The sequence below is a fragment of the Methylobacterium sp. AC832 genome, from assembly GCF_979256025.1.
Map to the genome: position 1 here is coordinate 1 of NZ_CEEDMV010000007.1, position 112695 is coordinate 112695.

The following is a 112695-nucleotide window of genomic DNA, read 5'->3' on the forward strand; positions in this document are numbered from 1 at the left end:
CCCGCCTTCGCCACCCTCGGGCGTCTCTACGGTGCCGAGGCTAGGCCAGCCATCACCACGCTAACCCTGTGGGGCGGTTTCGCCAGCACGGTATGCTGGCCTCTCTCGGCGTTCCTGATCGAGCAGGTGGGCTGGCGGGGGACCTGTCTCGCCTATGCAGGCCTGCACCTCTCGGTCACGTTGCCCCTCGTCCTGCTCGTGATCCCCAAGCCGCCCATACGTATCGTCACACGATTGGAAGGCGCGATCCCTACCATCCAGCTTGAGGGACGAGAGCGTCGTGCATTCCTCCTCATGGCAGGGGTGCTGACCCTCGGGGGCACGGTGATGGCCATGGTCTCGGTGCACCTCATCACCCTGCTTCAAGCCCGTGGCGTGGCTCTCACCTCGGCCGTTGCATACGGGGCAATAATCGGACCGGCACAGGTGGGGGCCCGCATCGTCGAGATGGCCGGAAGGGGTCGGCACCATCCCCTCTGGACCCTCACCGCGGCCATGGTCCTGGTGGCCCTGGGGGTCGCGATGCTAACCACCGGCCTACCCTTGGTTGGGCTGGCGCTGATCCTCTACGGGGCTGGAAACGGGATCTACTCGATCGCACGGGGTACGGTCCCCCTGGCCTTGTTCGGTCCCGAGCGCTACGCCGCGCTCGTCGGCCGGCTCGCCCGTCCGGGGCTGGTGGCGCAGGCGCTTGCCCCCTCCGTCGGGGCCGTGGTCCTCGCCCAAGGTGGCGCGAACGCCACCTACGCCCTGCTCAGCGTCCTCGCCGTGGCGAACGTCGCGCTTGCCTTATCCCTCTGGCGTGTCCGGCCGCAAAGCTAGCAAGCCGGCGGTTGCCGCGATCCAGCCTCGATCTGACCTTGCCCTCGACCCCCTGCCAGCCTACTGACGCTTAAACGGTTCCATAACGGTTTAAGTGTCGTGCAAGAGAAACAAGCACTCGACGGCTTCGCGGCCATTGCGCAGGAGACCCGCCTTCGCATCATCCGCCTCCTTGTCACGGCCGGCGCGAAGGGCTTGGCGGCCGGCGCCATCACCGAGGCGATCGCCGGGGCCTCCGCGCCGCGCATCTCGTTCCACCTCAACCACCTTGAGAATGCCGGCCTTGTCGAGAGCCGCCGCGAGGGGCGCTCGATCATCTACAGCGCGATCTTCCCAGCCCTATCCGACCTCGTCGCCTTCCTGATGCGCGATTGCTGCGAGGGCCACTGCGAGGTCTGCGACCGCGCCATCGACCTGTTCGCCAAATGCACCGGGAGGCCGCAACGTGTCGGGCCATCCCCAACGATCGCCTGCGAGGAAGCATGACCACGCTGCGCGACACCCTCGAAGGCCATCAGATCGCGATCTACTTCGCTGCAATCGGCATCGCCATCATCGTGGCGCTAACGGTTCCCGGCACCACTGCGCTTGAGCCTGGGATCAACCCTGCCCTTGGGCTGATGCTGTTCGTTACCTTCCTCCAGGTGCCGTTGGCCGAACTCGGGCGGTCCTTCGCACGCGTCCGCTTCCTCGCGGCATTGCTCGTCACGAACTTCGTCGTCTTGCCGGTGCTGGTCGCAGGCCTGATCCAATTCCTGCCCGCCAATCCCATGCTGCGCCTGGGCGTCCTAATGGTGCTTCTCACGCCGTGCATCGATTACGTCGTGACCTTCGCCCATCTCGGACGGGCCGACGCCAAGGTGTTACTGGCCTCCACCCCGGCGTTGCTGATCGCGCAGATGCTGCTGCTGCCGGTCTACCTGAACGTCTTCCTTGGCGAGGACGCCGCTAGGTTCGTCCAGGTCGGACCGTTCGTGCATGCGTTCGTCTGGCTCATCGCGGTCCCGCTCGGGCTTGCCGCGGCGGTGCAGCTCTGGGCCGGACGCCGCCCGGCCGGGCAACGGGTGACCAGGGGCCTCGGGCTCCTGCCGGTGCCGGCGACGGCGCTGGTCCTGTTCGTGGTGATCGCGTCCGTCCTTCCCCAACTCGGGCCCGCGCTCGACGATGCCCTGCGGGTGGTCCCCGTGTACGTCGCCTTCGCCGTGGCGGCCCCCTTGCTGGGCTGGGCGGTTGGGCGCGCGTTCCGCCTCGACGCCCCCACGGTGCGGACGTTGGCCTTCAGCGCCGCCACCCGCAACTCCCTGGTGGTTCTGCCGCTGGCCTTCGCCATTCCGGGCGCCGTCCCGCTCCTGCCCGCCGTCATCGTCACCCAGACACTGATTGAGCTCCTGAGCGAACTCGCTTACGTCCGCCTCATGCCCAGGCTCGGCCCAACGGCGGCGTCGCCAGTCCCGGCCGTCTAGGTCGACCCCGATGAGACGGCAAAGCGTACCCGTGATCCCGCATCGCCACCGTCTCGTGGTGATCTCGGCCCTTGGCTCGATCCAAATCCTGACCTGGGGGGCTCGTTCTACCTGCTGTCCGTGCTCGACAACCTGATATCGGAGGACACGGGGTGGCCTCTGTGATGGGTCATCGGGGGCCTGTCCCTCGGCTTCCTCGTCGCGGGTTTGGTCTCTCCGCCGGTGGGGCTTTCATCAGGCAGTCCCTGTCCCTTCCGCGCCGACACTCGATGTGGCATCGTCCGTTCGTGACCTTCTGGCTCGCCCTTCGGCGGCTGCTCCCGCTCCTGGCGGCGCTCAGCCTCGCCCTTGCGCCGGTGACCGCATCTGCGGCCGCTGCGGGCATGCACGCACCGACGGCCGTTCAGGGGCACGCCATGGCGATGCTCGACGAGGCCATGGATGACATGACCGGGATGGCCATGGATGACATGCCGTGCTGTCCCAAGAATCAGCCGGACCTTCCCGACTGCTCGAAGGGCTGTCCGTTGATGGCGCTTTGCCTGGCGAAGGTGGCGACCGGCCTCCCCGGCGGCGTGCGGATGCCTGTCCGCCGCGCCGTCGTCGAGGGAACTATTTGGGCCGTCACGGCCTCCTTCGACAGCCTCTCGCAAGGGCCACCCTCCGAGCCTCCCCGAGCCTGAACCCGATGCCGCCGGCGGCTGCGCCGGCCGATCCCGCGCGCCTAAAACGCCCGGGTCCCATCGTTTTCAGGAGATCATCGACCGTGTCCAAGACATTTTTTTCGCGCGCCTTCACGGCTGCGCTGCTCGGCCTCGCCCTGACCGCCGCGGCCCGGGCCGATACCAAGGACTACGAGTTCCAACTCGTGAAAGACGAGGCCAAGCAGGGCGAGGCCATCCTCGACGTCCGCCTCGTCGACAAGCGCACGTCCAAGCCCGTGCCGAACGCCGTCATCTTCGCCAAGCGCATCGACATGGCGCCCGACAGCATGGAGGAGATGACCTCGAAGATCGAACAGGTGCCGTCGCCGGAGCCGGGCATCTACCGCTTCAAGGCGAAGCTGACGATGGCCGGCGGCTGGCGCCTCTCGCTCGGGGCCAAGGTGCAGGGCGAGACCGGCACCGTCGAGAACAGGCTGGTGTTCAAGGCCACCAAGTGAGCCGGACGGCTTGGACAGCCGGGACCCTCGCCGCGCTCGCGGCGGGGGTTTTGGGGTATGGCGCGGGGCATGAGGGCAGCCCCGTGCCGGCATTCGTCCAGCAGGCGCGGATTGGGTTCGCCCATTGGCTGCCGGGCGCCCGGCAGGCATCCCCGGTGCCCGCTCGGGTCCCGGCCAAGGCGACGGGACCAGTCGTCTACTACCAGGACCCGGACGGGAAGCCGGACTACGCCGCGGAGCGCAAGCGCACGGCGGACGGTCGCGACTATCGCGCCGTCCACGCCAGCGAGGACGTCCGCTTCGACGAACCCGATGAGGCGGAGGCGATGCCCGACGCCGGGCACGGCGACATGGCCATGGGTCAGGCCACAATGCCTGGGAGCGCCCGCAAAGTGCGCTTCTACCGCAACCCGATGGGCCTGCCGGACACCTCGCCGATTCCGAAAAAGGACTCGATGGGGATGGACTACCTCCCCGTCTACGAGGGCGAGGACACTGACGACGGCACCGTGAAAATCTCGCCCGGCAAGCTCCAGCGCACCGGGGTTCGGACGGCGGTAGCCGAGCGACAAGTCCTGTCGATGCCGGTGCGCGCGCCCGGCGCCATCGAGGAGGACGAGCGCCGGATCTCGGTCATCGCGATGCGCACCGACGCCTTCATCGAGAAGGTCGAGGCCGTCACCACCGGCGACCACGTCCGCAAGGGGCAGCCGCTCCTGCGGCTGTTCTCGCCGGAGATGAACGCGGCCGCCGCGCAGTACCTCACCGGCATCGGCTACGAGGGCGCCCGGCGCCGCCTGGAGAACCTCGGCATTCCGCCCGAGGTCATCGACGAGATCGAGCGATCCCGAAAAGTGCCTTCCACCATCACGTGGTCGGCGCCCCGCGACGGCGTCGTGGTCGAGCGCAACGTCTCGGACGGCATGCGCGCCAAGTCCGGCGACACACTGTTCAAGCTCGTCGACCATTCCAGGGTCTGGGTCCTGGCCGACGTGACCGAACGCGACCTCGCGGCGGTGGCCGAAGGCCAGACGGCGACCGTGCGCGCCCGGACCTTTCCGGATCGCGTCTTCACCGGCGCGGTGACCCGGATCTACCCGCACCTTGCCATGGGGACCCGGACCGCCCGCCTGCGCATCGAATTGCCCAACCCGAACGGCGACCTGCGCCCGGGCATGTTCGCCGACGTCGCCATCGCCACCGGCAGCGACAGTCCGGTGGTCGCGGTGCCCGACGACGCGGTCATCGACACCGGCACCAGGCAGGTCGTTCTGCTGGACAAGGGCGAAGGCCGCTTCGAACCGCGGCCTGTCAGGCTCGGCACCCGGGGCGACGGCTACGTCGAGATCCGCGACGGCATCGCCGCGGGCGACCGCGTAGTAACCTCGGCCAACTTCCTCATCGACGCCGAGAGCAACCTGAAGGCGGCCCTCCAAGGTCTTTCCGAACCCAAGCCCGATCCCGGCACGCAGGCCGCGGCCGAAGGGAAGGCGCCATGATTGCCCGCCTCATCGCCTGGTCGGCCCGGAATCTGGTGCTGGTCCTGATCGGGACCATTTTTGCGGTGGGAGCCGGGCTCTACGCCCTCAAAACCCTGCCGCTCGACGCGATCCCGGACCTCTCGGACGTCCAGACCATCGTCTACACCGAATACCCCGGGCAGGCGCCCCAGGTCATCGAGGACCAGGTTACCTACCCGCTGACCACCGCCATGCTGACGGTGCCCCGGTCGAAGGTCGTGCGCGGGTTCTCGTTCTTCGGCGTCTCGTTCGTCTACGTGATCTTCGAGGACGGCACGGACCCGTACTGGGCTCGCAGCCGGGTGCTCGAATACCTGAACACCGTGGCCAAGCGCCTGCCGGCCGGCGTCACCCCGACGCTGGGACCGGACGCGACCGGCGTGGGCTGGGTCTACCAGTACGTCGTGGTCGCCAAGGAACGGACGCTGGCCGAGCTCCGCTCGCTCCAGGACTGGGTCGTCCGCTTCGGGGCGTCCCGCGCCGAAGGCGTGGCGGAGGTCGCGGGGGTCGGCGGCTTCGTCAAGCAGTACAACGTGGTGGTCGATCCGAACCGCCTACGGGCGCAGGGCATCACCCTGTCCAAGCTGAGGGAGGCGATCCGGGCGAGCAACGCCGACGTCGGCGGCCGCACCGTCGAACTCTCCGAGTTCGAGTTCGTGGTTCGGGGCCGCGGCTACCTGAAGAGCGTCGCCGACATCGAGAGCATCGTCTTGAAGACCGAGGCGGGCACCCCGTTGCGGGTGAAGGACGTGGCGCGGGTCGAGCTTGGCCCCGACGAGCGGCGAGGCATCACCGAGATGAACGGCGAGGGCGAGGTCGCCGGCGGGATCATCCTGCAACGGTTCGGTGCCAACGCCCTGAACGTGATCGAGAACGTGAAGGCCCGGCTTTCCGAGGTCGCCGCCAACCTGCCCAAGGGCACGGAGATCCTTCCGGTCTATGACCGCTCGCACCTGATCGAGGCGGCCATCGAGACCCTCAAGGGCACGCTGATCGAGGAGAGTGCCATCGTCGCCCTCGTCTGCGTCGTGTTCCTGCTCCACGTCCGCAGCGCGCTGGTCGCGATCCTGATGCTGCCGGTCGGCATCCTGATGGCGTTCGCGGGCATGAAGGCCTTGGGGCTCGGGGCCAACATCATGAGCCTGGGCGGCATCGCCATCGCGGTGGGTGCCATGATCGACGCCGCCATCGTGATGATCGAGAACGCCCACAAGCACCTGGAACGGGCAGACCCAGGCAAGCGTCGCGTCGAGATCCTCATCGAGGCCGCAAGCGAGGTTGGGCCGTCGCTGTTCTTCTCGCTCCTCATCATCACCGTGAGCTTCCTGCCGATCTTCACCTTGGAGAGCCAGGAAGGGCGCCTGTTCGGGCCCCTGGCCTTCACCAAGACGTTCGCGATGGCGGCGGCAGCGGTGCTGTCCCTGACCCTCGTGCCGGCCCTGATGATCCTCTTCGTCCGTGGCCGGATCATCCCCGAGCATCGTAACCCGGTGAACAGACTCCTGATCTGGATCTACCGACCGCTCATCGCGGGCGTCCTGCGGGCGCGGGTGCTTACCATCCTGCTGGCCCTCGTCGTCCTGGCGGCGACGGCGTGGCCGGCGAGCCGACTCGGCTCGGAATTCATGCCCGATCTCGACGAGGGCACCCTGATGTACATGCCCACCACCCTGCCGGGCATCTCGGTGACCAAGGCCGGGGACCTGCTGGCGACCCAGGACAGGATCATCAAGTCGTTCCCCGAGGTCGCCTCGGTCTACGGCAAGGCCGGACGGGCCAACACCGCGACGGACCCGGCGCCGTCCGAGATGTTCGAGACCATCGTCAACCTGAAGCCGAAGGCGGAGTGGCGACCCGGGGTCACGATGGCGAGCCTCAAGTCCGAGATGGACGCCGCGCTCCAGTTCCCCGGGGTCTCGAATGCCTGGACCCAGCCGATCCGTGCCCGGATCGACATGCTCTCGACCGGCATCCGCACGCCCGTCGGGATCAAGGTATTGGGGACGGACCTCACCGAGATGGAAAAGGTCGCCCGCCAGGTCGAGGCCGTGGCGAAGGCGGTCCCGGGTACGTCGAGCGCCTATGCCGAGCGCGTCCAGGGCGGCTACTTCCTCGACATCACCCCCGACCGCGAGGTGCTGGGCCGGTACGGGCTGACGATCGGCGACGTGCAGGACGTCATCGCCATGGCGCTCGGCGGCGAGAGCGTCACCAACACCGTCGAGGGCCGCGAGCGCTACACCGTCAACGTGCGCTACCCGCGCGCCTTCCGCTCCGACCCGCGATCCATCGCCTCCGAGGTCCAGGTGCCGATCCCTGGCGGGGGGACGGTACCGCTCGGCGAGGTCGCCAAGGTCGCCCTCACGCGCGGTCCGACCCAGATCCGGACCGAGAACGGCCAGCTCGCGGTATTCATCTACGTCGACGTCGCCGGTCGCGACCTCGGAGGCTACGTCGCCGAGGCCAGGGCGGCGGTGGCCAACGAGGTCAGCCTGCCGCAGGGTACCCTCGTGCAGTGGAGCGGGCAGGTCGAGTATCTTGACCGGGCGACGGCCCGGCTCAAGGTCGTGGTCCCGCTGACGCTGCTGATCGTGTTCCTGCTCCTCTACCTCAATTTCCGCCGCATGACCGAGACCCTCATCGTGATGCTGTCGCTGCCCTTCGCCCTCGTCGGCGGCATCTGGCTGATGTGGTGGATGGGCTTCAACATGTCGGTGGCGGTGGCGGTCGGCTTCATCGCGCTCGCCGGCGTGGCGGCCGAGACCGGGGTGATCATGCTGGTCTACCTCGACCATGCCCTCGACGAGGTCCGGGCCGCGTGTAACCGCGATGGGCGGCCCCTCGCCCGTGAGGATCTGCGGCGGGCCATCATGGTCGGCGCGGTCGAGAGGGTTCGCCCGAAGATGATGACGGTCGTCGCCATCATGGCCGGGCTAGTGCCAATCCTGTGGAGCACCGGATCGGGCTCGGAGGTCATGCAGCGGATCGCGGTCCCCATGATCGGCGGCATGGTGTCGTCGACCGTCCTGACCTTGGTCGTGATCCCGGCGGTCTACGGGCTGGTAAAGGGATGGGGACTGCCGAAATCCGATATGCGACCGGTATCCGTCGAAGAGCCCACGATGCCCTTGGCCGTTGAATGAGAGGAAAAGACCAGATGATGAACGAGACGACGAGACCGACGCGACGCGCCCTGGTGCTGGGCCTGGCGGCGTCGGTCACCCTTGGCCATCACGCCCTGGCGCAGGCCCTGCCCACCGTGGCCGTGACGAAGGACCCGAGCTGCGGCTGCTGCGAGAAGTGGGTCGCCCACCTGCGGGAGCAAGGTTTCGCGGTAACCGTGACGGAGGGCCCGGTGAACCCGCTGAAGGTGCGCCTCGGGGTGCCACGGGACCTCGCTTCCTGCCACACCGCCCAGGTCGGCGGCTACGTGGTGGAGGGGCACGTGCCGGCCGGGGCGATCAGGCGGCTCCTGGCCGAGAAGCCCGAGGGCACGGGGCTGGCCGTCCCCGGCATGCCCGCCGGCTCCCCCGGCATGGAGGTCGAGGGCATGGAACCCGACACCTACGACGTCGTCCTGTTCGGACCGGCAGGCCGCGAAACATTCGCGCGATACCGCGGAGGCGTGGTGGCTTGAACCGCGTCAAGAAGAGGGACCCCCTCAACTCACCGCGCCCAGCATGTCGAGGACCGGGCATGCGGGAACCGGCTCACCCGTGCATCGATGGACGGTCTCATCGAGGACGCGCTCAAGTGCCATCAGGCGGGTGAGCTTATCCCGCACCGCCGCCAGGTGCACGCTCGCGATGTCCCGCACCTCGGCACAGGAACGATGGCCCGGTTCCGAGAGCCTCAGCAAGGCCCGGATATCCTCGATGCCGAAACCGAGTTCCCGGGCATGGCGGATGAAGGCCAGACGCCGGACATGGGTATTGTCGTAGACGCGATGGCCTCCGGCGGTCCTTGGCGGCGGGGGCATGAGCCCGATGCGCTCGTAGTACCGGATGGTCTCAAGGTTGACGCCAGCCGCCTCGGCCAGCCGTCCGATGGTGATGCCTTGCGGTGATGCGACCACTTTGTGCTTGAACCCGTAGCGGCTACGGGGTGCAAGGTGCCACGCGATCATCGGGAGCACCACACATGAGCGTTCGAGCCTTGGCCGAACCAATCGCGAGCGCGGACCCGCCCGCACTTTCGCCCGGCGTGCTCGCGAGCCTGGGTACCGTGGCCGGAATGGGGGCTCTCGCGGCGTCCTCGTGCTGTGCCCTGCCGGTCGCCCTAGCAGGCCTCGGTGCGACGGGGGCAGTGTTCGGTGGCTTGCATCTCCTGGTGGAACTGCGCCCGTTCCTGCTGGGCGGCGCCACCCTCGCGCTGCTCATCGGCTGGGGCGTGATGTTCCGGCACCGTGCGCGCGCATGCGCGCCGTCAGGTCCGTGTGCGGGGAAACGGGGCCGATGGCGGACGGCGACCCTGCTCGGGTCCGGCAGCATCCTCGTCGGCCTGGCGGCGATATGGGAGCCATATATCGAGCCGGTCGTCCTGCGGGCGATGCGAGGCTGACGATGCAGCTTCAATCGACGCTCACCTGCCCGCACTGCGGTCGGCAGGCCTTGGAAACGATGCCCACCGACGCTTGCCGGTTCTTCTATGACTGCACCGGGTGCGGGACCCTTCTCCAACCCAAGACCGGGGATTGCTGCGTGTTCTGCTCCTACGGCGACGTGCCGTGCCCCCCGATCCAGGAGGCCATACGGAGCGGGACCCCTTCGGCCTGCTGCGATGGAAACTGATGCGACCCAAAAGTTCAACCGATCCGGCAAAGCGGCTCCCGTCGCCCAAATGACCGATGGACCTTGACCTTCCCACGGTGGGAAGCACCATCTGGGTGTGACGTCACCCGAACGGAGAGTCGTCATGTTCGAAATCAAGGTCACCAGGATGAACTGCGCCGGCTGCGCCAAGTCAGTCACCCGCGCGATCCACGACGTGGATGCCGGCGCCACGGTCTCGGTCGATCTCCCGACCGGCAAGGTCGCCATCACGAGCCTCGCCGGGACCCCGGCCGGACGGTTCGTCGACGCGGTCCGTGCCGCCGGCTATGGCGCGGACGCCGTAGCCCTTGCGGCCTGAACCGACAAAGATCTGAAACCGAAGGCGCGGTTCGAGGATTGCTTCCTTCGAACTGGCCATTCCTCCCAGCTCTCATTTGGTGTACGCGGGTATCATGAACCTCGACCGGCAACTCGCGCGCTTGATGGCGGCGATGATCGTGATGATCGTCGCCTACGTCTCGCCGTCTGCCGTCCAGGCTCACGAGGGCCATGCCCACCATGGTCACCGCCAGGCCGCCTCGGTGGATGTGGCACCTTCGCCGCCGGTCGTTCAAGTGGCCCCGGTGGCGGTGACGAAGGTTGCCTTGGCCGTCATTCCAGCCGCCACCTTCGAGACCATCGTTGGCTCCGCCACCCCCGGTTCGATCCAATCCGACGAACAGGGTCGCGGATGCTGCCCCGGCCCGTGCAAGGGCGCCTGCTGCGGGACGATGTCCTGCTGCGTGCCCGGCATCCTGGGCGGTTCCGTGTCCCTGCCGACGCTCGCCTTCGGGCATGTCGCGCTGATCGCGCACGACGTCGACGGCCTTACCGGCATCGGCCCCGAGGCCCTGCCCAGGCCCCCAAGAACCCTCGCGTAACGAACGGCGCGCCCGAGGCGCGCAACGGTCGGATTCCGTCTGGTTTTTCCAGGTGTGCGTCCGGTGTTCGAACGTGAGGATGCCCTTCCATGTCTTTTCGCATTGCCGCCGCCCTTGGTGCGGCGTGGCTGGCCGTCTCTTTGCCGGCGGGTCCCGCACGTGCCCATGAGGGGCACGACCACGGTGCGCCGACCCCGCCGGTCTCGAAGTCCGTCGCCCCGCGTGGCGAGGCCGCGTCCGACGCTTTCGAGCTGACCGCCATCCCGCGGGACGGGAAGGTGATGTTCTACCTCGACCGCTTCCGGACGAACGAGCCAGTCCATGGCGCCGTCCTGGAGGTGGAGACGCCCGAGGGCCAGATGACGGCGACCGAGACCGATGAGGCAGCCTACGTGCTCGCCGCGCCCTGGCTCGCGAAGGCGGGGTCGCACGACCTGCTGGTGACCGTCACCGCCGGGGACGCGGTCGACGTCCTTACCGTCCCACTGTCGATTCCGGAAACGGTAGCGTCTGGGGCCACTCCGGCGACGGTGCCGAGCGTGACAGCCATGGGGAAGGTGTCCGATGCGGTCGCGGACCTGAAGGCGCGTCTCGCCGCCAAGGACCCGGTCCTGATGCTGACCGCGGCGGCCGCCTTCCTCCTCGGCATGCTGATCACCGTGCTCACGCGGGGGCGGCGCAGCCTGCCGGCCGTGGCCGTCATGGCCGTAGTCGTCACCTTGGCACTTGGGACGGCCGCCTTCGCGCACGGCGACGAGGACCACGGCGCCGCAACCAAGGATGCGCCCGTACAAGGCGCGGCCCTGCTCGACCCTGCTCAGCCCTCCTCAGACCTGGCCCAGCGTCTGCGCGACGGCTCGGTGTTCGTGCCCAAGCCCACCCAGCGCCTGCTCGTCCTGCGCACCACGATGACGGAGCAGGCGACGTTCCACCGGACGGTCGAATTGCCGGGGCGCGTGATCCCTGACCCGAACGCCAGTGGCGTCGTGCAATCCTCCGTGGGCGGCCGCCTCTCGCCGCCAGCCTCGGGCCTGTTTCCCAGGCTTGGCACGACGGTCAAGAAGGGTGACGTGCTCGCTTACGTCACCCCGCCGGTCCAGGCCATCGACGTCTCCGACATGCGCCAGCGCCAGGGCGAGCTCGACCAGCAGATCGATGTCGTCGAGCGCCGGGTCGAGCGCTATCGCAAGCTCGCGGTCACCGGTGCCGTCGCCCAGACCCAGCTCGACGACGCCCTGTCAGAGTTGAAGGGCCTGCAGGACCGCCGCACGGCCCTCGACAAGGCGCGCCAGCAGCCGGAGGCCCTCGTGGCACCCGTCGACGGCGTGATCGCGCAAGCGACCGCCGTGGCGGGCCAGATGGCGGCTGCCGGCGGTATGGTGTTCCAGATCGTCGACCCGACCCGGCTATGGGTCGAGGCCCTGAGCTTCGATGCCCTTACGCCAGCCGAAAATGCCACGGCCCGCTTCGCCGATGGGCGCACCCTGTCCCTCGTGTACCAGGGCGCCGGGCTCGCCGATCGCAACCAGGCCATTCCGGTCCAGTTCGCGGTGAAAGGCAACACCAGCGGCCTGCGGGTCGGGCAGTTCGTCACGGTGCTCGCCGGCACGGACGCCGAACAGTCCGGCCTCGCCCTGCCGCGCGCGGCCGTGGTCCGCTCCGGCAATGGGCAGGCCATCGTCTACGAGCACGTCGCCGCCGAACGCTTCGAGGCGCGGCAGGTCCGGGTCGAGCCCCTCGATGGGACCAACGTGCTCGTCGCCGAGGGCGTCGGTGCCGGCAAGCGCATCGTCACCGAGGGCGCTGAGCTCCTCGATCAGGTCCGGTGAGGAAGCAAGCCTATGTTCAATTTCCTCGTCACGCAGTCCCTGCGCAACCGGCTGATCGTGCTCGCGGTCGCCGCCGTCCTGATCCTGTACGGCGCCTTCACGGCGACCAAGCTCCCGGTCGACGTGTTCCCAGACCTCAACAAGCCGACGGTCACCATCATGACCGAGGCCGAGGGGCTCGCCCCGCCCGAGGTGGAGCAACTCGTCACCTATCCCATCGAAACCCGGATGAACGGCCTGCCCAGCGTCAGCCGGGTGCGCTCGGTCTCCGGCGTCGGGCTTTCCATCGTCTACGTCGAGTTCGACTGGGGCACCGACATCTACCGGAATCGGCAGCAGATCGCCGAGCGCCTGACCCTTGTCCGTGACCAGCTCCCCGCGAACGTCACACCTCAGATGGGTCCGATCTCGTCGATCATGGGCCAGATCCTGCTGGTGGCGGTCACCGGAGACAATGCCACTCCGATGGAGATCCGCGAGGCTGCCGACTTCATCCTGCGGCCGCGCCTCCTGACCATTCCCGGCGTCGCTCAGGTGATCCCCATCGGCGGCGAGGTGCGTCAGTTTCGGGTCAGCCCGAACGTGGCGGCCATGCGAGCGCTTGGCGTCACCAACGCACAGCTTGAGGCGTCCCTTACCCAGTTCGGCACCAACGCCGGCGGTGGGTTCACTGACCAGTACGCCCGCGAGTACCTCATCCGGAACATCGGCCGGACCATGAGCCTCGACGACCTGCGCAGTGTCGTGGTTGCCAACGTCGGCGACGCGCCAGTCTACCTGCGCCAGGTGGCGGACGTCTCGTTCGCCCCAAGGGTGAAGCGGGGCGACGGCGGCTTCATGGGCAAGCCGGCGGTCATCGTCTCGGTCGAGAAGCAACCCGACGTCGACACCGTGAAGCTCACCCGCGAGATCGAGGCGGCTCTGAAGGAGGTCACCGCGACCCTTCCGAATGGGATCAAGGCCGACCAGGTCCTGTTCCGCCAGGCGAACTTCATCGAGACCTCCATTGCTAACGTCGAGCGTGTCCTCGTCGAGGCCATCGTAGTGGTGGCCATCGTGCTGTTCGCGTTCCTCCTGAACGTGCGCACCACGGTGATCTCGCTCACCGCCATCCCGGTCTCGATCCTAGCGACCGCAATCGCCTTCCACCTCGCCGGCCTGTCCATCAACACGATGACCCTGGGCGGCCTTGCCATCGCTATCGGTGAGCTCGTCGACGACGCGGTGGTCGACGTCGAGAACATCTTCCGCAGGCTCGGCGAGAACCGGGCGGCTGGCTCGCCGCGCTCGACCTTCGACGTGGTGGTTTCGGCCTCATCCGAGGTCCGCTCGGGCATCGTCTACGCGACGATGATCATCGTCCTCGTATTCGTACCACTGTTTGCCCTGTCCGGCATCGAGGGGCGTCTCTTCGCGCCCTTGGGGCAGGCTTACATCATCTCGATCCTGGCGAGCCTGCTCGTATCGGTGACCTTGACGCCGGTGCTGGCGTACTACCTGCTGCCCGGCCTCAAGAGCCTGGCCGAGCACGACAGCGCTCTTTTGCGTTGGCTCAAGCGCGGCAACGCTCGCCTGCTCGGGGTCGCATTCCGGCACCAGCGGGTGCTCGTCGCCACAGTGGCGATCGCAGTCGTGGCAGCCGGCATCGCCGCCTGGAACCTGCCGCGGGCCTTCCTGCCGCCGTTCAACGAGGGCTCGTTCACCGTCAACACGACCTTCAACCCAGGCATCTCCCTCTCAGAGAGCAACCGCGTCGGTCTTATCGCCGAGCGCCTGCTACTCGACATCCCCGAGGTCGCCGCGGTCGGCCGCCGTACCGGACGCGCCGAGCTCGACGAACACGCCGAGGGCGTCCACTCCTCCGAGATCGAGGTTGAGCTCAAGGGCGCCGGGCGGGGGAAGGATGCGGTGGTCGCCGACATCCGCCAGCGTCTCTCTGCCCTACCCCTGTCGGTCAACGTCGGCCAGCCAATCTCGCACCGGCTCGACCACATGCTCTCCGGGGTTCGGGCGGAACTCGCCCTGAAGATCTTTGGTGAGGACCTCGACGCGCTTCGGAGCGTGGCCAACGACATGCGGGACCGCATGGCGAAAATCCCTGGCTTGGCCGACCTCCAGGTCGAGAAGCAGGTCCGCATCCCCCAGCTTGAGATCCGGGTCGACTACACAAGGGCTGCCCTCTACGGGGTGCAGCCTTCGGCGGTGGTCGAGCAGCTCAGCCGCCTCTCGAACGGGCGTGTCGTCTCGACCGTGGCCGACGGCTACAAGCGCTTCGACGTGGTCCTACGCCTGCCCGAGCGGCAGCGCACGACGCAGGGGTTAAAGGACCTGTTGATCGAGACCCCTTCCGGATGGGTGCCCGCTCGCCAGGTCGCGGACATCCGCGAGACCGACGGGCCGAACCAGATCCTTCGGGAGAACAGCCGGCGACGCCTGGTTGTCCAGGCCAACACCAACGGCCAGAGCGACATGGCCACCATCGTGGCGGCCATCCGGCAGCAGGTGTCGGACGCCAAGCTCCCGCCCGGCTTCTTCGCCAGCCTGGAGGGGACCTTCCAGGCGCAGGAGGAAGCGAGCCGGACCATCGCGGCCCTGTCCGGGCTCTCCCTCGCCCTGGTCTTCGCCATCCTCTACAGCCGCTACCGCTCGGCCGTCCTGGCGCTGATCATCATGGGCAACGTGCCGCTCGCCCTCATCGGCAGCGTGATCGCGCTCTGGCTGGTCGGGCAGCCGCTCTCGGTGGCGTCGATGATTGGGTTCATCACCCTGACCGGCATCAGCGCCCGCAACGGCATCCTTAAGATCAGCCACTACCTGAACCTGTCGCTGCACGAAGGCATGCCATTCGGACGCGACCTCGTGGTGCGGGGCAGCTTGGAGCGGCTGACCCCGGTGCTGATGACGGCGCTGTCGGCCGGCGTCGCCCTGGTACCGCTGCTCTACGACGCCGCGAACCCGGGCAAGGAGATCCTACACCCGGTCGCGGTGACCATCTTCGGCGGCCTGATCAGCGCGACCCTGCTCGACACGGTCCTGACGCCGGTCCTGTTCCTGCGCTTCGGCAAGGCCCCACTGGAGCGCCTGCGCGCGACACAGGCTGAGACCTCCGACACCCCTCGTCCCGACGGCGCCAAGCCGCGTCCGGCCGAGGCGTTCTGAGCCGACCGATCCCAAAAAGGAGAAGCCTGATGATTCCCTGGAGAATGGCCCTGGCCGCCGGCATGCTGCTCGCCCTGCCGGTCCATGCGCACGAGGTGTCCGGCCAGCACGGCGGCCGTGTGACGGACGCCGGAAAGTATCACGTCGAGCTCGTCGCCAAGGGCGAGACCATCGACGTGTTCCTCACGGACGGCAGCCAGAAGCCGGTGCCGGCGACCGGCTTCAAGGGCACCGCCATCCTCGTCGTCGGCGGCAAGCCCGCCCGTGTGCCGCTCGAACCGACCGACGGCAACCGCCTCTCGGGCAAAGCCGCCGTCAGCGTCGGCGAGAGCCCGAAGGGCGCCGTCCAGCTAACCGCCCCCGACGGCGCGACGACCAGCGGCAAGTTCAACTGATCAACGGCCCTCCGGCCCCGAACGCGGGCCGGAGGGGACCGACCGATCCCACGCAGGGATGCAGGGGAGACCGCTCAGTGGCTCGTCCCTCCTGTCCAAGTCACCGACCCGGAAGCAGACGCTTGCCGGCCTGTCCATCTCGACGAACCAAGGAGATCGAACCCATGAAGATCACGACCATCACCGCCCTGCTGATTGCCCTCTCGGCGGCTGCCCCGGCCCTTGCCGACGACCAGGGCAACGCCAACGCCGAGCAGCAGACCCAGCCGACGCCGAACCGCGGCGGCACCTCGGGCGGTCCGGCCCACGACGTCCGTCCTGGCGAGGCCGGAACGGTGCGCTCCGGCGAGCGCACGGGCCATGACGGCCGGCATTCCACGGAAACGGCCCCGCAGAACGCTCGCGGCCGCTGAAGCGGCCGAGGGGGCAGTCGCCCACCTACGCAGGCATCCATCGACATCACGCCAGGAAGGCAACCATGAAAAACGTCAGCAAGATCGCCCTCGCCGCCGCCCTCGGTCTCGGACTGGCCGGCCCGGCCCTCGCCCAGGCCACGCACGATCACGGCGCGATGCCCGGCAAGGACATGGGTTCGATGGAGTCCATGAAGCCGGACCCGAAGGACAACGCCTCGACCAAGGACTTCAAGGCCGCCGACATGGCCATGATGAAGGACATGGACGTCGCCTACACGGGCAACCCTGACGTCGACTTCCGCACCCACATGATCCCCCACCACAAGGGTGCTGTGGCGATGGCCAAGGTCGCCCTGAAGCATGCCAAGGACCCGGCGACCAAGGAGATGGCTCAGAAGATCATCGACGACCAAGAAAAGGAGGTCGGTGAGATGGAGGCTTGGCTGAAGAAGAACGCGAAGTAGGCCACTTGGTGGAAGGCCTGGAGGTTGGTACGGGACCGGCTTCCAGGCCCGCGATGATGGGACAGTCCGGGCGCTCGTCGCCGTCGCAGGCGCGGCTGAGGCCTCGTAGGACGTCCGCCATCTCCTGCAGGTGGAGGGCCTTCCCTTCGAGCTCCTTGATGTGGGTCAAGGCGAGGGCCTTCACCTCAGAGCTACTGCGACCGGGGTCGCTCCAAAGCCCGAGGAGCGCCCGGATGCGTTCCAGGGAGAAGCCGAGGTCCCGTGCCCGTCGGACGAAGCGGAGCCGGTGGACGTCCTCCGGATCGTAGTCGCGGTAGCCGCTGTCCCGACGGTCGGCACGGGGCACCAAGCCGATGCTTTCGTAGTGCCGGATCATCTTGGCCGAGACGCCCGACGCCTCCGCTGCTTGCCCGATGTTCATGGCTACCCTCACTGTTGACCTTCCCATGATGGGAAGCTGCATACCGATAGGCAACACCGACAGACGGGAACACGATCATGGTCCACGGCACCGCAGCGAACGACCACAGCGAGCCTGCAGGGCACGACCACGCACACGGACATCACGCCGGGCCGCCGCCAGGCGCTGGGACAGTCAAGGACCCGGTCTGCGGGATGACAATCGACCCTCACACGTCGAAGCACCGCTCCGAGCACGACGGGCATCCCTTCTATTTCTGCTCCAACGGCTGCCGGACCAAGTTCGAGGCGGAGCCTGCTCGCTACCTCGATCCGAACGGCGCGGCGGCGAGGGTCGAGCATGTCCCCGAGGGCGCCGTCTATACCTGCCCCATGCACCCGCAGATCCGTCAGGTCGGGCCCGGATCCTGCCCGATCTGCGGCATGGCCCTGGAGCTGGCGACGGTGAGCCTGGACGACGGCCCGAACGAGGAACTTGGCGACATGTCCCGCCGGTTCTGGGTGGGTCTGGTCCTGACGCTGCCGGTGTTCGCACTGGAGATGGGCGGTCATCTCACCGGCCTGACGGAGCGGATCGGACAGCAGAACTCGAACTGGATACAGTTCGCCCTTGCCACGCCCGTGGTGCTCTGGGCCGGCTGGCCGTTCTTCGTGCGCGGCTACCAATCGGTGGCCCTGCGCTCGCTCAACATGTTCACCCTGATCGCCATCGGCACGGGGGTGGCGTGGGCCTATTCGGTCGTAGCCACCCTCGCGCCGAGCCTCTTTCCCGACGCCCTGAGAGGCCATGGCGGTGCCGTGCCCGCCTACTTCGAGGCGGCCGCCGTCATCACGGTGCTCGTCCTGCTCGGGCAGGTCCTGGAGCTCAGGGCGCGTGAGAGCACCGGGGGGGCATTGCGAGCCCTCCTAGACCTGGCCCCGAAAACCGCCCGCCGGCTCCACGAGGACGGCACGGACGACGAAGTCCGGCTTGAGGACATCGCGGTCGGCGACCGCCTGCGCGTGCGTCCCGGCGAGAAGGTGCCGGTCGACGGCGCCGTGGTGGAGGGGCGGAGCTCGGTGGACGAGTCCCTAATCACGGGAGAGTCGATGCCGGTGACCAAGGAGGCCGGCGCGAGCGTCGTCGGCGGCAGCATCAACCAATCCGGGGCACTGGTCATCGAGGCCCGCAAGGTGGGGCGTGACACCATGCTGGCCCGCATCGTCCAGATGGTGGCCGAGGCCCAGCGCAGCCGCGCCCCGATCCAGCGCCTCGCCGACAGGGTCGCGGGCTGGTTCGTTCCCGTCGTCATCGGGGTGGCGGTCCTCGCCTTCGCCGCCTGGATGGCCCTTGGGCCTGAGCCCCGGTTCACCTACGCGCTGGTGGCCGCGGTCGCGGTCCTCATCATCGCCTGTCCCTGTGCCCTGGGTTTGGCCACCCCGATGTCGATCATGGTCGGCGTCGGTCGCGGGGCCGGGGTCGGCGTGCTCATCAAGAGCGCCGAGGCCCTGGAGCGGATGGAGAAGGTCACGACCCTCGTCGTCGACAAGACCGGCACCCTCACCGAGGGCAAGCCGACGGTGACCCGCATCGTCCCAGCGGAGGGGTTTTCTGAGGAGGAGATCCTGAGGCTGTCGGCCGGCGTCGAGCGGTCGAGCGAGCATCCGCTAGCGGTCGCCATCGTGGCGGCGGCGGAAGAACGCGGCATCACGATTCCGGAAGTCTTGGAATTCGACTCACCCACCGGCAAGGGTGCCCTTGGAACGGTCGAGGGGCGCCGCATTCTGCTCGGCAACACAAACTTCCTTGCCGGGGAGAACATCGTGACGGGGGACCTCGACGCGGCGGCGGACGGGCTGCGTCGGGACGGGGCCACCGCCATCTACGCCGCCATCGACGGGCGGGTGGCCGGCGTCATCGCAATCGCGGACCCGGTCAAGGCAACGACCGCCGAGGCCCTAGCGGGTCTCAAGGAAGAAGGCATCCGCGTTGTCATGCTGACCGGTGACAACCGCATCACCGCCGGGGCCGTCGCCCGGCAACTTGGGATCGAGGAGGTCGAGGCCGATGTCCTACCGAACCGCAAGGCAGCCGTCGTCGAGCGCCACAAGGCGGCGGGTCAGGTGGTCGCCATGGCCGGGGACGGGGTCAACGACGCGCCGGCCCTCGCCTCCGCGGATGTGGGCATTGCCATGGGAACCGGCACGGACGTGGCCATCGAAAGCGCCGGCATCACGCTGCTCAAGGGGGACCTGATGGGGATCGTGCGGGCCCGGCGGTTGTCGCGCGCGGTGATGGGCAACATCCGGCAGAACCTGTTCTTCGCCTTCGCCTACAACGCCGCCGGCATCCCGATCGCCGCCGGGGTACTCTACCCGACCTTCGGGCTGCTCCTCTCCCCCATCATCGCGGCGGCGGCGATGTCGCTATCGTCCGTCAGCGTGATCGGGAATGCGTTGCGACTGCGTGCGGTGCGCCTTTAGAGCATGCAGTTTCCAAGTCCATGCCTTGATTGGCGAGGCGCAGCGCGAAAAGCGTTCCGCCTCGCCCCGCCGGTCGGCCCCAGATCGTCGCGACCCGGAGCGGCGGAATGCTACATGCGGTGACCGCGGTGATGGCCCATCATGTGGCCGCGACGATGACCGTGACCCATCATGCGATGACCATAGCCGTGACGCATCATGCGATGGCCGCGATGGTGCCCGTGGCCCATCATGCGATGGCCGTGCATGCCGTCCATCCGGACCTCAGTTACGGCGGTCGGGGCATCGATGGCGCCGACCATGCCCGGAGCGGCGGAGGCAGGGGCGGCGATGCCGATAGCACCGAGCGCGGCCAGGGCAGCGACGGCGAACAGGGACTTCCTCATGGGGGCTTCCTCTTTGGTTGTTGGTGGCTCGTCACGGCACCGTGCCGATCTAGGATCGAATGGCCATATGGGAGCGGTGAGGAACGGCTCCGCTTTGAAGAGGGTTCCGAGGATGTTCAGTCTCCCAGTCGCCGTGGATAAGGAAGGCTTATCCCGCTGAGTACGATGTCAGCGGTGCTCGTCCGCGAGGCGGTCCTGCGTTCGGAGGAGTCGCCATGCGACTGCGACCGTGTTACCTATTGGGTAACGGAGTGCGGAGCATTACCTTGCGGGTAACGGATTGGTGCGATGCAGATCCGTTTCCGGTCTAGGCGCCTGGGGAAGGCGCTGTCGGACCCGAAGCAGATGGCGAAGGCCTACGGGGACAGGGCGAAACCAATCCGGAGGCGGCTGGACGTCATGGGGCAGGCGGCCCGCCTCTCGGACGTCCCAACCGGGCCGCCCGACCACCGTCATCAACTCGGCGGTGACCGGGACGGCCAACTCTCGGTCACGATCAAGGACAACTGGCGTATCGTTTTCGTGCCCGACCACGACCCGGTGCCCCGCCTGCCCGACGGCGGGCTCGACACGAGTCAGGTCACGGCAGTCGAGATCATCGAAATCGTCGACTACCACGGCAACTGAACGGCGGAGACAAAGGGGATGACGACGCAGGAAGCCTGGACGCCGCAATGGGCGACCCATCCCGGCGAACACCTCGAAGAGTACATCCAGGAGCGCGGCTGGTCGCAAGCCGAGTTCGCCCGCATCGCTGACATGACGCCCAAGCTCGTCAGCACGATTATCAACGGCTCCAACCCAGTCACGCCCGAGACGGCCCTCAAGCTGGAGCACGTGCTCGGCCTCAGGGCCTACATCTGGACCGGCCTCCAGGCGAACTGGGACCTGTTCCAGGCCCGGCAGCGGGAGCAGGAGTCGGCCGCGCGCGAGGCGGAATGGTTGAAGGGGTTCCCCGTCCGGGAACTGAAGGCTTGTAGGCGCCTTCCCCAAACCAACGACCCCGGCAGGATTATGGACGGGCTTCTGGGCCTCCTCGGGATTGGGGGACCGCATGCCTACGAGGCGAAGCTCGGTTCCCTGGCCGTGCACCATCGGAGGGCAAGGACTGGCACCACCTCGCCCCATCACATGCTCTGCTGGTTGATGCTGGGCGAGGAGAAGGCGCGCCGGCTCAGCCTGCCGGCCTACGATCCGATACGGTTTGTGCAGGGATGCGCCGAGATTCGTTCGCTAACTGTGGAACGCGCCGAGATCTTCGAGCCGCGCATGCTCGAAATCTGCCATGCGTCCGGCGTAGCCTTGGTGTTCCAGAAACCATTGAGCAAGACCTGCGTCTTCGGGTCGGCGCGATGGCTGAACGACGAGCGTCCCATGATCCAGATGTCGCTGCGCATGAAGAGCAACGACCATTTCTGGTGGACCTTCTTCCATGAGGCGGCACACATCAGCCTGCATCGGGGAAGGAACTTCGTCGATGATATGAACGGCGAGGACAACGACGTCGAAGCCGAGGCGGATGCCTGGGCCGAGGAGATGCTGGTCGGACGCGAGCGGATCGCCGCCTTCGCCACCACGAGCCCCAGGACGAAGCAGGAGGTCTTGGCCTTCGCCGACGAGGTCGGGCTTCATCCCGGCATCGTGGTCGGAATGCTGCAACACCGTCGCGTCGTTGCCTTCAGCCACCTGAACGACCTGAAGATGCGTTTGGGATGGGCGGACGAGGTTGCCGCGGCCTGAGCAATGCGGCGCATAGGCCAGGCCCGGCATCTCGGGCCGTCCGGCCAAGGCCCCGAGGATCTGCCCGAAGCACGAAGCGCAGCTGCGGCCGAGGGCACCATGCCGAAGCCGATCCAGGCATCCGCTGGATCAAAGGCAAACCGATGGAGGCTTAGTGCGTGCAGGTCGAAAAAGACTTGGTAGGCCTCAGTGCCACACCTTCGGTTCATCCGACCTGACCGAGTGCCGGGAACGCCTCCATGAGCAGGGCGGCCACCTCGGTCATGCGGTCGCTGACCATCAGCAGGCCCATCGCGACCATGACGCCTCCACCGAGGATTTGGAGCGCGCGGCCGAACCAGCGCAGGGTCCGAAGGCGCGCGACGAAGCCGGACAGGAACAGGGCTGCAGCAACGAACGGAACGCCTAGGCCAAGCGAGTAGACGGTGAGTAGCACGACGCCCGTACCCGATGCCGAGGAGGCAGTGACCGCTAGGATGGCGCCGAGGACGGGACCGATGCACGGGGTCCAACCAAACGCGAAAGCCATTCCAAGGAGGTAGGCAGAGACCGGTCCCCGGCCTGGTGGATCGCCATGCCAACGTAGCTCACGCTGAAGCCAGGCGGGCCGCAGCAGACCGGCCGTGAACAGGCCGAACAGGATCACCAGCAGGCCGGAGGCGAGGTTCAGCACCTCACGGTGGGCGAGCAGGGCGAAGCCAAGCGCACTTGCCCCCGCGCCGAACGCGACGAAGATGGTAGTGAAACCAAGCACGAAGCAGAGGCTCAGGCCAAGTGTATGAAGGCCGCCGCGCTCGCCGGCGGCGGACTGGCCAGCCACGTAGGACACGTAGCCCGGGACGAGGGGCAGGACGCAGGGTGACAGAAAGGACGCGGCGCCGGCCGCGAAAGCCGCCACGAGACCTATACCTGAGGCATCAACGGTCACGGGTACGGCCCGGTAGTGTGGGCGGACGTGTGACGCATCATTCCTGCCTTCCTTCTGCCGCCGCGAAGGTCTTGAGGAGGCGTTGGCGCTCCGCCTCGGACACGCGGGTTGCCGGCGGCTTAGGTGCAGCCGTGCCCCGCGCCAGTTCCCGCTGTCCGGCAAGCGTGGCCATACCCAAGGCCGGAATTGCGATCTCGCGCGGCCCCGCGGTTAGGGCTTCGGGCCGGCTCACCTCGCCGAGCCCACCACCGGACGCCATCATGGTCTCGCGGAACGCCCGGTGTTGGCCTCCGTCCTCGTACACCAGCCGGACGGCCGGCGTTCCGCTTGCTACGAGGGCAGCGACCTGCCGTTCGTCGTCCGCCTGCTTCCGGGCGACTGCATTGGCCTCGGAACTGTCGGCGCCCGCATCGAACACGTAGCGCCCGCCCGCCACGCCGACGACGGGTTCGACCTTTGAGATCTCGAACTGATCGGACCCCTCCTTGATGTTCTTCCAAAAGGCTACGTTCGGGTCATGCCGGTGTCGGGCCAGGTTCTCCGGGGTCATGCGGAACGGGTAGGACTGGAACTGGACGGCACGCTGCCCGCCCGCGAATGCCTCACGGACCACGGCATAGAGTTCCGAGATCGCCTCGTCCGTCATCGCAAAGCAGCCCTGGGACGAGCAGGAGCCATGGACCATCAGATGTGTACCGGTACGCCCCAGCGAGCGGTCGTACGCGTTCGGGTAGCCGAGGTTGAACGAGAGATAGAGGCTGGAATTCGGGTTCATGGACTCCGGCGTGATCGCGTAGAAGCCCTCCGGGGCCTGTCGGTCACCCTCCCGTGTCTTGGGCCCGAGCTGCCCCGACCAGCGGCACATCGGATACGTCTTTAAGAGAGCGTACCTGCCGTCAGCGCCGCGCTTCCAGAGCTCAATCTCGGACTCCTTCTTGTAGGCCCGCATCAGGATCGGGTCGCCCGGGGACATCCTCTCGGCTGACATCAGGGCCAGGGTCGCAGGTGGGATGGGCGCGAGGTGGCGCGTAGAGCCCGCGTACCGTCCGTCCTGGCAGGCGGACAGCGCCAGGACGAAACCCAGGCCGAGCGCGGTCCTTTTCAGCATGTCGGCCTCGCAGGTGTCGGTATCCGGGCCTGGGCCCGAGGGGTCGATGACAGGTTTTCGTGGCGGGGGTTCGACGGAATCGGGCCCCTCATGGGCTCGGCTCCCCGGTATTGGGATGCCGCCGATGCAGTCGGAAGGCGTCGATGAGCATCAGGACGACGCCCAAGGAGATCCAGACATCCGCCAGGTTGAAGGTGAACCAGCGAATGCCGCCCGTGTGCAGGTCGAGATAATCGGTGACGGTCCCGTCCATGAGCCGATCGAGGAAATTGCCCCCGGCGCCGCCCGCCATCGAGGCAAGCCCGAGGCGTTCGAGCTCACCTCCCGCTGCCACGGCCCAGCCAGCGATAAGGCAGGTGAGCGTGCCCTGGATGCTGAGAAGAAGGGTCAGAGAAGAGGGATCTCGTGCCGGGAACAGGCTGAAGCTGATGCCGTGGTTGAACGACAGGCTCAGGTCGACGAAGGGGAGAAAGTCCCGGACCTCACCCTCGGGCAGCCAAGTCTCGGCCGTCGCCTTCGCGGCGAGGTCGATGACCGCGGCAGCCACCAAGAGGGCCCCCACCGTTGCGACCCGGCGGGCCCGTTCGTGCTGTTGGGACCCCATCATGCCCTCAGGAGGCGGAGCGCGTTGGCCGTCACCAGGACCGTCGCCCCGGTATCCGCCAGGATGGCCGGCCACAGCCCGGTGATGCCAGCGAGCGTGGTCACGAGGAACACCGCCTTCAGTCCGAGGGAGATGGCCACGTTCTGATGGATGTTGCCGAGCGTCGCCCGGGAGAGTGCGACAAGTGCTGCAACGTCGGACACCCGGTCGTTGAGGACGGCGGCATCGGCCGTCTCCAACGCAGCATCGGTACCGCCGCCCATGGCGATGCCGACGTTGGCCGCGGCAAGCGCGGGGGCGTCGTTGATGCCGTCGCCGACCATCGCGACAATCCCCATTGCCTTCAGGGCACCAATCTCGGCGAGCTTGTCCGCGGGTAGGAGATCGGCCCGGACGAAAAGCCCGAGGCCCCTGGCGATGGCCTCGCCGGTGCGCCGGTTGTCACCCGTCAGCATCACGCACTCAACACCGAGCCTGCGCAGCGACGCGATGCCGACGGCTGCGTCTGGTCGGGGCTCGTCCCGAACGGCCACCACGCCAAGTGCCTCTCCGTCGCGAACCACGATGACGGCGGTCTTGCCGGCTTCCTCCAGGGTTGCCACGGTCTGCTCCGCCCCGGCTCCGAGCGGGGCAAGCGTTGCCGCATGACGCGGGGATGCGACGGAGACCGTGCGTCCCGCGACCGTGGCCTGGACGGCCTTGCCGGGTACCGCCTTAGCGTCGCGCACCGGTCGCAGCGGGATGCCGTCCGTTTCCGCCCTGTCGAGCAAGGCGCGGGCGATGGGATGGCTTGATCCCGCCTCTACCGCCGCTGCCAGCCCCAGCAGGGCGCGATCCGTCATGCCCGTAGCGAACGGCAGGACGTCCGTGACGAGCGGTCGGCCGACCGTGAGCGTTCCGGTCTTGTCGAAGGCGACGGTGCGGACCCGGCCGATGGTCTCCAAAGCCGCGCCGCCCTTAACCAGGAGCCCGCGACGCGCCCCAGCGGCCAGCCCCGAGGCGATGGCAGCGGGGGTCGAGAGCACGAGGGCGCACGGACAGGCGATCAGTAGGAGCGCCAGCCCACGATAGATCCAGGTGCCCCAGTCGGCCCCTAGCAGGAGGGGTGGACCGAGGGCCGCCAGCGTGGCGAAGGCGAACGCCAGGGGGGTGTAGACGGCGCTGAAACGGTCGATGAACCGGGCGGTCGGAGACTTCGACGCCTGCGCTTCCTCCACCATGTGCAGGATGCGCGCGACGGTGTTGTCGGACGGCATCCGGGTCACCCTGACCTGCAGAGCGCCGTCCGCGTTGACGCTGCCGGCGTAGACCGCGTCCCCGATTTCCTTCGGTCGGGGCACGGACTCTCCCGTGATGGGGGACTCGTCGAGGCTAGACGAGCCGTCCGTGACCTCCCCGTCGGCGGGCACGCGGTCGCCGGGGCGGACCAGCACGGTCTGGCCGATCACCAGGGAAGCGGCCGGCACCTCGCGCACGACGCCGTCCTCCTCGATCAAACGCGCCGTCTTCGGCACCAGGCCCACGAGCGCCTTGATGCCGGCGCGGGATCGGCCGGCCGCGAAGCCTTCGAGCATCTCGCCGACGGTGAACAGCAGGACCACGACCGCGGCTTCCTCGGCGGCATGGATGGCCAGAGCTCCGACGGTCGCGACCGACATCAGCATCTCGATGGAGAACGGCGAGCCGTTGCGCGCGGCGGCGATGGCCCGGCGTCCGTAGAAGGCGAGCCCAAGGAGCGCGCCGGGCCAGTAGGCGTACTCACCGGCTAGGCCCGGTTGGACCTGATCGAGGAGGAAGCCGGCAGCGAACAGGCCGGCGATGGCCAGAGCCAGCAGGCCCTTGCGACTGCGCCAGACGGACGGCTCCGCCTCCTCGTCCTCAATGGCGGGGATGTCCGCTCCGGTGACGTGCGCACGGGCGAGGTCGGCGGCCGTGGGCAGGGTGGCGACGCCGTAGCCGAGACCAGTGATCCGCTCCTCCAGGTCCGCTCGGGGTGTGGCAGCCTCGTCGAGCACAAGGTCGAGGACCTGGGCCGTGTAGTTAACCCGCACGCCCCCGACGCCGGGCAGGCGCGTCACGGCCGTCTCGATCTTGGTCGCGCAGCTCGGGCAGTCCATGCCCTTAACGCGGTAGCGCAGTGCGGTACCGGCGGGGACCGCACCCATGGTTCCTGGCCCTGACATGGCAAGCTCCGTCGACCTGGGCCTCGTGCCGACGGGTCGGAGAACCTACATGCGCCCTGTAGCAACTACAGGGTCAAGGCCATGGCGCACACATCCTCCATGACCATCGGCGATTTGGCGGCGGCGACGAACACCAGCGTTGAGACAATCCGCTGGTACGAGAAGGTCAACCTTTTGCCGGCGCCGGCGCGGTCGGCGGGCAATTACCGCCTCTACGGTACCGAGCACCTGCGTCGTCTGGGCTTCATCAGACGTGGACGGGACCTTGGCTTCACGCTGGACCAGGTCAGGGAGCTTCTCGCTTTAGCCGACGACCGCAAGCGTTCCTGCACCGAAGTCGATACCATCGCCCGCGCGCACCTGGCGGAGGTCGAGCGCAAACTCTCCGACCTAACCCGGCTTGCCCACGAACTGCGCGACGTTATTGGTCAATGCGGATGCGGGTCGGTCGCCGACTGCCGCATCATCGAGGCGTTGTCCCCCCACGGGGAGCTGTCCTAAGGATGCCTGAGGTTCGTTGGGGTCAGGTGGAAATGCGGCTCCCCACCGATGTGGCAGAGGCAGTAAAGAAGGTACACGCAGGCCGGGACGCCCAGCATCACGAGCCAGAACGTATGCCGGGCCGCTTTACGGACATGCGTCCTGACGTGGCGTCTGCGACGCCCACCCTTAGCGCCCCAGTGAGCCGTGGCTCGACCTAACTTCTTACTCATCCGGCCCTCCTACTCGGCGGCCCGGAGGTGCGGTTGGACCGGCATGGGCCGATCCTTCCTTACGACGATCTTCCCTGCGAACTTGGCGTAGAGGGCCGGCAGGACGACGAGGGTCAGCAGGGTCGCCGAGATAAGGCCGCCGATGACGACGGTCGCCAGCGGACGCTGGATCTCGGCACCGGTCTCGGTCGCCAGCGCCATCGGCACGAACCCGAGGGACGCCACTAGGGCGGTCATTGCCACCGGACGAAGCCGGGTCATGGCGCCCTCCAGGATAGCCTCACGCTGCGGACGCCCATCGGCGATGAGCTGCTTGATGTAGGTCAGCATCACGAGGCCGTTGAGCACCGCCACCCCGGACAGGGCGATAAAGCCAACGGCCGCGGGCACCGAGAACGGCATGCCCCGCAGCCATAGGGCCGCGATGCCACCGGTGAGCGCCAGGGGCACGGCGCTGAACACCAGGAGAGCGTCCCGGGCCGAGTTCAGGGCCGAGAACAGCAGCAGGAAGATCAGGAAGAAGCAGACCGGCACCACCACCATCAGGCGCTGGCGCGCCGAGGCCAGGTTCTCAAACTGGCCACCCCAAGTGACGTAGTAGCCGGCCGGGAGCGAGACCCCAGACGCCACCTTGGCCTGGGCCTCGGCCACGAGCGAGCCGATGTCGCGGCCGCGCACGTTGGCAGTGACTACGACTCGGCGCCGGCCGTTCTCGCGCGAGATCTGGTTGGGGCCCTCTGTTACCGAGAAGCTGGCGACCTGCTTCAGCAGTACGGAGGATGCTCGACCGTTGAGCCCGGGAAGCAGCGGGATCGGGATGTTCTCTAGGGCCTCACGATCCTCTCGCACCTTGTCGTTCAGGCGCACCACGATGGGGAAGCGCCGGTCGCCCTCGAACACCATTCCGGCCTCGCGGCCGCCAATAGCCGCGCCGACGACCTCCTGGATGGCCGATGTGCTCAGGCCGAGGCGTGCGGCCTCGGTCTTGTTGATCTTGATTTCTAGGAACGGCAAGCCAGCAGTCTGCTCGACCTTGACGTCGTCGGCGCCCTCGGTCCCGCGCAGGATCGTAGCGACCTGGTTTGCGGCCTTGAGCATCGGCTCGAACTCCTCGCCGAACACCTTAACCGCAAGGTCGCCGCGGGTGCCGGCCAGCAGCTCATTGAAGCGAAGCTGGATCGGCTGGGAGAACTCGTAGACGTTGCCAGCGAGCGCCCCGAGGGCCTTTTCGATCTGCTCCTGCAACTCGGCCTTGGACAGGTCCGGGTCGGGCCATTCCTCCTGCGGCTTCAGGATGACGAAGGTGTCGGACGAGCTCGGCGGCATCGGGTCAGAGGCGACCTCCGCGGTGCCGGTCTTCGAGAAGACGTAGGCGACCTGGGGGAATCGGCTGATGGCCTGCTCCACCTTCAACTGCATCGCCTGCGACTGCGTCAGGGAGGTCGACGGGATGCGTTGGGCGTTTAGCGCGATGCTCTTCTCGTCAAGTTGCGGAATGAACTCCTGCCCCAGCCCCTTGAACAGGAAGCCGGCGCCGACAAGGAGTACGAGCGCGGCCGCGACGAACAGCATGGGCACGCGTAGGGCGGCCCCGAGGACCGGACGGTAGGCAGCCTTGATCGCCCGGACGAAGAGGTTGTCGGTCTCGGTGACCCGGCCAGTGATGACGATGGCGATCATCGCCGGCACGAAGGTGAGCGACAGGACGAAGGCCGCGACCAGAGCGATGATGACGGTGAGCGCCATCGGCTCGAACATCTTGCCCTCGACCCCGGTGAAAGTCAGGAGCGGCACGTAGACGAGGATGATGATGGCCTGCCCGTAGAGGCTCGGCTTGATCATCTCCTCGGCCGAGGCCCGTACGGTAGCGAGGCGCTCCTCCAGTTCGAGCTTGCGCCCGAGCTCCGCCTGTCTCTCGGCGAGGTGGCGCAGGGCGTTCTCGGTGATGATGACGGCCCCATCGACGATGAGGCCGAAGTCGAGGGCACCGAGGCTCATCAGGTTAGCGCTGATGCGGCCCTGGACCATGCCGGTCATGGTCATCAGCATCGCCACCGGGATGACCAGCGCCGTGACGATGGCTGCGCGGATGTTGCCCAGCAATAGGAACAGGACGACGACGACGAGGGCGGCGCCCTCGGCTAGGTTCTTCGCCACCGTCCGGATGGTGGCCTCGACGAGGACGGTGCGATTGAGGACCGTCTGGACCTCGATACCCGGCGGGAGCGTGCGCCGGATCTCGGTCATGCGTGCATCGACGGCGGCGGCCACGGTGCGGCTGTTCTCGCCGATGAGCATCAGTGCGGTGCCGATGACAACTTCCTGCCCGTCCTCGCTGCCCGAGCCGGTGCGCAGGTCGCGCCCGATACGGACCTCAGCGATGTCGGAGATACGCACCGGCACGCCGCCGCGCGTGGTCACGACGACCGAACCGATGTCCTCCATGGTCTCCAGGCGGCCAGCGGCGCGCACGACGTAGCCCTCGCCGTTGTCCTCCAGGTAGCGCGCACCCTGGTTGGCGTTGTTGGCTTCCAGCGCACGGCCGATGTCGGCGAATGACAGGTCGAGGGCGGTCAGCCTCATTGGATCGGGCTGGACATGGTACTGCTTCTCGAAGCCGCCGATGCCGTCGACGCCGGCCACGCCCCGCACGGTCTTCACCTGGGGACGGATGATCCAGTCCTGGACCGTGCGCAGATAGGCTGTGCGTTCGAGCTCTGTCCTCAGCCTCTGGCCCTCGGGGGTAAGATAGCTTTCGTCCGACTGCCAGCCGGGCTTACCGACGGGCGAGACCTTGCGCTCCCCGGGCTTCGCGTAGTGCACCGACCACATGTAGATCTCGCCGAGCCCGGTCGAGATTGGCCCCATGCGCGGCTCAACCCCGGACGGCATCGCCGCCTCAGCCTCCTGAAGGCGCTCAGCAACCTGTTGGCGGGCGAAGTAGATGTCCGTCGTCTCGGAGAAGACGGCAGTGACCTGGGAGAACCCGTTTCGTGAGAGCGAGCGGGTGTATTCCAGCCCCTTGATGCCCGCGAGTGCCGTCTCGACCTGATACGTGATGATTTTTTCGATATCGACCGGCGACAACGAGGGCGCCGTGGTGTTGATCTGGACTTGGTTGTTGGTGATGTCTGGCACCGCGTCGATGGGGAGCTTGGTCAGCGAGAACACACCGAACCCTGCCGCCAGCAGCGACAGAAGCACCACGAGCCAGCGCTGGTGGACAGAGAAGTCGAGGATCTTCGAGATCATGATGGCCGCCCTCAGTGCGCGTGGTCGGCTTCGGCCTTGCCGAGCTCGGCCTTCAGGACAAAGGAGTTGGCCACAGCGACCTCTTCCCCGGGATTGAGGCCGGTAAGGATCTCGAAGGCGTCATCGTCGGCCCTGCCGAGAGTCACGTCCCGGCGCTCGAAGCCCTCCGGGGTCCGCACGAAGGCGACCTTCTCGCCGCCGATGGTCTGGATGGCGGACTTGGGCAGCCGCACCTTGACCTTGTCCTGGGCGATCTCGACCTCGGTGGTGACGAAGGTGCCGGGCCGCCAGGCCATGTCCTTGTTCGGCAGGGCGACGATGACCCGAGCCGAGCGCGTCTCCGGGTTGAGGATGGGACTGACGAACACCACCTTGCCCTCGCCGCGGGCGGCGGCGTCGCCGACGATGGTCACCTTGGCACCCTCGCGGACCTTCGAGAGTTCGGTGGTCGGAACCGCGAGCTCGATCCACACCGAGGACAGGTCGGCGACCGTGTAGACGTCGGCCGGGTCGCCTTCCTTGCCCACGGCGGTGCCGACGTCGACCTTGCGCTCGACCACCCGCCCGGCGAGGGGTGACTTCAATTCGTAGCGGCGTAGGCTCGACAGGTTCGGCGTGGTCTCGTCCTTCCTGGCGGACGTCGCCACCTCGGCGGCGTTCAGGCCAAGGGCCGACAGCTTCTGGCGCGCGAGATCGACCCTGAGCGTCGCCTCCGAGTAGGCGGCCTTCGCGTTCAGGAATGCCGATTCCGCGGAGATCCGCTTGTCCCAGAGGGCCTGCTGGCGGTCGAAGTTCGTCTTCTCCAGGTCAGCCTTGACCGTCGCGGTGAGGAAGTCGCTCTTGGCCTCGGCGACCTCGCGGCTGTCGAGTACGGCCACGACCTCGCCCTTGGCGACCTCCTCGCCGAGGCGCTTGCGCATTTCGGACACGGTGCCGACGACCCGCACGGGAACGCGTGCGATCCGGTCGGCGTCCTGCGCGATGGTGCCGGGCACCAGCAAATGGCGCGAGAGAATCCCGCCCTCGACCATCGCCAGCTCGATGTCCTGCTCGGCGGCCTGCTCGGCCGTCATCTTGATCTTGCCCTCGCCCTCCTCGTCGTGGCCGTTCGCCTCGCCCTCGGCGTGCTTGTGGCCACCGGCTTCGGGCTTGGCCTCTCCCTCGGAGTGCTTGTGCTCGCCGGAAGGCTTGGGCTCGCCGTCGGCATGCTCGTGGCCATGGTCGCCGTGACCGTGCCCATCGTCGGCTGCGGGTGTCACCGGCCTGGTAACGGCCGCATTGGTTGGGGGCGTCGCCCGGGCGTTCGTGAGGCCGGCGGCCGCGAGGGCGCCCTGCACGACCTCGGACACACGGGGGAAGGCACCGCCGATGACGATGCCGATGGCCAGGAAAGCCACGGAAAGGAATGCACGCATGGGAATGGGCCGGGTTCCGACCGGGACGTCGCACGGCCGCTTAGGCGGCGGGAAACGGTCCCGTACTGGGTATTTCGCGAATTAGAGGCAGCCGTGACCCGTGTGGGGCCGGCCGGGACGCGCCACGGACGTGGCGGCGTCGCCTCAGGCGCGAGGCGGCCTGGGTTGGCGGTCGGGCGAGACCGATCCGATGGGTGTGGTCACGGTCGCGTAGGAGGCACGCCCCGTCCCGCGGGGCGGTAGGGCCGGCGTCCCGTCGACGCTGAGTGCCTGATGGCAGCCGCAGGTGGCATGGCAGGCGGGGCAGGCATCGGAGTGATCGACGGCGGCTGCCAGGGTTGGTGCGGACACGGACAGTTCGTGACCAACGGACCGGTGGGCCTCGGCGGAATGGATCGCGCCCGGGACGACGAGCGCCAGGACCAAGACGAGCGAGAGCACTCGCACGGTGGTCGCCCACCAGCCGCGCATCGTCTCGTAGGCCCTGATCCGAGGTCCCGTGGTCATGGTCGCCTTATGAACGATTCAGGGCCACCCGTACATGCCGGATGGCCCTTTGGCAGGGTCGAACCTTAATAGTCGTCGTGGTGATGGTGGTGGTGCCGGCGCTCGCCGTAGTACCGACGTTCCCCATAGAACGCCCGGTCGCCGTAATCCCGATGCGGACGGTGGATGACGACATCATCGTGGTCGCCATGATGGTAGCGGTCGACGTGGACGTCCCCGCCGCGCCGGTCGAAGTCGCCGCCATAGTATTGGGCGGACGCGGCGGCCGGGGCCAGGATCAGGCCGACGGCGACCAAGGCTGGAATGCGAACTCGCATGGCTCGTTCCTCAAAGGGGTATGCCTCAAGATGGGCGCGCCGAGTTGAACGAAGCCTGAAACAGCCGTTCATGGAAGCGTGGATGAAGATATCCGGGACGCCGTGAAACAGGTTCACGAGATCCCGGATCGGCAGAACTCAGTGACGCTCGATGATCGTCGTGCGACGCTCGCCGCCGTGATGGTCATCGTGGTGGTCGTCATGGTGGTGATGCTCGCGCACGACCTCGCGGTGTTCATGGCGGTCCCCGTGATGCCCCTCGCCGTGGCGCTCACCATGACCGTCGCCATGGACCCTGACGCCGCCCGGGCCGACATCGATGTGCTGCGCAAGGGCCGCGACCGGCGAAAAGGCCAGGGTCACGATGGCGGCGATGGCTCCGAACTTGGTCTTCATGTTGAGGCTCCCTCTCTCGAATACTGCGCAGGAACGTACGGATCGAGAAAACCGATCCGAATGCTCCCGGTGAAATTCGGGAATATTTGGCAAGGGAGTTCGTGCGACGCGGGATCGTGTGCGCGAAACGACGATCCTGCAGGGCGGCACCCACGCGGGTTACGGCATGGAAGCGCAACAGCTCTTCGTGGTCGGGCGGAGACTGGAAGGACCACGGGAGGGGTGCCCGCCCCGGCACGAGGCCGAGGCGGGCGGTTCACGGTACCGAGGAGGGCACTACCGTACCGTGAAGCCGTCGGGCGGGAGCGGACCGGTCATCCCCCGCCAAGGGCGTAGCCTATGCCGACGGCAAGGAAGGCGAAGACGACCAGGAGGGGAAGCGTACGCATCGGTGCATCCTCCCGGCCTTCCGAGGTCAGCGTCGTCCGCTCACTTCTTGCCGTGGGAGTGACCGTGGGCGTGCCCATCCTTGTCGGAATGGACGGGCTTGCCGTCCTTGCCGACCTCGCGGGCCTCGCTCTCGCGCGGGTCGTCGCGATGGGCCGGGCCACCGGCCACGCCGCCGGTGTTCGGCACGGAGCGCTCGGGATTGTTCGCGTTCCCATGCCCGTCCTCGGCGGCGTAGGCGGGAGCCGAGAGGCCTGCTAGTAGGCCGAGGGTGAGAAGGGCGGCGATGGTACGCTTCATAATTCTGATCCCTGGGGTTCGGCAGCCGGTGCGGCCGCTTCGAGACCTGAGATAGCGACCCTGTTTTACACCCGGACGCCTGGTTCGTGACGAAGTGTGTCAGCGACCGGCGCGCGGCAGGGAGATCCGGACCCGAAGGCCGCCTCCCGACCGATTGGATAGGGCGATGCCGCCTCCCTCCGCCTCGACGATCCGGCGCGCGATGGTCAGGCCGAGGCCGGTGCCGCCGGTGTTGCGGTTCCGCGACGCTTCGAGGCGGGTGAACGGCTCGAAGGCGCGGGCGACCTCTTCAGGCGGGATGCCTGGACCATCGTCCTCGACGGTGAGCACCAGCTCTTCCGGCTCCACGTCGAGCGAAATAAAGGCGCGGGTCCCGTAACGCACGGCGTTGTCGACGACGTTGTCGAGCGCGCGTCGCAGCGCAACTGGGCGCACCGTCGCGAGTGCGCGGCCAGGGCCCGCATAGGCGACCTCGCGGCCAGCGTCCGAGGACGTGTCGGCGATGCTCATGAGGACGCTCGCGACGTTGGCAACCTGGCGCGGCTCCGGGTCCGCGTCGCCCCGAAGGTACGCCAGGGTCGAATCGACCATCGCCTGCATGTCGTCGAGGTCCGAGCCCATCGCCCGGATCTCGCCGCCCTCGGGCAGCCCGTCGAGGCGGAGGCGAAGCCGCGCGATGGGGGTGCGCAGGTCGTGGGAGACGGCCGCCAGGGCCTGGGTCCGTTCCGTCACCAGCCGATGGATGCGGTCCTGCATCGCGTTGAGGGCCCGGGCGATATCGCGGGTCTCGTCGGGGCCGGCTTCCCTCACGGGGACCACCTTTCCGTGCCCGATTTCGGCCGTAGCGCGGGTGAGGTCGCGCAACGGTCCCGCGATCCGGTGCATCAGAACGACGGCGGCGACACCGACGAGGATGGCCATCGCCGTCGCGAGGTAGGCCCACGATCCGAGCCGTGCGAGGCCGGGTGCATGGGCCGAGCGGAAGGTCAAAAAACTCCCGTCCGCCAGGGCGAGCGCACCGCCCAGGTCCTCCTGATGAAGGGCCTCGTGGCCACTGTCCATCGCGAGTGCGAGACCGGGTTCGAGGCTCGGCTCCGACGCGATCATCCGGGACCTGAGCGACCACATCGCCGGGTCGCCGGCCCTGTCAGGGAGCAGGGTCGAGGTCGGCGACCATCCCAGCTCGAAATGCGCGGACGACAGGGCCTTCGCCTCGGCGTCGCGTTCGGTCTGTGGGCGGCGGAGCACCGCCTCGCGCGCCAGGGTAAGCTGGTTGGCGACCTGCCGCGCGAACGCATCGTCCGCCGCGGCGGTCGCGGATTGCCGATAGAGAAGCAGTGCCCCGCCGTGGACGGCGAGGATGGCCAGGAGCAGGACTGCGACCGTTCGGGCTTCCAGGCTGCGGGCCAAGGGTGCCAGGCGTCTCAAGCGCGCTCAACCTTCGAGGCGAGCATGTAGCCGGCCCCGCGCACGGTCTTGATGACCGGAGGCAGGCCCTCGGGCGGTTCGAGCTTGCGCCGCAGGCGGCTCACCAGGGTGTCGACGCTGCGATCCGTGGGGGACCCGAGCCTGGCACGGGACAGTTCGAGGATCATCTCCCGGCCCAGCACGCGCCCCGGGTGTTCGAGGAAGACGAGGAGGAGGTCGTACTCGGCGCCGGAGAGGTCGACGGCCGCCCCCTCGGGATCGACGAGCGAGCGGCTGCGCATGTCGAGCCTCCAGCCTGAGAAGGAGAGCACCTCGGATACCGGGGACGAGGGCGACGAGGGTGCCATGGAGGCGCGGCGCAAGACGGCACGGACACGGGCCAGGAGCTCGGGCCGGCCGAAGGGCTTGGCCACGTAGTCGTCGGCCCCAAGTTCCAACCCAAGCACCCGGTCGGCCTCCTCGTTGCGGGCGCTGACCATGATCACCGGCACCGTGCTCCTCGCGCGCAACGCCCGGAGCAGGTCAAGGCCCGAGGCCCCGGGCAGCATCACGTCAAGCAGGACGAGGTCGACGCCACCGGCAGGCAGGAGGCGCCAGAATTCAATGGCGCTTCTGCAACCGGTGACACGATAGCCCGCCTCGCGGAGAAGGCGGGTGACCAGCAGACGCAGGCCGTCGTCATCCTCGACGAGGAGGACGTGTTCCGAACCATCGGAACCCGCGTTGCCCCCGTTTTCGTGGATCAACGATTCCTCCGTCCTGCAATGGGCGTCACCGTTCCGTCCGCGGGGGCATTCATACACCCGATGCCGGTCAAACGACGTGGGCGGGTGCGAGGATGCAGGCGGTGTCGCTGCTGGTCTCCACCTGCAGGGTGGTGTGGCCGATGCCGAACCGTTCCTTGATGCCGACGGCCGTTTTCATGAGGAACTCGTCGTCGGGCCGGCCGCCAGGCATTAGGAGATGGGCGGTAAGGCATGTCTCCGTGGTGCTCATCGCCCAGATATGCAGGTCGTGGAGTGACGCGACCCCCGGAAGTCCTTCGAGGTGGCTGCGGACGGCGTCGGGGTCGATGCCCGGCGGGACGGCGGCGAGGGATAGCGTGAGGCTGTCGCGCAGGAGGCCCCAGGTGCTCCAGACGATAATGAAGACGATGGCGAGGCTGACGACGGGATCGAGCCAGGTCCATCCGGTGTAGAGGATCACGAGGCCGGCAATGACCACCCCGGCCGAGACGGCGGCGTCGGCGACCATGTGCAGGAACGCGCCCTTGATGTTGATGTCCCCCTTGGCACCAGAGGCGAACAGCCAGGCGGTGATGCCGTTCACCAGGATGCCGACCGCCGCGACGATCATCACGGTCTTGCCGGCGACCGGGGCGGGCTCGCCGAAGCGCTGGATCGCCTCCCAGGCGATGGCGCCAACGGCCACCAGCAGGAACACCGCGTTGAACAGGGCCGCCAGGATCGAGGAGCCCTTCATCCCGTAGGTGTACCGCGCGCTCGGGGCGCGCTTGGCCAGCACCGTCGCGATCCACGCCACGACGAGACCGAGCACGTCCGAGAGGTTGTGTCCGGCATCGGCCAGCAGGGCCATCGAGTTCGCCAGCACCCCATAAGTGGCCTCGATGGCGACGAAGCCCACATTGAGGGCGATGCCAATTGCGAACGCCTTCCCGAAGCTCGCCGGGGCGTGGGAATGCCCGGGATGGTCATGGGTCGCATGGGCCTCATGGTCATGCGACCCGTGGTCGTGACCGGCGTGTGCGTCGTTCGTCGTCATGGTCGTCCTGTAGCGGTCTTCGACATTCAACGGGTTTGACCGGGGCTCACTTGGCCGGTGCGGGGAGCGTCGCGACGGCGTCTCTCTGGTGCTCGGTCCAGGCCTGCTGAAGAATTTGGATTGAGGAAGTCACGAAGATCTCGGCCATCACCGCCGCCACGATCAGGTCGGGCCACGCCATGACGGCACCCTTTAACCTTAGAGCCGCGACGACGATCATGAGTAAAGGTCCGCCCTCCGCTAGGTAGGCTTGCACTCGATTTGCGCGCCGTGAATTTTGGGGAGGCTCCTACGTGGCGGGCAGGAGGCTCGTTTTTGGAACGTCGGTCGCATCGCCGCAGCCGGCAGTTGGTGATGATGGTGAAGGGGGACGGCGACCGAGGTCTGTAAGTCGTCTGGATGTGCCCGCACGAATGGCGGAAGGGTATGGTGCTGCATCCTCGGCGGGGGCGGTTAAGGGCCAGTTTCAAAGAGCCGTGTGCCCACACTATGGAATCGTCAGAACCGCCTGTCGACGCCAACATACACCCTTTATTGACGTCGGCGGCTGACCTGGGCGCATACTGATGTAGCCAGGGTCATCGATCTCAGCCGCTTGTTCTGCCAGATCGTCCCGAGCCACTGTTTCTAGCAGCCGTCGATAAAATCAGATGTCACAGGGTTCGATCACTGGCTGGATGAAGCGCAAACCTGCGGTGTCTGCATGGCGGAGAGCGTCGCTGCCGGCATCACTTAGCACGGAGACGCCATTCTGTCCGCGCTGATACCGCTTTGGAGCAGCAGGCAGGTTGAAGGCACATCACCTTTCTCACCTGAAGGGATTCGAGATCAACCGCCCTACCGAGCAAGCCAACCGACACCGCCTATATCGAGTTGTTCAACGGCCGCCCACGGGGAGAATGTCTGAACGCCTAGTGGTTCCTGTCGTTGACGGATTAGCGCGAAAGCATCGACGAATGGTGGCGCCAATATAACAAAAATCAACCTCACACGACCTCAGATAGCTTAACGCCAAATAATTCGGTGTCAATCATTTACATCTCGATTAATTTTATCCAGATCAGAAGAGGAACAGAGCTAATCTAAAGTTATGTCGGTCTATAGTTGCACTTTTTCCACCATATTGAGACAAGCCGTTCTAACCCTTGTTTGCCAACCTAACTACGTGCCCCCACCAGGGCGCCGCCGCCTGCGACTAGATGACAAGGTTAGCACCTCATAAAGAAAACAATAGATTTTTACACGTTACCTGACATAAGCTCTTTAGATGCATCTGATACATAGGGCGAAGTTTCATCCAGGTCATGGAGGCGCCGGAAAAGCATAACTAGGCCCAAATTCGGGCCAGGAGGACCCCTGGGCATGGGAAGTGAGCCCGCAGTGCAACGGCCGCGCGACCGCTTTACCGACGACCTGTTCAACCCCGACGGGCTAAGTTACGCCAATGTCGAAGAACAGATCAAAGCCGAGAAAGAGGCAGCCCGGCAGGCCGCAAAGGCTAGGAAGCTTGAGCGTGCACGCGAAGTCTACGCGCGCAATCGTCTGATCCGCCTCGCGGCGGCGGCGGCGGCCGACTGAAAAGAGCAAGCCCGGCAAGCTGTAAAGCTCGCCGGGCTTTTTCCATGCCTGCAGGGCGGCGGCATCGCCTGTCTTGTCACGACTTAGCGACCATCGAACGCTTCAACGGCCGGTTTATGAGCTGTCGAAATCACCCCCCCCTTGGGGTCCCTTCCTTGGGCGGCTTGCTCGATTCGTATTTCCCCGATGGTGTTCATGGGTAAGCCGTGGAGATTGATGGACCTCCCATGGGAGCCCTCAAGGATCATGGCATCATCCCATATTTATTTGCATACCCCGCCAAGGCTCCTGGATGACCGCCAGGGCATACCCGAACACCCTGGGTCTCAGAGTGAAGGCAGACTGAAACTCATGGGCGTGTCATGGGAGAAAACGGACTTCGTATGGGCAAGACATGGGAGGAGGTAGGGTAAGTCTCGCGTTAACCTCAGGCGTTAAGGCTAGGCCCCTGTGAACACTGGTTAAATGCCTAAGCTGGGGGCACGTTTCGAATGTGCGGGCTCGCAGAGGTGCCGGGCCGCGCACGGTCGACACCATGCGGATAAAATGCCCCCCCGAACCAATCGCCCCCCCCAGGGGCATGACTTCCCCTTGGACTTCCATTGGAGGACCAAGCCTGCCTTCATCGCCGCCGCCGGCGTCAGCCTGATAGGCCACCCCCGGGCCCTTGAGGCCCGGAACTCTATAATGACGAGCCTCGTCCGCGCCGCCCTCGCGGGCCAGGGCGGCTGGGTCTCATACTCGCGGTCAAAAAGGTTCTACGAGCCCCTGTCCCGGTACGAAGGGACCGCGTACACGTACGACCGGGTCAAGGCGGCGGTGCAGGAGCTCCTGGACCTCGGCTTGATCGAAGAAGAGCGTGCGCTCCCCGGGCCCGCCTCGCACGGCTGGCAGTCACGCATGCGGGCTACCGACCGGCTCATCGCCGCCTTCAACGACTGCCCTTTCGAGCATGTCGGGCCAAGGGAGGTCATCGAGCTCCGGGACGTCGACGGCGAGCGCATGGCGTACACTGACACGGACAACACCCGGCGCCTGCGCAAGGTCATGGAAGCCCGCAACGAGGCCGCCAGCGCCATCCGCATCGAGATGCCCGAGGGCGACGGATGGCTCCACACGCCGGGGCACGTCCGCGCCCGGTCCGAGAAGACCGGCGGCTGGGTTGGCCTTCGCCCCACGCCAGCGCCCATCATGGTCCGGATCTACGGCCGCGGCCGGTGGGACATGCACGGGCGCCTGTACGGCTGGTGGCAGCAGCTCCCCCAGGCCCGACGCATCGAGCTCCTCATCAATGGCGAGGTGGCGTTCGAGGAAGACTGGAGCGCCTGTCACCCTAGGCTCCTCTACGCCATGGCCGGGAAAGTCCCCGTCGGCGAAATCTACGACGTGGACGGGTACGACCCGAGGCACGTCAAAGCGGCGCTCCTCACCGTCATGAACACGAGGACGACCTACGGCGGCATCCTGTCTCTCATGAAGCGGGAAGAGGACAGCCCAGGCGAGTGGCCGCACTCCCTCGACTACACGAAGGGCTTGATGAAAGCGGTCACGCACCGGCACGAGCCCATCGCCCATTTCCTCGGGGCCGACATGGGGGTCCGCCTGATGCACATCGAGAGCGAGATGTGCGTCGAGGTCCTCAAGAAGTCCGAGAAGGAGAACATACCGGCGCTGCCGGTGCACGATTCTTTCGTGACGCAGGCCTCGAAGGGGCCCCGAGTGACCGCCATCATGGCCGACGTCATGGATGCGACGTGCGCCGAGATAAACCCCTGTCAGACCTCAAGAAAGAGGGGATTCACCCCACATATGGGAGCGCGGGGTGCGCGGGCGGTTGGTTCCGGGTGTTGCGTGGGTTCTTCCGCCTCCGCGTCTCCTGAGGTCGTCAAGACTGAGGCGGTCTCCGTTCCTGTCTCGCCCGTGGCTTCTCCTACCCCTCGGCCCTTGCGCTGGGACCCGGCGGAGAGGCTTGAGGCGATGATCGCGTACCAGATCAAGACCGAGAGGATCTTGATGTCTGAGGAGCGGTGTGAGGGGATTTTCGAGGCATGGGAGCGGCGAGAGGCTAACGCTCGTGCAATCGCGAAATCGGTATGTGCGTACGAGAACGAAGCCGGAATTCGTGCCTTCCCGACGCACATCGTCCCCGACCGTATCGGTCCCAAGACAGCCTCCCTCAAGCGGGGGCGTAGCCCGAGGAAAGCGGGTTCCACGGTCAGGGGCCGGAGGCCTCGGGGATGCCTCAGTGAGGTCAGGGCGTAGCCTTCAGGATAGCCTCAGGGATAGGGGCCGGAGGCCTTAGGAGAGCCTCGTAGGATAGGGGCGTAGCCTCTAGGGTCACCCTATACCTTGCGGGGGCCGGAGGCCTCAGGAGAGCTTCCCAAGCTGTCAGGGGGGTAGCCAACCGAGATGACATTTTCCTTGTCAGGACCGTAGGTTACGTCGCTTCTCCCCTTGTACAATTCGTCTGAATTCGCTATCTTTTAGCTGTCTCCGCATGGGACGGGCGTTGCACCTCAACCCCCGAAACCCCGTCCCCCGCACCACGGAGGACGGGGTTTCTCGTTGTGGCTTGCCAGGGTCGAGCGCACCCTATGAGCATGTCCGCCGGCATCCCCTTGAACCCATCCCTCCCTGCCTCGAAGGCGACCCGTCGTGATGCGGACCGGGCGAGGAAACGCGCCGCCCGTCAGGCCCTTCGCGAGGCAGGCGCGCCTGACCCTCGCCAACTCGATGCGGCTATCGTCGACGCCCTTCGGGACGTTCTCCTGGCCTGCGCCAACTCGGTCGGGAACCGACCGGGGGAGCCCCTGGTGGCTAGCGTCGTGGATGCCAGGGAGGTCCTCCGCCTCGCCCTACGGGGTCTCCGGGGACGCGATAGCGGTGGCGTGCCCCTTCAGACGGAGGCGATACGTGCGGCCTTGGTGGCTCGTCTCGCGCCCCCTCAAGACGGGTCAGGGGCGTAGCCCAAGGGCATCCCTATGCCCAAGGGATGATCCGCACTCCGTCCCTCACCCCTGCACGATTTCATGCAGGGGCATGCCCGTTGGCGGTTTCGATGCCCTGCGTACCCGGAGGCCTCGGAGGGCCTGGGATCGTCCGTTGCACGGCCCCGGGGCAGGATCCCTCCCGTGCGCTGGTCCGTACTGCGTCGCCCTCCCTGACCCCTCCTAGGGGGGCGACGGGAGGGCATCCCCTTCCCGGACAGCCGGTGACAAAGGGCGAGATAGGGGGGGTGGAGTGGGTCCCTCCTGGGGGGAGGCGAAAGCAGGAGTCGCGGGTCCGTAGGCTGGCCCGGCATACACCGGAAATTTTTGGGTACGCACCCCGCATACCGCCTGGATGATCAGAGGGTTACGGGTGCGCACCGACGTCCGTCTTAGGTACGCAGAGATCCAGTCCGCACCCGTGCGTACCTTGCGCGGCTACGACCGCAACGCGCGTACGCACTCGGACAGTCAGATCTCCCAGATCGGAGCCGCAATCGAGCGCTTCGGTTTCACGCAGCCTCTCCTTGTGGACGAGCACGACGTGGTCATCCTCACGGACGGCAGCCAGGACGTCCGGACGCTCATATACCTGGCGCACGACAATCTGTTGGGCATCCCGAATTCCAACAACGCGCTCTATCTGTTCGTGGCCACGCGCGACGAGGGCGAGACGTGGTTCTCGACGTCGGTCAATAATGGGGCCGGGACAGGCCCCCCAGTCAACGTTCAGATGTCCTCTTGGGCGGGGATGCACCCCCTTTTCCCGACCTAGCTCCCCAGTCCATCGAGGCGACGCGAGACGATCCCGGGGGCCCCGGACAGGGCCTCCTCCACGAGGTCGTAGAATGGCAACCGCGGCTTGTACCGGGCCTCCTCGACTATGAGCGCCAGGATCTGCGTCTTGCCGTTGCGCCGTCGGATAAGGGCCGGGGGCTTGTCCGGCCGGAGCTTCACCCATCTCACGCCGGGCTGCTGCATGACGCGCTGGACGTATCCGCGGGGCAGGTTTCCGTACGCATTCCGGGGAGCGTCTTTCCCGGGGATCAACGGTCCGAGCTTGGTCGTCGCGTAATCGCCGGCTTTCCGGACCCCACCGAATATCTCAAGGGCGAGGTACCGCGCCTGAAGCGGGAGGACGTCAACCTCGGCCTCGACGTCCCGGCCCCCCGGGCGGGCCTTCCTCACCCCGATCGCTTTCATCGTGAATGGGGTTGGCTTGTCGAGGTGGATGGGCAGTGCTTCGGTCACGTGAAGCCGGGCGGCCTCCGCCAGGGCGTTCACGCTGTCCACGAGCGCCGCTCGGATGTCCGCCGGACCGAGCTCGTCGCGTTCTGGGGGGTCGATTTTGATGGTTACCTGCAGCATGCCGGCATGCTCGGACCGCCGCGTGAAACCGACGAGCCTGCCGCGAAACCGGGTGCCCGCGTCCACTTGGATTTTCGATGCATTGCCTAGGAGTAACGGGTACGTCGCCCCCCTATTGCCTGAGCAATCCTCGGACACGTCCCAGGCAACCAACGCCCAGGGAAACGGTAACCCTGGCGTGACGATCGTCTTGCCAGGGCGATCTGGAGCTGAATCTATGGGTTCCTGGGCGGACGGGGAGACCACGATGAGCAGGCAGACCGACAACTTCCACAACGGCATGCACAGCGGCATGATGGCGGTCGGCGTGGCTCTCGTCGCGGGCCAGCGTGCGCGTCGTGAGGCGCAGGCTTGGGCGCAGGCAGACGCAGATGCGGAGAGCGCCGTCCACCGCCTGGGCCAGGCCCTCATGGCATCCCGTCGTCGGGAAGCGGAACTCGCACGTGATCTCGCCGCGGCTCAAGCGGAAATCCGCGCCCTGCGTCTCGCCCGCCGTCAGTGAGAAATATTCCGTGGGGGGGGTTGTGCCTTTCCCCTGCGGGCCAGATTCGGCCTATTTGCGGACCATTTGCGGACCACGAAAAAAGGGCCCGCCGGGATGACCGGCGGGCCCTTCGCATTGAGGGGGCAGGGGTCAGGCCACCTTGCGGCGGCGGTCCCTCTCCATCGCGAGATTTACGAGCTCGGCGATGGCGACGTCTTCCGGGTCGTCCGAGAGCGGACGCGTCCACGTCCATTCTGCGGATGTGTCCGCAGCCGGTGCGGATGTATCCGCATTCGCGGCCGGGGCCACTTCACGGGGGGCGGGTCCCGTGAGGGACGGCAGGCCGTCGATCAGGGTGCCCGACACGTGGGCCTCAGCCTCGTGCGGCAGCGATGCCGCGAGCGTCACGAGCTCGGCATGAGACAGGCCCCGGGCCCAGGCCAGGACGGGCTCGGGGAGGGTGGACGTGTCCGCGGCCGGCCCCCCAGCGACGAGGTGCCGGGCGTAGGAAACGAGAGGCACGCCAACCTGGTGGCGGGGAGCGGGGCCCTGATAGGGAGCCGGTGCAACCGCAGGGGCAGGCGCATCGAGGTACGCCGCGGCCGCGTCCGTAGCGGGCAGGACGGGGGTCGTGACACCCGTCGCGGACCGGACCGCACGGAGGACCCAGCGGCCACTCTCGAAGATGAGGGCGAAGACGGTGGCGATGGCGGCTGCGGCGAGGGCGGCGATACGGGCGAGGAAGCTCATGGGCGGTGGTCCTGTGCTGGGGGGTGACGATCTCGATTGTCCGGGTCGCCTCGCAATCGACAAATCAGACCGTGGCGAAGATGCTCTCGACCATCGTCCGGGGCAGTTGCTTGTGGTGCACACGGAGCAGCCGGAGCGCGTGACTCGCCTGAGCGACGTCGAGCTCCGGCAGTGCGTCGAGGACGTGCCCGTCGATTGTTGTCGATTTCGACCATCCAATATCGTTGCGCGTCGTCGCCCAGTCCGCGTCCTCTCGGGTAATGAGACGGACCCCTTCAAGAGCCAGGGACCTCACTTCGGGACGCTCGGCCAGGGCCCGCTCCCCCTCGTGCACGGTTGCTAACTTGACCTCGGACCGCGCGACGTTCTTGCCCGCGCGTTCGACGAGGGACAGCAGTCGCATCGCGTCGGCGACGTCCAGGTCCGGGCGCTGGAGGAGGCCCTGAGCCTCATCGACGTCGACCCGGCGGGCCCAAGACCACCTTCGATCTTTTAGGGACCGCGTCGCCTCGTCCCGTGCCCGGTCGATAAGGTCAGCGATCCTCTGCCGTTCCGCGGCCGCCGCTGCGGCCCGGGTCGCCTCCCTGGCGGCGACCCGGGCCGGGATGCCGTCGATTGCGATTTGGACGGCGTCCAGGTCGTGATCGGGCGCCTGCCAGAACAAAAGGTCACGCCCCTCACACGTGAGGCCGAGAGCTGAGAAATCAGTCACGCCCGCGGCCATCGCCTCCTGGCACTCGGGCGTCCGGACGGCTCGGCTGCGGTACCGCATGCCGCCACGCGTGTAGTGCAGCTGCCCGGACTGCCACTCCAGTCCCCACCAAGCGGGCGGCTGCACATAGGGGTGGGGCGGCGTCGTGTGGGGCATGAGCGATCCTCGAATCTGCGGATCTGAGTAATGTAGCAATCGTATTTCGGATCGCAACAGAAACCGTCGAGGCTCTTTCGACAACACCGCACGACGATTTCGACAACGATTTGAACAACACGGTGTTGTTGAAACTGTTGTTCAAATGGCATCTAGCCTAAAGCTATCGCCCAGGTTGTATAACATCAAAGGCATAATTTACGTGGACCTGGAAATTCTCGTATGGGTTGCGATATAATGTTCTCGGCGGATTCGCGGAGGACAAAATGGATGGTGGAATTAACGGAAGCGGAGGTCAGGCTGTTGCTTCGCGGGGCATGCCGCCGGGCGGGGTCGCAGGACGCCTGGGCACGCCAGACGGGGCTGTCCCCGCAGCACGTTTCGGACGTCCTGCTCGGACGGAGGGAGCCGGCCGGTCAGGTCCTGAGAGCGCTGGGGCTCTCGCGCAGGGTCCGGTACGTCGAGACGGCCGCCGGGGACCCAAGCGCTACTGCAGGATCCCCCGAGCCCGGTGCGAGGAGTACCTCAACGACGGTCTGACCTATCGCGAGATCGCCCGCGTCGAGGGGTGGGACGAGAAGACGATTGCGGTGCACTGCAGGGGGCTCGGGCTCACATCCCAGCCACGCCAGCCAGTTGTCACGCTCTTAGACGTCGAGAGCGCGCGTGAGGGACGGGAGACTGTCCGAGAAGTCGCGGACCGCCTGGGCGTCACGATCCAGGCCGTGCACATCTGCGCGTACCGGAACGGCACCAGGATCCCGCGGCGTCCCTCACGTCTCGACTACGAGACAATGAGAAGGGTAATCCTCGCGCACGCCCCGCTCTCGCAAGCCGCCCTGGAATTGGGCGTCACTCCCGAGACGCTCTACCGGCGCGCCGGCCAACTTGGTCTGCCCGGCGACCGCCGCGGCCGGACGCTGCTCCGCCGCCGGGAGGGGGGGGTCTGATGTGCGATCTCATCGAGAACCTGCAGAACCTCGGGATCGCCCAGGTCCGGGCCCGCCTGACCCAGGCACGGGCCGCCGCGCAGGCCCTGATCGACGACCCGGCGCTCCCGGAGATCCGGCGCGAGCATCTCGCGGTTGCGCTGGATGACGCAGATGCCCGCCTGCTCGACATGGCCCGCAACATCCTGTTCCACCTCGCCGGCGAGATCGAGGCCGCGGGCGAGCCCGTCGAGGAACGCGTTGACCTGGACGCAAACAGGTCACCCGAGGAGCGTGCGGTGGTCGTGGGGATCCTCGACGATCTCCTTGCCGAGGATGGCCCGTCCCCCGATCCGGTCGCGTCCGGGATGCCTCGGCCTCTGCCGCCGCCGCCGCTTCCGCCGGGAGCCCGGGGCGCACCCACCAGAATCTAGACGCCGCATTTCGAGGCCTGGGCGCCCGGCTAGGGGCGCATTTCCCGCAGCCCTTTCACCGACAGGACCACGCATCATGCGTATCAAGACCTTCGACCACCGGCCCGTGCAGGCCATCATTCGCGGCTCGCTCGACCGCTGCTTCGACAACCGCTCGAACGAGTACCGGGCCGCCGTCATCATGGAAGGCTTGTTTGAAGCCGGCTTCGAGATCGTCCCGAAAGCCAGGCCTGCGGCCGCTGCGTTCAATTCTCTTGGGGCGATGCCCGTGAAGGTGGTCGTATTCGAGGAGCCCGACGACGTTTCTGAGGCCCCAACCCTTGCCCCCAGGGATGTCCACACCCTGCCGGGCGGCCGCAAGGCCTCTGTCATGACGCTCAACGAGAAGCGCATCCTCCAGGCTATTGCCCAGGAGAGCTGGGCAAGGCTCTCGACCCGCGAGTTCGAGACGTACAAGCAGTGCCTCAGTGATTGGTCGGAGGGCGAAGCATCGGGTCCCCGCAGCGGCTACCACGAGGCGCTCGCTCTCATCCGTGCCGGTGAGACGTCCGCGGTCGCCATCGCTGCGGCCCTGGGGGGTGACGGGCGGACGGGTGAGGAGGGGGACGTTTGGGCACTCTACGATGCCCGTCACCGCACCCGGGCACGCTACGATTACAAGGCCGACCCCGACCTGCAGCGGCCCATCAACGCCGCCCAGGGTTAGTCATCTATGACCCTGGGCGCTCGCATTTGAGCGCCCAGGGAGCCGCCTTGGTTCAGAGCTTGATCGTAAAACTGGCATGCTCTGAAGCGGAACGCAAACGCACATGCCCAAGACTAATATGTATCCGTATGTTTACGACCCGAGTTACACAAAATACATTTCCAGATATTGGACGCCACCAAGGGTTCAGAAGAAAGCGGAGTGGCAAAACGCTTGCCGAAACGCGTTCTCGGGCCTCGATATCGCGGACCGCGAGTTCGTCCGTGCATCTGCTTTTATATTATCTGATAAAGACGATTCTTGGACCAAGGGTCGCCTGAGACATCGATTCAATCGTCTGCGAGTACGTATAACTACATTGAGAAGTGAATTTGTACGTTTGTATCCTATGACATTCTACCATGGTATACAGAACTGTCCATGGCGGGAGCGGCATTCACTGACACGCCCGCTGGAAGGGCCGGAGCGGCGCCTGAATTTAATTTGCAGGCTCGCACTCCCCGGTTTGTCGAGATGGCTCGGCCGGCCTCTGCGGTACGTCATTGAAAGCGGCAGGCATCACATGCCCGGCGACGCGTGTGTGTGGCCCGACATCATTTGCATCGTCCCCGGCCCGGGGTTCCTTACCGTCATTGTCCGCCGGGGCCTGCATCACCCCCCGCCGTCGAGCACGATCTATCCGATGTCGGCCGTCGGTCCCCAGGAGGGCAGTGACGGCGTATGGCTCGCAAGGGGTTCCTGGATCTCGAAACGACATCGCGACCGGCCGCCGACGGAGGGCTGGTTTGCCTGGTCATACGTGCCCGGTCCGAGCGGTGAAATCGAATTTCTCGTGCAGGGCGGCAGTGCGAAAGTGGCGCTCCGTCGATTTTGGGCGATCTACGATGCGACTGTGGTCGTGCCCACCTGGCATGGCAAGACGCCAGCGGACAGGCACCTGGCCTGGCTCCCTCCCGAGCCAGCCCCCCTCGACCTGACCGCCGAGGACGAGGAGGCCCTGGAGGGGCTAGAGGGCATCTGTGTGTAGCTGTCACCGTGTGAGGACGCGTTCCTCCGGCTGCGTGTCACTCGCGGCCATGCGTTCGAGGATCTGGCTGAGGGTCACCGGGCGGTACGACCACACGTCGACCCCGACATCCTGTGACTGGGTCGTGCCGGGCAAGAGCCCATGCGTGTGCCCGAAGAGGTGGAGCGACCCCCGATAGGCACGCGGCCACGAACGCATGGGGTAGTGGCAGAGCACGACGTGGCGGTCCTCGACGGAGATCTCCCTGATCCCGTCGTGCTGCTCCGCCCAACCGAGCTTGCGATTCTTGCGGTCATGATTCCCGGCGATGAGGATCTTGCGGCCGTTCAATCTCCGGAAAATCTTGCCGGCATACTCGGGCGTCGAGAGCGCGAAATCGCCGAGATGGTAGACCGTGTCCCCGGGCTGGACGGTCGAGTTCCAGGCCTCGATGAGCATCGCATCGTGCTCCTCTATACTGGCGAACCCAGGGCGCAGACCATGAAGAATTGAGGCATGCCCGAAATGGGTGTCCGCAGTGATGAAGTTGGCCATGACGGCCTCCATAAAATGGAGGCCGGCGCGCGCGCTCAGGTCCTCCTCAGGTGACGGGAAGGGGGGCGAATGCCCGGGTTTTTCGCGACATGGGGGAGGCCTCGGGGGCGGGGTGAATCTGGACGATCGCAGCTCGCCGAGAGGTGGGCAAGCGCGACGTTTGCGCAGGGTAAAGAAATCCCTGGCCTCAATTTGGGATCGACTCCCGGCCTCGTTTGTTCTTCATTCGTTCTCATGAGCGAATCGATGGAGACAGTCGTGGACGAGATGGAACGCGCCTATCTGGATGCCTGCGACGGTGACGCGCGGGATGCCCTGCGCCGGGCCCTGGGCGATGCCCTCCAGGAGCTCGCGGCCGTGGACCGACAGGTCAGCCGGGGTTTCGTGCGGGCGGGCAAGCCAGCGGATCTCGCCCGCAAGCTGGGACCTGAACGACGCGCCCGGCAGGGTCAGGGGGCGGTTGGCTGAGCCCTCCCGGGGCCTCGCTTCGTGCGTTCCCTCGTGACCGGTGCCGGCAGCGCGGCCAGCGCGGCCCGCTCGTTCTCGTAGGCCTCCAGCACCGCATCGACCCACAGGGCCATGCCCTCCGACTTGAGGGGTATCCGTTGGCTCCGGTCGTAGTGAAGGCGCGTGACGGCGGAGCGGCGGTCGCGCTCGTCCTCGGTCACTCCGGCCTCGTGGTCCAGGATCGCGGACGCGGCCCCGCCCAGGCGATGGTCCGAGAGGAACGTCGTGATCGCCCGGCGGACGTCATGCAGCGTCCAAGGCCGGATGCCGTGGATCCCGAAATAATCGACCAGCGGCCGCGCGGTGACCGTCGACCCCGTCACCTTCTTCCCCCGCAGCCGGTAGAGGAGCGCGTTCAGGGCACCCTGGCCGACATGGCCGTCCCCCCGGATCGACGGGAAAAGCCAGCGATTCGTCTCACGGTCGGGATCCTCGGCAAGCACCCGGTCGATCACGTACCAGGCGCCCGGGGGGAGGGGGAGCACAAACGGGCGATCTTCCTTCATGACCCCGGCGCTCCATGTCACGGCGCGCCAACCCGGTCCCGGCACGCCGGCGTCCTCGGGGATGGGGGCAACGTCCAACCGTGCGGTCTCCGCGACGGCGCCCGTGCGCTGGCCCGTGAGGACAGTGAACCACAGCATCGCTAGAGTGCCCGGCGCGGTCGCGTGTTCCGTCTGACCGAGTGTCCGGTATCTCTCCGCGACGGCCAGGGTCCGGGCGAGCTCGTCGATCTCGGGCGCGTGCCTGCGCTTGCCCGGCTTGTATCGGATCGTCCACTGGTCTCGCCAGAGCGGCCACTTCTCAGTCGCCTTCGCCATGCCGGACACGCCGCTATGGTTCGACCAGGCCCAGTCGAGCATCTCCCGTCCCTGGCGTACGGCCCGGGCGGCCGCGCTGCGCGAGTTCGCGGCGATGATCTCGTTCCGGATACCCTGCAGGTCGGTGGCCGTGACCTCACGGACGGGGCGGCGGGCGATCCGGTCGAATGCCTTGTGGCGCAGGTACGAAGCGTATGCGGGGAAGTACCCAGGGTCGAGGTCCGGCCGCTTCTCCTCAAGGAACAGATCGACGAGGTCCCGCCATTCCCACGGGCCGTGCCGCCGCCGGTCCTCGTCGCTCTGCCGTTCTACCTCCACCGGCCAAGCCGCGTCCGCCGAGGTCTCGTGGTCGCCGCCGGTCGTGACCATGGCATGCGCGTAGACGGCGACGTCCTGCCGGGGGTCCCGCCCATCCTTCACGTCCAGCCGGGCCCGGGCGGCCGCCTCACGCGCCGCGGCGACCGAGACGGAAGCCATGTCCCCGAGGCGGAGGGTCGACATGCGGAGCTTGAGGATCCAGTTGCCGGCCGCCGGCGTCACGCGGAGCACGAGCCCCGGGAAGGCGTCGTCGCAGAAGTCGATCCCGCGGCCGGGGACGGTCCCGCTATCGATCATCCGGCGCGCCTTCTTCAGGTGCTCCGCCGTCAGCCGCGCCCGCTCCCGTGCGTATGTCCCCCGCGATGCCGCCATGTCCGTCTCCGTGGATACCGCATGGATACCGCACGTCCGAAACGCGGCCGCAAGAGTCCCCGGGAACGGTCCACCGGGAAAAGCCATGCAGGATTAACGGTTTGCGCGGGAAGCGCCGGGGAGGTGGCGAGGCGGAAAGCCCGGGGGATCGTCCTTCCAAGCTGAATACCCGGGTTCGATTCCCGGTACCCGCTCCACTCTTTTCCCCGACCGATGCGAACGACGTTGCCGGGTGAGGCCGTCCTTCCCTCTCGGTGAACATGCAGGTGACGCCCCCGGTGCGGCACCCCTCTTCCTCCTCGACCAGCATGAATAAGCAGCGCCTCGGGCCGGTCCAGCAGGCGGGCCGGACCGCTTGCCTTCAATCCGCCGCGACCGATTCCGAGTTTGTTGTGCGCCCGGCCAATCCGGGGGAGTCGGGGGCGTAATGTCCGGCTGCGATCGTGCGTTTGACCGTGGACCGCGCGGCATCGATGGCGATGGCGGCGGCCGAGAGGGTCTTCGCCTCCGTCGGACGCTCCAGCGCGTGCTTGGCGATATCCCCGGCGAGGTCGTCGATCTCACGGGCGAGGCCTTCGAGGCCCGTCGGGTCGGCGATACCTTGCGCCTCCTGGCGGATCTGCAGGAGGCGGTCGGTGGCCTCTTCGATCCGTTCCCGGCGCAACCGCGACAGACGCTGTCCGATCCAGGCCAATGCCGAGCCGATACCGCCACCGAGGAAGGCGACGAGATAGATCCAGGTCTCGTAGCGTTCGATGAAGCCTTGCTGTTCGCGCTCGTAGAAATCGACGGCACCCGGGTGGATCGGTAGCCGCGCGCTCGTCGCGCCGGCCGTGCTGTCGTAGCTCGGCGCCTGCATGTAGTCGGCGGCGGCGGTGACGTTGGCCATGCCGCTGCGCAGCTCGAACAAATGCTGGGTCACGTCTGCCGCGACAGGGCGGGACAGGCCGGCCCGCGCCATCAGGCGATAGGACGCTCCCACCGTGTGGACATCCTCGTCCGGAACTTTGGGACTGCCGCCGAACGTCTCGGCCGGCATGGTGACCGATTGCAGACGCGGCATCCGCGCGACGATGGCGTCGGCGTTCTCGACGGTCACGAAAGCGACCTTTCGCGTCTTGCTGGCCGCCTGAACGATGCCGACGATCCGCTGTGCCGTGGGCGCGGTCGGGGAAATGACCGAAACCACGGCATCGACCCGCTTTTTGGCGAATGCCGCCGGAAGCTCGGCTTCGGTCATCTCCACGAGGGCAACGTGGCGCGGCGGCAGCGGTCCATCCGGGTCCTTGTCGAGCAGCGTCAGGCCGTAATGCCCCACCATCGCCTTGATCAGTGCTTGGTCGGCGTCGCGATGCGCGAGGATCGCGAGACGCTTCCGGTCGAGTTCGGGGAAACTCGTCAATCCGGATGGCTCGGGAGACGCGATAATCATGGCCTGATCGCGGAGGATCGCCAGGGTCAGAGCATTATCCGGCAAGTCGACATCGGGGCGGACCACGGCGAGGTCGGCGCGCCCCTCCTGTAGGGCGGCGGCACTGTCCCTGACGTCGTCGAGGGCGATGACCTTGAGGCGGATCTCCTTGTGCCGCCGGGCAAGAGCATCGGCATAGGCCTGGATCAGCGCCGGCTCGGTCCCGTCCTTCGGCGCGACCGCGATGGTGAGGACGGTCGCCCGAGAGATCCAGTAGGCCGTGGCGGCTCCCAGGCCGAGCAGCACGGCCAGGAGGAGGAAGACGAATTCACGGCGAATGATGCGGCCGGCGAATTTCATGTCTCGGCACTCCGCTCGCCGCTTTGCCGGACGGCACGCTGCATCATGCCACGCCGGAGGGCAGAGCGTGGGGATCGTGCCGGCGGGATCACGCGAGTTCGAGGTGGAGCGATTTCAGCGGGGCCGACGCGGCTGTGCGGTGGCCCGGCCGCTGAGACGGCGGGTGATATAGGCGATGATCTTCGGAAGCACGAAAACGGTCAGGAGTTTACGGAGCATCGAGACTTTCCGGAATGAGGGGGATCGGCGCTCGAGACCGGCAGCAAACCTGGTGTGAGACCGAGGGGCTGGTGACCGCTGCCTGCACGGAGGACCGACGAGACACGTTCTTTGACAGTGCGGCAGGCGGCGCGAACCCAATCGGCTCCGCCGAAATATCCGCATGCGCGTGGAGGCAGAGCGGTGCTCTGCCTCGCTTGCCGCTTCAGCGTTTGCCGGTGACCGTGTCGACCACCGAGGCGACGCCGTCCTTGGCCTCGCCGACGGTGCGCTGGGCCTCGCCCTTGAGTTCCTGGGCCTTGCCCTCGGCGACCAGCGTGTCGTTGCCCGTGACCTTGCCGGCCGCCTGCTTGACGTTGCCGGCGGCTTCGTTGGCGAGGCCCTTCAGCTTGTCCGTGGTGCTGCTCATGGGGATGCTCCTTCGGTTCGAGAATGAGATCGCAGGGGGAGGTCCGGCCGGTCGCGGGTGACCGGCCGGGGATGGGCTCAGGCGCGGCGGGCGCCGTAGCTGTCGGCGAGGGTGTGGAGCTTCGGGGCGCCGAGGCGGCCGCCGAAGAAGCCGGCGAGCGCGCCGAGGATCAGGGCAAGCGCACCGTAGAAGGCGCCCTGGGTGGCGGCGGACTTGGCGGCCACGGCTGCGGCCTCGGCCTTCTGCTTGGCGGTGGCGACGGTCTCTTCGTACTGCTTGCGGTAGTCCTGGATCTGCGTCTTGGCCTGGTCGACCGGGATGCCCTGGGCCTTGGCCAGCGCGTCGGCGGCACGGTTCTCGGCCTGGGCCTTCTGGCTCGGATCACCCGTGAACAGGGCGCGGATCGCGGCGACGGCGGCGTCCTTGGCGGCCTGCGGGTCCTGGCCGGCAGCCTGGTTGCGGACGCTCTGCTCGATGCCGTCGAGCGGGTTGGTGATCTTCGACAGCGACGGGGCAGCGGCCTGGGCCGCGGTCTGCACAGTGCCGCCGACCAGCGAGCCGGCTCCGCCCAGCGTGCTGGTCACGCCGGAGAAGGCGCCGCCGATGAGGCCGCCCGCAGCGGAGGTGAGAAGATATAGGACGACGAGGGTGGTCACCGCCCAGGAAACGAGGCCGTGCAGGCCGGCCGCGCCCGTGACGGGCTTGCCCGAGAGACGTCCGGCGATGAAGCCGCCCGCCAGCGCGGCCACGATGCCCGAGACGATGAACCAGATGCCGGCGCTGAGCGACAGGGTCGAGGCGGCCGGGTTGTCGGCGGCCACCGGTCCGACGCTGGACAGGCCGATGCCGACGCCGACCATGTTGAGGATGACCTGGGTCACCAGGGCGGTGACGGCGCCGGCGAAGATCGCGCCCCACGACACCTGGTTCAGCAGGACGGTGCGGGTGTCGGCGGCGGCGATCGGCGATGCCGGAATGCTGGAGGAAGAAGACACGTGACAAGGCTCCAAGGTCGTCGGCAAACCGAAGGATTCGGTCGTCCGAGCGGGGAAGGACGAAGGGGAAAGTCTAGGGATGGCGGGAACTTAGTTGCGCCCGTGGACGAGGAGGCCGATTCCGTAGCCGAGGAGGCCGGCGGCCAGCAGGGCGGCCACGGGATGTTCGGCAACCCGATAGGTCATCTCCCGACCACCCCGGCGCAGGTTGTTGCCAAGGTTGTGATCGGCATCTTCGGCGTCATCGTAGGCCTCGCGTGCGGCATTGCGCACGGAGCGTTCGGCACGCTCATAGGTTTCGCCGGCGGCGTCCTGAGCCTCACGCACACGGGCCTTGATCTCACGCCCGTCTTGACCGGCAACGTCGTCGATGGCGTTGCGGGTGGTAGTGGCAGCCTCGACGATCGCGTCTTTGGCTTGGCCGTAAAGGTTCTCGGCCTCGCCTTGGACTTCGCGTGCACGGCCCTCGACGGAATTTCGGTTCGAACCGGTCAGATTGCCGACAGCCCCCTGGATCTTCCCACCGAGTTCCTCGGCGACTCCAGTGATCCGATAGGTATCGACCATGGTATTCCCCCTGTTTACGTACTCATTCGATAGGATCGCGATGGTATTACCCAGAATACGCCAGACCGACGATTTCGCTTCGGACAACCATCCAGATCAGAGAAGTTTCCGCCGATTTTTCATTAGACGGCGATCTTTACTGCACCGAACATTTCGATGACGACGTATTTGATCGAGGCCTTTGTCGTCTGCGCCACTGCTGCAGACTTAGCCTCGTTCAGATATCTATTGGATGTTCTTGGCGCACACCTGCATGCCTTGCAGTTCGACATCTTAACTGGCGCGCATCACCCGCCAATCAATGGTTCATTTGTACTGGTAGAGGGATTTTATTTAACCGGTTGATCCGGCCGGAAACCCATTGTTCCGTCCCCAGACGATGGCTTCGGAACGCTTGTGCACGCCGAGCTTGCGGTAGAGGGCGGCGGCGTGGTTGCGCACGGTGTTTCGGGACAGGGTCAGGCGCTTGGCGATGGCATCGTCACCGAGCCCGGAGCAGATGAGATCGAGGATCTGCCGCTCGCGCACCGTCATGTTCGGTGCGATCGCATCCATGTGATCGCCTCCCGGCCCGCGCAGGTTGGCGAGTTTGTCGATGAGCCCGCGACTGAACCAGGACGTATCGGCCATGACGGTCTCGATGGCCTCGAACAGGTCGCGCTCACCGCGCTTGCGCTCCGTGATGTCCTGCAGGACGAGCAGTGCGTAGACATCGTCCCCGATCTCGACCCGTTCGGCCGAGACGAGGCAATCGAGGCTGGTTCCGTCCTGGTGGCAGAGGCAGACTTCAAGGCCGATGACGTAGCCGGTCAGAGCCACCGCGCTCTCGAATTTCTCGCGGGCCGCCTCGTGAACCCAGAGCCCGAGTTCCGCGGGCGAACGCCCGGCGACCGTATCGCTGGCATGGCCGAAGACCCGGCTGAAGGCCTCGTTCACCCCCGTGATCGTGAAACCGTCCGCCCGTGCCAGCACGGTTGGCACGGGGGTCAGGCGGAATGCCTTGGCGAAACGCTCCTCGCTCTGGCGCAAAGCCATCTCGGCCTTCCGGCGCAATTCGAGGTCGGCGAAGGTGAAGAGCATGCAGGCTTCTTCGCCGAGTTCCATCGGCTGGCCGGCGACGATGACGTGACGCTCGCCCCCGTCGGGCAGATCGAGACAGGCCTCCATCTGCGGGATGGTGCCACCCTCGTTCAGGCGCGAGATGGCCAGGTCCCGGTTGCGGGCGCCCGCCAGCACATCGACCTCGTAGACGCTGCGGCCGATGACGGCATCCCGGGTATAGCCCGTCATCTCGAGGAACCCGAGATTGACCTTCACGTGGCGCAGGTCGGAGAGCCGGCAGATCACGGCCGGGGCCGGATTCGCGTTGAAGGTCTTTTCGAAGCGATCCTCGGCCTCGAACTGGTTCGAGACGTCCTTCAGGATGAGGGCGAGGCAACTCGGATTGCCCTCCCGATCCGTGGCCACGAGACTGCGGAGGGAATGGACGAAGGTCACGTCCGGCTTGTCGGTCCGGGTCACCTCGACGATCACGTCGTGGAACGTCTCGCCGGATACGACGCGCTCGATCGGATATTGATTGGGGGTGCGATTGTTGCGGTAGCGCAGGGCGAAACGCTCGCGATAGGCATCGACCGTTTCCCCGAGCACGTCCATGGATTCCACGCCATGCATCGCCAGGGCAGCCTCGTTGGCATAGGCGATGGTCTGGTCCGGCTCGACCAGGATCACCCCCTCGCTGAGGCCGGCGATGATCTGCCGGAGTTCGTACCTGTCGACGCCAAGTGTCACCGTCGCTCCCACCGCTCCCCGATCCGGGCCACAGCCCCGCCTTCAACAGATGCATGCGTAAGCAGTTCCAGGGTAAAGCGTCGAAACACTGGTATATCTCGCTGAACTCAGCCCTCTTGATTTCGTTGCGCCCATTCATGATGACGATTGGCGAACTTAAATATTCATTATCTGATGAAACAGGACCCGTTCTTTACCTTGAGAAGTTACGCTCTGAACATCGAGACAAATCAATTTACAAATAAAGATTCGACCTAAAAAGAAACCGAGGAACAACGCGCCCTATTCATTCATCGCTGGAGAGTTTTTGGTGTGGGCACGCGGAGGCAAGAGGCGGAAAGTCCCGCGTTCCAACGGGGGTCGCGTCGTCACGGAGCGAGCCTGTGTGTCCCCGGCCCGCGACTATTGCTGCCCCTGACGTAACCGGAAGCGCGTGATCGCCGAAATCCGTCTCAGAGCCGCCGTCGAACCTGAGTTGCGATAAGGGGACCGTTCCACATGAGCACGCTTGCCCGCCCTCCAGCCGTCGCGGCGGAATGCCGTTGCCGCGATTTCGATGGCGGAGGACGGTGTGGCCAAGTCCCCGGCAGCGAATTAGAGTCTTGGCGATGAGCCTGGCGCAGGCGGCATATTCGAGCCGCTTCCCCGTCCTACCGGCTCGGTCCGAAGCCCCCGGAAGCATCGCGTCCATGCCCGCCCGATCGACGCCATCGTCCGGCGAGGCGTCACTCGCAACTGCGATGCAGGCGGCTCAGAAAGGCGATGCCGTCGCCTATCGCCAATTCCTGCGAGACTGCGTGCCCGTCATCTCCGCAATGGCGAGGGCCAAGGGCGTGCAGGGGCCGAGCCTCGACGATGTGGTCCAGGACACTCTGCTGACGATCCACCGGGCGCGGGCAAGCTACGACCCGTCCAGGCCCTTTCTCCCGTGGCTCCGCGCGATCGCTCATCGGCGCGCCATCGACGCCATGCGCCATGACAGCCGTCGGCCACGAGAGGTCCACGATCCGATCGCCTACGAGACACGCGCCGATGATGGGCCCCCGCCCGGGCACGATCTTGAAATCCGAGCTCGGCATCGGGCCGTGACCGAGGCCGTCGCCCATCTTCCCCCGGGGCAGCGCGAGGCGATCGAACACATCGCCCTGCGCGAGTTATCCCTCGAAGAGGCGTCCGTTCTCACCGGGCGGACCAAGACGGCGCTGAAAGTCAATTTCCATCGGGCACTGAAAGCCCTGCGTGCCGCTCTCTCATCCAGCAAGGAGGGCTCGGATGTCTGATCCCGCCAGCCACGAACGTCTCGTCGAGGAGCTGGCCCGGTCGCTCGCGCCGGTCCGCCCGCTGCCGGGGCCGGGATGGCGGGCCGTCGCCTGGTTCTCCGCCGTGCTCGCCCTGGCCATCCTCCTGCTGCCCCTGTCCGACGCCGCCAGCCTGCAACTGCGCCTCGGCGTTCCGGATCTTCGCTATGCCGCGCTCGGGGCAATATTGACCAGCATGGCCGCAGCCTTCGCGGCCTTCCAGAGCAGCGTGCCGGGCCGCAGCCGGGCCTGGGCTCTTCTACCGATTCCGCCTCTGGTTGTGTGGCTCGGCGTCAGCGGGCTCGGTTGCCTGCGGGCCTGGCTCGCTCCGGCTTCGAACCTCGCCGAAACTGGAGAGATGCGCGGCTGCTTCGTCTTCCTGATGGGCGTCTCTCTGCCGCTCTCAATCCTGCTCGTCACGATGTTGCGCCGGGCCTGCCCCTTGAACCCGAGCCTCACGGCGGCTCTCGGAGGCTTGGCCGTCGCGGCGGCGGCAGCGGTGCTTCTGGTTCCGTTCCATCCCCACGACGCCACCGCGACGGATCTGGCGGTTCACCTCGTGGCCGTTGTCATCGTGGTCGGCCTCAACGGACTCCTCGGCGGGCGCATCCTCGAAGGCGCGCCCCGCCGACGCACGGCCGCCACGGCGTCGGAGGCCGATCCGTAGGCGGGCAGGGGCGGCGCGTCCGATCGAGCGGGGCCCCGCGGCGGCCGGTGCGATGGCCTAGAACATGCCGCGCTAACGTCCTTCGACCGGCCCTTCCGTCCGCCGACGACACGCATGACCGTGCCATCTCCCTCGGCGCATATCTTCACGCCGACCGACAGTCTCGTCGTTCCCGTCCTAAACGAGGAGGCCGTGCGGCCGGTGCCGTCGTTCGAGGATGGGACACCCAACCCGACGCTGGCCGTCCGCGTCTCCCTTCACGTTCCCATCGCCGAACGTTCCGGCGAGGATGGGTCCGGAATGGCGAGGCGCGGATCGGCCGGCTGCCGCTCGGCGCGCAGTTCCCAGCTTGCGGAACGGCGTGACTCCGCATCCGAGGTAGAGCCCGGACAGCGAATGGACGACCAAGCCGCAGGCTCGATTCGACCTCCACAGTCATCATCCCTTGATCATCTGACGCCAAGCCTCTATCCGGGCGGCGTCTTTCGCCCGGCTCGACACCTCGAGCGCCGCCCTGGGCGACCGCTCATGTGACTTTGTCTTAGGAATGTGACGATGGCCAAAGAGAAATTTGCCCGCACCAAGCCGCACTGCAACATTGGCACGATTGGTCACGTTGACCACGGCAAGACGTCGCTGACGGCTGCGATCACGAAGGTCCTGGCGGAGTCGGGTGGCGCGACGTTCACAGCCTACGACCAGATCGACAAGGCCCCCGAGGAGAAGGCGCGCGGCATCACGATCTCGACGGCTCACGTCGAGTACGAGACGGCCAACCGTCACTACGCCCACGTCGATTGCCCCGGCCACGCCGATTACGTGAAGAACATGATCACGGGTGCGGCGCAGATGGACGGCGCGATCCTGGTCGTGTCGGCCGCCGACGGCCCGATGCCCCAGACCCGCGAGCATATCCTGCTCGCCCGTCAGGTCGGCGTGCCGGCGCTGGTGGTGTTCCTCAACAAGGTCGACCTCGTCGACGACGAGGAGCTCCTCGAGCTCGTCGAGATGGAGGTGCGCGAGCTCCTCTCCAAGTACGACTTCCCCGGCGACGACATCCCGATCACCAAGGGTTCGGCCAAGGTGGCTCTCGACAACGGCGACAAGGCCGTCGGCCATGACGCCGTGCTGGCCCTGATGGCGAGCGTGGATGCCTACATCCCGCAGCCGGAGCGTCCGATCGACAAGCCGTTCCTGATGCCGATCGAGGACGTGTTCTCGATCTCGGGCCGCGGCACCGTGGTGACGGGTCGCGTCGAGCGCGGCATCGTCAAGGTCGGCGAGACCGTGGAGATCGTCGGCATCCGCGACACCCAGACCACCACGGTCACGGGCGTCGAGATGTTCCGCAAGCTGCTCGACCAGGGCCAGGCCGGCGACAATGTCGGCGTGCTCCTGCGCGGCACCAAGCGTGAAGACGTCGAGCGCGGCCAGGTCGTGTGCAAGCCGGGCTCGGTCAAGCCCCACACCAAGTTCAAGGCCGAAGCCTACATCCTCACCAAGGAGGAGGGCGGTCGCCACACCCCGTTCTTCACCAACTACCGGCCCCAGTTCTACTTCCGCACCACCGACGTGACCGGTGTCTGCGAACTGCCCGAGGGCACCGAGATGGTGATGCCCGGTGACAGCGTCACCATGGACGTCACCCTCATCGTCCCCGTCGCCATGGAAGAGAAGCTCCGCTTCGCCATCCGTGAAGGCGGTCGCACCGTCGGCGCAGGCGTCGTCGCAGCCATCAACGACTGAGAATGCGGAGAGCCGCGCCGTTTCGGCGACGCGGCTCGCCCCACCTGTAATGTTCGAAAGAGCCGGCTTCGCGCCGGCTCTTTTGTTTTGAGCGAACGCCACCGGGAAACAGGAGCCCGTCGTGAGCAAGGAAACCAGCGAGTTTCTCAGCTACGTGCTGCGGCATGCCCCGGATGCGATCGGGATCACCCTGGATCGTCAGGGGTGGGTCGACATCGACACCCTGCTTGCGGCCGCCCTCCGATCCGGGACAGCCATCGATCGCGTTACCCTCGACGAGATCGTCGCCACGAGTGACAAGAAACGCTTCACCCTGTCGCCGGACGGTTCGCGGATTAGGGCGGCCCAGGGGCATTCCGTCGAGGTGACCCTGGATCTCGCTCCCTGTAAACCGCCGCCCATCCTGTTCCATGGCACCGCGATCCATGCGGTTCCGGCCATCCTGGCCGACGGCCTCAGGCCCGGCGCGAGGAACCACGTCCATCTCTCCTCCGAGGCGGAAACCGCCCGCCGCGTCGGCCGGCGGCACGGGAAACCAGCCGTCCTCACCGTCGCGGCGCAGAGCATGTGGCAGGCCGGCACGCATTTCTACCGTGCGGACAACGGTGTCTGGCTCGTCGGGCATGTGCCGCCAGCCTATCTTGGCCGGTTCGAGGAGCCGTGACAGCTGTACCATCGCAATTTCGGCGGCGGCACGCCTTGGGCTCTTGCGCCGACGGAAATGATCGGGCATTGAGCGTCCCGCGTAGGAGTGTAGCTCAACTGGTCAGAGCGCCGGTCTCCAAAACCGGAGGTTGCGGGTTCGAGTCCCTCCACTCCTGCCAGTGTTTTCCTTAAGCGCAATGCCGGATCGGCCTCCCATCGGGAATGTCGAACCGGAGCGTGTCTCCAGCTTTCTGTCGACATGTCCGCGACGGTCGACAAGACCCGGGACTTGCGCTAGAGCGTTCGCATTCCGAGATCGGTAAATGTGTTCGGTGCGGGCTTCGACCAGAGCCTCCGCACCGGTCCGCTTTCCGGTCAGGGCCGATTTTCCCTGTTGTTGGCATCAATGGCATCGAACGAAGCAACGAAGAAGGCGGATCTGGCGCGCACTCCGCAGCGCGGCGCCGCCACGCCGACGCCGCCTCGGGGCACTCCGCCCGTGCGGCCCGCGCCCAAGCGCGTCGGCCCGGCCGAGTTCCTGTCCCAGGTGCGCGACGAGGGCCGCAAGGTCACGTGGCCGAGCCGCAAGGAGACTACCGTGACGACGATCATGGTGTTCATCATGGTGGTGGCGGCGAGCATCTTCTTCACGGTCGTGGACCAGGCACTGCGCTACATCGTGACCCTGATCCTCGGGGTCGGCGCCTAGAACAACTGAGTCTTCCTGGGCGCGTCGTCGCGACCGGGCAGGCCGACGTCAGGATTTGGTGAGAACCGTGTCGAAACGCTGGTACATCGTCCACGCCTACTCGAATTTCGAGAACAAGGTCGCGCAGTCCATCAAGGATCAGGCGGCGCAGCGCGGGCTGATGGAGCTGTTCGACGAGGTCATGGTTCCGACCGAGAAGGTCGTCGAGGTTCGCCGCGGCCGCAAGGTCGATGCCGAGCGCAAGTTCTTCCCGGGCTACGTCCTGGTGAAATGCGATCTCACCGACGAAGTCTACCACCTCATCAAGAACACCCCGAAGGTCACGGGCTTCCTCGGCGCCGACAAGTCGAAGCCGGTCCCGATTCCCGATTCCGAGGCGGAGCGTATCAAGGGGCAGGTCGCCGAGGGCGTCGATCGTCCCAAGCCCTCGATCTCCTTCGAGATCGGCGAGACCGTCCGCGTCTCCGACGGTCCCTTCGCATCCTTCAACGGCACCGTCGAGGAAATCGACGAGAGCCGTTCGCGCCTCAAGGTCGCCGTGTCGATCTTCGGTCGCGCCACTCCGGTGGAACTCGAATACGCTCAGGTCGAGAAGGTCTGATCGTCAGGCGAATGACGAAACGCGGATGGCGAAGGTAGGCAAAGCCTCCTCGCCGTCCGCGATTCGCGTTCGTCATAACCCGCGGGAGGTCCGCCCGGTTTGCCGCCGGGATCCACGGATCGCACCGCGACCTGCAACCGCTCGTATCGTTCGTGCTCGAGGCAGCCGGGCGACGGGCTACATTTGGGAGCAGTCCCTATGGCAAAGAAGATCACGGGCTACGTGAAGCTTCAGGTTCCGGCCGGCGCCGCGAACCCGTCGCCGCCCATCGGTCCCGCGCTCGGTCAGCGCGGCCTCAACATCATGGAATTCTGCAAGGCCTTCAACGCGAAGACCTCTCAGATCGAGAAGGGCACGCCGATCCCGGTCGTCATCACGGCGTATCAGGACCGCTCCTTCACCTTCGAGATGAAGCAGCCGCCGGTCACCTTCTTCCTGAAGAAGGCTGCCGGTCTGAAGATCGGCAAGAAGCCGGCTTCCGGCTCCAAGACTCCGGGCAAGGGCCCGACGGTGGGCAAGGTCACCGAAGCTCAGCTTCGCGAGATCGCCGAGAAGAAGATGCCCGACCTGAACTGCGACTCGGTTGACGCCGCCGTCGCCATGATCCGTGGCTCCGCGCGGGCCATGGGCCTCGACGTCGTCGCTTAAGGGGGAGGGCACAATGGCACATGAAGGCAAGCGCATCCGCGCCGCCCGCGAGGGCATCGACGCGCTCAAGCTCTACCCGATCGCCGAGGCGATCGCCCTGGTGAAGCAGAAGGCCAGCGCCAAGTTCGACGAGACCGTTGAGATCTCGATGAACCTCGGCGTCGACCCGCGCCACGCCGACCAGATGGTCCGCGGCGTCTGCAACCTGCCGAACGGCTCCGGCCGTACCGTGCGGGTGGCGGTGTTCGCCCGCGGCGCCAAGGCCGACGAGGCCAAGGCAGCCGGTGCCGACATCGTCGGCGCAGAGGACCTGCTCGAGATCGTCCAGAGCGGCAAGATCGAGTTCGACCGCTGCATCGCGACCCCGGACCTGATGCCGCTCGTCGGTCGTCTCGGCAAGGTGCTCGGCCCGCGCGGCCTGATGCCGAACCCGAAGGTCGGCACGGTCACCATGGACGTGAAGTCCGCGGTCGCCGGCGCCAAGGGCGGCTCGGTGGAGTTCCGCGTCGAGAAGGCTGGCATCGTCCATGCCGGCATCGGCAAGGTCTCCTTCGACGAGACCAAGCTCGTCGAAAACATCAAGGCGTTCGCCGACGCGGTGGCCAAGGCCAAGCCGGCCGGCGCCAAGGGCACCTACATCCAGCGCATCGCCGTCACGTCGTCGATGGGCCCCGGTGTGAAGGTCGAGCCGTCGACCGTGCTGACCGCCTGATCGGTAGTCACCTGACGAAAATAGGAAACGCCCGGCTGTCATGGCCGGGCGTTTTCTTTTGTCTAAGCGAGAAGCTTCAAGCGCCGGCCAGCGAGAAGCGTCGCGGTGAGGCCGGCGAACATCGCCGCGCAGAAGACCCATCCGGATGCGGCGCCCGCCATGATTCCCGATAGCAACGTTCCGACGCTGCAGCCGAGACCGGTCATGGCGCCCCAGCCGAGGAGAAGGCCGCCGACGAGACCGCGCACGGCTTGGCCTCGCGTCGGCAGGGCGGGGCGGAACTCCCCCGCCGCCAGAGCGGCGGCCAGGGACGCCGCGACGAGCCCCGCGATGAATACCCCGTTCGGCGTCAGGATTGCATCGCGGATGGCGGTGGCGCAGCCACGAAATCCGTCGAGCCCTTCGAGGCGCGAGGGCAGGAGATCGAGCCCGGCAGCGGCCTGCCTCGCCCGTCCGCCAATCTCGGCGGTGACGCCGAGGGGGCCGACCCTGAGATACGCCAAGGTTCCGAGAGCGCCGACAGCGAGTCCGCCGAGCCAGGTCGGCCAACGCTCGACGAAGACGGCACGCAGCGGCGCGACGCGCCTCGATGGCAGCGCATCAGCAGGCGGCAGCCACCGCAGAAGGGGCATCGCCAGAGCCGCCAGGACCGAGAGAGTGAGGACGAGGCTGCCGGCATAGCCGAGATGCCGGGGCAGCCAGATGACGGGCGCTTCCGAGACACTTGCGAGATAGAGCGTGTTCCAGGTGAGGAAGCCGAGGACGAAGCCCAGGGCTGTTCCGACCAGGGCGAACGGTGCCGTGGGTGATCCCTCGCCGAGGCGGTAGAGATGAGCGCCGATGCAGGAGCCCGAGATCGCCATGCCCGCTCCGAAAGCGGCACCGGCAAGGGCGAGGATCGGCCCGACGGGACCGATATGGGCGTCGGGCGGCAACCGCACCCCACTCGGATCGGGCAGCCATGCCCCCAGCACGACAGCGTAGCCGACCGTGCCGACGGCGAGCGCGGCGAGGATGCCAAGGGCGCCGCGCGGGTCTCGCCGGTCGATCAGATCGCGCCACAGGCAGAGGAAGCAGAAGCGCGAGCGCTGGAGCACGAAGCCGAACAGGGCTCCGAATGTCAGCGAGAGCGCGAGCCGGCTGCTGCCGGGATCGCCGGAGAGATTCAAGGCGGCGGCCAGGATACTCACGCCGATCAGGGCCGCCGACGCGACCCGCAACGGCACGGGGGAACGCCCGGTCGAAGGACCGGGCGCTGGAGGTTCGGATATCGGTGAGGCCGTCACTTGCCCGACCACACCGTCCCGGCAAGGTTCACCACCGGCACGCCGACGGCGTTTCCGTATTCCGTCCAGGACCCGTCGTAATTCCGCACGGGGTAGCCGAGGACGCGGCTGAGCACGAACCAGGAATGGCTCGAGCGCTCGCCGATGCGGCAGGAGGTGATGACCGGCTTGGACCCATCGATCCCCACATCGGCGTAGAGCTTCTTCAGCTCCGGCACGGATTTCAGGGTGCCGTCTGGGTTCACGGCCTTGGCCCAGGGCACGTTCACCGAACCGGGGATGTGCCCTGCCCGGATCGCGAGTTCCTGTACGCCCGCCGGCGCGATGAGCTTACCCGAGAACTCATCCGGCGAGCGGATATCGAGGATCGTCTCGTCCCGCTCCTTGCGCGCCACGGCGAGCACGTCCGCGAGACGGGCGCGCTGGCCCGTCGAGACCGGCGTGACGGGGAAGGCCGAGGCGGCCACGTCGGGGCTGCGGGTATCGAGCTGCCGCTTCTCGGCCTCCCATTTCTTGCGGCCACCATCGAGCAGCTTCACGTCGTCGACGAGACCGTACTGCGCGAACACCCAAGCCCCCCAGGCGGCGAACCAATTGTTGTTGTCGCCGTAGAGGATCACCGTGGTGTCGCGGTCGATGCCGAGACGGCGGATCAGAGCGGCGAACTTGTCCGGTCCCGCGATGTCGCGGCTCACCGTCTCCACGAGATCCGTGTGCCAGAGAACGTTCTGCGCATTGGGTATGTGGCCGCGCTCGTACACGCCCGGCTCCACGCTGACCTCGACGATCCGCAGCTTCGGCGAGCTTAGGTTGGCCTCGAGCCACTCGGTGGATACGAGGGGGCTGGTTTGGGCCTGTTTCTGTTCGGCGGCATGCGCCGCCACATGCCCGATCGTCGGCAACGCCAAGGCGGCCAGCGCAATACGAGCGGCAAGAAGGGTTCTGAAGGACACGGGCGCGCTCCGGCGAGGATAAGGTCGTCGCGTCGCGGTGGGCTGTGCTCGGCCGTCGACCGTGCCGCCCGGGTCGTATCGTCGACCACGAGCCACGCCCCGAAACTTGACAATATGATGGTGTTTCCGATCGCCAGCGGAATCAATACAATGGTTTTTCAAATATTTGAGTGATGTTGGAATATAGGTTCCAATGCGAGCCTAAAAAGACAGGGATTATCTTCGCCATTGAGCCGTCCGTGAAAGCCGATGAATCCGGTGACGTCGCGGCTACCCGGAACCGAGTCCGAGATACCCCGCAGCGCCGGAGCCCTGAGCGTGGATAATTCCTCGCTCGGTAGCCCGAGGGCTTTGCGACCCGTCGGCACAAGCCTGCTCCCGGATTCCGACGCTGTCTTCAGGTTCATGCACGCCAGAACGGTTTCGCGGCTTCCAGGCGCAAAGCCACGGGATCGAGATCGAGCTCTCTAATTTGCTCCGAGGTCAATTCCCGAATTGTACGCCTCCCGGTGAAGCGCCTGAGCCAGATTGATAGGATCCCGAGGGGCCCAGGTGAAAGTTGCCTCTGTGCTTGGTCGGAAGAGGTCCTTAGGCTAGGAAGGAAAGCGACCTTCGGATCGGGACTTAGGATCGGCCCTAGAGTATCGCGGTTCGGCATCTCGATGGGGCTCCATTCGCTCGCAACTCGTCATTGATCCGAATTTGAATCGAATCAATCAATACATTGCACTCGGAACAATATGAGCTTGGCCGACTACCGGATGATTTCGGACGGGATCGCTGCGGATATCGCGCAGGGGCGCATGGCCCCGGGAAGCCGGATGCCGACGCAACGGCAATTCGCATACGAGCGCGGGATCGCCGTCTCTACCGCCAGTCGAGTCTATGCCGAGCTCACGCGGCGCGGGCTCGTCACCGGAGAAGTCGGCCGCGGTACGTTCATCCGCAACGCGGAGCCGGACGCGGCAGGCGAACGAGAGGCGGAAGGCGGCCTCGTCAATCTCGAACACGTCTTCTCCATCCTGCCCCATCAAGCGGCGGATCTCGCCGCCAGCCTCAAGCCTCTTCTCGATCCGGCTCGGATTCAGGCCACGTTCCCACCCGTCAGGCCGGGCGCGGCCGGGCCGGCGCGAGCCAAGGCGGCCGGTTTCTTCGCGCGGGGAGGGTGGTCGGCCGATCCCGAAACCGTCCTCTTCACCGGGACGGGACGTCAGGGCATCGCTGCGGCCATGGCGGCGCTGGCCCAACCCGGCGACCGGATCGGGGTGGAGGCCATGACCTATCCCATCGTCAAAGGCCTCGCGCACCGCCTCGGTATCGAGCTCGTCGCCCTACCGATGGATACGGAGGGGGTGACCCCCGATGCCATCGAGCGAGCGCATGGGGAGAAGCCCCTGCGGGCCCTCTATCTGCAGCCCGTCCTGCAAAGCCCCCTCGGCCAGAGCATGAGCGCGGAACGGCGGCGCGCCGTAGCGTCGGCCCTCCACCGGCACGACCTCGTCTGTATCGAGGATTCCGTCTACGGCTTCCTGTGTGACGAGGAACCCTTGGCGGCCCTGGCACCGGACCGCGTGATCCTCATCGACAGCCTGTCGAAACGGCTGGCTCCCGGCCTGAGCCTGGGCTTCGTCGCGGCGCCCTCCGGTTTGGTGCAGCGGCTCGGCGCCGCGATCCGCACCGGAGCCTGGACGGCGAGCGGCCTTCCCCTGGCGATGGCGCTCCACCTCATCGACGACGGAACCGCGAGGCGGATCGAGACCGCCAAGCGGGCGGACGCGACCGCGCGCCAGCATGCCGCCAGGGAAGCATTGGCGGGCCTCGACGTGCGGGGTGACCCGAGAGCCTTCCACCTCTGGCTCTCGTTGCCCTCCCATTGGAGCGCCGAACGCTATGCGGCTGCCGCGGCGCGCAACGGTGTCGCGGTATCACCCGCCAGCGCCTTCGCCGTCGGGACCTCGACACCGGAGAATGGGGTGCGCCTCGCCCTCGGCTCGCCACCTTTCGCGCGTCTGGACAGCGCTCTACGGACATTGCGGCGCCTCGTCCTCGATGGGGACGAGGCCGTGGTGGAGTAGGCTCTCGGAGCCATTCGAAGCCTACCGGCCGATGCCGGACAGTCGCACCGCACGCTTGAATCGGCGCGACCCGTTCGAGGCTGCGTCAAACGCGCGCGAACGTCACGGCTCCGGCTTGGGCACGATCAAAACCCGCCCTGGAAAGGGCAAAGAAATCAACATGCGAGGGTGACGCCTTCGCACCTGTCTGTGCTAGGTATGCCGCCATGCGATGCACCCTCTCCGTCACCTCGAAACGACGCATCCTGTGCGTCTTTCCCGCATACACGCCGTCCTTCGGGACTTTCGCCCACGCCTACCCGTTAATGGGCGGGGTAAAGGCGTTCATGCCGCCTCAGGGCCTGCTCCTCATCGCGGCTTACATGCCGGAGGAATGGGAGTACCGGTTCATCGACGAGAACATCAAACGGGCCGGGCCGGACGATTTCGCCTGGGCCGATGCGGTGTTCGTGTCCGGCATGCACATCCAGGCACCCCAGATCCGGGACATCTACGCTCGGGCGCATGCGGCCGGTAAGGTCACGGCGCTCGGCGGCCCCTCGGTCTCCGGATCGCCCGAGCAATATCCAGAGTTCGACTATCTCCATATCGGCGAAATCGGCGACGCTACCGACGAACTCGTGTCGGTCCTCGACCGCGACGTGTCCATTCCGGCAAGCCAGGTTCGACTGGAGACCAAGGAGCGTCTGCCGCTCTCCGATTTCCCGGCGCCGGCCTACGAGGCCGCTCCCCTCAAGCGCTACCTCATCGGCTCCCTGCAATTCTCCTCCGGCTGCCCCTATCGCTGCGAGTTCTGCGATATCCCCCAGCTCTACGGCCGTCAGCCCCGCCTGAAGACTCCCGAGCAGATGCTCGGCGAGCTCGATGCGATCATCTCCCAGCCGGGCCATCCGGCCGTCGTGTACTTCGTCGATGACAATTTCATCGGCAACCGCAAGGCGACGAAGGACATGCTGCCCCACCTCGTGGAGTGGCAGAAGAAGAACCATTACCCGCTTCAGTTCGCCTGCGAGGCGACCCTGAACATGGCCAAGCAGCCTGACATCCTCGAGCTGATGCGGCAGGCGAATTTCATGACCGTCTTCGTCGGCATCGAGACGCCGGAAGAGGACGCGCTGGCGGGCATCGACAAGAAGCACAACGCCGCCGTGCCGATGTACGAGGCCATCGAGACTCTCAACAGCTTCGGCCTCGAAGTGACCTCGGGCATCATCCTCGGCCTCGACACCGAAACGGACGGCTCGGAGCAGAAGCTCATCGACTTCGTCGACAAGTCGGCGGTGCCGGTGCTGACGATGAACCTGCTGCAGGCCCTGCCGAAGACACCGCTCTGGGACCGGCTGACCCGCGAGGGACGTCTCACCCATGACGCGGCGCTGGAATCCAACGTCCTGTTCAAGCGCCCGCATGACGATGTGGTGGCGAGCTGGCGCCGGGCCATCGCCCATGCCTACGAGCCGGAGAACCTGTTCGCGCGCTTCCGCTATCAGGTGGAGCGGACCTATCCGCACCGGATCAAGACGCCGACCAGGGGCAAGCTCACACGGACCAATCTCCGTCGCGGTCTCGTGCTCGGTTTCAACATCGCCCTGCGCGTGGGCATCCTGTCCGATTACCGCGGCGTATTCTGGCGCGCGGCCGGCCATGCCTTGAAGCGCGGACAGATCGAGGCGGTCTTCAACATGGGATTCGTCGCCCATCACCTGATCCGCTTCACCCGCGAAGCCCTGCGCGGCGAACACAACGCCTCGTTCTACGCGGCCAAGGCCGAGCAGAAGCTGGAGAATGCCCGGACGCCCTGGTGGCAGGCCGCGCGTAAGTTCCTGCCGACATAGGGACTTCCGTACGCGCCCGAAGATGCTCCCGCCGAACAGGCGGGAGAAAATCCCGTCAACCAAAATCGTACATGCGAAGCGGATTTCTTCATCTCGGGCACTTGGCAGGGCGCTTGCTAGGGCCTATAGACCCCGCTCCACGTATTTCACACTTTGAAAGGATTCGACCAATCGGTCGATATCCGACATGCGAATTCGCCTGGGCAACCAGGCGATAATGGCCGGAAGGCTTTAAGGGGCGAGCAGCTCCTTCAAGCCTCGTCCGGCCATGTCCTGTCCGAGACTGCAGGCGCCGGGCAACCGGCTTAATTCCCCAGCCTGCACAGACGGGGAAGACCGAATTCAACACCCTATCGGCACCGCGATTCGCGGCGCAGGCAGGTATCGGTTTGAACCATCTCGCCCGTGCCGTCCACCGTTCCGGAGGATGTCAGGGGACAGGGCCGTGAAGCGTCGTCCAGGACGTTCCGGCTTCTCGCTGAGCCGAGTTCCGTTCCGGGCGGCATGTGCAACCGGCGGACCCTCTTCGAGGGGGACCCGCCAACCGGAGAGAGCCCCAGTGGACAGGACAGCCAAAGCTGATCTCGTCTCGACGCTCAACGGCGTGTTTGCGAACACGTCCGTCGTCGTCGTGGCCCACTACAAGGGCCTCACGGTCGCCGAGATGCAGAAGCTGCGCGCGCAGATGAAGCAGGCCGGTGCCACCGTGAAGGTCACCAAGAACCGCATCGCCAACATCGCTCTCGATGGCACGGACGTCGCCTCCATCAAGCCCCTCCTGAAGGGTCCGACCCTGCTCGCTTATTCGAGCGATCCGGTCGCGGCTGCGAAGGTTGCGGTGGACTTCGCCAAGGGTAACGACAAGCTCGTGATCCTCGGCGGCGCCATGGGAACGACAGCTCTGAACCCGGACGGTGTGAAGGCGCTTGCGTCGCTCCCGTCCCTCGACGAACTGCGCGGCAAGATCGTGGGCCTCATCCAGGCTCCCGCGACCAAGATCGCCCAGGTCGTCAGCGCACCGGCTGCCAAGCTGGCTCGCGTGTTCGGAGCCTATGCCACCAAGGACGCGGCTCAGGACGAAGCGGCCTGAGGCCGCATCGCCCTTCCCTCATCACCCGTTCAAACCGACATCTAAAGGAACATCACCATGGCTGATCTTGCCAAGCTCGTCGACGACCTGTCCTCGCTGACCGTTCTCGAAGCCGCCGACCTCGCCAAGCTCCTCGAAGAGAAGTGGGGCGTCTCCGCCGCCGCTGCCGTCGCCGTTGCCGGCCCGGCCGCCGGCCCGGCCGCCGTCGTCGAGGAGCAGACCGAGTTCACGGTTCTCCTGACCGCCGCTGGCGACAAGAAGATCGAGGTCATCAAGGAGGTCCGCGCGATCACCGGCCTCGGCCTCAAGGAAGCCAAGGACCTCGTCGAGGGCGCTCCGAAGGCTGTCAAGGAGTCCGTCAACAAGGAAGAGGCCGAGAAGCTCAAGGCCCAGCTCGAGAAGGCCGGCGCCAAGGTCGAGCTCAAGTAAGTTGCCGATGGGCCAAATCAGGCCCGTCACTTCCGGTCGGTCCCTTCGGGGCCGGCCGGCACCGACGCCCGCGGGTCTCCGACCCGTGGGCTAAGGTCGCTTCAAGCGACCGGGCGGTCCTGGAACGGACCGGCGGCATTCATTTCGGGTGGGCTTCGTCCGGCGGGACAGGTTCATCGCCTGGTCGCGGGAGGCATAAAGCCTTCCCCGGGCACCCGGTACGCGGGACGTAGGAGCGAGGTCACCCATGGCCAACACGCTGGTCGGTCGCAAGCGCATTCGCAAGTTTTTCGGCAAGATCAAGGAAGTCGCCGAGATGCCGAACCTCATCGAGGTTCAGAAGGCGTCCTACGACCAGTTCCTGATGATGGACGAGCCGGAAGGCGGACGGGGCGACGAAGGCCTGCAGACCGTTTTCAAGTCGGTCTTCCCGATCTCCGACTTCTCGGCAACGGCCCTGCTCGAGTTCGTGAAGTACACGTTCGAGCAGCCGAAATACGACGTCGACGAATGTCGCCAGCGTGGCATCACCTTCGCGGCCCCGCTCAAAGTGACGCTGCGCCTCATCGTGTTCGATGTGGACCCCGATACCGGTGCCAAGTCCGTCAAGGACATCAAGGAGCAGGACGTCTACATGGGCGACATGCCCCTGATGACGGAGAACGGCACCTTCATCGTCAACGGCACCGAGCGCGTCATCGTCTCCCAGATGCACCGCTCGCCGGGCGTGTTCTTCGATCACGACAAGGGCAAGACCCATTCCTCGGGCAAGCTGCTCTTTGCCGCGCGCATCATCCCCTATCGCGGCTCGTGGCTCGATGTGGAGTTCGACGCCAAGGACATCGTGCATGTGCGTATCGACCGTAAGCGCAAGCTTCCGGCGACGTCGCTGCTGTTCGCCCTCGGCCTCGACGGCGAGGAGATCCTCTCCACCTTCTACAACCGCGTCATCTACGATCGCGACGGCGCCGAATGGCGCGTGCCGTTCGATGCCGACCGTCTGAAGGGCTTCAAGGCCTCCGTCGATCTCGTCGACGCGGATTCGGGCGAAGTCGTCCTCGAAGCCGGCAAGAAGCTCAACGCCCGCAACGCCCGCCAGATCAGCGAGCGCGGCGTCCAGTTCCTGAAGGCCACCGACGAGGACCTGATCGGCCAGTACATCGCCGAAGATCTGGTCAACGCGAAGACCGGAGAGATCTGGGCCGAGGCCGGCGACGAAATCTCCGACAAGCTCCTCAAGAGCCTGGAAGAGGTCGGCGTTTCGGAGCTTCCCGTCCTCGACATCGACCACGTCAATGTCGGTCCCTACATCCGCAACACCCTCGCCGTGGACAAGAACTCGTCCCGCGAAGGCGCGCTGTTCGACATCTACCGCGTCATGCGTCCCGGCGAGCCGCCGACGCTCGACACCGCCGAGGCGATGTTCCACTCGCTGTTCTTCGATTCCGAGCGCTACGACCTCTCGGCCGTCGGTCGCGTGAAGATGAACATGCGTCTCGACCTCGATGCCGAGGATACTGTGCGCACCCTGCGCCGCGAGGACATGCTCGCGGTCGTCAAGGCGCTGGTGGACCTGCGCGACGGCAAGGGCGAGATCGACGACATCGATCACCTCGGCAACCGCCGTGTGCGTTCGGTGGGCGAGCTCATGGAGAACCAGTACCGCCTGGGCCTTCTCCGCATGGAGCGCGCCATCAAGGAGCGCATGTCTTCCGTCGATATCGACACGGTGATGCCGCAGGACCTCATCAACGCGAAGCCGGCAGCGGCCGCGGTGCGTGAGTTCTTCGGCTCGTCGCAGCTGTCGCAGTTCATGGATCAGACCAATCCGCTCTCAGAAGTGACGCATAAGCGTCGCCTCTCGGCGCTTGGCCCGGGCGGTCTCACCCGTGAGCGCGCCGGCTTCGAGGTGCGCGACGTGCACCCGACCCATTACGGTCGTATCTGCCCGATCGAGACGCCGGAAGGCCCGAACATCGGTCTCATCAACTCGCTCGCCACCTTCGCGCGGGTGAACAAGTACGGCTTCATCGAGACCCCGTTCCGTCGCGTGAAGGACGGCGTGGTGACGAAGGAGGTCTCCTACCTCTCGGCCATGGAAGAGGCGAAGTACTACGTCGCCCAGGCCAACGCCCAGATGGACGAGAGCTTCAAGCTGACGGAAGACCTCGTGGTCTGCCGTCGGGCCGGCGACGTCATCGTCGTGCCGCCGGACCGCGTCGACCTCATGGACGTGTCGCCGAAGCAGCTCGTCTCGGTAGCTGCCGCACTCATCCCGTTCCTCGAGAACGACGATGCGAACCGCGCTCTGATGGGTTCGAACATGCAGCGCCAGGCGGTGCCGCTGGTCCGCGCCGACGCGCCGTTCGTCGGAACCGGCATGGAAGCCGTGGTCGCCCGCGATTCGGGTGCCGCCATCGCGGCGCGCCGCTCCGGCATCGTCGATCAGGTCGATGCGACCCGTATCGTCATCCGCGCCACCGAAGAGGCCGATGCCAACAAGCCCGGCGTCGACATCTACCGCCTGCAGAAGTTCCAGCGCTCCAACCAGTCGACCTGCATCACGCAGAAGCCGCTGGTCCGCGTGGGCGAGCAGGTCAAGAAGGGCGAGATCATCGCCGATGGTCCGTCGACGGAGTTCGGCGAGCTGGCACTCGGCCGGAACGTGCTCGTCGCGTTCATGCCGTGGAACGGCTACAACTTCGAAGACTCGATCCTGCTCTCCGAGCGGATCGTTAAGGATGACGTGTTCACCTCGATCCATATCGAGGAGTTCGAGGTGATGGCCCGAGACACCAAGCTCGGTCCGGAGGAAATCACCCGCGACATCCCCAACGTCTCGGAGGAGGCGCTAAAGAACCTCGACGAAGCCGGCATCGTCTATATCGGCGCCGAGGTCCATGCGGGCGACATCCTGTGCGGCAAGATCACCCCGAAGGGCGAGAGCCCGATGACGCCGGAGGAGAAGCTCCTCCGCGCCATCTTCGGCGAGAAGGCCTCCGACGTGCGCGACACCTCGCTCCGGGTTCCCCCGGGCGTGACCGGCACGATCGTCGAAGTCCGGGTGTTCAACCGCCACGGCGTCGACAAGGACGAGCGCGCCCAGGCCATCGAGCGCGAAGAGATCGAGCGTCTCGCCAAGGATCGTGACGACGAGCAGGCGATCCTCGACCGCAACACCTACGCCCGTCTCGCCGGCGTCCTGATCGGCCAGTCGCCGATCGCGGGTCCGAAGGGCTTCAAGAAGGAGACCACGCTCAGCCGTGAGCTCCTGAACGAGTACCCGCGTTCGCAATGGTGGCAGTTCGCCGTCGTCGACGACCGTCTCATGACCGAGATGGAAGCGATGCAGAAGCAGTACGACGAATCGAAGAAGCGCCTCGAGCAGCGCTTCCTCGACAAGGTCGAGAAGCTGCAGCGCGGCGACGAGTTGCCCCCCGGCGTGATGAAGATGGTCAAGGTCTTCGTCGCGGTGAAGCGTAAGATCCAGCCGGGCGACAAGATGGCCGGCCGTCACGGCAACAAGGGTGTCGTGTCGCGGATCGTGCCGATCGAGGACATGCCGTTCCTCGAAGACGGAACGCATGCCGACATCGTGCTCAACCCGCTCGGCGTGCCGTCGCGCATGAACGTCGGTCAGATCCTGGAGACCCATCTGGGCTGGGCTGCCGCCGGTCTCGGCCGCAAGGTCGGGCTCGCCGTGGACGCCTACCTCCGCAGCAACGACATCGCGCCCCTCAAGGCGGAGATGGAGGCGATCTACTCGCCGTCCGAGCTCGAAGGTCTGTCGGACGAAGACATGGCGGAGGCGGCCAACAACGTACGCCGCGGCGTGCCGATGGCCACTCCGGTGTTCAACGGCGCCAAGGAAGCCGACATCGAGACGATGCTGGAGATGGCCGGGCTCGACCGCTCGGCGCAGTCGACGCTCTATGACGGGCGTACGGGTGAGCCTTTCGACCGCAAGGTGACGATGGGCTACATCTACATGCTGAAGCTCCACCACCTCGTGGACGACAAGATCCACGCTCGGTCGATCGGTCCGTACTCCCTCGTCACCCAGCAGCCGCTGGGCGGTAAGGCGCAGTTCGGCGGCCAGCGCTTCGGCGAGATGGAGGTCTGGGCTCTGGAGGCCTATGGCGCGGCTTACACGCTGCAGGAGATGCTCACGGTGAAGTCGGACGATGTCGCCGGCCGCACCAAGGTCTACGAGGCCATCGTCCGTGGCGACGATACCTTCGAGGCCGGCATCCCCGAGTCCTTCAACGTGCTCGTCAAGGAAATGCGTTCGCTCGGCCTCAACGTGGAGCTCACCTCCTCCAAGAAGCTCGCGAACGACCAGCTCGACCCGCCCGCCGAGGCAGCCGAGTAAGACCCACGATACGCTCCCGCGCCGGCTCACCGTGAGCCGGCGCGGTTCGAGCGGGGAGGGGAAGCGCCTCTCGACGGACGAAGGCCAGCGGCGACCCGGCCGGTCGCAGCGCCTCATCGATTTCAGCACGTGGTCATCCCCTCGGCGGAGGGTGCAGCCCGTCAGCTCAGGAGCAGATCATGAACCAAGAGGTCATGAATCTTTTCAACCAGCAGGCTCAGCCTCAGAGCTTCGACCAGATCAAGATTTCGATCTCCTCACCCGAAAAGATCCTTTCGTGGTCCTTCGGCGAGATCAAGAAGCCCGAGACGATCAACTACCGTACGTTCAAGCCCGAGCGTGACGGCTTGTTCTGCGCGCGCATCTTTGGACCGATCAAGGATTACGAGTGCTTGTGCGGCAAGTACAAGCGCATGAAGTACAAGGGCGTCATCTGTGAGAAGTGCGGCGTCGAGGTCACTCTCGCGCGCGTCCGGCGTGACCGCATGGGCCATATCGAGCTGGCCGCGCCCGTCGCCCATATCTGGTTCCTGAAGTCGCTGCCGAGCCGCATCGGGCTGCTGCTCGACATGGCGCTCAAGGACCTCGAGCGCATCCTCTACTTCGAATCCTACTGCGTCATCGAGCCGGGCCTCACCCCCCTCAAGGAGCGTCAGCTCCTCTCCGAGGAAGAGTACCTGCGCGCCCAGGAAGAGTACGGCGAGGACTCGTTCACCGCCATGATCGGCGCCGAGGCCATCCGGCGCATTCTCCAGGAGCTCGACCTCGACGGAATCGCGAACTCGCTCCGCGAGGAAATCGCCACCACGACCTCCGAGCTGAAGCCCAAGAAGCTTCTCAAGCGCCTGAAGATCATCGAGGCCTTCCAGATGTCGGGCAACAAGCCCGAATGGATGATCCTCACCGTCGTTCCGGTGATCCCGCCGGACCTGCGCCCGCTCGTCCCCCTGGACGGCGGCCGCTTCGCCACGTCCGATCTGAACGACCTCTACCGTCGCGTCATCAACCGCAACAACCGCCTGAAGCGGCTGATCGAACTGCGTGCGCCCGACATCATCATCCGCAACGAGAAGCGCATGCTTCAGGAGGCGGTGGACGCGCTGTTCGACAACGGCCGTCGCGGTCGCGTCATCACGGGTGCCAACAAGCGTCCGCTGAAGTCGCTCGCCGACATGCTCAAGGGCAAGCAGGGCCGTTTCCGCCAGAACCTGCTCGGCAAGCGCGTCGACTATTCCGGCCGATCGGTCATCGTGGTGGGCCCGGAGCTCAAGCTGCACCAGTGCGGCCTGCCGAAGAAGATGGCCTTGGAGCTGTTCAAGCCCTTCATCTACGCGCGCCTCGACGCCAAGGGTTTCTCGGCCACCGTCAAGCAGGCCAAGAAGCTCGTCGAAAAGGAGAAGCCGGAGGTCTGGGATATCCTCGACGAGGTGATCCGCGAACACCCGGTGATGCTGAACCGCGCGCCGACGCTCCACCGCCTCGGCATCCAGGCGTTCGAGCCCAAGCTGATCGAGGGTAAGGCGATCCAGCTTCACCCGCTCGTCTGCGCGGCCTTCAACGCCGACTTCGACGGCGACCAGATGGCCGTCCACGTCCCGCTCTCGCTGGAAGCCCAGCTCGAAGCGCGCGTGTTGATGATGTCGACCAACAACATCCTGCACCCGGCAAACGGTCAGCCGATCATCGTGCCGTCGCAGGATATCGTGCTCGGCCTGTACTACCTGTCGATCGTCGCCGAGGGCGCCATCGGCGCCTTCGACCCGACCAACAAGAAGAACCCGATGCAGGGTGTCTTCGGCACCATCGGCGAGCTCGAGCACGCACTCGCGGCCAACACCGTGAAGCTGCACTCGAAGATCCGCTGGCGGTGGAACGGCATCGGCCCCGATGGCGAGCCGCTGACCCAGACCTACGACACGACACCCGGTCGCGTGATCCTGTCCACGGCCCTGCCGCTGCACAAGAAGGTCCCCTACGACGTCGTCAACAAGCTGATGACGAAGAAGGAGATCTCCGCGATGATCGACACCGTCTACCGCCACTGCGGTCAGAAGGAATCGGTGATCTTCTGTGATCGCATCATGGCGCTCGGCTTCAACCACGCGTTCAAGGCCGGCATTTCGTTCGGCAAGGACGACATGGTCGTGCCGGACAACAAGTGGCCGATCGTGGACGACACCCGCGCGCTGGTGAAGGACTACGAGCAGCAGTACAATGACGGCCTGATCACTCAGGGCGAGAAGTACAACAAGGTGGTGGATGCCTGGGCCAAGTGCTCGGACAAGCTCGCCGCCGAGATGATGCTGCGCATCTCCACCGTGCAAAAGGACGAGAACGGCGCCGACAAGCAGATCAACTCGATCTACATGATGAGCCATTCCGGTGCCCGTGGTTCGCCGGCGCAGATGAAGCAGCTCGCCGCGATGCGTGGACTCATGGCCAAGCCCTCGGGCGAGATCATCGAGACCCCGATCATCTCGAACTTCAAGGAAGGCCTGGACGTTCTCGAGTACTTCAACTCGACGCACGGAGCCCGTAAGGGCCTCGCCGACACCGCCTTGAAGACCGCGAATTCCGGTTACCTGACCCGCCGCCTCGTCGACGTGGCCCAGGACGCCGTCATTCGTGAGGTCGATTGCGGCACCACCAACGGCATCAAGATGCGCGCCATCGTCGATGCCGGCCAGGTCGTGGCTCCGCTCTCGATCCGCATCCTCGGCCGCGCCACGGCCGAAGATCTCGTGGCGCAGGACGGTACGGTCATCGTCAAGACCAACGAGACGATCGAGGAGAAGCACCTGCCCGCCATCCAGGCGGCCGGTATCCAGGAGGTGAAGATCCGCTCGGTGCTCGTCTGCGCCACCAAGAGCGGCGTCTGCGCCACCTGCTACGGACGCGATCTCGCCCGTGGAACGCCCGTCAACATGGGCGAGGCCGTCGGCGTCATTGCGGCGCAGTCCATCGGCGAGCCTGGCACCCAGCTCACCATGCGTACCTTCCACATCGGCGGTGCGGCGCAGATCGCGGATTCGTCCTTCATCGAGTCGAGCTTCGAAGGCACGATCAAGATCCGCAACCGTGCCCTCGCCCGCAACACCGACGGCGATCTCATCGCCACCGGTCGTAACGTGGCTGTGGTCATCGTCGGAACCGATGGAGCGGAACGCGCGGTCCACCGCCTGCAATACGGCGCACGTCTGCGGGTCGACGAGGGCGACAAGGTCAAGCGTGGCCAGCGCATCGCCGAGTGGGACCCCTATACCCGTCCGATCATCACCGAGACCGACGGTATCGTGGCCTACGAGGATCTGATCGACGGCCAGTCGATCACCGAGACCACCGACGAATCGACCGGCATCGCCAAGCGCGTCGTCATCGACTGGCGTGGTACGGCCCGTACGGCAGACCTCAAGCCTGCCATGCTGGTCCTCGACCAGGACGGCAAGCCGATGAAGCTGCCGCGCGGCTCGGACGCCCGCTACTTCCTTCCGGTCGACGCCATCATCGGCTACGACCCGGGCGGCACGGTGAAGGCCGGCGACATCCTCGCTCGTGTCTCTACCGACTCGGCCAAGACCCGCGACATCACCGGCGGTCTGCCGCGGGTGGCAGAGCTGTTCGAGGCCCGTCGTCCGAAGGACGCGGCGATCATCGCGGAGAAGTCGGGCACGATTCAGTTCGGGCGCGACTACAAGAACAAGCGTCGCCTGACGCTGACTCCGCATGACGGTTCGGATGCGGTCGAGTACCTGATCCCGAAGGGCAAGCACATCCACCTCCAAGACGGCGACGTCGTGGAGCTCGGCGACTACATCGTCGACGGCAACCCGGCGCCGCACGACATCCTGGCGATCAAGGGCGTGGAGGAACTCGCTGCCTACCTCGTCAACGAGATCCAGGAGGTCTACCGGCTCCAGGGCGTGTCCATCAACGACAAGCACATCGAGGTGATCGTCCGTCAGATGCTGCAGAAGGTGGAAATCACCGATGGCGGCGATTCGGAGATCCTGACGGGCGACCAGATCGACCGGACGGAACTCGCGGACATCAACGAGAAGCTGCTTGCCGAGAACAAGAAGCCCGTCGTGGGTGTGCCGGTGTTGCTCGGCATCACCAAGGCGTCCCTGCAGACGAAGTCGTTCATCTCGGCGGCCTCGTTCCAGGAAACCACCCGCGTGCTCACCGAGGCGGCCGTCAACGGCAAGATCGACCATCTCGAGGGTCTCAAGGAGAACGTCATCGTCGGATCGCTCATTCCGGCCGGTACGGGCTCCATGGCAGCCGACATCCGCGCCGTGGCGCGGCGTCGCGATGCCATGATCCTTCAGCAGAAGGCCGCCGAGAGTGGCGCCCAGCCCCTCAGCGAGCTGCCGCCGGCCGCTGAGTGATCTCCGCGTAGCCTTCAAACGAGACAAGGGGCGGCCAGCGATGGCCGCCCCTTCTTATTTCGCGACACCGCCTTCGGACCGGAGAGAACTCCCCGGTACCGGCCGCACCTCAACGAATCGCAGCATCTGTGCGGCCTCATCCGACAGCCCACCAGAACCCATCCACCGCACGTGACCGCCATCCAGGACTCCGCCAAGCTGATCGGCAGGTTGATCCGAGACCGTGACACCGCCCTGGATCGCCTCGTCCTGGCGCAGAACTCCAAAACCATATAATAATCGGGCGTTAACCGCCGGTCAGACCAAACTTTATCGCGCTTCGGGATTGACGTTCCGCCGTCCCCCGCATAGAAGCACGCCACTCCGGCACAACAGCAGGACATAGCGAGTCGCGGCCCTCGGGCCGAAAGACAATCGTTAATCCGGTTCCGGCACTCACATCGACTGACGTCCTTGTCAGATCAGTAGGTACGAGCGCGTCGTAAGGCGTGATCCTCTGCCGAACACGCGCCACGGGTCCTCACCGATCCATGGCGCATATTCGTTTTGCGGATCTTCTTATCGAGATCCGCGACAGCTCGGAAACGGGCTGCATCGTGAAGCCGAACATGGGATCGCGCCTAAGCGGTCCGGATGAAGAGGGCAGAGTATGCCGACGATCAACCAGCTGATCGCTCAGCCGCGTAAAGCGCAGAAGAGCCGCAACAAGGTGCCGGCGCTCGACGCTTGCCCGCAGAAGCGTGGCGTTTGCACCCGCGTCTACACGACGACGCCGAAGAAGCCGAACTCGGCTCTCCGTAAGGTCGCCAAGGTCCGTCTGACCAACGGTTTCGAAGTCATCGGGTACATCCCCGGCGAAGGTCACAACCTTCAAGAGCACTCCGTGGTCATGATCCGCGGCGGCCGCGTGAAGGATCTTCCCGGCGTTCGCTACCACATCCTGCGCGGCGTGCTCGACACGCAGGGCGTCAAGGGTCGTAAGCAGCGCCGCTCCAAGTACGGCGCCAAGCGTCCGAAGTAAGAATTTCGCTCATCCCGTAAGGATGTCGCCGACCTCGACGAGGTTCAGGCGGCCTGCGCGGGGTGGTTTCAAGACCTTGATTTATAGACGGAGCGAGCGATGTCCCGCCGCCATTCTGCTGAAAAGCGTGAGATCATCCCGGACGCCAAGTACGGCGACATCGTGCTCACCAAGTTCATGAATTCCATCATGTACGAGGGCAAGAAGTCGATCGCCGAGGGCATCGTGTACGGCGCGTTCGACATCGTCGAGAACCGCGCTCGTGCGAACCCGATCGAGGTTTTCCGCGCCGCTCTCGAGAACGTCGCTCCGGCGATCGAAGTGCGGTCCCGTCGCGTCGGCGGCGCGACCTACCAGGTCCCCGTCGAAGTCCGTACCGAGCGTCGTCAGGCTCTGGCGATCCGTTGGCTCATCCAGGCCGCCCGTGGCCGCAACGACCGCACCATGGTCGAGCGCCTCTCGGCCGAACTCCTCGATGCCGCGAATAACCGTGGCAACGCGGTCAAGAAGCGGGAAGACACGCACCGGATGGCTGAAGCCAACCGCGCCTTCTCGCACTACCGCTGGTAAGCGGCCCCGGACCCTTTCAGGAGCAATCCGATGCCCCGCACGCATGCGATCGAGGACTACCGTAATTTCGGCATCATGGCTCACATTGATGCTGGAAAAACCACGACCACTGAGCGGATCCTCTACTACACCGGTAAGTCCCATAAGATCGGCGAAGTCCATGACGGCGCCGCGACGATGGATTGGATGACGCAGGAGCAGGAGCGCGGCATCACGATCACCTCCGCTGCGACCACCTGCTTCTGGCGCGACAAGCGCCTCAACATCATCGACACCCCCGGCCACGTGGACTTCACCATCGAAGTGGAGCGCTCGCTGCGCGTCCTCGACGGCGCCGTTTGCGTGCTCGACGGCAACCAGGGCGTCGAGCCCCAGACCGAGACCGTCTGGCGTCAGGCTGACAAGTACGACGTTCCGCGTGTCGTATTCGTCAACAAGATGGACAAGATCGGCGCCGACTTCTTCAAATGCGTCGCCGACATCATCGACCGCGTCGCCGGAAAGCCCGTTTGCCTCCAGCTTCCGATCGGCGCCGAGACGACCTTCAAGGGCGTCATCGACCTGATCAAGATGAAGGCCATCGTCTGGACGTCTGAGAAGCTCGGTGCGGATTTCTCGGAGACCGAGATCCCGGCCGACCTCGCCGATCAGGCTGCCGAATACCGGATCAAGCTCGTCGAAGCCTGCGTCGAGATGGATGACGATGCCATGTCGGCCTATCTCGACGGTGTCGAGCCGGATGCCGAGACGATGCATCGCCTCGTGCGCACCGCAGTCCAGCGTCGCGCCTTCCACCCCGTGCTCTGTGGCTCGGCCTTCAAGAACAAGGGCGTTCAGCCCCTGCTCGACGCCGTCGTCGACTACCTTCCGTCTCCCGCCGATCGCGGCGAGATCAAGGGCCTCGACTTCAAGACCGAAGAAGAGACCGTTCGTCATCCGTCCGACAGCGATCCTTTCTCGATGCTGGCGTTCAAGATCATGGACGACCCGCATGTCGGCACGATCACGTTCTGCCGTGTCTATTCGGGCAAGGTCGAGTCTGGCGCCAACGTCATCAACTCGTCGCGCGACAAGAAGGAGCGTGTCGGCCGCATGCTTCTCATGCACGCCAACAACCGCGAAGACGTGAAGGAAGCCTTCACCGGCGACATCGTGGCTCTGGCTGGTCTCAAGGAAACTCGTACCGGCGATACGCTGTGCGACCCGAAGGACGCCGTCATCCTCGAGAAGATGGAGTTCCCTGAGCCCGTCATCGAGATCGCGGTGGAGCCGAAGTCCAAGGCCGATCAGGAGAAGCTGGGCATCGCTCTTGCCAAGCTCGCTGCTGAGGATCCGTCCTTCCGCGTTTCCACGGACCAGGAATCGGGACAGACCATCCTTCGCGGGATGGGCGAGCTCCACCTCGACATCAAGGTCGACATCCTGCGCCGTACCTACATGGTCGACGCGAACATCGGCCAGCCGCAGGTGGCGTATCGTGAGAAGCTCACGAAGCGCACCGAGATCGACTACACCCACAAGAAGCAGACCGGTGGTACCGGTCAGTTCGCTCGGGTGAAGTTTGTGGTCGAGCCGAACGAGCCGGGTAAGGGCTTCGAGTTCTCCTCGAAGATCATCGGCGGCACGGTGCCCAAGGAATACATCCCGGGCGTCGAAAAGGGTCTCAACTCGGTGCTCGGCGCCGGCATCCTCGCCGGCTTCCCGGTCGTGGACATCAAGGTCGAGCTGATCGACGGCGCCTATCACGATGTCGACTCGTCGGCCCTGGCCTTCGAAATCGCCTCTCGTGCGGCGCTCCGTGAAGCTCTCCAGAAGGGCGGATCGGTCCTGCTCGAGCCGGTCATGAAGGTCGAGGTCGTCTCGCCGGAAGAATATACCGGTTCGGTGATCGGCGATCTGAATTCCCGCCGTGGCCAGATCCAGGGCCAGGACATGCGCGGCAATGCGAACGTCATCAACGCGATGGTGCCGCTTGCCAACATGTTCGGCTACGTGAACCAGCTGCGCTCCTTCTCCCAGGGCCGCGCGAACTTCACGATGCAGTTTGACCATTACGAAGAGGTGCCGCGCGGCGAGGCCGAGAAGGTCGTCGCGAAGTACGCTTAAGGCTTCCCGCCTTTTCCGGACCGCAGCAGCATCACCTGAAACACTGAGATTACGGAGGCTACGATGGCCAAAGAGAAATTTGCCCGCACCAAGCCGCACTGCAACATTGGCACGATTGGTCACGTTGACCACGGCAAGACGTCGCTGACGGCTGCGATCACGAAGGTCCTGGCGGAGTCGGGTGGCGCGACGTTCACAGCCTACGACCAGATCGACAAGGCCCCCGAGGAGAAGGCGCGCGGCATCACGATCTCGACGGCTCACGTCGAGTACGAGACGGCCAACCGTCACTACGCCCACGTCGATTGCCCCGGCCACGCCGATTACGTGAAGAACATGATCACGGGTGCGGCGCAGATGGACGGCGCGATCCTGGTCGTGTCGGCCGCCGACGGCCCGATGCCCCAGACCCGCGAGCATATCCTGCTCGCCCGTCAGGTCGGCGTGCCGGCGCTGGTGGTGTTCCTCAACAAGGTCGACCTCGTCGACGACGAGGAGCTCCTCGAGCTCGTCGAGATGGAGGTGCGCGAGCTCCTCTCCAAGTACGACTTCCCCGGCGACGACATCCCGATCACCAAGGGTTCGGCCAAGGTGGCTCTCGACAACGGCGACAAGGCCGTCGGCCATGACGCCGTGCTGGCCCTGATGGCGAGCGTGGATGCCTACATCCCGCAGCCGGAGCGTCCGATCGACAAGCCGTTCCTGATGCCGATCGAGGACGTGTTCTCGATCTCGGGCCGCGGCACCGTGGTGACGGGTCGCGTCGAGCGCGGCATCGTCAAGGTCGGCGAGACCGTGGAGATCGTCGGCATCCGCGACACCCAGACCACCACGGTCACGGGCGTCGAGATGTTCCGCAAGCTGCTCGACCAGGGCCAGGCCGGCGACAATGTCGGCGTGCTCCTGCGCGGCACCAAGCGTGAAGACGTCGAGCGCGGCCAGGTCGTGTGCAAGCCGGGCTCGGTCAAGCCCCACACCAAGTTCAAGGCCGAAGCCTACATCCTCACCAAGGAGGAGGGCGGTCGCCACACCCCGTTCTTCACCAACTACCGGCCCCAGTTCTACTTCCGCACCACCGACGTGACCGGTGTCTGCGAACTGCCCGAGGGCACCGAGATGGTGATGCCCGGTGACAGCGTCACCATGGACGTCACCCTCATCGTCCCCGTCGCCATGGAAGAGAAGCTCCGCTTCGCCATCCGCGAAGGCGGTCGCACCGTCGGCGCAGGCGTCGTCGCAGCCATCAACGATTAAGTTCGGTACGCTCAGTCTGCTGGGATCGACAGAGGGGCGGGTCCTCGCGCCCGCCCCTTATTAAGTCCCGCCAAGGTTTCAGGTCATGAACGGTCAGAATATCCGCATTCGCCTCAAGGCGTTCGATCATCGCATCCTCGATGCCTCGACCCGCGAGATCGTGTCGACGGCCAAGCGCACCGGCGCGACCATTCGTGGTCCGATCCCGCTGCCGACGCATATCGAGAAGTTCACCGTCAACCGCTCGCCGCACATCGACAAGAAGTCGCGCGAGCAGTTCGAGATGCGCACCCACAAGCGCGTCCTCGATATCGTCGATCCGACGCCGCAGACCGTGGACGCGCTGATGAAGCTCGACCTCGCCGCCGGCGTGGACGTGGAGATCAAGCTCTAAGTCCCGCGGGGATTTAGAGCTTACCGTAGAATCGCGCGAGGGAGACACCTATGCGCTCAGGCGTCATTGCACAGAAGGTCGGCATGACCCGCATCTTTACGGATGCTGGCGAACATGTCCCCGTGACAGTGCTTAAAATCGATCAATGTCAGGTGGTAGCCCACCGTACCGTCGAGAAGAATGGCTACGTCGCCCTTCAGGTCGGCGTTGGCAAGGCCAAGGTGAAGAACGTGTCGGCTGCCGAGCGCGGCCGGTTCGCGGTCGCCAAGGTCGAGCCCAAGCAGAAGCTCGCCGAGTTCCGCGTGTCCGAGGACGCGTTGATCCCGGTCGGCGCCGAGATCACCGCCGATCACTTCATCCCCGGCCAGTTCGTCGACGTGACGGGCACGACCACGGGTAAGGGCTTCGCCGGTGGTATGAAGCGCTGGAACTTCGGTGGTCTGCGCGCCACCCACGGCGTGTCCATCTCGCACCGTTCGATCGGTTCGACCGGTGGCCGCCAGGATCCGGGCAAGACCTTCAAGAACAAGAAGATGCCCGGTCACATGGGCGTCGACCGGGTCACGACCCAGAACCTGCGCGTCGTGCGCACGGATCCCGAGCGTGGCCTCATCCTCGTCGAAGGCGCCGTCCCCGGTGTCGCCGGCGGCTGGATCCAGATCCGCGACGCGGTGAAGCGTAAGCTTCCCGCCGACGTGCCGCAGCCCGGCAAGTTCCGTGAGAACGGTTCTTCCGCTGCTCCCGCCACCGAAGCTCCGGCTCCCGAGGCTCCCGCTTCCGAGGAGAACGCGTGATGAAGCTCGATATCACCACTCTCGACGGCGACGGCGCCGGGTCCATCGACCTGGACGAGACCATCTTCGGTCTCGAGCCCCGCGCCGACCTTCTCCAGCGCATGGTGCGCTGGCAGCTCGCCAAGCGTCAGGCCGGCACCCATGCGGTCAAGAACCGCTCGGACGTCAACCGGACGCGCAAGAAGCTGTACAAGCAGAAGGGCACCGGTAACGCTCGTCACGGCGCTGCCTCCGCTCCGCAGTTCCGCGGCGGTGGACGTGCCTTCGGCCCGATAGTGCGCAGCCATGCTCATGATCTTCCGAAGAAGGTGCGTGCCCTCGCTCTTCGCCACGCCCTCTCGGCGAAGGTCAAGGCCGAGACCCTGATCATCGTGGACGACGTGACGCTCGCCGACGGCAAGACCCGGAACCTGGTCGAGCGTTTCGAGAAGATGGGCCTGTCCAGCGCGCTGATCATCAGCGGTGCTGAGGTCGACGTGAACTTTGGTCGCGCCGCCCGCAACATCCCGCAGATCGACGTCCTGCCGGTCCAGGGCATCAACGTCTACGACATCCTGCGTCGCGACAAGCTCGTGCTGACGCGCGCAGCGATCGATGCGCTGGAGGCGCGATTCAAATGAGTGCCGATCCGCGCCACTACGACATCATCGTCTCCCCGGTCATCACCGAGAAGGCGACGAACCTCACCGAGCAGAACAAGGTCGTCTTCCGGGTCTCCCCGAAGGCTACCAAGCCGCAGATCAAAGAGGCGGTCGAGAAGCTGTTCGACGTCAAGGTGACGGGCGTGAACACGCTCGTCACCAAGGGCAAGAAGAAGATTTTCCGCGGGCTTCGCGGACAGCGTTCGGACGTGAAGAAAGCGATCGTGACCCTTGCCGAGGGTGAAACGATCGACGTCACGACCGGGCTCTGACACGAAAAGCGTTAGGATCAAGCCGATGGCCTTGAAGACATTCAAACCGGTCACGCCGAGCCTTCGCCAGCTCGTGCTCGTCGACCGCCGTGAGCTCTACAAGGGCAAGCCGGTCAAGAAGCTCACCGAGGGCAAGTCGTCCTCGGGCGGTCGCAACAACCTCGGTCGCATCACCGTCCGCTTCCGCGGCGGTGGTCACAAGCGCACCCTGCGCAACGTCGATTTCAAGCGGCGCGAGCAGCTCGGCGTCGCCGCGACGGTGGAGCGGATCGAGTACGATCCCAACCGTACGGCGTTCATCGCGCTCATCACCTATCCGGACGGCGTGCAGAGCTACATCCTGGCTCCCCAACGTCTGTCGCCGGGCGACACGGTGATCGCGGCCGAACAGGTCGACGTGAAGCCGGGCAATGCCGGTCCGGTTGGCAACATGCCGGTGGGCACCATCGTCCACAACATCGAGCTGAAGATCGGCAAGGGCGGCGCGATTGCCCGTTCCGCCGGCAACTACGCTCAGATCGTCGGGCGCGACCAAGGCTATGTCACGCTGCGCCTGAATTCGGGTGAGCAGCGCCTGGTTCACGGTCAGTGCTTCGCCAGCATCGGTGCGGTGTCGAACCCGGACCACATGAACATCTCGCTCGGCAAAGCCGGTCGCAACCGCTGGCTCGGCAAGCGCCCGCACGTTCGCGGCGTTGCCATGAACCCGGTCGATCACCCGCACGGCGGTGGTGAGGGTCGTACCTCGGGCGGCCGTAATCCGGTCACGCCCTGGGGCGTGCCCACCAAGGGAAAGAAGACCCGCTCCAACAAGCGGACCGATGTCTTCATTCTCGCCAGCCGTCACAACCGCAAGAAGTAACCCTCATGGCACGCTCGCTCTGGAAGGGGCCGTTCATCGACGGCTACCTCCTCAAGAAGGCTGAGACCGCTCGCGGATCCAGCCGCAACGAAGTCATCAAGATCTGGAGCCGTCGCTCCACGATCCTGCCGCAGTTCGTCGGGCTCACCTTCGGTGTGCACAACGGACAGAAGCATATCCCGGTCTATGTGTCCGAGGAGATGGTCGGTCATAAGTTCGGCGAGTTCTCGCCGACCCGTACCTTCCACGGCCACGCAGCCGACAAGAAGGCGAAGAGGCGCTGAGATGGGCAAGCAAGCCACCCCCCGCGCGCTCCCGGAGAACGAAGCGAAGGCCGTCGCGCGCATGCTGCGCGTGAGTCCTCAGAAGCTCAATCTCGTTGCGCAACTCATCCGCGGTAAGAAGGTCGAGTCGGCTTTGGCCGACCTGGAATTCTCCCGCAAGCGGATCGCCCGCGAGGTCAAGAAGTGCCTCGAGAGCGCCATCGCCAATGCCGAGAACAACCATGACCTCGATGTCGACGATCTCGTCGTCTCCGAGGCCTTCGTCGGCAAGGCACTCGTGCTCAAGCGTTTCCATGCTCGTGCACGTGGCCGCGGCGCCCGCATCCTGAAGCCCTTCGCGAACCTCACCATCGTGGTGCGCGAAGTCCCGACCGCCGAAGCGGCGTGAGGAGGACCTGATGGGCCAGAAAGTCAATCCGATCGGTCTGCGGCTCGGTATCAACCGGACCTGGGACTCCCGCTGGTTCGCCCAGAAGGGTGAATACGCCAAGCTCATGCACGAGGACGTCGCCATCCGCGCCGCCCTCATGAAGCAGCTGAAACAGGCTGCTGTTTCCAAGATCGTCATCGAGCGTCCGCACCGGAAGTGCCGCGTCACCATTCACTCGGGTCGTCCCGGCGTGGTGATCGGCAAGAAGGGCGCGGATATCGAGAAGCTGCGCAAGCTCGTCGGCACCCTGACCAAGGCCGACGTGACGATCAACATCGTCGAGGTGCGCAAGCCCGAGATCGACGCCACCCTGGTGGCCGATTCGATTGCCCAGCAGCTCGAGCGCCGTGTCGCCTTCCGTCGTGCCATGAAGCGCGCCGTGCAATCGGCCATGCGTCTCGGTGCCGAAGGCATCCGGATCAATTGCTCGGGTCGTCTCGGCGGCGCTGAGATCGCTCGTCAGGAATGGTACCGCGAAGGTCGTGTCCCGCTGCATACCCTGCGCGCGGATGTCGATTACGGCGTGGCGACCGCCTTCACGACCTACGGGACGTGCGGAATCAAGGTGTGGGTGTTCAAGGGCGAAATCCTCGAGCACGACCCGATGGCGCAGGACAAGCGCGCTCAGGAAGAAGGCGGCCGTTCGGGCGGACGTCGCGAGCGCGATGGCGATGGTGGCCGCGAGCGCGGCCGGCGCGAACACGCTTAAAACGTGATCGCGTACGCCCGTTAGCCATAGAAGGTGTTGAGAGGCTGCCATGTTGCAACCCAAGAAGACCAGGTTTCGTAAGCAGTTCAAGGGTCGCATCCACGGTGCGGCCAAGGGCGGCTTCGACCTCAATTTCGGGACCTTCGGCCTCAAGGCCGTGGAGCCCGAGCGCGTCACCGCACGTCAGATCGAGGCGGCCCGCCGCGCGATCACCCGTGAGATGAAGCGTCAGGGCCGTGTGTGGATCCGGATCTTCCCGGACGTCCCGGTCACGGCAAAGCCCACCGAAGTCCGCATGGGCTCCGGTAAGGGTGCACCCGAGTTCTGGGCTGCCCGCGTGCATCCCGGACGTATCATGTTCGAAGTCGACGGCGTCGCCGAGGACATCGCCAAAGAGGCTCTTCGCCTCGGTGCGGCGAAGCTCCCGATCCGCACGCGCGTCGTTCAGCGCATCGCTGACTAAGGGGAGGGGATCATGAAGTCGTCACAGAGACAGTCGGATCTGGCCGCCCTGTCGCCCGATCAGCTGAACGATGAGCTGCTGAACCTGAAGAAGGAGCAGTTTAACCTGCGCTTCCAGGGCGCCACCGGCCAGCTCGAGAACGTCGCCCGCGTCCGTGAGGTCCGCCGCGATATCGCCCGCGTTCGCACTCTCCAGCGTCAGAAGACGCTGAAGTCCGCGCAGGCCTGAGGAGTACACCATGCCGAAGCGCGTATTGCAGGGCGTCGTCGTCAGCGACAAGGGCGAGAAGACCATCGTCGTGAAGGTGGAGCGTCGCTTCACCCATCCGGTGATGAAGAAGACCGTCCGTCGTTCGAAGAACTACCACGCCCACGACGAGACGAACGTCGCCAAGGTCGGCCAGACCGTGTCGATCGAAGAGTGCCGTCCGTTCTCGAAGACCAAGACCTGGAAGCTCATCGAAGGTGGCGCTGCCACCGTGGAATCACCTTCCGCCGAAGCGTGAGACCGATGCAGTGTTGTTAAAGCGGGCGCAGTTTCTGCGCCCGCTTTTTTGCGTCTTATGTCGAGTCGCGAAGAACCAGCGATTCATCGAGACGCAAGGCCCACTGGCGGTCGCCCCTCACGGCCGATGAAGCGCACTCGCAACATTTGGCTTCGACCGCGAACACCTGTTCAGTTCCGCCGCGCGTTCGGTTCCACCATTCCACGCGTACCACCGACGGTGCCCGTCAGGATGGCTGTCGGCGACGGAGACGGCCGCTCGGGCACTTTCATGAAGACCCGGTCTGGATTGCTGTCTGCAGCGCAGCTGCGCGTCTTTGCTCTTGCGCAGCGCTTCCCTCTCTAGTAATAGGCCGTCCTTCGCGACATGCAAAAGGGTGTTCGCACCCTGGACCGCGGTGACCGCGCCGGCGTTGAGAAACGCCGAATGCGCGGTCCTTCTATATGAGCCGGGGACATCAGATCCCCATCAGACGTCGTCCGCCGGACAATACCGTCCGTGTGCGGAAACCCGTCTGAAACAAGGAAAGGTCACTCTCGTGATCCAGATGCAGACGAATCTGGACGTCGCCGACAATTCTGGTGCGCGTCGCGTGATGTGCATCAAGGTTCTCGGCGGGTCGAAGCGCAAGTATGCCGGTGTCGGCGATATCATCGTCGTCTCGGTGAAGGAGGCCATTCCCCGCGGCCGCGTGAAGAAGGGCGACGTCATGAAGGCCGTCGTCGTTCGCACCGCCAAGGAAGTGAAGCGCGCCGACGGATCCGTGATCCGGTTCGACAAGAACGCCGCTGTCCTGATCAACAATCAGAAAGAGCCGATCGGCACCCGTATCTTCGGACCCGTGCCGCGCGAGTTGCGCGCCCGGAACCACATGAAGATCATCTCGCTCGCTCCGGAGGTGCTGTGATGGCTGCCAAGGTCAAGAAGGGCGACAAGGTCGTCATTCTCACCGGTCGCGACAAAGGTCGTTCCGGCGAGGTCATCCAGGTGATGCCGAAGGAAGACCGTGCGCTCGTGCGCGGGGTCAATCTGGTCAAGAAGCACCAGAAGCAGACGCAGAACCAGGAAGGCGGCATCATCTCCAAGGAAGCCGCGATTCATCTGTCCAACATCGCGATCGCCGACCCGAAAGACGGTCAGCCGACGCGCGTTGGTTTCCGCATTCTCGACGACGGCCGCAAGGTCCGGTTCGCCAAGCGCTCGGGGGATCTGATCGATGGCTGAGAAGAATAACGACGCGTACACCCCTCGTCTGCGCAAGCACTACGATGAGGTCGTCCGCCAGAAGCTGATCGAAGAGTTCGGCTACAAGAACCCCATGCAGGTTCCGGTCATCGAGAAGATCGTGATCAACATGGGCGTCGGCGAATCCACCGCTGATTCCAAGAAGGCCTCCATCGCCGCCGGCGACCTTGCGCTGATCGCCGGCCAGAAGCCGGTCATCACCAAGGCCCGCAAGGCCATCGCGACCTTCAAGGTCCGCGAAGGCATGCCGATCGGCTGCAAGGTCACCCTGCGCAAGCACCGGATGTACGAATTCATGGACCGCCTGATCACCATCGCGCTTCCGCGCGTTCGTGACTTCCGCGGCCTGAACCCCCGTTCGTTCGACGGCAACGGCAATTACGCGTTGGGCCTCAAGGAACACCTGGTGTTCCCCGAGATCTCCTACGACAAGGCCGATGCCACCTGGGGCATGGACATCGTGATCCAGACATCGGCCCGTACCGATGCCGAGGCACGTGCGCTCCTCTCGCAATTCCGATTCCCGTTCCGGCAGTAAGTGCTGAAAAGCGCTTAGACGCGGACACTGGAGAGAGACATGGCAAAGAAAAGCTCAGTCGAGAAGAATAATCACCGCAAGGAACTGGTGAAGCGGTTCGCCGCCAAGCGTAAGGCCCTCCTTGCGACCGCCAATAACGAAAGCCTCGAGATGGAGGAGCGCTTCGAAGCTCGCCTCAAGCTCGCGGAACTGCCCCGCAACTCGTCGGCGACCCGTATCCGCAATCGCTGCGGCATGACGGGACGTCCCCGCGCCTTCTACCGCAAGATGGGCATCTCGCGTGTGGCGCTTCGGGAACTTGGCAACCGGGGTCTCATTCCCGGTCTGGTCAAGTCGAGCTGGTAAGGAGCAGGCACCATGGTCAACGATCCCGTGGGTGATATGCTCACCCGCATCCGCAACGGCCAGATGCGCCGCCGCAACGTCGTTCAGACGCCCGGCTCGCGTCTCCGTGCAAGCGTTCTCGACGTCCTCAAGGCTGAGGGCTACATCCGCGATTACGCAACGACCGATTTCGGCAACGGCCGTACCGAGTTCTCGATCGAGCTCAAGTACTATGACGGCCAGCCCGTCATCCGCTCGATCCAGCGCGTTTCGAAGCCCGGCCGCCGCGTCTATTCGGCCGTGAGCGAACTTCCCCGCGTCGCCGACGGCCTCGGCGTCACCATCGTGTCCACCCCGCAGGGCGTCATGGCCGACCACGAGGCGCGTGAGCGCAACGTTGGCGGCGAAGTGCTCTGCAAGGTGTTCTGATCTCGGACTTGGAGGAAAGGCTATGTCTCGCGTAGGCAAGAAGCCCGTTCCCGTCCCGTCCGGTGTGACGGCCACGGTGACCGGTCAAACGGTGAAGATGAAGGGCTCCAAGGGCGAGCTCCAGTATATCGTCCCCAACGTGGTGGACGTGAAGTTCGAGGACGGCGCCGTCTCGGTGCTGCCCAAGAACCAGACCAAGGAGGCCCGCTCGCTGTGGGGCACCTCCCGGGCCCAGGTGGCGAACCTCGTCGAGGGCGTCTCCAAGGGTTTCGAGAAGAAGCTCGAGATCACCGGCGTCGGCTATCGTGCCGCCATGGCCGGCAAGGCCCTCAAGCTCTCCCTCGGCTACAGCCACGACATCGAGTACGAGATCCCCGTCGGGATCACGATCGCGGTGCCCAAGCCCACCGAGATCGTCATCTCCGGCATCGACCGGCAGGTGGTGGGACAGGTGGCAGCCGAGATTCGCGACTATCGTGGTCCCGAGCCCTACAAGGGCAAGGGCGTGCGGTACGCGGGTGAGTTCATCTTCCGCAAGGAAGGCAAGAAGAAGTAAGGGCCGGCCATCATGTCACGCAAAATCGATGCACTCGACCGCCGCAAGGCGCGTGTGCGCCGCGCGCTGCGGGCGGCGGCGAATGGACGGCCCCGGCTTTCGGTGTTCCGTTCCTCCAAGCAGATCTACGTCCAGGTCATCGACGACGCCGAGGGCAAGACTCTCGCCGCCGCTTCGACCCTCGACAAGGATCTCCGCTCGGGCCTGAAGACCGGTGCCGATACGGCAGCGGCCGCGGCCGTCGGCAAGCTCGTCGCCGAGCGCGCCAAGGCTGCCGGAGTCACCAAGGTGATCTTCGACCGTTCGGGCTACATCTATCACGGGCGCGTCAAGGCGCTCGCCGACGCCGCCCGTGAGGGTGGCCTCGAGTTCTAAGACCAGGCGGGGAGGGGCGGCGCAGGCCGTCCCTCGGACAAGCTATCAAGCGAGCGGGCTCCGCCGCCCGCGTCAGTGAGACAGGATTTAAACATGGCACGTGAACGGGAAGGCGGGGGCCGCGGCCGCCGCGATGAGCGCGAGGAGCGCGACAGCGAATTCGTGGACAAGCTCGTCCACATCAACCGCGTCGCCAAGGTGGTGAAGGGTGGTCGTCGCTTCGGCTTCGCTGCTCTCGTCGTCGTCGGCGACCAGAAGGGTCGCGTCGGCTTCGGCCACGGTAAGGCGCGCGAAGTGCCTGAGGCGATCCGCAAGGCAACGGAAGCTGCCAAGCGCGGTCTCGTCCGCGTCGCTCTGCGCGAAGGTCGTACCCTTCACCACGACGTCTACGGACGTCACGGTGCGGGTAAGGTCATCCTCCGCGCTGCGCCGCAGGGTACCGGCATCATCGCCGGCGGTCCGATGCGCGCCGTCTTCGAGACGCTGGGCATGCAGGACGTCGTGGCGAAGTCGCTCGGTTCGTCGAACCCCTACAACCTCGTCCGCGCCACCTTCGAGGCGCTGAAGAACGAGGACAGCCCGCGCGCCGTCGCGGCCCGTCGTGGTCTCAAGGTGTCGACGCTTCAGGCTCGCCGTCGCGATGCCGATCCGTCGGACCTGTCCGAAGCCGCAGTCGCTTAAGGGGAGGGTGCAATGGCAACAAAGACTCTTCGCGTCGAGCAGATCGGCTCGCCGATCCGCCGCGAGGGCGACCAGCGTGCGACGCTGATCGGCCTTAAGCTCAACAAGCTGCACCGGGTCGCTACGCTGGAGGATACTCCCTCCGTGCGCGGCATGATCCGCAAGGTGCATCACCTCGTGCGCGTCCTCGACGACGCGGCCTGAGGGAGGGCATCATGAAACTGAACGAAATCCACGATAACGACGGCGCAACCAAGAACCGGATGCGCGTCGGCCGGGGCATCGGCTCCGGCAAGGGCAAGACCGCTGGTCGCGGCGTCAAGGGTCAGAAGGCCCGTACCGGCGTCTCGATCAAGGGCTTCGAGGGCGGTCAGATGCCGCTTCACCGTCGCCTGCCCAAGCGCGGCTTCAACAACCTGTACTCCACGGACCTGAACGAGGTGAACCTCGGACGCGTCCAGCAGGCTGTCGATGCCGGCCGTCTCGATGCTTCCGCCGTGGTCACGGTGGAGACCCTCATCGCCGCCGGCATCATCGCCCGTCCCCGTGACGGCGTGAAGCTGCTCGGCGTCGGCGAACTGACCGCGAAGCTCTCCTTCGAGGTCACCCGCGCTTCGAAGTCGGCCGTCGAGGCTGTCGAGAAGATCGGCGGTTCGGTGAACGTCGCTTACGGTGCCGGCATCTCCACCCGCGGCAAGCCGTCCGCGGAGTAAGTCCTCCGACGCCGCTGTTGCGTAGCGTCGGAGCAGACTTTAAGTCGAAGCTCTGAGCGGCGGCCCGTGCGACCTGCGCGTGGCCGCCGTTTCAGTTTGTTCGGGGGTCCTTCAATCCCCCATCTGGATCGATCTCAGGAACCGGTGCCATGGCCTCAGCCGCCGAGCAGCTTGCCGCGAACCTCAATTTCGGGGCCATCGCCAAGGCCGACGAGCTCAAGAAGCGGATCTGGTTCACGCTGGGTGCGCTCGTCGTTTTCCGGCTCGGCACCTACATCCCGATTCCCGGCATCGACCCCGAGCAATTCGCGCGGAACTTCCAGCAGCAGGCCGGTGGCGTGCTCGGCTTGTTCAACATGTTCTCCGGCGGTGCCGTCGAGCGCATGGCGATCTTCGCGCTCAACATCATGCCGTACATCTCGGCCTCCATCATCATTCAGCTTCTCACCTCGGTGATCCCGAGCCTCGAATCGCTGAAGAAGGAGGGTGAGTCCGGCCGGAAGGTCATCAACCAATACACCCGCTACCTCACGGTCGTGCTGGCACTGGTTCAGAGCTGGGGCATCGCCTTCGGCTTGCAGAGTTCGAGCGCCGCGATCGATCCGGGACCGTTCTTCATCCTGTCCACGGTGATCACGCTCACGGGCGGAACGCTGTTCCTGATGTGGATCGGCGAGCAGATCACATCACGCGGCATCGGTAACGGGTCGTCGCTGATCATCTTCGCCGGCATCGTCGCGCATCTGCCCACCGCCATCGTGGGAGCCCTCGAGCTGAGCCGGACCGGTGCGCTGTCCGCGGCCGTCATCCTCGGCGTCGGCTTTGCCGCCATCGCCCTCGTCTACTTCATCGTGTTCATGGAGCGGGCTCAGCGCCGGCTCCTGATCAACTACCCCAAGCGCCAGGTTGGTAACCGCATGTACGAGGGTCAGACCTCGTTCCTGCCGCTGAAGCTGAACACGGCCGGCGTGATCCCGCCGATCTTCGCCTCGTCGCTGCTGCTGCTTCCCGCCACCGTGGCGAGCTTCTCGGCCAATAACGGCGGCACCGGCTTGCTGGCGACGATCACCACCTATCTCGGCCATGGCCGGCCGCTCTACATGGTTCTCTACGCGGCGCTGATCATCTTCTTCGCCTTCTTCTACACGGCGGTGGTCTTCAACCCGCAGGAGACGGCGGACAATCTGAAGAAGCAGGGCGGCTTCATTCCCGGCATTCGTCCGGGCGAGCGCACGGCGACGTTCATCGACAAGGTTCTGACGCGCATCACGTTGATCGGCGCGCTGTATTTGACCTTTGTCTGCCTTGTGCCGGAGATCCTGGCCTCCTACGCATCGGCGAGCCTCGGGTTCGGCGGTACCTCGCTCCTCATCGTCGTCTCCGTGACGATGGATACGGTGGCCCAGGTCCACGGCCATCTGATGGCCCACCAGTATGAGGGCCTCGTGAAGAAGGCGAAGCTGCGCGGCGCCACGCGTCGTCGCTGAAGCCGGCTCGACGAGCTCGATCGATCGGGGCGATGCCGGTCCAGGCATCGCCTCTCTACGCCCATGATGCCCGAACCATAACGCCCGATGCGGCCACCGGACGAGGACAACGACGCTATGCGGATCATTCTGCTCGGACCACCTGGTGCCGGTAAGGGAACCCAGTCGGCCCGAATCGTCGAGCGTTTCGGCATTCCGCAGCTTTCCACTGGCGACATGCTGCGCGCTGCGGTGGCCGCAGGCACCCCGGTCGGACTCGAAGCGAAGTCGATCATGGAGAGCGGCGGCCTGGTCCCGGATTCCGTGGTGGTGGGGATCGTCGCCGACCGGATCGAAGAGGCCGATGCGCGCCCGGGCTTCATCCTCGACGGTTTCCCCCGCACGGTGGAGCAGGCAGCTGCCCTCGACAGGATGCTGGCCGACAAGAACCTGTCCCTGGATGCCGTGATCGAATTCGCGGTGAACGAGGAAATCCTCGTGGGCCGCATTGCCAAGCGGGCCGCCGAGACCGCCGCTCGTGGAGAGCCGGTGCGGAAGGACGACACCCCCGACGTGTTCAAGACGCGCCTCGCCGCCTTCCGGGCACAGACCGCGCCGCTCTCGGCTTATTATTCGAGCCTCGGCATGCTCCGGACCATCGACGGGATGAATCCGGTCGATGAGGTCACAAGCGATGTGATGGCCGTGCTCGAACCGTTGGCCAGCGCGACCGCTTCCTGAATTTACCGTCCGATGGACGTTGACAAGATCGGCGGCCCGCGCTAGCAGGCCGTTATTCGTCCATACGCAATGGGTCTGGAGTGTCTCGGTTCAAGAGACGCTGCGGGCCGATTTGTCGTTATGGGCGGCGCGCAGGGGCCGGCCTCCACCGGACGCGCGTGACACAGCAGGGCCGGACCGCAGCGTCCGAGCGCCCGATGGAGTAGACCTTGGCCCGTATCGCAGGCGTCAACATCCCGACCAACAAGCGCGTCGTCATCGCGCTCCAGTATATTCACGGCATCGGCGCGAAGAAGGCCGAAGAGATCACCGGCAAGGTCGGCATTCCCGCCGAGCGCCGCGTGAACCAGCTGACCGACGCCGAAGTGCTGTCGATCCGCGAGACGATCGACCGCGATTACATCGTCGAGGGCGATCTGCGCCGCGAAGTGTCGATGAACATCAAGCGCCTGATGGATCTCGGCTGCTACCGCGGCCTCCGTCACCGCCGCAATCTGCCCGTCCGCGGCCAGCGTACGCATACCAATGCGCGCACCCGCAAGGGCAAGTCGAAGCCGATCGCCGGCAAGAAGAAGTAATTTTTCGAGGTTGGGAGGCAGTGCTTCGCTCTGCCTCCCTTCTATCGCGCCGGGTGGCCCGCTATCGGCAGCCCGTATGGCGGCACGGTCATCCAGAGCCGCGCTGCCAGCACCGCAAAAATCCCGAGCGCCTGGAATGACGGGCGCGCCTGAAGGACGAGACGAGAGACAATGGCTAAGGAAGCAACCCGCATTCGCCGCCGCGAACGCAAGAACATCGTGTCGGGCGTGGCCCATGTGAACGCCTCGTTCAACAACACGATGATCACCATCACCGACGCGCAGGGCAACACCATCTCCTGGTCGTCCGCTGGCGCCATGGGCTTCAAGGGTTCGCGTAAGTCGACCCCTTACGCCGCCCAGGTCGCTGCCGAAGACGCCGCCCGCAAAGCTTCCGAGCACGGCATGCGTACGCTCGAGGTCGAGGTGTCCGGTCCCGGTTCGGGCCGTGAATCCGCTCTTCGCGCGCTACAGGCCGCCGGCTTCACCGTCACCTCGATCCGCGACGTGACGTCGATCCCGCATAACGGCTGCCGTCCGCGCAAGCGTCGTCGCGTCTAAGTCGATTCGTCTATCTGCCCTTGGGTTTGAAAGCGGAGAAGCGTGTGTCCGATGCCGTGAAGGCGCTCCCCGGCGTGTTGCGCTGGAGCCTTGGCGATCTGACCGTCACCGTTCTGAATGACGGTTACCTTCAAGGCTCCCTCGATCTCGTCACCGGGATCGGGGCGGACGAGGCCGGCTCGCTTCAGGCGGCCGGCTTTCGCGCGCAGGCCCCTCGGATCACGCTGAACGCCTATCTGATCGAAGCGCCCGGTCGGAAGCCGATCCTCATCGATTCGGGGATGGGCCATTTCGGTGGCGATACGCTCGGTCGGGTCCCCACGGCTCTTGCCGCTACGGGTATCCGCCCGGACGATATCGAGACGGTGCTGCTCACGCATCTTCACCCCGACCATGCCGGTGGCTTGATCCATGAGGATGGGTCGGCCGCCTATGCCAACGCGGAACTCGTCCTTCATCAGGCCGAAGCCGCCCATTGGCTGGCGGACGATGCGATCTCGCGGGCTCCCGAGGGGGCCCGCCCGTATTTCGAGAACGCCCAGAAGGCGGTGGCGCCGTATTCCGGTCGCGTGCGGACGATGACCGGCGGTGAGGTCCTTCCGGGCATCACGGCGGTCGCCCTGCCGGGGCATACGCCGGGCCATACGGGTTTTCGTATCGTGTCGGGCTCGGCATCGCTTCTGATGTGGGCCGACATCATCCATCTGCCGGCGATCCAGTTCAAACGTCCGGAGGCCACGATGGTCTTCGACGTCGATCCGGACGAGGCGAGGGCGGTGCGCGAGCGGATGCTGGACGAAGTCTCGAGCGAGAGAACCTTCGTCACCGGCGGACATCTGGAGTTTCCGGCGCTGGGCTACGTGGCGCGGGATGGAGGGGCTTACAGCTTCGTCCCGGAACTTTGGGTCGCGGCCCACTAACCGCCCGCCGCTTCGCGGGCACATGTTTTTCGAGACCGAGCCGTGCAAGGCGATGCGCGGGAAGGGCTCAGGGACCGACCACGTCAGTGGCTCGTGTCGGAATTGCGAGAGGTAGGACCGTGGTCATACAGAAGAACTGGCAAGAGCTCATCAAGCCGAACAAGCTCCAGGTTTCGACCGGGCACGACCCCAAGCGGGTCGCCACCGTCGTCGCCGAGCCCCTCGAGCGCGGCTTCGGCACCACCCTCGGCAACTCCCTTCGCCGGGTCCTGCTGTCGTCGCTCCAGGGCGCGGCCGTGACCTCGGTCCAGATCGACGGCGTTCTCCACGAATTCTCGTCGATCCCCGGCGTGCGTGAGGACGTGACCGACATCGTTCTCAACATCAAGACCATCGCGATCCGGTCGCAGACGGAAGCCCCCAAGCGCCTGACGCTGCGCAAGACCGGCCCCGGCACCGTGACTGCCGGCGATATCGCCGCCGTTGGCGACATCCAGATCCTCAATCCCGACCTCGTCATCTGCACCCTCGATGACGGCGCCGAGATCCGGATGGAATTCACCGTCGCCACCGGCAAGGGCTACGTCCCGGCCGAGCGCAACCGTCCCGAGGATGCCCCTATCGGCCTCATCCCGGTCGATGCGCTGTTCTCGCCCGTCACCAAGGTGTCCTACCGCATCGAGACCACCCGCGAGGGCCAGGATCTCGACAAGGACAAGCTGACGATGACGATCGAGACCAATGGCGCCGTGTCGCCGGAAGATGCGCTGGCTTATGCCGCTCGCATCATCCAGGACCAGCTCCAGGTGTTCGTGAACTTCGAGGAGCCCCGCAAGGAAGAGGCGCAGCCGCTCGCGCCGCAGCTCCCCTTCAACCCGGCCCTGCTCAAGAAGGTCGACGAGCTCGAACTGTCGGTGCGTTCGGCGAACTGCCTGAAGAACGACAACATCGTCTATATCGGCGACCTCATCCAGAAGTCGGAGGGCGAGATGCTGCGCACCCCGAATTTCGGCCGCAAGTCGCTGAACGAGATCAAGGAAGTGCTGGCCGCGATGGGTCTCCATCTCGGCATGGACATCCCAGGCTGGCCGCCGGAGAACATCGAAGACCTCGCCAAGCGCTTCGAAGAGCACTACTAGCCGACATACGACGTCATTCCGGGGCTGCGCAGCAGAGCCCGGAATGACGCGGCGAATGAGGCGGGCCGGGTTCGGCAAGCTTCCCAGCAAACAGAATCCCGCCGCGGGGTCATGCGGAATGAACAGCCCCGATCATGGGGCGCTCGGCCGTACCGTGGCACGGCGGCCAGATAAGCAAGGAACAGCCAAATGCGTCATGGATTTCGCGGTCGTCGCTTCAACCGCACCACCGAACACCGTAAGGCGATGTTCGCCAACATGTCCGCCGCGCTGATCAAGCACGAGCAGATCATCACCACGCTTCCGAAGGCCAAGGATCTGCGTCCGGTCATCGAAAAGCTGATCACCCTCGGCAAGATCGACAGCCTGCATACGCGCCGCCTCGCCATGTCGCAGATCCGCGACGAGGCCATGGTCCGCAAGCTCTTCGCCGTCCTCGGCCCGCGCTACAATGCGCGTCCGGGCGGCTACTGCCGCATCATGAAGGCCGGCTTCCGTTACGGCGACAATGCTCCGCTCGCCGTGATCGAGTTCGTCGATCGCGATGTCGATGCCCGCGGCCTGGATTCGGGTCCGTCGCAGGTCTCCGACGCGGCGTAAGCCTCAGCTTCACCCATCAGACGACGAAAAGGCGGCCGAGAGGCCGCCTTTTTTCATGATCTCTACGGGATGGGAATATCGGTGCCCCGCCCCCCATGACCCGCAGCGAGTCTCGGGGGAGGGGACGTGTTGATCTCACGCGTCTGCGACGAGCATCCCGGAGACCAGTGCCGCCAGGTCGGCCGAATCGAAGGGCTTACGCAGAACAGGCAGATCGTCGGGGATCGGGATCGCCTCCGCATGTCCGGTGACAATGAGGATGGGAACGTCGGACCAGCGCCGCCTTACGATTTCCGCGAGTTCGACACCCGTCATCCCCGGCATGGCGAGATCCGCCACGATGAGATCGAACGAGGCGCGCTCCAGCAGGGCGACCGCCGCCGCCCCATCGGCCGCCTCGGTCTCGGTGTAACCGAACGTGCTGAGGAAGGACGCGGTGACGTGGCGGACCTCGGCATCGTCGTCCACCACGAGGATGCGCGCCGGGCTCGCAGCCCCCATGGCCGTCACGGCGGCGCGCTGGGTCTTTTCCTCGGCCGCCTCCGCACGGGGGAGGAACAGATCGACCCGCGTGCCCTTGCCCACGTCGCTGGTGATGCGGAGCTTGCCCTGCGACTGCTGGGTCAGCCCGAACACCATCGCGAGGCCGAGCCCGGTGCCCTGTCCGATCGATTTGGTGGTGAAGAACGGTTCGCAGACCCGCGCCAGGATCTCGGGTGGGATACCCATCCCCGTATCGCTGATCGCCACGATCACGTAGTCGCCCGCCGCCAAGTCAGGGTCGTCGGTCACTCGCGCCGCGCCCGTGGCGATGGAGATCGTTCCCCCCTCCGGCATGGCGTCACGCGCGTTGATGCAGAGGTTGAGAATGGCGAGTTCCAGCTGATCGGGATCGACGATGGCCGCCGGATGCACGGCGTCGAGATCGGTCGTCACCGTGACGAGACCGCCTAGGCTGCCCTTGAGCAATACGTCCATTCCGGCGACCAGGGCATTCACGTCGACCGAGCGAGGGCGCAGGTCGCGCGCGCGGCTGAAGCTGAGAAGCCGCTTCGTCAGGGATGCGCCGCGTTGCGCGGCCTGTGCCGCGTTGGTGACGAGGCGCTGGACCCTTGGCTGGTCGACGATCTTGGGGCCCACGAGTTCGAGGCTGCCGAGGATCGCCGTGAGGAGATTGTTGAAGTCGTGCGCGATCCCGCCGGCGAGGGTGCCGAGCGCCTGCATCTTGTCCGACTGGCGGAGTCGTGCCTCGAGATTCTTCTGTTCGGTCACGTCCCGTTCGATCGTCGCCAGATGGGTGATGGCGCCGGCGGCACCGCGAATCGGCACGCGGGTGACATGGCTCCACCGCTCCGCCCCGACCGGGCCTTCGGCGGACACGGTCTCTGAAATGCTCCCACTCGCGATGGCGGCGCGGTCGGCGTCACGCGTGGCGCTTTCGCCGTTGGGCGTACCTTCGATCTCGTCCCTGGTGCGTCCGAGGCATTCGGCGACGGTGTGGCCGAGCCGGCTGGCCTTCCGCGCGTTGAGACGAATGAATCGTCCCTCCACGTCTTTGAAGGCGATGGCGTCTTCCGCGTTGTCGAGGAGCCCGAGCAGGAGGGCGCGCTCGGTGGCGAGGTCGCGGGCGAGGCTGTGCCGTTCGAAGGCCTGGCGGACGGTGGAGCGCAGCAGGACGGGGTCCCACGGCTTCGTGACGTAGCCGGTGATGCCTCCCCGGTTGAGCGCGGCGATGACGGCGCTCATATCGGCATAGCCGGTGAGGAGGATCGCCTGTGCGTCGTGGAAGCCCCGTGCCTCGGCCAGCATGGCGTCGCCGGTAATGCCCGGCATCCGCTGGTCGGACAGGATCACGGCGATGTCCGGGCTCGCCCGGAGGATGTCGAGCGCTTCCGACGGCTTCGTCGTGGTGATGACGGTGTAGTCGTCCTCGAACAGGTCTTCGAGGGCAATCAGGATGTCCGGCTCGTCATCGACGGCGAGAATCGTGCCTTTGGCCATGTCTACGCTGCCTGTCGCGGAATGCCGATCACGAAACAGGCTCCCCCCCCTTCGGCCGTCTCCACGCTAAGCGAGCCGCTATGCGCTTGAACCACGCTATACGCAATCGCAAGACCTAGCCCCGTGCCCGAACCGACGGGTTTCGTCGTGAAGAAGGGCTCGAATATCTTTTCCCGCAGGGTCTCGGGAATACCGGGCCCGGTATCGCTGATGCGGATCACGTCCGTCTCGGGCAATTCCTGGGTGACGATGGAGATGGTGCCGGATTCCGGCATGGCATCGGCGGCATTGCCGAGGATGTTCATGACGACCTGATTGAGGAGGGCGGGGGTGCAATGGATCTCGGGCCGGCCCGAGAAGTCGCGTTCGACGGTAATTCGTGTCCCGAGCTTGTGCTGGATCAGTGCCAGCACCGTCTCGATCGATTCGGGTACGTTGACGAGGGTGCGCTCACCTTCGTCGAGCCGCGAGAACTTGCGCAGGTTCAGGACGAGATCCTGGATACGCGTGAGGCCCAGGCGCATGGAGCCGACACGGTCGCGGCACTTGGCGAGCGACCGGTGCGACGCGAGTTCCGCCTCGGAATCCGCGATCTCGCCGAGCAGGCGCTCGACCGTGCCCTGATGCGCGAGGATGAAGGCGAGGGGATTGTTGATCTCATGGGCGATGCCCGCCACGAGCTCGCCGAGGGACGCCATCTTGGCGGCCTGGACCAGCTTGGCCTGGGCATCCGTGAGCTTGCGGTTGGCGGTGGCGAGATCCTGGTTGGCCTGTTCGAGGGCACCCGCCAGAGCGGCACGCGCCTCGGCCGCCTCGGCCTCGGCACGCGCGCGTTCGAGGGCGCGCTCGCGAGCACCGAACTCGCCGGCGATGCGACGGTCGTCTTCTTCCAGAAGCTTGCGCCGGACCAGGCCCCTGACGCGGATGACGAGGACTTCGCCATCGGCCTTCGAGACCACGTCGTCGGCCCCCGCAGCGTAGGCTTCCACCAGGAAATCCTTGGCCGGCGCGCTGCCGGCGATGCCGACGAGGTGGAACGTCGGCGCTCCCGCCTCCCGCGCCTCGATCCCGGCCGCCCGGCGGCGGTCGATGGCCCTGCATAGGGCGAGGCCGTCATAGGCGGGGCCGAGGAGGTCGATGGTCACGCAATCGAAGGCGGCGTCGGCCTCGTCGAGGGCGGCGAGGGCGGAATCGTGGGTGGCGGCGGTACGGACCTCGTGGCCCTCATGCGCCAGGAGGCCGGCGAGGAAGGTGCGATAGGTCGCACTGCCATCGACCACCAGAACGCGTCCGCGCCGGAACGCCGACACGCCCGGCCCGTCGCCGGGGGCGCTACCGCCATGACGCTCGCGCAGGAGGGCACGGATGCGCAGGATCAGGATGTCCCGGTCGGCGGATTTCGCCACATAGGCGTCGGCACCACTCTCCAGCCCCTGGCGTTCACCGTCGCGGGCGCCCGTGAGCATCAGCAGGGGGAGAGCACGGGTACGGAGCGACAGGCGCAGCTGACGGGTGAACTCGTCGCCGTTCATTCCCGGCAGGTGGTGGTCGGCCACGACGAGGTCGGGCAGGCGGGTATTGAGATGGTCGAGGGCCATTTCGGCCGTGGGACAGCGCTCCACCGAAAAGCCGTGGCTCTCCAGGAGCAGCCGCAGTTCCAGCGCCTGCGTCTCGGAATCCTCCACCAGCAGGATGCGAGGCCGGGGTGCAGTCTCGTCGGGTATGCCGGTCCCGCTCATGCGAAGGGGTCCGCCGCGGCGAGGCCCGGGAGAGCGAGCCGGACGAGATGAGGCGCGACCCGGTCGAGCGGGAGGATCGCGGAGGCTCCCGAAAGGCGGATCGCCGCCGCCGGCATGCCGAACACCACTGCGGTACTCTCGTGCTCGGCAACGGTCTGGGCGCCGGCCTGGCGCATGGCCAGAAGGCCCATGGCGCCATCCTCGCCCATGCCGGTGAGGAGCACACCGATGCCGCGCGCGCCGGCATGGCGGGCCACCGAGGCGAACATGACGGTGGCGGCCGGGCGTTGGCCGCCGACGGGCGCAGCATCCAGGAGGCGGAGGTTTCCGCCGGGCGCCCATTCGAGGTGCCTGTCGCCCGGTGCCACGTAGACATGGCCCGGTTCGGCCCGCTCGCCATCGGCGGCGAGCCTCACCGGCAGGGAGACGACGCCGTTCAGCCAGGAAGCGAAGCCTTCCATGAAGGCCGCCCCCATATGCTGGACCACGAGGATCGGGAGCGGAAACCCATCCGGCAACCCGCCGATGACGCGGGCGAGGGCAGGCGGGCCGCCGGTGGAGGCGGCGATGGCCAGAACGCTCGCGGCGTCCGAGGCGGCCGAGGGCGCGGCGAAGTCCGACGGCGACAGGGCGGCCGACCGGCGTCCGGCCCATTCCGAGCCGATCGGCCGGCGACGGATCACCGGCACCTCGGCCATGATGCGCAGCTGCGTGCAGATCTCGGTGGAAACGGCGTCGTAGCCGGCATTCGTCGTCGCCACCGGCTTTTCGACGACGGAGAGCGCACCGGCGCGCAGCGCGTTCATGGAGATGCGCAGGGAGGAATCCTCCACCGAATCGGCGATGACCACGATCGGCGTCGGCCGCTCGGCCATGATCCGGCGCGTGGTCTCCAGCCCGTCGATGCCGGGGAGGCGTATATCCATCGAGATGACGTCGGGGCGGGCAGTGGAGAGTGCTGCGAGCGCCTCTTCGCCGGAGGCGACCGCCGCCACCACTTCCAGGCGCGGATCGCGGCCGACGATGTGGCGCAACAGCTCCCGCACCACGAGGGAATCCTCCACCAGCATCACGCGCAGGCGGGCGCCCTGTCTCGTGATCTGAGACGCCTCGACGGATCTCTGTTCGGTGTCACTCACAACAATTGCCCGATCGTATCGAGAAGCTGGCGCTGGTCGAACGTCTGTTTCGTCAGATAAGCATCCGCGCCGAGACCGAGCCCCCGTGCGACATCGTCGGCATCCCCCCGCGAGGTCATCAGGATGAGGGGAAGGCGGGCGAAAGACTCGTCCGCCCGCAGGGCTTTCAGCAGGCCGAACCCGTCGAGGCGCGGCATCTCCACATCGGCCACGACGAGATCCACATGCTCGATCCCGGCGCGGAGGCGGTCGAGCGCATCCTGCCCGTCGACGCAGACGACGACGCGGTAGCCCGCCGATTCCAGAATGCCCTTCTCCAAGGTTCGCGTGGTGATGGAATCGTCAACGACCAGGATCGTCGAACGTCGCGGGAGCGCGGCTGTTCCGGTGCGGTCTTCAACAGGCTCGGGCGCAGCGTGATTCGTCTCGGTCGCACGCGCCGCGAGGCCGTCGGGATCGAGGACGAGAACCGGCGTATCGCCGCCCAGGACGACGGTGCCCGAGATCAGGCGCGGATCCGCGCCGATCGGCGGCGCCGGCAGAACGAGGAGGTTTCGGACGTCGCGCAAGGCATCGATCCGCAGCACCCATGACCGGCCGCCCGAGCGCATCAGCACCGCCGTCACCGTGTGTCCCTCGCCCGGGCGGCTCTCCTCGCCCGTCACCCCGACGAGGCTCGCCAGATCCACGAGGGGAAGGGACAGATCCTCGCCGCGCTCCCTCGGCAGACGCACCATGATCCTACCCATGGCGGTGTAGAGGCTCGACCGGTCGAGGCGCAGGAGACGTTCCACGCTGGCGCTCGGCAGGGCGAAGAGCAAGGCACCGACATCGACCAGCAGCAAGGTCCGCCGCGCCGCCGAAAGCGGCAGATGCATGATCAGCGACGTCCCGGCCGGAACACGCGGCTCGAGCCGGACGCTGCCCCCGAGACGTCGGACCGCGTCGGCGACGACGGAGAGGCCGATGCCCCGGCCGGACAGGGTATCGACGGCGGAGGCGGTGGAGAAGCCGGGCTCGAACACCAGCGCCAGAAGGGTATCGGGGTCGCCGTCGCCGGCCCCGATCAGGCCCCGCGCTCGCGCCGTCGCCTCGATGGCGCGCAGGTCCGGCCCGCGCCCGTCGTCATGGATGCCGAGGACGAGCCGGCCGCCGCGCACGGCGATGTCGAGGGTGATCGAAAGTGCGGGCGGCTTGCCCTGGCGTTCACGCTGCTCGGGCGTCTCCGCGCCGTGGCTCAGGGCGTTGCGCAGGGCGTGGAGGACCGGGTCCTTCAGCGATTGCAGCATGGCGCGGTCGACGGGCAGATCGAGACCGCGCGCGACGACGTCGATCTCACGACCGGATTCTCGCGCCATGTCGCGGAGCGCACGCGGAAACGCACCGAAGACGGTCTCGGCCGGCACGAGGGTCAGGCGCTCGGCCTCCCGCCCGATCCGGGTGGAGGCCGCTTCCGCCGAGGCGATGATTCCGGTGCGGATCTGGGCGAGCTGCGCCGCATCGCGGGCGAGCGCGAGGAGCGCCGTCTCGAAGCCGCGCAGCTCCGCTCTCATGGCGTCGAGGGCGGATTCCGCCGTCTCGGCATCGGAGGGGCGAGGCCGGGTCGTACCGGATTGCGCCTTGCTCCCGCGAAGGCTCTCGGCCCGGCGCCCGAGGGCGGCGGCATCCCGCTGGAGCCGAGCCAGACCTTCGCCCACCGCGGATTCCGCCCCGAGGGCGCTGGCGAGCTCATGCGAGGCCCGCGTGAGCGCCTCCACCGCATCCGCCGGCACGCGCAGGAGCACTCCCGGATCGCTGCCGGGCTCGGTGGGAGTCGATGCAGGTTTCTGCAGTCCCGCTTGCGCCGGAACACTCTCCGCCGGTGGACCGGGCTGCCGAGGAGGGGGCTCGACGGGAGCGGCGGGAGGGTTAGGCTGAGCCGGGGACGGCCCGGCGAGGCAGCGGTCGAGGGACGCGAGCGCATCCGCCGGCATGGCCGGGTCCGCTTCGCCCTTGAGCGCGGCGACATAGGCTTCGATCCGGTCCAGGGCGAGATGGACGGCGCCCGTCGCCTCCCGGTCGAGGGTGCCGTCACCGGCGACGATCCGCTCGAACAGGGTCTCGAGCCGATGCGCCACGGCTTCGACCTTCGGCAGGTCCACGGCCCGCGAGGCGCCCTTCAGGCTGTGTGCCCGGCGGAACACGTCGTTCCAGTCGGGAGGCACGTCCCCGGCCGCACCGGCCAGGGCGGCGCGGATCGCGTCGATATGTTCGCGATGCTCGACCTCGAAGGCCGCGAGGAGTTGCTGGCGGATATCCATGGGTGGCGGTCGCCCGGCCTCTCCCCTCAGTGCCGGTATCGGTCGGCGAGCGTCAGGAGCGCCTGGGCGAGTTCGGTGAGATTGGCGGAGGCCGCTTCCACCTCACGGGTCCCGGCGGCGGTCTGCTGGCTCGCCTGCCGGATGTTCTGGAGGGCCCCCATCACCTGCTCGATTCCGAGTTGCTGCTGGTTGGTGGAGGCGACGATCTGCTGGAAGGTCTGGACGCTCTCCTCGACCTTGGCGGTGATCTCCTCGATGGTCCGCTGGGTCGTGTCCGAGCGGGCCTTGCCCGTGCTCGTGCGCTTGACCGCCTCTTCGGTGAGCATGACCGAGGTGTTGATGCCCCTCTGGATCTCCGACAGGATGGTGCGCACCTGCGCGGTCGCCGCCTTAGCCTGATCGGCCAAAAGCTTCATCTCCGAGGCGACCACGGCGAAGCTCCGGCCGCTCTCGCCCGCCGCCGCCGCTTCGATCGCCGCGTTGAGCGCCAGCAGATGGGTGCGCTCCGAGATGTCGTTGACGGTGGTGATGATCTCGCCGATCGCCTGGGTCTTCTCGCTGAGGGATACGATATTGCCGGCGACGGCCTCCGCCTGCTCGCGGATGGCATCCATGGCCTTGGCCGTATCGGCGACAGCCCTGAGGCCTGCCCGCGAGATCTGCGCGGTGGATTGGGCCGTAGCGATCACCTCGCTCGCGCGCTTGCCGATCTGGGCTCCGGAATGGGTGATCTCGTCGACCGTGGCGGCGGTCTCCTGCACCGCTGCGAATTGCTCCTCGACGCTGGCCGCCTGTTCCTGGGCGGAAGCGCGGATCTCGGCGGCGGCGGCATTGAGGTCGGACGTGGCCGCCCGATTGGTCCGGGCGAGGTCGGCAAGGCCCGAAACCATTCTGTTCAAGGTCGATGCGAGACGGCCGATCTCGTCGCCCCCCGTACGGTCGAGGGTGCGGGTCAGGTCGCCCGATCCGACCTGCTCGGCGAAGGCCATGACCTCTTCGAGGGGCTTCACCACGCCCCGGCGGATGAGGCCGGTGACCACGATGCTCAGAAGAACGCACAAGGCGAGGATGAGCACGATGGAAACGAGGCTGCGCTCGTAGATGTCGGTAGCCCGGCGCTGACCGGCATCGATCCCCTGATCGAGCAGGTCGCGGGTGCGGTCGAGATCGCGCAGGAACTCGTCCTGCAGGCGGTTCAGATCGGAGTTGCGAGCCTCCACCCCATCGACATCCTTGGCCGCGATGGCGGAAAGCTGAACTTCGCTGGCGGTCCGCAGCTTCCGGAAATCCGTGGCGGCAATAGTCGCGGATTCACCGAGCCTCTTCCAGATCGCGGCACGCTCCGGCGACGGCGCCGTCGCGGAATAGCCGTCGGCGGTGCGGACGGTATCGACGAGGATAGCCTCGGATTCGGAGGCGACGCGGCGCCAGGTGTCGATGATCGCGGCGATCTCGGTATCGGGCCGGTTGCGCATCAGCGCGGCGATCACGCCGTTGCGCCGAAGGTTGCCGAGGTCACGAGACTTGTTGCCGAGATCGTCGAGCTTGCGCGCGATGGTGAGGTCCCGCGAGACGATCGTCGTCGTGTTGTCGCGGACGGCCCCGATCTGGCTCAGCGCATAGGCGCCCAGTCCGACCATCACCAGGGTGACGACGACGAAGCCGAAGAGGATCCGTTTTCCAATCGAGATCGACACGCTTGGCGATGCTCCGAAACCGCTCGACGGGGAAAGGCCCGGATGAGCCTTACCGTCAGCTTTGAGGCAGGTATCGCCGCAGGAGGCGCGGCAGATCGATGACGACGAAGCCGGCCTCGCCGCCCTGGCGGGCGGCGTCCTGGCCGGGTGCCGGTGCATAGCCCGAAACCGCGTCCGCACCCAAGCCGCCGAGATGAAGCGGGGCACTCGCGAAGGCGCCGTCCACATCGCTGACCGCGAGAACCCGGTCGACGGCGAGGGCGAGCGGCATGATCCCTCCGCGAAGCACGAGGATATGTCCGGCCGAGGCCGGCATGTCGCCAGGCCTGGCCGAGACCGGTCGCCGCAGCGCACCGGACAGGCTGAGGACGCTGACGACGCGACCGGACAGGGCGATAAGACCCAGCAGCTCCGCCGGCGCCCCCGGCACCGGCGTATAGGAACGGGCCGGCACCACCTGCGCCACCGCCTCCAGGGGCAGGCCGTAGCGATCGTCGCCCGACTGGCAGACGAGGAAGGGCGTCATCGCGACCCGAGCCGTGCTCTCCCGTCCACGGCGGGCCAGGGCCACGGTGCGCTCGGCGAGGAGGGTGGCCACGTAGGGATCGACCTCGGCAGTCCCGGCGGGCGGTTCGATCACGATACGGGTTTCCTCATGCGCATGCGGGCGGCATCGGCATTGGCGACCAGTTGCCCGGCGGTCAGGCCGTCTCCTTCCGCCACGGAGGCGTCGGACGGCTGGGCCCGGCCGAAGCGGATGGCGTTGTCGAAGGCGCGATCCGCCTCCGCGTGCCGGCCGATGGCGGCGAGCAGAAGGCCGAGCTGGTAATGCGCCATCGCGAAGCTCCGGTCGAGATAGAGTGCCCCGCGCAATGCCCGCTCGGCCTCGGCCTCGCGCCCGAGCCCATAGGCGAGAAGCCCGTCATAGTAGTGGAGTCGCGCGTCCGTGGGCGTGGCGAGGAGGGCATCGCGGACCATGCGCCAGCCCTCGGCGATCCGACCGGAATCCCCCAAAGCCCGGATCGCATCGAGAACCGTGTCCGGATCTTCGGCTTCGACGGGCTCCGCGAGCGGCGGGATGGTCTCGACGACGGGGGGTGGAAGCGGGACGAATCGCGGCAGTTCGACGACGGGGGGAAACGGCTCCGCGACCGTCACCGGGGGCAGGACGATGGGCGGCGCGGGAGGCGTGACGGCGACGGCATCGCCGCCGAGCGGTCGGTAGGCCACCGTACCGGGCAGGTTCATGGGCTGCAGCGTGCCGGCGAAGGCCGGGTTCGGCTCGGCATGGCCGATGAGCAACCAGCCATCCGGCACAAGCCGGCGTCCCAGGGCGCGCACGATTCCGAGGACAGCATCGGCCTGAAAGTAGATCAGCACGTTGCGGCAGAGGATGAGGTCGAAATCGGCGAAATGCGACGGCGCCGTACCGTCGAGCAGACTCATCAGGTTGTGGTGCTCGAAGCGCACCATCCTTCGAAACTCGGGCCGCAGGGTGAAGCTGCCCTCGCGCGCGATCCCCGGCACCGAAGGGCCGCAGACGAAGTAGCGGGCATGCTCTTCCGGCGGCAATGTCCGCAGGGCCCAACGCCCGAACAGCGCCGCCCGCGCCGTCGCCAGCGCTTCGGTGCTGATATCCGTGCCGGTGATGTCGATCCGCCACTCGTGCAGCGCATCGCCGAGGAGTTCGTGGATCAGGATCGCGATGGAATAGGGCTCCGCCCCGGTGGAACAGCCGGCGCTCCAGATCCGCAGGGACTTCGCCTCCGCCCGCGCGGCGATCAGGCCGGGCAGGATGGTCCCGCGCAACGCCGCGAACTGCTCGGCGTAGCGGAAGAAGAAGGTCTCGCCGATGGTGATCTCGGCCTCCAGGGCGGCCCATTCCGCCGGTCCGGTGGCCTCGCCGTCGAGATGTGCGAGATAGGCCCGGGAATCGGCAAGGCGGCAGGCCTTGAAGCGCTTGCGCAACCGGTCGAAGAGTAGATCGTCCTTGTCTGCGTAGTAGTGATGCCCCGTCCGGGCGATCACCTTGTCCTTGAGGGCGGGAAACCCCGGATCGATCTCCGCGACGGCACGCACCGGGCGCTTCATGCGGCGGACTTCCCAGACAGAACCACTGTCAGGCGTGCCTCGTTCGGACGCGGCATGCGGCTCACGCGTCTTCAAGACGGGCGAGATCGGACAGGCGTGCGGCGGCGGCCTCCGTCAGCGCCTGCACGCGGCGGCGCTCCTCGGCGTCGAGGAGCCGTTCCATGCCGAGGATCCGGGTGAGCTGCTCGCCCTGTACGATCTCGCCGACGACGCAGCCGTTGAGACTGGTCTCCGCCGCCCGCGCACGGACGGCGTCCGGGGCGACGAGAACCAGATCGCGGGCGCGGTCCACCAGGATCGCCGTGCCGCGATCGGCCGACAGCAGCAGGTGGCGGTAGGGATCGCCCTCCCGTGCGGGCATGGGCGGCAGCATCAGGAGCCGGCCGAGATCGATCACCGGCACCGTCGTCCCGCCGA

At 66.2% G+C, this 112695-nt stretch carries 114 protein-coding genes, 1 tRNA gene and 1 pseudogene (1 of these 116 only partly in view); 79 read left to right on the forward strand and 37 right to left on the reverse strand.

All coding sequences use genetic code 11. The features are described 5' to 3' along the window. From AC0IXR_RS20030 to AC0IXR_RS20065, 8 genes are all read left to right on the forward strand, one after another. On the forward strand, window positions 1–822 hold an 822-nt coding region (locus AC0IXR_RS20030), incomplete at its 5' end, for an MFS transporter (RefSeq protein ID WP_471761912.1). A gap of 99 nt (window positions 823–921) precedes the next feature. Beyond that, a complete protein-coding gene (locus tag AC0IXR_RS20035) occupies window positions 922–1308 on the forward strand; it encodes an ArsR/SmtB family transcription factor (protein WP_311274644.1) in 387 nt (128 codons plus the stop codon). Further along, window positions 1305–2285 (forward strand): arsenic resistance protein, encoded by a 981-nt coding sequence (locus AC0IXR_RS20040; protein ID WP_311274643.1) that lies wholly within the window; start codon window positions 1305–1307, stop codon window positions 2283–2285. Before AC0IXR_RS20035 ends, AC0IXR_RS20040 begins: the two co-directional genes overlap by 4 nt. Before the next feature lie 287 nt (window positions 2286–2572). Next, window positions 2573–2968 carry a hypothetical protein gene (locus AC0IXR_RS20045; RefSeq protein WP_471762003.1) on the forward strand — a complete coding sequence of 132 codons (396 nt, stop codon included), beginning with the start codon at window positions 2573–2575 and terminating at the stop codon, window positions 2966–2968. Window positions 2969–3051: 83 nt separating this feature from the next. Beyond that, complete coding sequence (locus AC0IXR_RS20050) at window positions 3052–3447, forward strand: FixH family protein (protein WP_311274642.1); 396 nt, start codon at window positions 3052–3054, stop codon at window positions 3445–3447. Continuing rightward, window positions 3444–4946: an efflux RND transporter periplasmic adaptor subunit gene (locus tag AC0IXR_RS20055; RefSeq protein WP_311274641.1), complete on the forward strand. Its 1503-nt coding sequence runs from the start codon at window positions 3444–3446 to the stop codon at window positions 4944–4946. Before AC0IXR_RS20050 ends, AC0IXR_RS20055 begins: the two co-directional genes overlap by 4 nt. Then, on the forward strand, window positions 4943–8110 hold the full coding sequence (locus tag AC0IXR_RS20060; protein WP_311274640.1) for an efflux RND transporter permease subunit: 3168 nt from the start codon (window positions 4943–4945) through the stop codon (window positions 8108–8110). The genes AC0IXR_RS20055 and AC0IXR_RS20060 overlap by 4 nt, the downstream gene beginning before the upstream one ends. Window positions 8111–8127: 17 nt before the next feature. Beyond that, window positions 8128–8604, forward strand: coding sequence for a DUF411 domain-containing protein (locus AC0IXR_RS20065; protein WP_311274756.1), 477 nt, complete (start codon window positions 8128–8130; stop codon window positions 8602–8604). Between the two features lie 24 nt (window positions 8605–8628). Here AC0IXR_RS20065 and AC0IXR_RS20070 read toward each other — a convergent pair whose 3' ends face one another. Continuing rightward, entirely contained in the window at window positions 8629–9093 is a 465-nt protein-coding gene (locus AC0IXR_RS20070; protein WP_311274639.1) for a MerR family transcriptional regulator, read from the reverse strand. Window positions 9094–9107: 14 nt separating this feature from the next. On the opposite strand from AC0IXR_RS20070, the gene AC0IXR_RS20075 reads away from it, so the two are divergent. From AC0IXR_RS20075 to copM, 9 genes are all read left to right on the forward strand, one after another. Beyond that, a complete protein-coding gene (locus AC0IXR_RS20075) occupies window positions 9108–9527 on the forward strand; it encodes a mercuric transporter MerT family protein (RefSeq protein ID WP_311274638.1) in 420 nt (139 codons plus the stop codon). Window positions 9528–9529: 2 nt separating this feature from the next. Then, window positions 9530–9757: a GDCCVxC domain-containing (seleno)protein gene (locus tag AC0IXR_RS20080; protein ID WP_311274637.1), complete on the forward strand. Its 228-nt coding sequence runs from the start codon at window positions 9530–9532 to the stop codon at window positions 9755–9757. Between the two features lie 124 nt (window positions 9758–9881). Beyond that, on the forward strand, window positions 9882–10097 hold the full coding sequence (locus AC0IXR_RS20085) for a heavy-metal-associated domain-containing protein (RefSeq protein ID WP_311274636.1): 216 nt from the start codon (window positions 9882–9884) through the stop codon (window positions 10095–10097). A gap of 94 nt (window positions 10098–10191) precedes the next feature. Beyond that, entirely contained in the window at window positions 10192–10659 is a 468-nt protein-coding gene (locus AC0IXR_RS20090) for a hypothetical protein (RefSeq protein ID WP_311274635.1), read from the forward strand. A gap of 89 nt (window positions 10660–10748) precedes the next feature. Continuing rightward, the gene (locus AC0IXR_RS20095) at window positions 10749–12488 is read left to right on the forward strand and encodes an efflux RND transporter periplasmic adaptor subunit (RefSeq protein ID WP_471761913.1); all 1740 of its coding nucleotides are present in this window, start codon (window positions 10749–10751) and stop codon (window positions 12486–12488) included. A gap of 12 nt (window positions 12489–12500) precedes the next feature. Continuing rightward, on the forward strand, window positions 12501–15647 hold the full coding sequence (locus tag AC0IXR_RS20100) for an efflux RND transporter permease subunit (protein WP_311274633.1): 3147 nt from the start codon (window positions 12501–12503) through the stop codon (window positions 15645–15647). A gap of 29 nt (window positions 15648–15676) precedes the next feature. Then, window positions 15677–16042 carry a hypothetical protein gene (locus tag AC0IXR_RS20105; RefSeq protein ID WP_311274632.1) on the forward strand — a complete coding sequence of 122 codons (366 nt, stop codon included), beginning with the start codon at window positions 15677–15679 and terminating at the stop codon, window positions 16040–16042. 164 nt (window positions 16043–16206) lie between these two features. Next, window positions 16207–16455 carry a hypothetical protein gene (locus AC0IXR_RS20110; RefSeq protein ID WP_311274631.1) on the forward strand — a complete coding sequence of 83 codons (249 nt, stop codon included), beginning with the start codon at window positions 16207–16209 and terminating at the stop codon, window positions 16453–16455. Between the two features lie 65 nt (window positions 16456–16520). Then, the gene (gene copM / locus AC0IXR_RS20115) at window positions 16521–16922 is read left to right on the forward strand and encodes a CopM family metallochaperone (protein ID WP_311274630.1); all 402 of its coding nucleotides are present in this window, start codon (window positions 16521–16523) and stop codon (window positions 16920–16922) included. Here the strand turns inward: copM and cueR are convergent. Beyond that, window positions 16858–17343, reverse strand: coding sequence for a Cu(I)-responsive transcriptional regulator (cueR, locus tag AC0IXR_RS20120; RefSeq protein ID WP_471761914.1), 486 nt, complete (start codon window positions 17341–17343; stop codon window positions 16858–16860). The two genes, copM and cueR, sit on opposite strands and share 65 nt — an antisense overlap. 77 nt (window positions 17344–17420) lie before the next feature. Here cueR and AC0IXR_RS20125 point away from each other — a divergent pair, with 77 nt between their 5' ends. Then, complete coding sequence (locus tag AC0IXR_RS20125) at window positions 17421–19805, forward strand: heavy metal translocating P-type ATPase (RefSeq protein ID WP_471761915.1); 2385 nt, start codon at window positions 17421–17423, stop codon at window positions 19803–19805. Window positions 19806–19915: 110 nt separating this feature from the next. Here AC0IXR_RS20125 and AC0IXR_RS20130 read toward each other — a convergent pair whose 3' ends face one another. Further along, window positions 19916–20191, reverse strand: coding sequence for a hypothetical protein (locus AC0IXR_RS20130; protein ID WP_471761916.1), 276 nt, complete (start codon window positions 20189–20191; stop codon window positions 19916–19918). 345 nt (window positions 20192–20536) lie between these two features. Between AC0IXR_RS20130 and AC0IXR_RS20135 the strand changes: the two genes are divergently transcribed. Both AC0IXR_RS20135 and AC0IXR_RS20140 read left to right on the forward strand, forming a co-directional pair. Continuing rightward, entirely contained in the window at window positions 20537–20818 is a 282-nt protein-coding gene (locus AC0IXR_RS20135; RefSeq protein WP_471761917.1) for a type II toxin-antitoxin system RelE/ParE family toxin, read from the forward strand. 18 nt (window positions 20819–20836) lie between these two features. Continuing rightward, a complete protein-coding gene (locus tag AC0IXR_RS20140; protein WP_471761918.1) occupies window positions 20837–21931 on the forward strand; it encodes a HigA family addiction module antitoxin in 1095 nt (364 codons plus the stop codon). 205 nt (window positions 21932–22136) lie between these two features. Here AC0IXR_RS20140 and AC0IXR_RS20145 read toward each other — a convergent pair whose 3' ends face one another. The 4 genes from AC0IXR_RS20145 to AC0IXR_RS20160 all read right to left on the reverse strand — a co-directional run bounded on the left by AC0IXR_RS20145 (window position 22137) and on the right by AC0IXR_RS20160 (window position 26736). Further along, window positions 22137–22859: a cytochrome c biogenesis CcdA family protein gene (locus AC0IXR_RS20145; RefSeq protein WP_471761919.1), complete on the reverse strand. Its 723-nt coding sequence runs from the start codon at window positions 22857–22859 to the stop codon at window positions 22137–22139. 37 nt (window positions 22860–22896) lie between these two features. Continuing rightward, window positions 22897–23967 carry a L,D-transpeptidase family protein gene (locus AC0IXR_RS20150; RefSeq protein WP_471761920.1) on the reverse strand — a complete coding sequence of 357 codons (1071 nt, stop codon included), beginning with the start codon at window positions 23965–23967 and terminating at the stop codon, window positions 22897–22899. 88 nt (window positions 23968–24055) lie between these two features. Continuing rightward, complete coding sequence (gene lspA / locus AC0IXR_RS20155; RefSeq protein ID WP_471761921.1) at window positions 24056–24574, reverse strand: signal peptidase II; 519 nt, start codon at window positions 24572–24574, stop codon at window positions 24056–24058. Then, a complete protein-coding gene (locus AC0IXR_RS20160; RefSeq protein WP_471762005.1) occupies window positions 24571–26736 on the reverse strand; it encodes a heavy metal translocating P-type ATPase in 2166 nt (721 codons plus the stop codon). The genes lspA and AC0IXR_RS20160 overlap by 4 nt, the downstream gene beginning before the upstream one ends. 117 nt (window positions 26737–26853) lie before the next feature. Between AC0IXR_RS20160 and AC0IXR_RS20165 the strand changes: the two genes are divergently transcribed. Continuing rightward, on the forward strand, window positions 26854–27255 hold the full coding sequence (locus AC0IXR_RS20165; protein WP_026176009.1) for a MerR family transcriptional regulator: 402 nt from the start codon (window positions 26854–26856) through the stop codon (window positions 27253–27255). 221 nt (window positions 27256–27476) lie between these two features. Here the strand turns inward: AC0IXR_RS20165 and AC0IXR_RS20170 are convergent, their stop codons facing one another. From AC0IXR_RS20170 to AC0IXR_RS20215, 10 genes are all read right to left on the reverse strand, one after another. After that, window positions 27477–30719 (reverse strand): efflux RND transporter permease subunit, encoded by a 3243-nt coding sequence (locus AC0IXR_RS20170; RefSeq protein WP_018044287.1) that lies wholly within the window; start codon window positions 30717–30719, stop codon window positions 27477–27479. Window positions 30720–30730: 11 nt separating this feature from the next. Next, the gene (locus AC0IXR_RS20175) at window positions 30731–32134 is read right to left on the reverse strand and encodes an efflux RND transporter periplasmic adaptor subunit (RefSeq protein WP_018044286.1); all 1404 of its coding nucleotides are present in this window, start codon (window positions 32132–32134) and stop codon (window positions 30731–30733) included. A gap of 144 nt (window positions 32135–32278) precedes the next feature. Further along, entirely contained in the window at window positions 32279–32641 is a 363-nt protein-coding gene (locus AC0IXR_RS20180) for a hypothetical protein (protein WP_238254234.1), read from the reverse strand. A gap of 65 nt (window positions 32642–32706) precedes the next feature. Then, on the reverse strand, window positions 32707–32958 hold the full coding sequence (locus AC0IXR_RS20185; protein WP_192216543.1) for a hypothetical protein: 252 nt from the start codon (window positions 32956–32958) through the stop codon (window positions 32707–32709). A gap of 138 nt (window positions 32959–33096) precedes the next feature. After that, window positions 33097–33354: a hypothetical protein gene (locus AC0IXR_RS20190; RefSeq protein WP_018044283.1), complete on the reverse strand. Its 258-nt coding sequence runs from the start codon at window positions 33352–33354 to the stop codon at window positions 33097–33099. A 429-nt stretch (window positions 33355–33783) separates the two neighbouring features. Beyond that, window positions 33784–34041: a hypothetical protein gene (locus tag AC0IXR_RS20195; protein ID WP_018044282.1), complete on the reverse strand. Its 258-nt coding sequence runs from the start codon at window positions 34039–34041 to the stop codon at window positions 33784–33786. A gap of 99 nt (window positions 34042–34140) precedes the next feature. After that, the gene (locus AC0IXR_RS20200; RefSeq protein ID WP_026176008.1) at window positions 34141–35469 is read right to left on the reverse strand and encodes an ATP-binding protein; all 1329 of its coding nucleotides are present in this window, start codon (window positions 35467–35469) and stop codon (window positions 34141–34143) included. After that, the gene (locus AC0IXR_RS20205; RefSeq protein WP_018044280.1) at window positions 35466–36215 is read right to left on the reverse strand and encodes a response regulator transcription factor; all 750 of its coding nucleotides are present in this window, start codon (window positions 36213–36215) and stop codon (window positions 35466–35468) included. The genes AC0IXR_RS20200 and AC0IXR_RS20205 overlap by 4 nt, the downstream gene beginning before the upstream one ends. 67 nt (window positions 36216–36282) lie before the next feature. After that, on the reverse strand, window positions 36283–37251 hold the full coding sequence (locus AC0IXR_RS20210) for a cation diffusion facilitator family transporter (protein ID WP_018044279.1): 969 nt from the start codon (window positions 37249–37251) through the stop codon (window positions 36283–36285). Between the two features lie 46 nt (window positions 37252–37297). After that, complete coding sequence (locus tag AC0IXR_RS20215) at window positions 37298–37471, reverse strand: hypothetical protein (protein ID WP_018044278.1); 174 nt, start codon at window positions 37469–37471, stop codon at window positions 37298–37300. Window positions 37472–38091: 620 nt separating this feature from the next. On the opposite strand from AC0IXR_RS20215, the pseudogene AC0IXR_RS20220 reads away from it, so the two are divergent. The 4 genes and pseudogenes from AC0IXR_RS20220 to AC0IXR_RS20235 form a co-directional block, all read left to right on the forward strand. Next, window positions 38092–38337: pseudogene (locus AC0IXR_RS20220) on the forward strand (integrase core domain-containing protein); the annotation flags it as partial. A gap of 276 nt (window positions 38338–38613) precedes the next feature. Next, window positions 38614–38829, forward strand: coding sequence for a hypothetical protein (locus AC0IXR_RS20225; protein WP_082479311.1), 216 nt, complete (start codon window positions 38614–38616; stop codon window positions 38827–38829). A 591-nt stretch (window positions 38830–39420) separates the two neighbouring features. Then, window positions 39421–41091 carry a hypothetical protein gene (locus AC0IXR_RS20230; RefSeq protein WP_238254266.1) on the forward strand — a complete coding sequence of 557 codons (1671 nt, stop codon included), beginning with the start codon at window positions 39421–39423 and terminating at the stop codon, window positions 41089–41091. A gap of 1098 nt (window positions 41092–42189) precedes the next feature. Beyond that, the gene (locus AC0IXR_RS20235) at window positions 42190–42591 is read left to right on the forward strand and encodes a ParB N-terminal domain-containing protein (protein WP_155911983.1); all 402 of its coding nucleotides are present in this window, start codon (window positions 42190–42192) and stop codon (window positions 42589–42591) included. Here AC0IXR_RS20235 and AC0IXR_RS20240 read toward each other — a convergent pair. Continuing rightward, window positions 42588–43184 (reverse strand): hypothetical protein, encoded by a 597-nt coding sequence (locus tag AC0IXR_RS20240; protein ID WP_155911982.1) that lies wholly within the window; start codon window positions 43182–43184, stop codon window positions 42588–42590. The two genes, AC0IXR_RS20235 and AC0IXR_RS20240, sit on opposite strands and share 4 nt — an antisense overlap. A gap of 247 nt (window positions 43185–43431) precedes the next feature. Between AC0IXR_RS20240 and AC0IXR_RS20245 the strand changes: the two genes are divergently transcribed. Next, window positions 43432–43686, forward strand: coding sequence for a hypothetical protein (locus AC0IXR_RS20245; protein ID WP_238254267.1), 255 nt, complete (start codon window positions 43432–43434; stop codon window positions 43684–43686). Between the two features lie 132 nt (window positions 43687–43818). On the opposite strand, the gene AC0IXR_RS20250 is transcribed toward AC0IXR_RS20245, so the two are convergent. Together AC0IXR_RS20250 and AC0IXR_RS20255 are read right to left on the reverse strand one after the other, a co-directional pair. Then, window positions 43819–44418: a hypothetical protein gene (locus tag AC0IXR_RS20250; protein ID WP_019904513.1), complete on the reverse strand. Its 600-nt coding sequence runs from the start codon at window positions 44416–44418 to the stop codon at window positions 43819–43821. 64 nt (window positions 44419–44482) lie between these two features. Then, on the reverse strand, window positions 44483–45142 hold the full coding sequence (locus tag AC0IXR_RS20255) for a hypothetical protein (RefSeq protein WP_238254269.1): 660 nt from the start codon (window positions 45140–45142) through the stop codon (window positions 44483–44485). A gap of 938 nt (window positions 45143–46080) precedes the next feature. Here AC0IXR_RS20255 and AC0IXR_RS20260 point away from each other — a divergent pair. The 4 genes from AC0IXR_RS20260 (at window position 46081) to AC0IXR_RS20275 (ending at window position 48382) form a co-directional block, all read left to right on the forward strand. Beyond that, entirely contained in the window at window positions 46081–46236 is a 156-nt protein-coding gene (locus AC0IXR_RS20260) for a hypothetical protein (RefSeq protein WP_192216327.1), read from the forward strand. Continuing rightward, the gene (locus AC0IXR_RS20265) at window positions 46236–46649 is read left to right on the forward strand and encodes a hypothetical protein (RefSeq protein WP_018044274.1); all 414 of its coding nucleotides are present in this window, start codon (window positions 46236–46238) and stop codon (window positions 46647–46649) included. The genes AC0IXR_RS20260 and AC0IXR_RS20265 overlap by 1 nt, the downstream gene beginning before the upstream one ends. Window positions 46650–46725: 76 nt before the next feature. Then, window positions 46726–47355: a hypothetical protein gene (locus tag AC0IXR_RS20270; RefSeq protein WP_018044273.1), complete on the forward strand. Its 630-nt coding sequence runs from the start codon at window positions 46726–46728 to the stop codon at window positions 47353–47355. A 562-nt stretch (window positions 47356–47917) separates the two neighbouring features. Then, the gene (locus AC0IXR_RS20275) at window positions 47918–48382 is read left to right on the forward strand and encodes a hypothetical protein (protein WP_018044272.1); all 465 of its coding nucleotides are present in this window, start codon (window positions 47918–47920) and stop codon (window positions 48380–48382) included. Between the two features lie 3 nt (window positions 48383–48385). Here AC0IXR_RS20275 and AC0IXR_RS20280 read toward each other — a convergent pair whose 3' ends face one another. Further along, the gene (locus AC0IXR_RS20280; protein WP_018044271.1) at window positions 48386–48928 is read right to left on the reverse strand and encodes a metallophosphoesterase family protein; all 543 of its coding nucleotides are present in this window, start codon (window positions 48926–48928) and stop codon (window positions 48386–48388) included. Between the two features lie 234 nt (window positions 48929–49162). Between AC0IXR_RS20280 and AC0IXR_RS20285 the strand changes: the two genes are divergently transcribed. Further along, window positions 49163–49384 (forward strand): hypothetical protein, encoded by a 222-nt coding sequence (locus AC0IXR_RS20285; RefSeq protein ID WP_238206022.1) that lies wholly within the window; start codon window positions 49163–49165, stop codon window positions 49382–49384. On the opposite strand, the gene AC0IXR_RS20290 is transcribed toward AC0IXR_RS20285, so the two are convergent. The 5 genes from AC0IXR_RS20290 to AC0IXR_RS20310 all read right to left on the reverse strand — a co-directional run bounded on the left by AC0IXR_RS20290 (window position 49366) and on the right by AC0IXR_RS20310 (window position 54895). Beyond that, on the reverse strand, window positions 49366–50934 hold the full coding sequence (locus tag AC0IXR_RS20290; RefSeq protein ID WP_056306583.1) for an integrase arm-type DNA-binding domain-containing protein: 1569 nt from the start codon (window positions 50932–50934) through the stop codon (window positions 49366–49368). The two genes, AC0IXR_RS20285 and AC0IXR_RS20290, sit on opposite strands and share 19 nt — an antisense overlap. Before the next feature lie 361 nt (window positions 50935–51295). Beyond that, window positions 51296–52705 carry a TAXI family TRAP transporter solute-binding subunit gene (locus AC0IXR_RS20295; protein WP_461233116.1) on the reverse strand — a complete coding sequence of 470 codons (1410 nt, stop codon included), beginning with the start codon at window positions 52703–52705 and terminating at the stop codon, window positions 51296–51298. Between the two features lie 424 nt (window positions 52706–53129). Next, window positions 53130–53333 carry a CsbD family protein gene (locus AC0IXR_RS20300; protein ID WP_056429224.1) on the reverse strand — a complete coding sequence of 68 codons (204 nt, stop codon included), beginning with the start codon at window positions 53331–53333 and terminating at the stop codon, window positions 53130–53132. Window positions 53334–53410: 77 nt separating this feature from the next. Further along, complete coding sequence (locus AC0IXR_RS20305) at window positions 53411–54328, reverse strand: PhnA-like protein (RefSeq protein WP_471761922.1); 918 nt, start codon at window positions 54326–54328, stop codon at window positions 53411–53413. Window positions 54329–54418: 90 nt separating this feature from the next. Continuing rightward, on the reverse strand, window positions 54419–54895 hold the full coding sequence (locus tag AC0IXR_RS20310; protein ID WP_471761923.1) for a CsbD family protein: 477 nt from the start codon (window positions 54893–54895) through the stop codon (window positions 54419–54421). A 156-nt stretch (window positions 54896–55051) separates the two neighbouring features. Here AC0IXR_RS20310 and AC0IXR_RS20315 point away from each other — a divergent pair, with 156 nt between their 5' ends. Then, window positions 55052–55240: a hypothetical protein gene (locus AC0IXR_RS20315; RefSeq protein ID WP_471761924.1), complete on the forward strand. Its 189-nt coding sequence runs from the start codon at window positions 55052–55054 to the stop codon at window positions 55238–55240. On the opposite strand, the gene AC0IXR_RS20320 is transcribed toward AC0IXR_RS20315, so the two are convergent. Further along, a complete protein-coding gene (locus AC0IXR_RS20320) occupies window positions 55229–56686 on the reverse strand; it encodes a PAS domain S-box protein (RefSeq protein WP_471761925.1) in 1458 nt (485 codons plus the stop codon). The genes AC0IXR_RS20315 and AC0IXR_RS20320 overlap by 12 nt on opposite strands. A gap of 689 nt (window positions 56687–57375) precedes the next feature. On the opposite strand from AC0IXR_RS20320, the gene AC0IXR_RS20325 reads away from it, so the two are divergent. The 9 genes from AC0IXR_RS20325 (at window position 57376) to rplA (ending at window position 63712) form a co-directional block, all read left to right on the forward strand. Continuing rightward, window positions 57376–57966 (forward strand): RNA polymerase sigma factor, encoded by a 591-nt coding sequence (locus AC0IXR_RS20325; RefSeq protein WP_471761926.1) that lies wholly within the window; start codon window positions 57376–57378, stop codon window positions 57964–57966. Further along, window positions 57959–58651, forward strand: coding sequence for an NrsF family protein (locus tag AC0IXR_RS20330; protein WP_471761927.1), 693 nt, complete (start codon window positions 57959–57961; stop codon window positions 58649–58651). Before AC0IXR_RS20325 ends, AC0IXR_RS20330 begins: the two co-directional genes overlap by 8 nt. Window positions 58652–59206: 555 nt before the next feature. Continuing rightward, entirely contained in the window at window positions 59207–60397 is a 1191-nt protein-coding gene (tuf, locus tag AC0IXR_RS20335; RefSeq protein WP_207412100.1) for an elongation factor Tu, read from the forward strand. Between the two features lie 121 nt (window positions 60398–60518). Continuing rightward, window positions 60519–61061 (forward strand): RNA 2'-phosphotransferase, encoded by a 543-nt coding sequence (locus AC0IXR_RS20340; RefSeq protein ID WP_056429672.1) that lies wholly within the window; start codon window positions 60519–60521, stop codon window positions 61059–61061. 83 nt (window positions 61062–61144) lie between these two features. Beyond that, window positions 61145–61221: transfer RNA gene (locus tag AC0IXR_RS20345), tRNA-Trp, on the forward strand. Window positions 61222–61448: 227 nt separating this feature from the next. Further along, a complete protein-coding gene (gene secE, locus AC0IXR_RS20350) occupies window positions 61449–61751 on the forward strand; it encodes a preprotein translocase subunit SecE (RefSeq protein WP_056429694.1) in 303 nt (100 codons plus the stop codon). A gap of 67 nt (window positions 61752–61818) precedes the next feature. Further along, window positions 61819–62352 (forward strand): transcription termination/antitermination protein NusG, encoded by a 534-nt coding sequence (gene nusG / locus AC0IXR_RS20355; RefSeq protein ID WP_056429674.1) that lies wholly within the window; start codon window positions 61819–61821, stop codon window positions 62350–62352. A 198-nt stretch (window positions 62353–62550) separates the two neighbouring features. Further along, window positions 62551–63000 carry a 50S ribosomal protein L11 gene (gene rplK, locus AC0IXR_RS20360; RefSeq protein WP_018044245.1) on the forward strand — a complete coding sequence of 150 codons (450 nt, stop codon included), beginning with the start codon at window positions 62551–62553 and terminating at the stop codon, window positions 62998–63000. Window positions 63001–63013: 13 nt separating this feature from the next. Beyond that, on the forward strand, window positions 63014–63712 hold the full coding sequence (gene rplA, locus AC0IXR_RS20365) for a 50S ribosomal protein L1 (RefSeq protein ID WP_056429676.1): 699 nt from the start codon (window positions 63014–63016) through the stop codon (window positions 63710–63712). A gap of 62 nt (window positions 63713–63774) precedes the next feature. Here rplA and AC0IXR_RS20370 read toward each other — a convergent pair whose 3' ends face one another. Next, a complete protein-coding gene (locus AC0IXR_RS20370) occupies window positions 63775–64938 on the reverse strand; it encodes a YeeE/YedE thiosulfate transporter family protein (protein WP_471761928.1) in 1164 nt (387 codons plus the stop codon). Window positions 64939–64994: 56 nt separating this feature from the next. Then, on the reverse strand, window positions 64995–65951 hold the full coding sequence (locus AC0IXR_RS20375) for a sulfurtransferase (RefSeq protein WP_471761929.1): 957 nt from the start codon (window positions 65949–65951) through the stop codon (window positions 64995–64997). 740 nt (window positions 65952–66691) lie between these two features. Between AC0IXR_RS20375 and AC0IXR_RS20380 the strand changes: the two genes are divergently transcribed. The 38 genes from AC0IXR_RS20380 to rplQ all read left to right on the forward strand — a co-directional run bounded on the left by AC0IXR_RS20380 (window position 66692) and on the right by rplQ (window position 101311). Continuing rightward, on the forward strand, window positions 66692–68026 hold the full coding sequence (locus AC0IXR_RS20380) for an aminotransferase-like domain-containing protein (protein WP_471761930.1): 1335 nt from the start codon (window positions 66692–66694) through the stop codon (window positions 68024–68026). 206 nt (window positions 68027–68232) lie between these two features. Next, window positions 68233–69861, forward strand: coding sequence for a B12-binding domain-containing radical SAM protein (locus tag AC0IXR_RS20385; protein WP_471761931.1), 1629 nt, complete (start codon window positions 68233–68235; stop codon window positions 69859–69861). A gap of 559 nt (window positions 69862–70420) precedes the next feature. Next, complete coding sequence (rplJ, locus tag AC0IXR_RS20390) at window positions 70421–70951, forward strand: 50S ribosomal protein L10 (RefSeq protein ID WP_056429688.1); 531 nt, start codon at window positions 70421–70423, stop codon at window positions 70949–70951. 57 nt (window positions 70952–71008) lie between these two features. Further along, window positions 71009–71380 carry a 50S ribosomal protein L7/L12 gene (gene rplL, locus AC0IXR_RS20395; protein WP_018044238.1) on the forward strand — a complete coding sequence of 124 codons (372 nt, stop codon included), beginning with the start codon at window positions 71009–71011 and terminating at the stop codon, window positions 71378–71380. A 247-nt stretch (window positions 71381–71627) separates the two neighbouring features. After that, window positions 71628–75752 (forward strand): DNA-directed RNA polymerase subunit beta, encoded by a 4125-nt coding sequence (rpoB, locus tag AC0IXR_RS20400; RefSeq protein WP_056429690.1) that lies wholly within the window; start codon window positions 71628–71630, stop codon window positions 75750–75752. Between the two features lie 179 nt (window positions 75753–75931). Further along, the gene (gene rpoC, locus AC0IXR_RS20405; RefSeq protein WP_056429692.1) at window positions 75932–80140 is read left to right on the forward strand and encodes a DNA-directed RNA polymerase subunit beta'; all 4209 of its coding nucleotides are present in this window, start codon (window positions 75932–75934) and stop codon (window positions 80138–80140) included. 649 nt (window positions 80141–80789) lie between these two features. Beyond that, window positions 80790–81161, forward strand: coding sequence for a 30S ribosomal protein S12 (rpsL, locus tag AC0IXR_RS20410; RefSeq protein WP_018044234.1), 372 nt, complete (start codon window positions 80790–80792; stop codon window positions 81159–81161). A 99-nt stretch (window positions 81162–81260) separates the two neighbouring features. After that, window positions 81261–81731, forward strand: coding sequence for a 30S ribosomal protein S7 (gene rpsG, locus AC0IXR_RS20415; protein WP_018044233.1), 471 nt, complete (start codon window positions 81261–81263; stop codon window positions 81729–81731). A gap of 30 nt (window positions 81732–81761) precedes the next feature. Next, window positions 81762–83837, forward strand: a complete 2076-nt coding sequence (gene fusA, locus AC0IXR_RS20420; protein WP_018044232.1) for an elongation factor G — start codon at window positions 81762–81764, stop codon at window positions 83835–83837. 63 nt (window positions 83838–83900) lie between these two features. After that, window positions 83901–85091 carry an elongation factor Tu gene (gene tuf / locus AC0IXR_RS20425; protein ID WP_207412100.1) on the forward strand — a complete coding sequence of 397 codons (1191 nt, stop codon included), beginning with the start codon at window positions 83901–83903 and terminating at the stop codon, window positions 85089–85091. 85 nt (window positions 85092–85176) lie between these two features. Continuing rightward, on the forward strand, window positions 85177–85485 hold the full coding sequence (gene rpsJ / locus AC0IXR_RS20430; protein WP_018044230.1) for a 30S ribosomal protein S10: 309 nt from the start codon (window positions 85177–85179) through the stop codon (window positions 85483–85485). Between the two features lie 50 nt (window positions 85486–85535). After that, window positions 85536–86279, forward strand: coding sequence for a 50S ribosomal protein L3 (gene rplC / locus AC0IXR_RS20435; RefSeq protein ID WP_018044229.1), 744 nt, complete (start codon window positions 85536–85538; stop codon window positions 86277–86279). Further along, entirely contained in the window at window positions 86279–86899 is a 621-nt protein-coding gene (gene rplD, locus AC0IXR_RS20440) for a 50S ribosomal protein L4 (protein WP_471761932.1), read from the forward strand. The genes rplC and rplD overlap by 1 nt, the downstream gene beginning before the upstream one ends. Continuing rightward, window positions 86896–87192, forward strand: coding sequence for a 50S ribosomal protein L23 (locus tag AC0IXR_RS20445; protein ID WP_018044227.1), 297 nt, complete (start codon window positions 86896–86898; stop codon window positions 87190–87192). Before rplD ends, AC0IXR_RS20445 begins: the two co-directional genes overlap by 4 nt. A 25-nt stretch (window positions 87193–87217) precedes the next feature. Next, window positions 87218–88054, forward strand: a complete 837-nt coding sequence (rplB, locus tag AC0IXR_RS20450; protein WP_056427361.1) for a 50S ribosomal protein L2 — start codon at window positions 87218–87220, stop codon at window positions 88052–88054. Window positions 88055–88059: 5 nt separating this feature from the next. Continuing rightward, window positions 88060–88338, forward strand: a complete 279-nt coding sequence (rpsS, locus tag AC0IXR_RS20455) for a 30S ribosomal protein S19 (RefSeq protein WP_018044225.1) — start codon at window positions 88060–88062, stop codon at window positions 88336–88338. A 1-nt stretch (window position 88339) separates the two neighbouring features. Further along, entirely contained in the window at window positions 88340–88726 is a 387-nt protein-coding gene (rplV, locus tag AC0IXR_RS20460; RefSeq protein WP_018044224.1) for a 50S ribosomal protein L22, read from the forward strand. A gap of 10 nt (window positions 88727–88736) precedes the next feature. Continuing rightward, the gene (gene rpsC, locus AC0IXR_RS20465; protein ID WP_471761933.1) at window positions 88737–89477 is read left to right on the forward strand and encodes a 30S ribosomal protein S3; all 741 of its coding nucleotides are present in this window, start codon (window positions 88737–88739) and stop codon (window positions 89475–89477) included. 49 nt (window positions 89478–89526) lie between these two features. Further along, window positions 89527–89940, forward strand: coding sequence for a 50S ribosomal protein L16 (gene rplP, locus AC0IXR_RS20470; protein ID WP_056251136.1), 414 nt, complete (start codon window positions 89527–89529; stop codon window positions 89938–89940). 12 nt (window positions 89941–89952) lie between these two features. Further along, window positions 89953–90168, forward strand: coding sequence for a 50S ribosomal protein L29 (gene rpmC / locus AC0IXR_RS20475; protein WP_018044221.1), 216 nt, complete (start codon window positions 89953–89955; stop codon window positions 90166–90168). Window positions 90169–90178: 10 nt separating this feature from the next. Further along, complete coding sequence (gene rpsQ, locus AC0IXR_RS20480; RefSeq protein ID WP_056427364.1) at window positions 90179–90445, forward strand: 30S ribosomal protein S17; 267 nt, start codon at window positions 90179–90181, stop codon at window positions 90443–90445. A gap of 538 nt (window positions 90446–90983) precedes the next feature. Beyond that, a complete protein-coding gene (rplN, locus tag AC0IXR_RS20485) occupies window positions 90984–91352 on the forward strand; it encodes a 50S ribosomal protein L14 (protein WP_018044219.1) in 369 nt (122 codons plus the stop codon). Continuing rightward, on the forward strand, window positions 91352–91669 hold the full coding sequence (rplX, locus tag AC0IXR_RS20490) for a 50S ribosomal protein L24 (protein WP_018044218.1): 318 nt from the start codon (window positions 91352–91354) through the stop codon (window positions 91667–91669). The genes rplN and rplX overlap by 1 nt, the downstream gene beginning before the upstream one ends. Then, window positions 91662–92228, forward strand: a complete 567-nt coding sequence (gene rplE, locus AC0IXR_RS20495; RefSeq protein ID WP_056427367.1) for a 50S ribosomal protein L5 — start codon at window positions 91662–91664, stop codon at window positions 92226–92228. Before rplX ends, rplE begins: the two co-directional genes overlap by 8 nt. 39 nt (window positions 92229–92267) lie before the next feature. After that, window positions 92268–92573, forward strand: coding sequence for a 30S ribosomal protein S14 (gene rpsN, locus AC0IXR_RS20500; protein ID WP_207412099.1), 306 nt, complete (start codon window positions 92268–92270; stop codon window positions 92571–92573). 12 nt (window positions 92574–92585) lie between these two features. Then, window positions 92586–92981 (forward strand): 30S ribosomal protein S8, encoded by a 396-nt coding sequence (rpsH, locus tag AC0IXR_RS20505; RefSeq protein ID WP_056427374.1) that lies wholly within the window; start codon window positions 92586–92588, stop codon window positions 92979–92981. A 22-nt stretch (window positions 92982–93003) separates the two neighbouring features. After that, window positions 93004–93537, forward strand: a complete 534-nt coding sequence (gene rplF / locus AC0IXR_RS20510) for a 50S ribosomal protein L6 (protein WP_056427377.1) — start codon at window positions 93004–93006, stop codon at window positions 93535–93537. Window positions 93538–93549: 12 nt separating this feature from the next. Beyond that, window positions 93550–93912: a 50S ribosomal protein L18 gene (gene rplR / locus AC0IXR_RS20515; protein WP_018044213.1), complete on the forward strand. Its 363-nt coding sequence runs from the start codon at window positions 93550–93552 to the stop codon at window positions 93910–93912. Window positions 93913–94005: 93 nt separating this feature from the next. Continuing rightward, window positions 94006–94593, forward strand: coding sequence for a 30S ribosomal protein S5 (gene rpsE, locus AC0IXR_RS20520; protein ID WP_018044212.1), 588 nt, complete (start codon window positions 94006–94008; stop codon window positions 94591–94593). 12 nt (window positions 94594–94605) lie between these two features. Beyond that, entirely contained in the window at window positions 94606–94797 is a 192-nt protein-coding gene (gene rpmD, locus AC0IXR_RS20525; RefSeq protein WP_018044211.1) for a 50S ribosomal protein L30, read from the forward strand. 11 nt (window positions 94798–94808) lie between these two features. Further along, window positions 94809–95306, forward strand: a complete 498-nt coding sequence (gene rplO / locus AC0IXR_RS20530; protein ID WP_207412098.1) for a 50S ribosomal protein L15 — start codon at window positions 94809–94811, stop codon at window positions 95304–95306. Window positions 95307–95455: 149 nt separating this feature from the next. Next, on the forward strand, window positions 95456–96793 hold the full coding sequence (gene secY / locus AC0IXR_RS20535) for a preprotein translocase subunit SecY (RefSeq protein ID WP_471761934.1): 1338 nt from the start codon (window positions 95456–95458) through the stop codon (window positions 96791–96793). Between the two features lie 117 nt (window positions 96794–96910). Further along, on the forward strand, window positions 96911–97513 hold the full coding sequence (locus AC0IXR_RS20540) for an adenylate kinase (protein ID WP_471761935.1): 603 nt from the start codon (window positions 96911–96913) through the stop codon (window positions 97511–97513). A 209-nt stretch (window positions 97514–97722) separates the two neighbouring features. Then, window positions 97723–98091 (forward strand): 30S ribosomal protein S13, encoded by a 369-nt coding sequence (gene rpsM, locus AC0IXR_RS20545; RefSeq protein WP_018044207.1) that lies wholly within the window; start codon window positions 97723–97725, stop codon window positions 98089–98091. 171 nt (window positions 98092–98262) lie between these two features. Further along, entirely contained in the window at window positions 98263–98652 is a 390-nt protein-coding gene (gene rpsK, locus AC0IXR_RS20550; RefSeq protein WP_018044206.1) for a 30S ribosomal protein S11, read from the forward strand. A 44-nt stretch (window positions 98653–98696) separates the two neighbouring features. Continuing rightward, window positions 98697–99572 (forward strand): MBL fold metallo-hydrolase, encoded by an 876-nt coding sequence (locus tag AC0IXR_RS20555; RefSeq protein WP_471761936.1) that lies wholly within the window; start codon window positions 98697–98699, stop codon window positions 99570–99572. A 101-nt stretch (window positions 99573–99673) separates the two neighbouring features. Continuing rightward, window positions 99674–100711, forward strand: coding sequence for a DNA-directed RNA polymerase subunit alpha (locus tag AC0IXR_RS20560; RefSeq protein ID WP_200919091.1), 1038 nt, complete (start codon window positions 99674–99676; stop codon window positions 100709–100711). A 189-nt stretch (window positions 100712–100900) separates the two neighbouring features. Further along, entirely contained in the window at window positions 100901–101311 is a 411-nt protein-coding gene (rplQ, locus tag AC0IXR_RS20565) for a 50S ribosomal protein L17 (RefSeq protein ID WP_018044203.1), read from the forward strand. Between the two features lie 135 nt (window positions 101312–101446). Here rplQ and AC0IXR_RS20570 read toward each other — a convergent pair whose 3' ends face one another. The 8 genes from AC0IXR_RS20570 to AC0IXR_RS20605 form a co-directional block, all read right to left on the reverse strand. Further along, window positions 101447–103312: a response regulator gene (locus tag AC0IXR_RS20570; RefSeq protein ID WP_471761937.1), complete on the reverse strand. Its 1866-nt coding sequence runs from the start codon at window positions 103310–103312 to the stop codon at window positions 101447–101449. A gap of 2 nt (window positions 103313–103314) precedes the next feature. Then, a complete protein-coding gene (locus AC0IXR_RS20575; protein WP_471761938.1) occupies window positions 103315–105051 on the reverse strand; it encodes a response regulator in 1737 nt (578 codons plus the stop codon). Then, window positions 105048–106121, reverse strand: a complete 1074-nt coding sequence (gene cheB, locus AC0IXR_RS20580) for a chemotaxis-specific protein-glutamate methyltransferase CheB (RefSeq protein WP_471762007.1) — start codon at window positions 106119–106121, stop codon at window positions 105048–105050. Before cheB ends, AC0IXR_RS20575 begins: the two co-directional genes overlap by 4 nt. A 65-nt stretch (window positions 106122–106186) precedes the next feature. Further along, window positions 106187–108490: a hybrid sensor histidine kinase/response regulator gene (locus AC0IXR_RS20585; RefSeq protein WP_471761939.1), complete on the reverse strand. Its 2304-nt coding sequence runs from the start codon at window positions 108488–108490 to the stop codon at window positions 106187–106189. A gap of 26 nt (window positions 108491–108516) precedes the next feature. Continuing rightward, on the reverse strand, window positions 108517–110187 hold the full coding sequence (locus AC0IXR_RS20590; RefSeq protein ID WP_056427397.1) for a methyl-accepting chemotaxis protein: 1671 nt from the start codon (window positions 110185–110187) through the stop codon (window positions 108517–108519). Between the two features lie 55 nt (window positions 110188–110242). Beyond that, a complete protein-coding gene (locus AC0IXR_RS20595; RefSeq protein WP_311276721.1) occupies window positions 110243–110827 on the reverse strand; it encodes a chemotaxis protein CheW in 585 nt (194 codons plus the stop codon). Next, on the reverse strand, window positions 110824–112278 hold the full coding sequence (locus tag AC0IXR_RS20600; RefSeq protein ID WP_471761940.1) for a CheR family methyltransferase: 1455 nt from the start codon (window positions 112276–112278) through the stop codon (window positions 110824–110826). The genes AC0IXR_RS20595 and AC0IXR_RS20600 overlap by 4 nt, the downstream gene beginning before the upstream one ends. 61 nt (window positions 112279–112339) lie before the next feature. Then, window positions 112340–112695, reverse strand: the 3' portion of a protein-coding gene (locus AC0IXR_RS20605) for a chemotaxis protein CheW (protein WP_471761941.1). It continues 136 nt past the right edge of the window; only the last 356 of its 492 coding nucleotides appear in the window; its start codon lies off the right edge, out of view; the stop codon is at window positions 112340–112342.

Excerpts from the sequence above, each read along its gene's own strand:
- AC0IXR_RS20100 (WP_311274633.1), top strand. The coding sequence starts at position 12,501 with ATGTTCAATTTCCTCGTCACGCAGTCCCTGCGCAACCGGCTGATCGTG.
- cheB (WP_471762007.1), bottom strand. The coding sequence starts at position 106,121 with ATGCTGGTGGAGGATTCCCTCGTGGTGCGGGAGCTGTTGCGCCACATC.
- AC0IXR_RS20070 (WP_311274639.1), bottom strand. The coding sequence starts at position 9,093 with ATGATCGCGTGGCACCTTGCACCCCGTAGCCGCTACGGGTTCAAGCAC.
- AC0IXR_RS20215 (WP_018044278.1), bottom strand. The coding sequence starts at position 37,471 with ATGATCGTCGTCGCGGCTCTAAGGTTAAAGGGTGCCGTCATGGCGTGG.
- AC0IXR_RS20575 (WP_471761938.1), bottom strand. The coding sequence starts at position 105,051 with ATGAGCGGGACCGGCATACCCGACGAGACTGCACCCCGGCCTCGCATC.
- rplQ (WP_018044203.1), top strand. The coding sequence starts at position 100,901 with ATGCGTCATGGATTTCGCGGTCGTCGCTTCAACCGCACCACCGAACAC.
- AC0IXR_RS20210 (WP_018044279.1), bottom strand. The coding sequence starts at position 37,251 with ATGACGACGAACGACGCACACGCCGGTCACGACCACGGGTCGCATGAC.
- AC0IXR_RS20280 (WP_018044271.1), bottom strand. The coding sequence starts at position 48,928 with ATGGAGGCCGTCATGGCCAACTTCATCACTGCGGACACCCATTTCGGG.
- copM (WP_311274630.1), top strand. The coding sequence starts at position 16,521 with ATGAAAAACGTCAGCAAGATCGCCCTCGCCGCCGCCCTCGGTCTCGGA.
- AC0IXR_RS20165 (WP_026176009.1), top strand. The coding sequence starts at position 26,854 with ATGACCATCGGCGATTTGGCGGCGGCGACGAACACCAGCGTTGAGACA.
- AC0IXR_RS20315 (WP_471761924.1), top strand. The coding sequence starts at position 55,052 with ATGACGACGTATTTGATCGAGGCCTTTGTCGTCTGCGCCACTGCTGCA.
- rpoC (WP_056429692.1), top strand. The coding sequence starts at position 75,932 with ATGAACCAAGAGGTCATGAATCTTTTCAACCAGCAGGCTCAGCCTCAG.
- AC0IXR_RS20040 (WP_311274643.1), top strand. The coding sequence starts at position 1,305 with ATGACCACGCTGCGCGACACCCTCGAAGGCCATCAGATCGCGATCTAC.
- AC0IXR_RS20270 (WP_018044273.1), top strand. The coding sequence starts at position 46,726 with ATGCGTATCAAGACCTTCGACCACCGGCCCGTGCAGGCCATCATTCGC.
- AC0IXR_RS20260 (WP_192216327.1), top strand. The coding sequence starts at position 46,081 with ATGAGAAGGGTAATCCTCGCGCACGCCCCGCTCTCGCAAGCCGCCCTG.
- secE (WP_056429694.1), top strand. The coding sequence starts at position 61,449 with ATGGCATCGAACGAAGCAACGAAGAAGGCGGATCTGGCGCGCACTCCG.
- rpsK (WP_018044206.1), top strand. The coding sequence starts at position 98,263 with ATGGCTAAGGAAGCAACCCGCATTCGCCGCCGCGAACGCAAGAACATC.
- secY (WP_471761934.1), top strand. The coding sequence starts at position 95,456 with ATGGCCTCAGCCGCCGAGCAGCTTGCCGCGAACCTCAATTTCGGGGCC.
- AC0IXR_RS20065 (WP_311274756.1), top strand. The coding sequence starts at position 8,128 with ATGAACGAGACGACGAGACCGACGCGACGCGCCCTGGTGCTGGGCCTG.
- AC0IXR_RS20160 (WP_471762005.1), bottom strand. The coding sequence starts at position 26,736 with ATGGGTGCGGTCCCCGCCGGTACCGCACTGCGCTACCGCGTTAAGGGC.
- AC0IXR_RS20290 (WP_056306583.1), bottom strand. The coding sequence starts at position 50,934 with ATGGCGGCATCGCGGGGGACATACGCACGGGAGCGGGCGCGGCTGACG.
- AC0IXR_RS20185 (WP_192216543.1), bottom strand. The coding sequence starts at position 32,958 with ATGCGAGTTCGCATTCCAGCCTTGGTCGCCGTCGGCCTGATCCTGGCC.
- AC0IXR_RS20275 (WP_018044272.1), top strand. The coding sequence starts at position 47,918 with ATGCCCGGCGACGCGTGTGTGTGGCCCGACATCATTTGCATCGTCCCC.
- rpmC (WP_018044221.1), top strand. The coding sequence starts at position 89,953 with ATGAAGTCGTCACAGAGACAGTCGGATCTGGCCGCCCTGTCGCCCGAT.
- rplL (WP_018044238.1), top strand. The coding sequence starts at position 71,009 with ATGGCTGATCTTGCCAAGCTCGTCGACGACCTGTCCTCGCTGACCGTT.
- rplF (WP_056427377.1), top strand. The coding sequence starts at position 93,004 with ATGTCTCGCGTAGGCAAGAAGCCCGTTCCCGTCCCGTCCGGTGTGACG.
- rpsJ (WP_018044230.1), top strand. The coding sequence starts at position 85,177 with ATGAACGGTCAGAATATCCGCATTCGCCTCAAGGCGTTCGATCATCGC.
- rplV (WP_018044224.1), top strand. The coding sequence starts at position 88,340 with ATGGGCAAGCAAGCCACCCCCCGCGCGCTCCCGGAGAACGAAGCGAAG.
- rplA (WP_056429676.1), top strand. The coding sequence starts at position 63,014 with ATGGCACATGAAGGCAAGCGCATCCGCGCCGCCCGCGAGGGCATCGAC.
- AC0IXR_RS20300 (WP_056429224.1), bottom strand. The coding sequence starts at position 53,333 with ATGAGCAGCACCACGGACAAGCTGAAGGGCCTCGCCAACGAAGCCGCC.
- rplE (WP_056427367.1), top strand. The coding sequence starts at position 91,662 with ATGGCTGAGAAGAATAACGACGCGTACACCCCTCGTCTGCGCAAGCAC.
- AC0IXR_RS20135 (WP_471761917.1), top strand. The coding sequence starts at position 20,537 with ATGGCGAAGGCCTACGGGGACAGGGCGAAACCAATCCGGAGGCGGCTG.
- rplK (WP_018044245.1), top strand. The coding sequence starts at position 62,551 with ATGGCAAAGAAGATCACGGGCTACGTGAAGCTTCAGGTTCCGGCCGGC.
- AC0IXR_RS20085 (WP_311274636.1), top strand. The coding sequence starts at position 9,882 with ATGTTCGAAATCAAGGTCACCAGGATGAACTGCGCCGGCTGCGCCAAG.
- rplR (WP_018044213.1), top strand. The coding sequence starts at position 93,550 with ATGTCACGCAAAATCGATGCACTCGACCGCCGCAAGGCGCGTGTGCGC.
- lspA (WP_471761921.1), bottom strand. The coding sequence starts at position 24,574 with ATGATGGGGTCCCAACAGCACGAACGGGCCCGCCGGGTCGCAACGGTG.
- AC0IXR_RS20265 (WP_018044274.1), top strand. The coding sequence starts at position 46,236 with ATGTGCGATCTCATCGAGAACCTGCAGAACCTCGGGATCGCCCAGGTC.
- fusA (WP_018044232.1), top strand. The coding sequence starts at position 81,762 with ATGCCCCGCACGCATGCGATCGAGGACTACCGTAATTTCGGCATCATG.
- rpsG (WP_018044233.1), top strand. The coding sequence starts at position 81,261 with ATGTCCCGCCGCCATTCTGCTGAAAAGCGTGAGATCATCCCGGACGCC.
- AC0IXR_RS20245 (WP_238254267.1), top strand. The coding sequence starts at position 43,432 with ATGAGCAGGCAGACCGACAACTTCCACAACGGCATGCACAGCGGCATG.
- AC0IXR_RS20380 (WP_471761930.1), top strand. The coding sequence starts at position 66,692 with ATGAGCTTGGCCGACTACCGGATGATTTCGGACGGGATCGCTGCGGAT.
- AC0IXR_RS20095 (WP_471761913.1), top strand. The coding sequence starts at position 10,749 with ATGTCTTTTCGCATTGCCGCCGCCCTTGGTGCGGCGTGGCTGGCCGTC.
- AC0IXR_RS20385 (WP_471761931.1), top strand. The coding sequence starts at position 68,233 with ATGCGATGCACCCTCTCCGTCACCTCGAAACGACGCATCCTGTGCGTC.
- AC0IXR_RS20180 (WP_238254234.1), bottom strand. The coding sequence starts at position 32,641 with ATGACCACGGGACCTCGGATCAGGGCCTACGAGACGATGCGCGGCTGG.
- rpsQ (WP_056427364.1), top strand. The coding sequence starts at position 90,179 with ATGCCGAAGCGCGTATTGCAGGGCGTCGTCGTCAGCGACAAGGGCGAG.
- AC0IXR_RS20190 (WP_018044283.1), bottom strand. The coding sequence starts at position 33,354 with ATGAAGACCAAGTTCGGAGCCATCGCCGCCATCGTGACCCTGGCCTTT.
- AC0IXR_RS20130 (WP_471761916.1), bottom strand. The coding sequence starts at position 20,191 with ATGAGGAAGTCCCTGTTCGCCGTCGCTGCCCTGGCCGCGCTCGGTGCT.
- AC0IXR_RS20150 (WP_471761920.1), bottom strand. The coding sequence starts at position 23,967 with ATGCTGAAAAGGACCGCGCTCGGCCTGGGTTTCGTCCTGGCGCTGTCC.
- AC0IXR_RS20240 (WP_155911982.1), bottom strand. The coding sequence starts at position 43,184 with ATGCTGCAGGTAACCATCAAAATCGACCCCCCAGAACGCGACGAGCTC.
- AC0IXR_RS20110 (WP_311274631.1), top strand. The coding sequence starts at position 16,207 with ATGAAGATCACGACCATCACCGCCCTGCTGATTGCCCTCTCGGCGGCT.
- AC0IXR_RS20060 (WP_311274640.1), top strand. The coding sequence starts at position 4,943 with ATGATTGCCCGCCTCATCGCCTGGTCGGCCCGGAATCTGGTGCTGGTC.
- AC0IXR_RS20540 (WP_471761935.1), top strand. The coding sequence starts at position 96,911 with ATGCGGATCATTCTGCTCGGACCACCTGGTGCCGGTAAGGGAACCCAG.
- rplB (WP_056427361.1), top strand. The coding sequence starts at position 87,218 with ATGGCCTTGAAGACATTCAAACCGGTCACGCCGAGCCTTCGCCAGCTC.
- rpoB (WP_056429690.1), top strand. The coding sequence starts at position 71,628 with ATGGCCAACACGCTGGTCGGTCGCAAGCGCATTCGCAAGTTTTTCGGC.
- AC0IXR_RS20075 (WP_311274638.1), top strand. The coding sequence starts at position 9,108 with ATGAGCGTTCGAGCCTTGGCCGAACCAATCGCGAGCGCGGACCCGCCC.
- AC0IXR_RS20105 (WP_311274632.1), top strand. The coding sequence starts at position 15,677 with ATGATTCCCTGGAGAATGGCCCTGGCCGCCGGCATGCTGCTCGCCCTG.
- AC0IXR_RS20330 (WP_471761927.1), top strand. The coding sequence starts at position 57,959 with ATGTCTGATCCCGCCAGCCACGAACGTCTCGTCGAGGAGCTGGCCCGG.
- rpsL (WP_018044234.1), top strand. The coding sequence starts at position 80,790 with ATGCCGACGATCAACCAGCTGATCGCTCAGCCGCGTAAAGCGCAGAAG.
- rplO (WP_207412098.1), top strand. The coding sequence starts at position 94,809 with ATGAAACTGAACGAAATCCACGATAACGACGGCGCAACCAAGAACCGG.
- rplX (WP_018044218.1), top strand. The coding sequence starts at position 91,352 with ATGGCTGCCAAGGTCAAGAAGGGCGACAAGGTCGTCATTCTCACCGGT.
- AC0IXR_RS20295 (WP_461233116.1), bottom strand. The coding sequence starts at position 52,705 with ATGAAATTCGCCGGCCGCATCATTCGCCGTGAATTCGTCTTCCTCCTC.
- rpmD (WP_018044211.1), top strand. The coding sequence starts at position 94,606 with ATGGCAACAAAGACTCTTCGCGTCGAGCAGATCGGCTCGCCGATCCGC.
- rpsE (WP_018044212.1), top strand. The coding sequence starts at position 94,006 with ATGGCACGTGAACGGGAAGGCGGGGGCCGCGGCCGCCGCGATGAGCGC.
- AC0IXR_RS20080 (WP_311274637.1), top strand. The coding sequence starts at position 9,530 with ATGCAGCTTCAATCGACGCTCACCTGCCCGCACTGCGGTCGGCAGGCC.
- AC0IXR_RS20570 (WP_471761937.1), bottom strand. The coding sequence starts at position 103,312 with ATGGCCAAAGGCACGATTCTCGCCGTCGATGACGAGCCGGACATCCTG.
- AC0IXR_RS20125 (WP_471761915.1), top strand. The coding sequence starts at position 17,421 with ATGGTCCACGGCACCGCAGCGAACGACCACAGCGAGCCTGCAGGGCAC.
- rplP (WP_056251136.1), top strand. The coding sequence starts at position 89,527 with ATGTTGCAACCCAAGAAGACCAGGTTTCGTAAGCAGTTCAAGGGTCGC.
- AC0IXR_RS20090 (WP_311274635.1), top strand. The coding sequence starts at position 10,192 with ATGAACCTCGACCGGCAACTCGCGCGCTTGATGGCGGCGATGATCGTG.
- AC0IXR_RS20175 (WP_018044286.1), bottom strand. The coding sequence starts at position 32,134 with ATGCGTGCATTCCTTTCCGTGGCTTTCCTGGCCATCGGCATCGTCATC.
- AC0IXR_RS20170 (WP_018044287.1), bottom strand. The coding sequence starts at position 30,719 with ATGATCTCGAAGATCCTCGACTTCTCTGTCCACCAGCGCTGGCTCGTG.
- AC0IXR_RS20445 (WP_018044227.1), top strand. The coding sequence starts at position 86,896 with ATGAGTGCCGATCCGCGCCACTACGACATCATCGTCTCCCCGGTCATC.
- AC0IXR_RS20250 (WP_019904513.1), bottom strand. The coding sequence starts at position 44,418 with ATGAGCTTCCTCGCCCGTATCGCCGCCCTCGCCGCAGCCGCCATCGCC.
- AC0IXR_RS20140 (WP_471761918.1), top strand. The coding sequence starts at position 20,837 with ATGACGACGCAGGAAGCCTGGACGCCGCAATGGGCGACCCATCCCGGC.
- rplC (WP_018044229.1), top strand. The coding sequence starts at position 85,536 with ATGCGCTCAGGCGTCATTGCACAGAAGGTCGGCATGACCCGCATCTTT.
- AC0IXR_RS20195 (WP_018044282.1), bottom strand. The coding sequence starts at position 34,041 with ATGAAGCGTACCATCGCCGCCCTTCTCACCCTCGGCCTACTAGCAGGC.
- AC0IXR_RS20585 (WP_471761939.1), bottom strand. The coding sequence starts at position 108,490 with ATGGATATCCGCCAGCAACTCCTCGCGGCCTTCGAGGTCGAGCATCGC.
- AC0IXR_RS20325 (WP_471761926.1), top strand. The coding sequence starts at position 57,376 with ATGCCCGCCCGATCGACGCCATCGTCCGGCGAGGCGTCACTCGCAACT.
- rpsC (WP_471761933.1), top strand. The coding sequence starts at position 88,737 with ATGGGCCAGAAAGTCAATCCGATCGGTCTGCGGCTCGGTATCAACCGG.
- AC0IXR_RS20285 (WP_238206022.1), top strand. The coding sequence starts at position 49,163 with ATGGAGACAGTCGTGGACGAGATGGAACGCGCCTATCTGGATGCCTGC.
- rpsS (WP_018044225.1), top strand. The coding sequence starts at position 88,060 with ATGGCACGCTCGCTCTGGAAGGGGCCGTTCATCGACGGCTACCTCCTC.
- rpsH (WP_056427374.1), top strand. The coding sequence starts at position 92,586 with ATGGTCAACGATCCCGTGGGTGATATGCTCACCCGCATCCGCAACGGC.
- rplD (WP_471761932.1), top strand. The coding sequence starts at position 86,279 with ATGAAGCTCGATATCACCACTCTCGACGGCGACGGCGCCGGGTCCATC.
- rpsN (WP_207412099.1), top strand. The coding sequence starts at position 92,268 with ATGGCAAAGAAAAGCTCAGTCGAGAAGAATAATCACCGCAAGGAACTG.
- tuf (WP_207412100.1), top strand. The coding sequence starts at position 83,901 with ATGGCCAAAGAGAAATTTGCCCGCACCAAGCCGCACTGCAACATTGGC.
- AC0IXR_RS20225 (WP_082479311.1), top strand. The coding sequence starts at position 38,614 with ATGGGAAGTGAGCCCGCAGTGCAACGGCCGCGCGACCGCTTTACCGAC.
- cueR (WP_471761914.1), bottom strand. The coding sequence starts at position 17,343 with ATGAACATCGGGCAAGCAGCGGAGGCGTCGGGCGTCTCGGCCAAGATG.
- AC0IXR_RS20310 (WP_471761923.1), bottom strand. The coding sequence starts at position 54,895 with ATGGTCGATACCTATCGGATCACTGGAGTCGCCGAGGAACTCGGTGGG.
- AC0IXR_RS20255 (WP_238254269.1), bottom strand. The coding sequence starts at position 45,142 with ATGGCCGCGGGCGTGACTGATTTCTCAGCTCTCGGCCTCACGTGTGAG.
- AC0IXR_RS20600 (WP_471761940.1), bottom strand. The coding sequence starts at position 112,278 with ATGAAGCGCCCGGTGCGTGCCGTCGCGGAGATCGATCCGGGGTTTCCC.
- tuf (WP_207412100.1), top strand. The coding sequence starts at position 59,207 with ATGGCCAAAGAGAAATTTGCCCGCACCAAGCCGCACTGCAACATTGGC.